At 62.9% G+C, this 115,343-nt stretch carries 98 protein-coding genes, 1 tRNA gene and 1 pseudogene (1 of these 100 running past the window's edge); 63 read left to right on the top strand and 37 right to left on the bottom strand.

All coding sequences use genetic code 11. The features are described 5' to 3' along the window. From otnI to ACIQWO_RS08950, 3 genes are all read right to left on the bottom strand, one after another. Positions 1 to 299: the start of a 2-oxo-tetronate isomerase gene (otnI, locus tag ACIQWO_RS08960; RefSeq protein WP_402822195.1), read on the bottom strand. Its footprint begins 496 nt before the window's first position; 299 of the gene's 795 nt are visible here — the first part of the coding sequence; the start codon lies at positions 297 to 299; its stop codon lies beyond the left edge, outside the window. A 57-nt stretch (positions 300 to 356) separates the two neighbouring features. Further along, complete coding sequence (locus ACIQWO_RS08955; protein ID WP_402822192.1) at positions 357 to 887, bottom strand: energy transducer TonB; 531 nt, start codon at positions 885 to 887, stop codon at positions 357 to 359. A gap of 124 nt (positions 888 to 1,011) precedes the next feature. Beyond that, positions 1,012 to 2,259, bottom strand: coding sequence for a dienelactone hydrolase family protein (locus ACIQWO_RS08950; RefSeq protein ID WP_402822189.1), 1,248 nt, complete (start codon positions 2,257 to 2,259; stop codon positions 1,012 to 1,014). 589 nt (positions 2,260 to 2,848) lie between these two features. On the opposite strand from ACIQWO_RS08950, the gene ACIQWO_RS08945 reads away from it, so the two are divergent. Then, positions 2,849 to 4,330: a hypothetical protein gene (locus ACIQWO_RS08945; protein ID WP_402822186.1), complete on the top strand. Its 1,482-nt coding sequence runs from the start codon at positions 2,849 to 2,851 to the stop codon at positions 4,328 to 4,330. Here the strand turns inward: ACIQWO_RS08945 and ACIQWO_RS08940 are convergent. Continuing rightward, positions 4,256 to 5,068: a leucine-rich repeat domain-containing protein gene (locus tag ACIQWO_RS08940; RefSeq protein WP_402822183.1), complete on the bottom strand. Its 813-nt coding sequence runs from the start codon at positions 5,066 to 5,068 to the stop codon at positions 4,256 to 4,258. The two genes, ACIQWO_RS08945 and ACIQWO_RS08940, sit on opposite strands and share 75 nt — an antisense overlap. Before the next feature lie 258 nt (positions 5,069 to 5,326). Between ACIQWO_RS08940 and arsC the strand changes: the two genes are divergently transcribed. Next, on the top strand, positions 5,327 to 5,677 hold the full coding sequence (arsC, locus tag ACIQWO_RS08935; RefSeq protein ID WP_402822180.1) for an arsenate reductase (glutaredoxin): 351 nt from the start codon (positions 5,327 to 5,329) through the stop codon (positions 5,675 to 5,677). 63 nt (positions 5,678 to 5,740) lie between these two features. On the opposite strand, the gene ACIQWO_RS08930 is transcribed toward arsC, so the two are convergent. Together ACIQWO_RS08930 and ACIQWO_RS08925 are read right to left on the bottom strand one after the other, a co-directional pair. Beyond that, positions 5,741 to 6,523, bottom strand: coding sequence for an exonuclease (locus ACIQWO_RS08930; protein ID WP_402822177.1), 783 nt, complete (start codon positions 6,521 to 6,523; stop codon positions 5,741 to 5,743). An 8-nt stretch (positions 6,524 to 6,531) separates the two neighbouring features. Then, entirely contained in the window at positions 6,532 to 7,188 is a 657-nt protein-coding gene (locus ACIQWO_RS08925; protein WP_150578007.1) for an MBL fold metallo-hydrolase, read from the bottom strand. 203 nt (positions 7,189 to 7,391) lie between these two features. Between ACIQWO_RS08925 and ACIQWO_RS08920 the strand changes: the two genes are divergently transcribed. From ACIQWO_RS08920 to ACIQWO_RS08900, 5 genes are all read left to right on the top strand, one after another. Then, the gene (locus ACIQWO_RS08920) at positions 7,392 to 8,018 is read left to right on the top strand and encodes a septal ring lytic transglycosylase RlpA family protein (protein ID WP_402822173.1); all 627 of its coding nucleotides are present in this window, start codon (positions 7,392 to 7,394) and stop codon (positions 8,016 to 8,018) included. A 428-nt stretch (positions 8,019 to 8,446) separates the two neighbouring features. After that, positions 8,447 to 9,433 carry an ABC transporter substrate-binding protein gene (locus tag ACIQWO_RS08915; protein WP_402822170.1) on the top strand — a complete coding sequence of 329 codons (987 nt, stop codon included), beginning with the start codon at positions 8,447 to 8,449 and terminating at the stop codon, positions 9,431 to 9,433. Between the two features lie 282 nt (positions 9,434 to 9,715). Further along, positions 9,716 to 10,624, top strand: coding sequence for an ABC transporter permease (locus tag ACIQWO_RS08910; protein ID WP_402822167.1), 909 nt, complete (start codon positions 9,716 to 9,718; stop codon positions 10,622 to 10,624). A 2-nt stretch (positions 10,625 to 10,626) separates the two neighbouring features. Next, positions 10,627 to 11,421, top strand: a complete 795-nt coding sequence (locus tag ACIQWO_RS08905) for an ABC transporter ATP-binding protein (protein WP_150810041.1) — start codon at positions 10,627 to 10,629, stop codon at positions 11,419 to 11,421. Positions 11,422 to 11,750: 329 nt separating this feature from the next. Beyond that, the gene (locus ACIQWO_RS08900; protein WP_402822162.1) at positions 11,751 to 19,061 is read left to right on the top strand and encodes an NEL-type E3 ubiquitin ligase domain-containing protein; all 7,311 of its coding nucleotides are present in this window, start codon (positions 11,751 to 11,753) and stop codon (positions 19,059 to 19,061) included. A gap of 45 nt (positions 19,062 to 19,106) precedes the next feature. Here the strand turns inward: ACIQWO_RS08900 and ACIQWO_RS08895 are convergent, their stop codons facing one another. The 3 genes from ACIQWO_RS08895 to rsmI all read right to left on the bottom strand — a co-directional run bounded on the left by ACIQWO_RS08895 (position 19,107) and on the right by rsmI (position 20,691). After that, a complete protein-coding gene (locus tag ACIQWO_RS08895) occupies positions 19,107 to 19,397 on the bottom strand; it encodes a type II toxin-antitoxin system RelE/ParE family toxin (protein ID WP_402822159.1) in 291 nt (96 codons plus the stop codon). Beyond that, positions 19,384 to 19,626, bottom strand: a complete 243-nt coding sequence (locus ACIQWO_RS08890) for a type II toxin-antitoxin system Phd/YefM family antitoxin (protein WP_402822156.1) — start codon at positions 19,624 to 19,626, stop codon at positions 19,384 to 19,386. Before ACIQWO_RS08890 ends, ACIQWO_RS08895 begins: the two co-directional genes overlap by 14 nt. A 180-nt stretch (positions 19,627 to 19,806) precedes the next feature. Further along, positions 19,807 to 20,691 (bottom strand): 16S rRNA (cytidine(1402)-2'-O)-methyltransferase, encoded by an 885-nt coding sequence (gene rsmI / locus ACIQWO_RS08885; RefSeq protein WP_402822153.1) that lies wholly within the window; start codon positions 20,689 to 20,691, stop codon positions 19,807 to 19,809. Positions 20,692 to 20,795: 104 nt separating this feature from the next. Here rsmI and ACIQWO_RS08880 point away from each other — a divergent pair, with 104 nt between their 5' ends. From ACIQWO_RS08880 to ACIQWO_RS08775, 22 genes are all read left to right on the top strand, one after another. Next, positions 20,796 to 21,149 (top strand): YraN family protein, encoded by a 354-nt coding sequence (locus tag ACIQWO_RS08880; protein WP_402822150.1) that lies wholly within the window; start codon positions 20,796 to 20,798, stop codon positions 21,147 to 21,149. A gap of 131 nt (positions 21,150 to 21,280) precedes the next feature. Further along, on the top strand, positions 21,281 to 21,868 hold the full coding sequence (locus ACIQWO_RS08875) for a phosphoheptose isomerase (RefSeq protein ID WP_039393910.1): 588 nt from the start codon (positions 21,281 to 21,283) through the stop codon (positions 21,866 to 21,868). 120 nt (positions 21,869 to 21,988) lie between these two features. Further along, positions 21,989 to 22,786 (top strand): BON domain-containing protein, encoded by a 798-nt coding sequence (locus ACIQWO_RS08870; protein ID WP_402822147.1) that lies wholly within the window; start codon positions 21,989 to 21,991, stop codon positions 22,784 to 22,786. Between the two features lie 26 nt (positions 22,787 to 22,812). Next, the gene (locus ACIQWO_RS08865) at positions 22,813 to 23,298 is read left to right on the top strand and encodes a c-type cytochrome (protein WP_402822144.1); all 486 of its coding nucleotides are present in this window, start codon (positions 22,813 to 22,815) and stop codon (positions 23,296 to 23,298) included. Positions 23,299 to 23,309: 11 nt separating this feature from the next. After that, positions 23,310 to 24,623, top strand: a complete 1,314-nt coding sequence (locus tag ACIQWO_RS08860; RefSeq protein WP_402822141.1) for an FCSD flavin-binding domain-containing protein — start codon at positions 23,310 to 23,312, stop codon at positions 24,621 to 24,623. A 209-nt stretch (positions 24,624 to 24,832) separates the two neighbouring features. Next, entirely contained in the window at positions 24,833 to 26,635 is a 1,803-nt protein-coding gene (locus ACIQWO_RS08855; RefSeq protein ID WP_402822138.1) for a ShlB/FhaC/HecB family hemolysin secretion/activation protein, read from the top strand. 402 nt (positions 26,636 to 27,037) lie between these two features. Next, entirely contained in the window at positions 27,038 to 27,385 is a 348-nt protein-coding gene (locus ACIQWO_RS08850) for an ArsR/SmtB family transcription factor (protein WP_402822135.1), read from the top strand. A gap of 32 nt (positions 27,386 to 27,417) precedes the next feature. Further along, a complete protein-coding gene (soxC, locus tag ACIQWO_RS08845; protein ID WP_402822132.1) occupies positions 27,418 to 28,830 on the top strand; it encodes a sulfite dehydrogenase in 1,413 nt (470 codons plus the stop codon). Then, a complete protein-coding gene (locus ACIQWO_RS08840) occupies positions 28,814 to 30,043 on the top strand; it encodes a c-type cytochrome (RefSeq protein WP_402822129.1) in 1,230 nt (409 codons plus the stop codon). Before soxC ends, ACIQWO_RS08840 begins: the two co-directional genes overlap by 17 nt. An 81-nt stretch (positions 30,044 to 30,124) precedes the next feature. Next, positions 30,125 to 30,454, top strand: a complete 330-nt coding sequence (locus ACIQWO_RS08835; RefSeq protein ID WP_402822126.1) for a c-type cytochrome — start codon at positions 30,125 to 30,127, stop codon at positions 30,452 to 30,454. 108 nt (positions 30,455 to 30,562) lie between these two features. After that, entirely contained in the window at positions 30,563 to 31,030 is a 468-nt protein-coding gene (soxY, locus tag ACIQWO_RS08830) for a thiosulfate oxidation carrier protein SoxY (protein ID WP_039393898.1), read from the top strand. Between the two features lie 33 nt (positions 31,031 to 31,063). After that, the gene (gene soxZ, locus ACIQWO_RS08825; RefSeq protein ID WP_044457410.1) at positions 31,064 to 31,375 is read left to right on the top strand and encodes a thiosulfate oxidation carrier complex protein SoxZ; all 312 of its coding nucleotides are present in this window, start codon (positions 31,064 to 31,066) and stop codon (positions 31,373 to 31,375) included. Between the two features lie 96 nt (positions 31,376 to 31,471). Beyond that, positions 31,472 to 32,353 (top strand): sulfur oxidation c-type cytochrome SoxA, encoded by an 882-nt coding sequence (gene soxA / locus ACIQWO_RS08820; protein ID WP_402822120.1) that lies wholly within the window; start codon positions 31,472 to 31,474, stop codon positions 32,351 to 32,353. A 19-nt stretch (positions 32,354 to 32,372) separates the two neighbouring features. Beyond that, a complete protein-coding gene (gene soxX, locus ACIQWO_RS08815) occupies positions 32,373 to 33,023 on the top strand; it encodes a sulfur oxidation c-type cytochrome SoxX (RefSeq protein WP_402822117.1) in 651 nt (216 codons plus the stop codon). A 123-nt stretch (positions 33,024 to 33,146) separates the two neighbouring features. After that, entirely contained in the window at positions 33,147 to 33,641 is a 495-nt protein-coding gene (locus ACIQWO_RS08810; RefSeq protein ID WP_402823863.1) for a TlpA family protein disulfide reductase, read from the top strand. Positions 33,642 to 33,753: 112 nt separating this feature from the next. Then, positions 33,754 to 35,463 (top strand): thiosulfohydrolase SoxB, encoded by a 1,710-nt coding sequence (gene soxB, locus ACIQWO_RS08805; RefSeq protein ID WP_402822114.1) that lies wholly within the window; start codon positions 33,754 to 33,756, stop codon positions 35,461 to 35,463. 104 nt (positions 35,464 to 35,567) lie between these two features. Further along, a tRNA-Ala gene (locus ACIQWO_RS08800) sits at positions 35,568 to 35,643 on the top strand. Positions 35,644 to 35,932: 289 nt separating this feature from the next. Next, entirely contained in the window at positions 35,933 to 37,105 is a 1,173-nt protein-coding gene (locus ACIQWO_RS08795) for an EpsG family protein (protein WP_402822112.1), read from the top strand. A gap of 210 nt (positions 37,106 to 37,315) precedes the next feature. Continuing rightward, positions 37,316 to 38,323: a polysaccharide biosynthesis protein gene (locus ACIQWO_RS08790; protein WP_402822110.1), complete on the top strand. Its 1,008-nt coding sequence runs from the start codon at positions 37,316 to 37,318 to the stop codon at positions 38,321 to 38,323. Between the two features lie 99 nt (positions 38,324 to 38,422). Then, positions 38,423 to 39,550, top strand: a complete 1,128-nt coding sequence (locus ACIQWO_RS08785; RefSeq protein ID WP_402822107.1) for an NAD-dependent epimerase/dehydratase family protein — start codon at positions 38,423 to 38,425, stop codon at positions 39,548 to 39,550. 7 nt (positions 39,551 to 39,557) lie between these two features. Then, positions 39,558 to 40,694 carry a non-hydrolyzing UDP-N-acetylglucosamine 2-epimerase gene (gene wecB, locus ACIQWO_RS08780; RefSeq protein ID WP_402822104.1) on the top strand — a complete coding sequence of 379 codons (1,137 nt, stop codon included), beginning with the start codon at positions 39,558 to 39,560 and terminating at the stop codon, positions 40,692 to 40,694. Positions 40,695 to 40,708: 14 nt separating this feature from the next. Continuing rightward, the gene (locus tag ACIQWO_RS08775; protein WP_402822101.1) at positions 40,709 to 41,902 is read left to right on the top strand and encodes a glycosyltransferase family 4 protein; all 1,194 of its coding nucleotides are present in this window, start codon (positions 40,709 to 40,711) and stop codon (positions 41,900 to 41,902) included. Between the two features lie 13 nt (positions 41,903 to 41,915). Here the strand turns inward: ACIQWO_RS08775 and ACIQWO_RS08770 are convergent, their stop codons facing one another. The 9 genes from ACIQWO_RS08770 to ACIQWO_RS08730 form a co-directional block, all read right to left on the bottom strand. Next, positions 41,916 to 43,067: a glycosyltransferase gene (locus ACIQWO_RS08770; RefSeq protein WP_402822098.1), complete on the bottom strand. Its 1,152-nt coding sequence runs from the start codon at positions 43,065 to 43,067 to the stop codon at positions 41,916 to 41,918. A gap of 39 nt (positions 43,068 to 43,106) precedes the next feature. Then, positions 43,107 to 44,441 carry a flippase gene (locus ACIQWO_RS08765; protein ID WP_402822095.1) on the bottom strand — a complete coding sequence of 445 codons (1,335 nt, stop codon included), beginning with the start codon at positions 44,439 to 44,441 and terminating at the stop codon, positions 43,107 to 43,109. 100 nt (positions 44,442 to 44,541) lie between these two features. Next, entirely contained in the window at positions 44,542 to 45,420 is an 879-nt protein-coding gene (locus tag ACIQWO_RS08760; RefSeq protein WP_402822092.1) for a DUF4422 domain-containing protein, read from the bottom strand. 16 nt (positions 45,421 to 45,436) lie between these two features. Then, entirely contained in the window at positions 45,437 to 46,699 is a 1,263-nt protein-coding gene (locus ACIQWO_RS08755; protein ID WP_402822089.1) for a hypothetical protein, read from the bottom strand. A gap of 70 nt (positions 46,700 to 46,769) precedes the next feature. Beyond that, on the bottom strand, positions 46,770 to 47,873 hold the full coding sequence (locus tag ACIQWO_RS08750; protein ID WP_402822086.1) for a DegT/DnrJ/EryC1/StrS family aminotransferase: 1,104 nt from the start codon (positions 47,871 to 47,873) through the stop codon (positions 46,770 to 46,772). Then, entirely contained in the window at positions 47,870 to 48,325 is a 456-nt protein-coding gene (locus ACIQWO_RS08745) for an acyltransferase (RefSeq protein WP_402822083.1), read from the bottom strand. The genes ACIQWO_RS08750 and ACIQWO_RS08745 overlap by 4 nt, the downstream gene beginning before the upstream one ends. A 1-nt stretch (position 48,326) precedes the next feature. Then, on the bottom strand, positions 48,327 to 49,181 hold the full coding sequence (locus tag ACIQWO_RS08740; protein ID WP_402822080.1) for a WxcM-like domain-containing protein: 855 nt from the start codon (positions 49,179 to 49,181) through the stop codon (positions 48,327 to 48,329). 87 nt (positions 49,182 to 49,268) lie between these two features. Beyond that, a complete protein-coding gene (locus ACIQWO_RS08735; protein ID WP_402822077.1) occupies positions 49,269 to 50,723 on the bottom strand; it encodes a mannose-1-phosphate guanylyltransferase/mannose-6-phosphate isomerase in 1,455 nt (484 codons plus the stop codon). Next, on the bottom strand, positions 50,720 to 51,085 hold the full coding sequence (locus ACIQWO_RS08730) for a MarR family EPS-associated transcriptional regulator (protein ID WP_402822074.1): 366 nt from the start codon (positions 51,083 to 51,085) through the stop codon (positions 50,720 to 50,722). Before ACIQWO_RS08730 ends, ACIQWO_RS08735 begins: the two co-directional genes overlap by 4 nt. 359 nt (positions 51,086 to 51,444) lie before the next feature. Here ACIQWO_RS08730 and ACIQWO_RS08725 point away from each other — a divergent pair, with 359 nt between their 5' ends. From ACIQWO_RS08725 to ACIQWO_RS08700, 6 genes and pseudogenes are all read left to right on the top strand, one after another. Then, entirely contained in the window at positions 51,445 to 52,722 is a 1,278-nt protein-coding gene (locus ACIQWO_RS08725) for a hypothetical protein (RefSeq protein WP_402822071.1), read from the top strand. Positions 52,723 to 52,998: 276 nt separating this feature from the next. Continuing rightward, positions 52,999 to 54,126 (top strand): annotated as a pseudogene (locus ACIQWO_RS08720) (c-type cytochrome); the annotation flags it as partial. A gap of 489 nt (positions 54,127 to 54,615) precedes the next feature. Next, the gene (locus tag ACIQWO_RS08715; RefSeq protein ID WP_402822068.1) at positions 54,616 to 56,478 is read left to right on the top strand and encodes a cbb3-type cytochrome c oxidase subunit I; all 1,863 of its coding nucleotides are present in this window, start codon (positions 54,616 to 54,618) and stop codon (positions 56,476 to 56,478) included. Continuing rightward, a complete protein-coding gene (locus ACIQWO_RS08710) occupies positions 56,475 to 57,119 on the top strand; it encodes a heme-copper oxidase subunit III (RefSeq protein ID WP_402822065.1) in 645 nt (214 codons plus the stop codon). The genes ACIQWO_RS08715 and ACIQWO_RS08710 overlap by 4 nt, the downstream gene beginning before the upstream one ends. Positions 57,120 to 57,184: 65 nt before the next feature. Further along, complete coding sequence (locus ACIQWO_RS08705; protein ID WP_402823860.1) at positions 57,185 to 57,862, top strand: heme-copper oxidase subunit III family protein; 678 nt, start codon at positions 57,185 to 57,187, stop codon at positions 57,860 to 57,862. Positions 57,863 to 57,870: 8 nt separating this feature from the next. Continuing rightward, complete coding sequence (locus tag ACIQWO_RS08700) at positions 57,871 to 58,212, top strand: cytochrome C oxidase subunit IV family protein (RefSeq protein WP_402822062.1); 342 nt, start codon at positions 57,871 to 57,873, stop codon at positions 58,210 to 58,212. A 41-nt stretch (positions 58,213 to 58,253) separates the two neighbouring features. Here the strand turns inward: ACIQWO_RS08700 and ACIQWO_RS08695 are convergent, their stop codons facing one another. Continuing rightward, positions 58,254 to 59,186, bottom strand: coding sequence for a LysR family transcriptional regulator (locus ACIQWO_RS08695; RefSeq protein ID WP_150663584.1), 933 nt, complete (start codon positions 59,184 to 59,186; stop codon positions 58,254 to 58,256). Between the two features lie 246 nt (positions 59,187 to 59,432). On the opposite strand from ACIQWO_RS08695, the gene ACIQWO_RS08690 reads away from it, so the two are divergent. The 10 genes from ACIQWO_RS08690 to ACIQWO_RS08645 all read left to right on the top strand — a co-directional run bounded on the left by ACIQWO_RS08690 (position 59,433) and on the right by ACIQWO_RS08645 (position 70,704). Continuing rightward, entirely contained in the window at positions 59,433 to 60,254 is an 822-nt protein-coding gene (locus ACIQWO_RS08690; protein WP_402822059.1) for a putative hydro-lyase, read from the top strand. A gap of 188 nt (positions 60,255 to 60,442) precedes the next feature. Next, positions 60,443 to 61,768: an MFS transporter gene (locus tag ACIQWO_RS08685; RefSeq protein WP_402822056.1), complete on the top strand. Its 1,326-nt coding sequence runs from the start codon at positions 60,443 to 60,445 to the stop codon at positions 61,766 to 61,768. Between the two features lie 104 nt (positions 61,769 to 61,872). Next, positions 61,873 to 65,547 carry a hydantoinase B/oxoprolinase family protein gene (locus ACIQWO_RS08680; RefSeq protein ID WP_402822050.1) on the top strand — a complete coding sequence of 1,225 codons (3,675 nt, stop codon included), beginning with the start codon at positions 61,873 to 61,875 and terminating at the stop codon, positions 65,545 to 65,547. A 225-nt stretch (positions 65,548 to 65,772) separates the two neighbouring features. Further along, on the top strand, positions 65,773 to 66,195 hold the full coding sequence (locus tag ACIQWO_RS08675; protein ID WP_402822047.1) for a hypothetical protein: 423 nt from the start codon (positions 65,773 to 65,775) through the stop codon (positions 66,193 to 66,195). 10 nt (positions 66,196 to 66,205) lie between these two features. Then, positions 66,206 to 66,739 (top strand): hypothetical protein, encoded by a 534-nt coding sequence (locus tag ACIQWO_RS08670; protein ID WP_402822044.1) that lies wholly within the window; start codon positions 66,206 to 66,208, stop codon positions 66,737 to 66,739. 67 nt (positions 66,740 to 66,806) lie between these two features. Then, positions 66,807 to 67,433, top strand: a complete 627-nt coding sequence (locus tag ACIQWO_RS08665; protein ID WP_402822041.1) for a hypothetical protein — start codon at positions 66,807 to 66,809, stop codon at positions 67,431 to 67,433. Beyond that, positions 67,430 to 67,957, top strand: coding sequence for a CesD/SycD/LcrH family type III secretion system chaperone (locus tag ACIQWO_RS08660; RefSeq protein ID WP_402822038.1), 528 nt, complete (start codon positions 67,430 to 67,432; stop codon positions 67,955 to 67,957). The genes ACIQWO_RS08665 and ACIQWO_RS08660 overlap by 4 nt, the downstream gene beginning before the upstream one ends. 113 nt (positions 67,958 to 68,070) lie before the next feature. Continuing rightward, positions 68,071 to 69,447 carry a type III secretion system translocon subunit SctE gene (gene sctE, locus ACIQWO_RS08655; RefSeq protein WP_402822035.1) on the top strand — a complete coding sequence of 459 codons (1,377 nt, stop codon included), beginning with the start codon at positions 68,071 to 68,073 and terminating at the stop codon, positions 69,445 to 69,447. Positions 69,448 to 69,509: 62 nt separating this feature from the next. After that, positions 69,510 to 70,148 (top strand): hypothetical protein, encoded by a 639-nt coding sequence (locus tag ACIQWO_RS08650; RefSeq protein ID WP_402822032.1) that lies wholly within the window; start codon positions 69,510 to 69,512, stop codon positions 70,146 to 70,148. A gap of 109 nt (positions 70,149 to 70,257) precedes the next feature. Next, the gene (locus ACIQWO_RS08645) at positions 70,258 to 70,704 is read left to right on the top strand and encodes a hypothetical protein (protein WP_402822029.1); all 447 of its coding nucleotides are present in this window, start codon (positions 70,258 to 70,260) and stop codon (positions 70,702 to 70,704) included. On the opposite strand, the gene ACIQWO_RS08640 is transcribed toward ACIQWO_RS08645, so the two are convergent. Beyond that, positions 70,668 to 72,122, bottom strand: a complete 1,455-nt coding sequence (locus ACIQWO_RS08640) for an SLC13 family permease (RefSeq protein WP_402822026.1) — start codon at positions 72,120 to 72,122, stop codon at positions 70,668 to 70,670. The genes ACIQWO_RS08645 and ACIQWO_RS08640 overlap by 37 nt on opposite strands. A 38-nt stretch (positions 72,123 to 72,160) precedes the next feature. Continuing rightward, positions 72,161 to 72,319 (bottom strand): DNA-binding protein, encoded by a 159-nt coding sequence (locus ACIQWO_RS08635; protein WP_402822023.1) that lies wholly within the window; start codon positions 72,317 to 72,319, stop codon positions 72,161 to 72,163. An 87-nt stretch (positions 72,320 to 72,406) separates the two neighbouring features. Here ACIQWO_RS08635 and ACIQWO_RS08630 point away from each other — a divergent pair, with 87 nt between their 5' ends. After that, the gene (locus ACIQWO_RS08630; RefSeq protein WP_402822020.1) at positions 72,407 to 72,769 is read left to right on the top strand and encodes a GIY-YIG nuclease family protein; all 363 of its coding nucleotides are present in this window, start codon (positions 72,407 to 72,409) and stop codon (positions 72,767 to 72,769) included. Here ACIQWO_RS08630 and ACIQWO_RS08625 read toward each other — a convergent pair. Further along, positions 72,741 to 73,958 carry a serine hydrolase domain-containing protein gene (locus tag ACIQWO_RS08625; protein ID WP_402822017.1) on the bottom strand — a complete coding sequence of 406 codons (1,218 nt, stop codon included), beginning with the start codon at positions 73,956 to 73,958 and terminating at the stop codon, positions 72,741 to 72,743. The two genes, ACIQWO_RS08630 and ACIQWO_RS08625, sit on opposite strands and share 29 nt — an antisense overlap. Before the next feature lie 570 nt (positions 73,959 to 74,528). On the opposite strand from ACIQWO_RS08625, the gene mprF reads away from it, so the two are divergent. From mprF to ACIQWO_RS08610, 3 genes are all read left to right on the top strand, one after another. Beyond that, the gene (gene mprF / locus ACIQWO_RS08620) at positions 74,529 to 77,279 is read left to right on the top strand and encodes a bifunctional lysylphosphatidylglycerol flippase/synthetase MprF (RefSeq protein ID WP_402822014.1); all 2,751 of its coding nucleotides are present in this window, start codon (positions 74,529 to 74,531) and stop codon (positions 77,277 to 77,279) included. Continuing rightward, positions 77,276 to 78,997: a virulence factor family protein gene (locus ACIQWO_RS08615; RefSeq protein WP_402822011.1), complete on the top strand. Its 1,722-nt coding sequence runs from the start codon at positions 77,276 to 77,278 to the stop codon at positions 78,995 to 78,997. Before mprF ends, ACIQWO_RS08615 begins: the two co-directional genes overlap by 4 nt. A gap of 244 nt (positions 78,998 to 79,241) precedes the next feature. Beyond that, a complete protein-coding gene (locus ACIQWO_RS08610) occupies positions 79,242 to 80,549 on the top strand; it encodes a solute carrier family 23 protein (RefSeq protein ID WP_402822008.1) in 1,308 nt (435 codons plus the stop codon). A 54-nt stretch (positions 80,550 to 80,603) separates the two neighbouring features. Here the strand turns inward: ACIQWO_RS08610 and ACIQWO_RS08605 are convergent, their stop codons facing one another. Next, on the bottom strand, positions 80,604 to 81,527 hold the full coding sequence (locus tag ACIQWO_RS08605; protein WP_402822005.1) for a LysR substrate-binding domain-containing protein: 924 nt from the start codon (positions 81,525 to 81,527) through the stop codon (positions 80,604 to 80,606). Between the two features lie 335 nt (positions 81,528 to 81,862). Here ACIQWO_RS08605 and ACIQWO_RS08600 point away from each other — a divergent pair, with 335 nt between their 5' ends. From ACIQWO_RS08600 to ACIQWO_RS08585, 4 genes are all read left to right on the top strand, one after another. Then, a complete protein-coding gene (locus ACIQWO_RS08600; RefSeq protein ID WP_402822002.1) occupies positions 81,863 to 83,524 on the top strand; it encodes a DEAD/DEAH box helicase in 1,662 nt (553 codons plus the stop codon). A 234-nt stretch (positions 83,525 to 83,758) separates the two neighbouring features. After that, a complete protein-coding gene (locus tag ACIQWO_RS08595) occupies positions 83,759 to 84,712 on the top strand; it encodes a bile acid:sodium symporter family protein (protein WP_150577955.1) in 954 nt (317 codons plus the stop codon). A gap of 286 nt (positions 84,713 to 84,998) precedes the next feature. Continuing rightward, positions 84,999 to 85,559 carry a DapH/DapD/GlmU-related protein gene (locus ACIQWO_RS08590; RefSeq protein ID WP_039393831.1) on the top strand — a complete coding sequence of 187 codons (561 nt, stop codon included), beginning with the start codon at positions 84,999 to 85,001 and terminating at the stop codon, positions 85,557 to 85,559. A gap of 72 nt (positions 85,560 to 85,631) precedes the next feature. Then, entirely contained in the window at positions 85,632 to 86,414 is a 783-nt protein-coding gene (locus ACIQWO_RS08585) for a peptidylprolyl isomerase (protein ID WP_402821997.1), read from the top strand. 106 nt (positions 86,415 to 86,520) lie between these two features. On the opposite strand, the gene ACIQWO_RS08580 is transcribed toward ACIQWO_RS08585, so the two are convergent. After that, a complete protein-coding gene (locus tag ACIQWO_RS08580; protein ID WP_402823857.1) occupies positions 86,521 to 87,318 on the bottom strand; it encodes a class I SAM-dependent methyltransferase in 798 nt (265 codons plus the stop codon). A 154-nt stretch (positions 87,319 to 87,472) separates the two neighbouring features. Here ACIQWO_RS08580 and ACIQWO_RS08575 point away from each other — a divergent pair, with 154 nt between their 5' ends. Then, positions 87,473 to 88,345, top strand: a complete 873-nt coding sequence (locus ACIQWO_RS08575) for a helix-turn-helix transcriptional regulator (protein WP_402821994.1) — start codon at positions 87,473 to 87,475, stop codon at positions 88,343 to 88,345. 30 nt (positions 88,346 to 88,375) lie between these two features. Here the strand turns inward: ACIQWO_RS08575 and crcB are convergent, their stop codons facing one another. Together crcB and ACIQWO_RS08565 are read right to left on the bottom strand one after the other, a co-directional pair. Continuing rightward, on the bottom strand, positions 88,376 to 88,774 hold the full coding sequence (gene crcB / locus ACIQWO_RS08570; protein WP_402821991.1) for a fluoride efflux transporter CrcB: 399 nt from the start codon (positions 88,772 to 88,774) through the stop codon (positions 88,376 to 88,378). Positions 88,775 to 88,889: 115 nt separating this feature from the next. Beyond that, a complete protein-coding gene (locus ACIQWO_RS08565) occupies positions 88,890 to 89,579 on the bottom strand; it encodes an orotate phosphoribosyltransferase (RefSeq protein ID WP_039393823.1) in 690 nt (229 codons plus the stop codon). 388 nt (positions 89,580 to 89,967) lie between these two features. Here ACIQWO_RS08565 and ACIQWO_RS08560 point away from each other — a divergent pair, with 388 nt between their 5' ends. Both ACIQWO_RS08560 and ACIQWO_RS08555 read left to right on the top strand, forming a co-directional pair. Continuing rightward, on the top strand, positions 89,968 to 91,215 hold the full coding sequence (locus ACIQWO_RS08560; protein ID WP_402821987.1) for an MFS transporter: 1,248 nt from the start codon (positions 89,968 to 89,970) through the stop codon (positions 91,213 to 91,215). A gap of 337 nt (positions 91,216 to 91,552) precedes the next feature. After that, a complete protein-coding gene (locus ACIQWO_RS08555; protein ID WP_402821984.1) occupies positions 91,553 to 93,832 on the top strand; it encodes an NADP-dependent malic enzyme in 2,280 nt (759 codons plus the stop codon). Between the two features lie 135 nt (positions 93,833 to 93,967). Here ACIQWO_RS08555 and ACIQWO_RS08550 read toward each other — a convergent pair whose 3' ends face one another. Further along, the gene (locus ACIQWO_RS08550) at positions 93,968 to 97,534 is read right to left on the bottom strand and encodes an indolepyruvate ferredoxin oxidoreductase family protein (RefSeq protein WP_402821981.1); all 3,567 of its coding nucleotides are present in this window, start codon (positions 97,532 to 97,534) and stop codon (positions 93,968 to 93,970) included. A 629-nt stretch (positions 97,535 to 98,163) separates the two neighbouring features. Between ACIQWO_RS08550 and ACIQWO_RS08545 the strand changes: the two genes are divergently transcribed. After that, a complete protein-coding gene (locus ACIQWO_RS08545; protein WP_039393813.1) occupies positions 98,164 to 98,373 on the top strand; it encodes a hypothetical protein in 210 nt (69 codons plus the stop codon). 242 nt (positions 98,374 to 98,615) lie between these two features. Then, positions 98,616 to 99,104 (top strand): Lrp/AsnC family transcriptional regulator, encoded by a 489-nt coding sequence (locus ACIQWO_RS08540; RefSeq protein WP_150662005.1) that lies wholly within the window; start codon positions 98,616 to 98,618, stop codon positions 99,102 to 99,104. 81 nt (positions 99,105 to 99,185) lie between these two features. Here ACIQWO_RS08540 and ACIQWO_RS08535 read toward each other — a convergent pair whose 3' ends face one another. The 8 genes from ACIQWO_RS08535 to paaA form a co-directional block, all read right to left on the bottom strand. Beyond that, positions 99,186 to 99,842, bottom strand: coding sequence for a GNAT family N-acetyltransferase (locus ACIQWO_RS08535; protein ID WP_039393809.1), 657 nt, complete (start codon positions 99,840 to 99,842; stop codon positions 99,186 to 99,188). 244 nt (positions 99,843 to 100,086) lie between these two features. Then, complete coding sequence (locus ACIQWO_RS08530; RefSeq protein WP_150662004.1) at positions 100,087 to 100,743, bottom strand: TetR/AcrR family transcriptional regulator; 657 nt, start codon at positions 100,741 to 100,743, stop codon at positions 100,087 to 100,089. Positions 100,744 to 100,752: 9 nt separating this feature from the next. Beyond that, positions 100,753 to 101,541 (bottom strand): DUF1835 domain-containing protein, encoded by a 789-nt coding sequence (locus ACIQWO_RS08525; RefSeq protein WP_402821973.1) that lies wholly within the window; start codon positions 101,539 to 101,541, stop codon positions 100,753 to 100,755. Between the two features lie 140 nt (positions 101,542 to 101,681). Further along, complete coding sequence (gene paaE / locus ACIQWO_RS08520; protein ID WP_150663557.1) at positions 101,682 to 102,770, bottom strand: 1,2-phenylacetyl-CoA epoxidase subunit PaaE; 1,089 nt, start codon at positions 102,768 to 102,770, stop codon at positions 101,682 to 101,684. Positions 102,771 to 102,825: 55 nt separating this feature from the next. After that, positions 102,826 to 103,434, bottom strand: coding sequence for a 1,2-phenylacetyl-CoA epoxidase subunit PaaD (gene paaD / locus ACIQWO_RS08515; protein WP_150663556.1), 609 nt, complete (start codon positions 103,432 to 103,434; stop codon positions 102,826 to 102,828). 16 nt (positions 103,435 to 103,450) lie between these two features. After that, positions 103,451 to 104,254 carry a 1,2-phenylacetyl-CoA epoxidase subunit PaaC gene (paaC, locus tag ACIQWO_RS08510; RefSeq protein ID WP_402821968.1) on the bottom strand — a complete coding sequence of 268 codons (804 nt, stop codon included), beginning with the start codon at positions 104,252 to 104,254 and terminating at the stop codon, positions 103,451 to 103,453. A gap of 63 nt (positions 104,255 to 104,317) precedes the next feature. Further along, a complete protein-coding gene (gene paaB, locus ACIQWO_RS08505) occupies positions 104,318 to 104,614 on the bottom strand; it encodes a 1,2-phenylacetyl-CoA epoxidase subunit PaaB (protein ID WP_039393802.1) in 297 nt (98 codons plus the stop codon). 58 nt (positions 104,615 to 104,672) lie between these two features. Further along, on the bottom strand, positions 104,673 to 105,680 hold the full coding sequence (gene paaA, locus ACIQWO_RS08500; protein WP_402821964.1) for a 1,2-phenylacetyl-CoA epoxidase subunit PaaA: 1,008 nt from the start codon (positions 105,678 to 105,680) through the stop codon (positions 104,673 to 104,675). Positions 105,681 to 105,860: 180 nt separating this feature from the next. On the opposite strand from paaA, the gene ACIQWO_RS08495 reads away from it, so the two are divergent. After that, positions 105,861 to 106,481, top strand: a complete 621-nt coding sequence (locus ACIQWO_RS08495) for a hypothetical protein (protein WP_402821961.1) — start codon at positions 105,861 to 105,863, stop codon at positions 106,479 to 106,481. Between the two features lie 79 nt (positions 106,482 to 106,560). Here the strand turns inward: ACIQWO_RS08495 and ACIQWO_RS08490 are convergent, their stop codons facing one another. Then, positions 106,561 to 107,529, bottom strand: a complete 969-nt coding sequence (locus tag ACIQWO_RS08490) for a GlxA family transcriptional regulator (RefSeq protein WP_402821958.1) — start codon at positions 107,527 to 107,529, stop codon at positions 106,561 to 106,563. A gap of 275 nt (positions 107,530 to 107,804) precedes the next feature. Between ACIQWO_RS08490 and ACIQWO_RS08485 the strand changes: the two genes are divergently transcribed. The 4 genes from ACIQWO_RS08485 (at position 107,805) to ACIQWO_RS08470 (ending at position 112,865) form a co-directional block, all read left to right on the top strand. Further along, a complete protein-coding gene (locus ACIQWO_RS08485; protein ID WP_402821955.1) occupies positions 107,805 to 108,518 on the top strand; it encodes a M24 family metallopeptidase in 714 nt (237 codons plus the stop codon). 165 nt (positions 108,519 to 108,683) lie between these two features. Continuing rightward, entirely contained in the window at positions 108,684 to 109,208 is a 525-nt protein-coding gene (locus ACIQWO_RS08480) for a sigma-70 family RNA polymerase sigma factor (RefSeq protein WP_402821952.1), read from the top strand. Then, positions 109,205 to 110,203 (top strand): FecR domain-containing protein, encoded by a 999-nt coding sequence (locus ACIQWO_RS08475; protein ID WP_402821949.1) that lies wholly within the window; start codon positions 109,205 to 109,207, stop codon positions 110,201 to 110,203. Before ACIQWO_RS08480 ends, ACIQWO_RS08475 begins: the two co-directional genes overlap by 4 nt. A 148-nt stretch (positions 110,204 to 110,351) precedes the next feature. Next, positions 110,352 to 112,865, top strand: coding sequence for a TonB-dependent siderophore receptor (locus tag ACIQWO_RS08470; RefSeq protein WP_402821946.1), 2,514 nt, complete (start codon positions 110,352 to 110,354; stop codon positions 112,863 to 112,865). Between the two features lie 306 nt (positions 112,866 to 113,171). Here the strand turns inward: ACIQWO_RS08470 and ACIQWO_RS08465 are convergent, their stop codons facing one another. Continuing rightward, on the bottom strand, positions 113,172 to 114,755 hold the full coding sequence (locus tag ACIQWO_RS08465) for a phosphatidylserine/phosphatidylglycerophosphate/cardiolipin synthase family protein (RefSeq protein ID WP_402821943.1): 1,584 nt from the start codon (positions 114,753 to 114,755) through the stop codon (positions 113,172 to 113,174). Positions 114,756 to 115,343: the final 588 nt, after the last annotated feature.

Below are 115,343 nucleotides of genomic sequence, written 5' to 3'. Positions count from 1 at the left end.
CGGCAGCCGAGCGCATCGGCATAGTCGAGGGCGAGTTCGATGCCGTCGCGAAACTGCGCTTCGCGTCCGGGTAGCGCCGCGAGGCCGCGCTCACCAGCAGCCCAGTCGCCCGCCGGCGCATTGAATAACACCTGCGTGAGGTCGGTGTCGTTCAGACGGGTCCGGATTTCCTGCGCCGGATGCTCGTACGGAAACAGAAATTCGACGCCCCGGAAGCCATCGCTCGCCGCCTCGCGAAAACGGTCGAGAAACGGCACTTCCTGATAGAGCAGGGTGAGGTTCGCAGCAAATCGCGGCATGGGAGTCTCCGTCGCCAACTACGGGCGGGGCAGGGTGGGCGGATGCCTCCCACGATATCACTGCCCGTCGATCTGAGGCGCCGCCACGCTGCGCAACTGAAACCGTCCGTCGTTATTGAAGAGCCACGTCTCGACGGCACGCACACGACCGCTGCTGTCGACCAGCGCCCGACTCGGTGCCGGGAGCGGACTCGCCCGTCGCAGGCTCGCAATGGCAATGCGCTCGGCTTCGTGATCGTCGTTGCTGCGATAGAGCGCCACGCCGGTCACGTTGCCATTGCGATCCACCCAGTATTCGAGCGACACCACGGAGCGCAACATCGGCTGCGGGTTGCCGGGCGTGATTTCGCGCGCGTTGACTTCGGCGATGCGTCGGGCCGCCGCGATCTTGTATTGATCGAGACCCGTGAGCGGGGCCTGACCCGACGGAAAGTTCAGGATGAGCGGCTTCTTGGGCTCGAAGTCCGGGTTGGCACAGCCTGTCACCAGCAGAGCGCAGGCAACGGCGACGGACCCGCCGAGAACGGCGGTGCAAGTGATGCGAGCGGTGCGCGGCAATTGCCCGTACCGGGAAAGTTGCGTATTCATGACTTGTCTCCCGCAACGATCGCGACACTTTTCTTGTTTTGACTACCGGTGCTGTACGAACGGTATCCGCGCCCCCCGCATGGCGCAGGCGGGATACCGTTCAGAACTACCGAGGCTACCGAAGTTACTGGGCGCGTGTGCCGAACGACCAGTTCGGCATCAGCGCGTTGGACGCCAGATTCTCGTCCTGCAACTTGCGCGCGGTCTCCACGCCCGCGACCGGCAACCCCTTCGGGTCGAGCAGACCGATCTGCACCAGCACGCTCGCCTGATCCCAATATATGTGTTCGTGCTCCAGTTTGTCTCCCCGGAATCTCACTATGGCGACCAGCGGAATCTCGACCCGGCGTCCCGTCGGCTCGACCCCCGGCAGCATCCAGTCAACCGGTGTCGTATGCGTGAAGCAAAACAGCAGTTCGTCGACTAGCTGCGTCGCGCCGATGGTCCGTGAGATCGGAATCAATTTGGTATCGGGCGGATTGCTGTTGACGAAGTGATTCCGGTAGAAGTGCGCCAGTTGCTGATGTCCCACGCCGCCGGTCATCGTCGGAATGTGATTGACGTAAGGCTCCGCCACCATGGTCTTCATGAGCGGGTCGATCTCGCGAATGGCGAACTCGTACGCGCAATGCGTTTCCCACAGCGTCGCGAAGTCGAAGTGCGGTCCAACGACGTTGCGGATCGCGGCGATAGTGCGTTGATGTGCAAGTTGCGTGGCCGCACGGTTGAAGTGGTCGCCGGGACGCGCGAACGCATGATCGGCGTCCGGATAGCTGTAGAGGGTGACGTTGGGGTGCTTGCCGAGGCATTCGGTCAGCGCGGCGCGCACTTCTGCGGGCGCGTATTTGTCGAGTTCTGCGATGTGCAATACAAGGGGAGGATGCTCGCCCGCGAGTTCTTCGACATGCTGCTCCAGCCCAACGCCGTAGTACCCGACCGCGACGTCCGCGCTGGTTCGCGTCACGGACAGCGCGGCGAGCTTGCCTCCCAGGCAGTACCCGACCACACCCACGCCACCGACGCATTCGGGCAGCGCCCGCAGCGTGTCGACGGTGGCACCTACGTCTTCCATCCCGAGATCGACGTCGAAGCTCTGGAACAACGCGAACGCGCGCTGCCAGTCACTGGACGAATACCCGAGTTCGATGCCCGGCTCGATGCGCCAGAACAGATCGGGGGCCAGCACGACATAACCCTCTTCGGCGTAACGGTCGGCGAGCTCTCGGATGTAGGCGTTCACCCCGAAGATTTCCTGACACAACACCAGTCCCGGACCTTTGCCTCCGCTAGCCCCCTTGTTATCGGGCGTCGCCAGATAGGCCTGAAAGGTCTTGCCGTCGCGTGACTTGATGCTGATGAAGCGTCCTGCCATGTGGTCGTCCTCCGAAAGGTGTGCGGATAGCCATGTCGTGATCTGACCGACCGATTGTGAATCGGGATGCCGCATTCCGCAATCCAGGTGGTGAGCTTTCAAATAGGGCGCGGGACTATCGATATCGCGCCCGAGGGGGACAAGAGAAGCTCCGCGACGATTGCCGTGACCCAAACCGCGTAGCGCAGCGGCACTTATCGAGCGCCTCGCCTCTAATGATCCGGTTCTCGCAAGCGAGACATCTCCTGGTCGGATGTCGCTCCGCCCAACTGCTACTCACGGCGGGCGGTGCGGCATTCGTGCATTCCCATTTGAAATTGAACGACGTTGAAATCCCATGCCAAATCTCACCTACCTTCCAGCGAGTGACCTAACCCGAGCTGCGCCCGTCCTATCCGCGCTTATCGACACCAACATCCACCGTGGCTTTACGTCGGACCTGTCGGGCGTAACGCAGCGAGGTCGCACGAAGTCGGACCCGCCGGCGTACTCTGCAGCCAATCAACGCACAGTGCTTCACCATTTGCCTGCCGCCGTCCGACCCAAGCCGCCGCTTATCGCCTCCGGTGCTGCAGAACTGGCGAGTGCCTTGTGCGCTGTCACTCAGCCCCGTTTGCGACTTGTTGTGCCGCTGGCCGGCGATCTGGCCTCGTCTCACGTGCTCAACGCGCTTCCCGTGTTGCACGACACCGTGCTGAATCCCATCGCGGCGACATGTTTCGAGACCGGTGTTTCGCTGGCGATTCTGGATTGCCCGGGCGCGGTGGGCAATGTGCTGAGCGACAAGTCGCGGGCGCTTCATCGGGTGCTTGCGTCGGTGTACAACGACGGCAAGTTCTCTAGCCTTGCGCTGGCGCTTGAGGGACAAACGTACTCGTGGCGTCAATTGTTCGATAGCAAGATGCTCAAGAAGGTCGCGCCCGACGGCGATCAGATCGGCCGATGCGCGGCGATGGAGCTCAACGACAACTGGATGACCGGCGCGAAGCCATCGGGTTGGACGTGGGTCGAATCGGCGCTGCAACGTGATGCGAATACGCCGGGTGACGGCCAATGGCGAAACATGCTGACTCAGATTTGGTTGCTGAGTAGCTTCGGCACGCTGCTGTACGACCTCATCACGGATGCCGACGCCGGCGCGCAAAACCTTCAATCCATCGCCCGCCTGATGGACATGGATGCAGGCGCGGTTCAGAGCCTGCACAACGAGATGATGGGCTCATTGCGGCATGCCGCCTTCGACTCGCCCCAGACACGGGATCGATGGGAACGGCGTCCGGTGGTTCGCGATGAAAGCGGCGTCGATCTGACGACCGGTGCGACGCGTGTCGACGGTCGTACCCACAACGCCGGGACGGGCCGTGTCTATGCGGCACCGAGTTTTGTGACGCAGGCAGGAAGTGCACGGCATGACGCGCAGGTGCGGGCGATGGGGCGAATGGCGATGGCTCGCGTTCATGAGCCCATCCGGCAGATGGGACGCCCAGGGGTGCTGACCGACGATGGCTATGCACGCATGCCAGAACCGTTCAGGGCACGCCTGATTCCTGCGCTGGCATCGCATGAGCTCACACACGGCAATGCCATCAATCGATGGATCGTGATGGGTTCGTATGGAAGGCAGAGTCGCGACGCGGGCATGCCGGTGGCATGCGCGCACTCGGCCAGTACGTTCGAAACGCTTTACGCACTGACATATCTGGAAGGTGAGTCATTGAGCGGCAAGCGAGATATGGTGGAAGCCGCCGCGCTGGGCATTGCGTCGTTCATGAACTTCGGCGGATATCACACGTTTGTCGAGGTTCTGCCGCTCAGTTTTGCACTCGCCGATGGCGAGACGTTTTCCGTCGACGTGAAAGCGAATGCCCGTAAGCAGATCTATGGACGTGTTGCAGCGGCAGTCGAAAGACTTTGTCCGGACATTCGCGAGACCTTCAGCGCTTACTTGAATGCGATGAACGCCGCCGAGGGCCGTGAGGCGTCCGGCGGCGGGCGCTCAGGTGGTGGAGACATGGAGGATCGGCTTAGGGCCGGGTCTGGCGTGCCACCCGGCTATCGCCTCGCTGCATAACGGGTTGTCGTTCATGTAGACGTGGCAACCGGGATGCAGACCCGTCAGCGATGACGGGATGTCGTGAAAGGCGTTACCGGACAAGTGTAGTTCCCGCAGATTCGGAGGCAGGGGGGGCAACGAAGTCAATCGATTGCCCGACAGATTGACCGCTCTCAGGCGGGTCAGTCGATCGAAGTCTTCAGGTAACGTCACCAGTCCGCATTGCCAGGCGTGCAGACGCACGAGATGCGGCATGCCCTCGGCGCACCTCTCGGGAAGTGCGTCGAGCGGATTCCCCGAGATATTCAGTGCGCATAGTCTGGGCAGGCCGCTATTGGGAAAGGCTAGCGTCGTCACGGCATTGTTCGAGAGGTTGATGCCGATGGCGCCTGCGGTAGCCGGGCCCTGAACGAAACCGGTCAGTCGGTTATTCCGGAAGTTGAGAAACTCCACTTCCGCAATGTCCAGTTGCGAAGCCTCTGCATCGGTCAGCGCACTTGAGGAGAAGTCGCGCCAGGTCAGGTCCAGTCGGTGGGTCGGGCGCAACTCCAGGAACAGGGAGGCTTCCCATCCGGTTGGATCGAGTAAGGACGGTGCCGTTTCTTGCGGTTTGTGAGGGGCGGTAATGTTGACGGCGTTGGAGAGTTGTCCGGCCATTGGGTGGGGGGGGCGGCCGGTCGCTTGGCCGGCAACGACGAGGTGACCGACATCGGAGGAACGAGAGGAAGCCGAGGAAGCTGCAACGGGGTCGATCAAGGAGGATCTCCATTCGAGGTGAGCGGTCAAATATGACGCGTCGACTGAACGGCGTTTTTGTAAACGCCGTGGTGTCGCCGGGAAATGGGCGCATTTGGGCGATCTCGGCGCTTGATTCGGGTGACGGTTATGGCGCGGTCGCGCTTCACGGATCAGTGGCTCACGAGGTGATCGTGCATACTCGCAGCCGGACCGCGGATCGCGTTGTCGTCACGACGACGCCACGCTGGACGCTTTTTGGACGCCATTGGAGTGACCATGATTACCGTGTATCACAACCCGCGCTGCTCGAAGTCGCGCGAAGCGCTGGCCCTCGTCGAGGGCTCCCCGGCAGGCCACGACCTGCAAATCATCGAGTATCTGAAGACGCCGCCGACGCTTGCCGATCTGAAGCGTCTGCATCAACTGCTGGGTGTGCCCGTGCGCGAGATGATTCGCAGCAACGAGACGGAATTCGCAGAACTGGGATTGGCCGATACGGCGCTGAGCGACGACAAGCTGCTGGCGGCTGTGGCCAAGCATCCGAAGCTGTTGCAGCGCCCCATCGTCGTGAACGGCAACAAAGCGGTGATCGCACGGCCGCCGGAGCTGGTCAGCGGCGTGCTGTAAACAAACGCAGGAACGACAGGGGCAGCAGGGCAGGGACTTGATGCCCGCCCTGCGCGCGCAAGATTAGCGATGCGCCGGGCTGTCTTTGCCGGGGCCGGTGGCCGGGGATTCTGCGTCGTCGGTGGATTCCGCTGTTTCGGCTGACTCGGCTGACTCGGCTTGCGCCGCCGCCTTCGCGGCGGCCGAGCCGAACACCGGCGCGTCGGCATCGGCGGTCAGACCCGCGCCACGCCAGCCGGGCAACTCGGCTAGCGTCTTCTGCTGCTCGCGCAACTCCGCGAGCATGTTGCAGAAGAGCGCGCCTTGCTCCAGCGCATCGTCCAGCGCCACGTGCGTGTGCGGCAGCGGGTCGAGCCAGACCTGCGGCAGACGCGGTTTGATGCACTTGCGGTACGGCATGCCCGTCATCGCAAAGGCGAGCGTCTTGATATCCAGCGCCGACCACGAGAACGGGCAACGGCCGACGAAGCGCATCATGTACCAGAACATGAACGTGAAATCGAAGCCCGCCGGATAGGCCACGAATACCGGCTTGCCGGGCAACTTCTCCACCCACTTCACGTAAGCCTTGAGCGCCTTGGCCGGGTCTTCCGGATCCACGCGACAGGCCGCCCACGCTTCCGGCTCGGTCTTCCACCACTTCATCGTGAGCGGGTGCCCCTTGGCGTCGGGCAGACATTCCAGATTGGCGCTGAACGTGCCGATCAGTTCCTTATCGGCCGTGTACGCAGCCGACGCAAAGCTCAGCATCGAATGCGGTCCCGGGATCGGGCCATCGGCCTCGACGTCGGTACTGACGAAAATCTCCTCGTCCACAGGAATGATGCGCGACGGAGTACGGGACATCGCCTCGCTCATGAGGCGCTCCGGGCGAGTACGGCATCGGCGACATACGGGTTCGTCTGACGCTCCTGACCGAACGTCGACACCGGGCCGTGACCCGGAATGAACGTGACGTCGTCGCCCAGCGGCCAGAGTTTGTCGCGAATCGAGGCGATCAGGTCGGCATGGTTGCCGCGCGGAAAGTCGGTGCGGCCGATAGAACCGGCAAACAGCACGTCCCCCACGCTGGCCAGTCGTTCGTCCTTCGAGAAGAACACCACGTGACCCGGCGTGTGGCCCGGGCAATGGAAGACGTCGAGCGTGACGTCGCCGAAGGTGACGGTGTCGCCGTCGCCCAGCCAGCGGTCGGGTGTGAACGGCTCCGGCTCCGGGAAGCCGAAGCGCGCGCTTTGCGCCTCAAGCTGGTCGATCCAGAAAGCGTCGTCCGGATGCGGGCCTTCGATGGGCACGTCGTATTTGGCAGCCAGTGCGCCCGAGCCGCCACAGTGATCGAGATGGCCGTGCGTCAGGAAGATCTTTTCAAGTGTCACACCCTGACGTTCGATCTCGCCCACGATCCGGTCGATGTCGCCGCCGGGATCGACCACGGCAGCGCGCTTCGTGGCGTCGCAGACGAGCAGGGTGCAGTTTTGCTGGAAGGGCGTGACAGGTATCAGGGTGACGTTCATTGGGCTATCGGGGACGCAATTCGGAGGACGCAATTTTTGTCTATTGTATTCGGCCACGCGTGTCGTCGCCCGCAGCGCTGTGCCGTTAGCTGCGGCCAATTCGGGGTAACGCTTTGTAAACAAGTCTCAACGCGTAAGTGAACGCTCGCTGTTAGGTTGATTTTTGTGGCGTGTTAGACTTGCGGGCTATGCGAACACGCGACATGCTCACACGGTTCGCGGTCTGCTGCGCACTCGCCCTGACGTTGACAGCCTGCACAACGCCGCTCGAACCACCCAGCCAGACGGCTGCCGCCACTTCGGCGACAGGCGCGCGCGCCCGTGCGCGCGAAGCCAATGCACCCGTCGGGTCCAGTTTCGATTTGCAATGGCCGGGCCGGTCGTATCGCAACGAGGGTCTCAACCCCGGCGATCCCGATGCCCCCGAGCGCGACGGCGAAGCGCGTCTGCGTGCCGACGCCGGTACTTTCTTCCAGTCGGGCATGGCATCGTGGTACGGCAAGAAGTTTCATGGCCGCCGCACCGCCACCGGCGAAGCGTTCGACATGAACGAACCGACCGCCGCGCATCCGACATTGCCGCTGGGCAGCTTCGCGCTGGTGCGCAACATCGCTAATAACAAGACGGTGGTCGTGAAGATCAACGACCGGGGGCCGTACACCCGCAATCGCATCATCGATCTGTCCTATGGCGCGGCGAAGCAACTCGACTTCATTCGCGCCGGACACGCCAAGGTCGAAATTCGCCGCCTCTCGCGCAGCGAAGTCGCCGCCCTCGGCCTCGACGACGCCAGCAGCGCGCAGAACAACACCCCGAGCAACACGCAGTAATTCCACTGGCTATCGCCCTCAAACCCGAACGTCATTCCGAATTCGTCTCGGACGCGTCTTAAAAAGCGGGACGTCTGCTGCGCGTTTATTGTGCAAACGACGCACATTGCGGGTGAAACACACCGCATTCTTTCTCTATTCGATGAATCCCATTGGCTGAACGCCTCGCACGAACGTGCGTGCATCGAAAGGTGCGCGACCGAATCGGCTAATTTTTTTCCGATTGCCGCATAAAAATGCCAGCGTTTGGGCGCAATCCGATACTCCACGGGCGTCCCGGGAAGTTGCGTTGGCAACCGTTGTTCGCTGCCGGGGATGTGGGTAGACTGTGCCCCACGCGCAGGTGCACGCTTTGTGTGCATCCGAAAGAGGCCCGCCGAGACCCGGGCACGGCGCACCTATCAAGAAGCATTCCTGGAGGAGTTTTGATGTCGACGATGGGCAAATACGCCAAGCGCACCGTGCTGTGCGCGGTGGCCGCAACGTTGTTGGGGACGACCGGCGCGGCATTCGCGGCGGAGACGAAGTCGGTTGCCGTCGTGGCGATCGTGGAACACCCCGCACTCGACGCCATCCGTGATGGCGCGCGCGACGAACTCAAGGCAGAAGGTTACGAGGTCGGCAAGAACCTCAAGTGGGAATACCAAAGCGCACAGGGCAACACGGGCACGGCTGCACAGATTGCCCGTAAGTTCGTGGGCGACAAGCCGGACGCGATCATCGGCATTGCAACGCCGACGGCACAAGCCGTGGCCGCAGCCACCAAGTCGGTGCCGCTCGTCTACTCGGGCGTGACCGATCCGGTCGCCGCACAACTGGTCAAGAGCTGGGACGCTTCGGGCACCAACGTGACCGGCGTGTCGGACAAGCTGCCGCTGGACAAGCAGATCGCGCTGATCAAGCGTGTCGTGCCGAACGCGAAGAAGGTCGGCATGGTGTACAACCCGGGCGAAGCCAACTCGGTCGTGGTCGTCAACGAGCTGAAGAAGCTGCTGCCGAACGCCGGCCTGACGCTGGTCGAAGCCGCTGCACCGCGCACCGTCGACATCAGCTCGGCCGCGAACAGCCTGGTCGGCAAGGTCGACGTGATCTATACCAACACGGACAACAACGTCGTGTCGGCATACGAGTCGCTGGTGAAGGTGGCCAACGACCGCAAGATCCCGCTGGTGGCTTCGGACACGGACAGCGTGAAGCGCGGCGCGATTGCGGCACTGGGTATCAACTACTATGACCTCGGCCGTCAGACGGGCAAGGTTGTGGGCCGTATCCTGAAGGGCGAAAAGCCGGGCGCAATTGCCTCGCAGACCAGCTCGAATCTGGAACTGTTCGTCAACACGGCGGCCGCCGAGAAGCAAGGCGTGAAGCTGTCGGACGATCTGGTGAAGGAAGCCAAGACGGTCATCAAGCAGTAAGCGACTCACCCGCGACTCACGCGCACCACGACGGTTATCCCGCTGTGGTGGTGTATGCGTGACACCGGTGCGGCGGGCTAACGTCCGCCGCATTGGCGAGCGACAGGGCGGCGTCCGGACACGATCTGTCCCCGCCGCTCTTTTCCTATCGAACGGGCGAGATGGCTCCCCCCGAAACGCGGTCGCACAACGACCGGCTATGACCTGAACTGGCCGACTCGGCCGTGCGGGCGCCGATGCCGAGACCCGGCATGGGCCGTCTTGCGCAGTGGAATTACGAACATGTCCTTTTTCTCGATGATGGGCGCACTGGAGATCGGTCTGATCTTCAGTCTCGTGGCGCTCGGGGTGCTGATCTCCTTCCGCATCCTCAATTTCCCCGACCTGACCGTAGACGGCAGCTTTGCGCTTGGCGGCGCAACGGCCGCCATTCTGATCGCGGGCGGGGCCAATCCGTTTGTCGCAACGCTCGTCGCGATGTTGGCCGGTGCTTGCGCGGGCTTCATCACCGGCTGGCTGAACGTGCGCCTGAAGATCATGGACCTGCTCGCCAGTATCCTGATGATGATCGCGCTGTACTCGGTCAATCTGCGTGTGATGGGCGCACCGAACGTACCGCTGATCACGTCGCCGACGGTCTTCACGATGCTGCTGCCGGAGAACGCCCCGGACTGGCTGCCGGACTATGTGCTGCGTCCGTTGCTGCTGCTGGTGGTCGTGGTCGTGGTGAAGCTCGGTCTGGATTACTTCTTCTCGTCACAACAAGGTCTCGCGATGCGTTCGACCGGCGCGAACCCGCGCATGGCGCGTTCGCAGGGTGTGAACACCGGGCGCGAGATTCTGGCAGGCATGGCGCTGTCGAACTCTCTTGTGGCGCTTGCGGGCGCGTTGTTCGCACAGTCGCAGGGCGGCGCTGACATCTCGATGGGGATCGGTACCATCGTGATCGGTCTGGCGGCGGTGATCATCGGCGAGACGATTCTGCCGGCGCGACGCCTCATCCTCACCACGCTGGCCGTGGTCGTCGGGGCCGTGCTGTACCGCTTCTTCATCGCACTCGCACTCAATAGCGATTTCATCGGTCTGAAGGCGCAGGACCTCAACCTGGTGACGGCCTTGCTCGTGGCGGTGGCACTCGTGCTGCCTGCGACGCGTCGCAAGCTGTTCCCGCGCAAGAACGGAGGTGCCTGATCATGCTGAGCGCAAAAGACCTCAAGATCACTTTCAACCCGGGCACGCCCATCGAAAATCGCGCGCTGCGCGGCATGTCGCTCGATATTCCGACGGGCCAGTTCGTCACCGTGATCGGCTCGAACGGTGCAGGCAAGTCGACGTTCCTGAACGCGATCAGTGGTGACCTGTCGGTGGATTCGGGCACGATTTCCATCGATGGCAGCGACGTCACCAAGAAGACCGCGTATCAGCGCGCGAATCAGGTGGCGCGTGTGTTCCAGGATCCGATGGCAGGTACGTGCGAAGCGTTGACCATCGAGGAAAACATGGCGCTGGCCGTGAAGCGCGGCGAGCGTCGTGGCTTTCGCATCGCCCTGAACAAGGATCTGCGCGAGCGCTTCCGCGAAAAGCTCAGCCTGCTGAACCTCGGGTTGGAAAATCGTCTGTCGGACCGTATCGGGTTGCTCTCGGGTGGTCAGCGTCAGGCCGTGAGTCTGCTGATGGCGTCGCTGCAACCGTCGCGCATTTTGCTGCTCGACGAGCACACGGCCGCACTCGATCCGAAGACGGCGGCGTTCGTGCTGGAACTGACGGCGCGCATCGTGCAGGAGAGCAAGCTCACGGCGATGATGGTCACGCACAGCATGCGTCAGGCCCTCGACTACGGCGAGCGGACCGTGATGCTGCATCAGGGCAAGGTCGTTCTCGATGTTTCGGGCGAAGAACGCAAGGGACTGGACGTGCCGGATCTGCTGCAAATGTTCGAACGCACGCGCGGCGAGCAACTCGACGACGATGCGCTGTTGCTGAGTTGAACGGCGTCTGAGACGAGAGAAAACCCCCGGTCCAACCGGGGGTTTTTTTGTGCCTGCGCAATTTCATATTTGCGCCAAATCCCCATTCAAATCGGGCAATTTCCGAACGGGAGACAGATACTGAAAGACGCGCTAACGCATTCGCAAAAAAATCCTGGCTTTCGAATTTGGATTTTTAGTGTCTTATGCTTAACGCCTCAAACCCTGTTCCCAGTACGTCGGCTGCGTTGCATCAGTCGTGTCTAGATGCATCTTCGCCTGTCGTCGTAGCACCTTCTGACGACGGAGCGCACTCGCTTGCGATTACCCCTCACGATCCCTGGCCCTCTATGAAGCGCGACGTGCTGTCGTGCTTCGCGGTTCTCGGCGCGTCAGCCGGTCTTGCGACCGGTGGTGCCCCGATTCTTGGCGTCGGGTTGGCGCTTGGCGGTGCGTTCTCGGCGTTGCTCAAGTGGGGGCCGACGAACTCGGCTGCGCGGGACACCGCGTTTCAGGAACTCGTCGCAGAGATGCGTGCGGCAGGGGTGGCCAGCGACGACATCAACCAGCTCATCGGTGTGTGTCGCGACAACCTGTCGCATGGCGCGATGCTTCACACCATCTTCCCGGAGCTGTCGACAGACGCACTTGCGTCGTGGCTCAAGGATGTCGAACGACTCGACGCACATCGCCTGCTGGACTTCGGCAAAATCGTCTTCCAACTGCGACAGGCGCTGAATCTGGCGCCGCAGCGCAATCCCGACGAAGTTCTGCGAATGCTGCCCGTGGGCTACTGGGTCGGCTCGCAGGAAGCGGAGAACGCCAGGCAATTCGATCCGAGCAAAGTCGGCGCGGAAAAGCCGCTGGCGATGGCAACGCGAGAAGTGCTGTCGCACTTGTACGGCAATTTTCGCCCGACGCCGGTCGATCCGACGCCAGTCAGTGCGGCCAAGGCTGAGCGCACGGCAGTCGAGAACCGGGATGCGCGCGCATGGATCGAGAACAACGACATGCGAGGCATCGACGCCGGTCCCGCCGAAGTCGCGCTGGGCGAATGGCAGGCGAATGCCGCTCAGGACGTGCTGAGTCGCAAACGCGACGCGCTGCTCGAACAGCAGGACATGACTAAAGGCGGCACGCAAAGCCGCCAATTGGGGCGTCAGGCACGAGCGCTCGCCCTACAGCAAGCGTTGCTGAGCGAGCCCAACCCGGCGAAACGCGATGTGCTGCGCGGCGAATTGCGCGAGTTAAAGCAAGCCATCGACGTCTGGCATCTGACGAAAGGCGAGCGCACCGTCCAACACAGACAACGCGTCGGGCTGGCGCCGTTCGCGCCCCCGACCCTGCCGGAACCGCGCCGCTTTGTCGCTGTGAGCGACGCACAGGCATGCAACGAAAGCGGTAGCGGCATATTCGTGGGCGACGAGCCACGCCCGATGGCCACGTCAGCCGCCCCTCGGCATGGCGGTGCGTTGCAGGCGGTGTCGCGCGCGCTAGGACACGTCGGCCGCCCGATCGGCGCGTTCGTCGCGTCGATATTCGCGCCGGATTCACCCGACACCCGATCCTTCGATGTGGAGCAAGGCACGCCGCTCACAGAGTTCCGCGATGGCAGGCCGATTCACGCGCCCGCTGACATCGAAGGTGCGGTGAGGGTCGTGGAGGCGCCGCAGAGCGCCGTCCGGACGTGGATCTCAGGGGTATTGAAGACAACGTTAGGCAGCGCCTCGCTCTACACCGGCTACGCTGGCCTCGAATGGTTGCGCAGTCGCGGCTCGTCGGGCGCGCAACCGTTACCGGCTTCGCAAGCCGGTCTGGTTGAGTCTTCGCTCACGTCGCTGCAGCGCGCGCTGATCGACACGCTTGCGGGCAGCGTTCACGCGTACGAGGACGGGACGTGGGGGTCCACGTTCGATGCCATCTCAGCCATCCTGCACGGTGAGCCCGACCCGCACGCGCCGCAAGTGATTGCCAGTGTGACGTTAGTGCTGCGTCAGGATTTCAACGATGTCGCTTCGGTGTACGCGAACGAATTTGATGGCATCGATGGCTTCGACAGTCTCGGCGAGGCTAACGATTTCGGTGAATTCGACGTGCCGGACGACGTCGACGCCGAGGGTCTGCCGCACCGGCGATTCCGTCGCGCCGTCGACGAGAGCGGTACCGCGCAGAAGCTGGAACAGCAGCGCGCCGAGGAAGCGGAAGATCGGGCGACAAAGGCCCAGGTCGTCGAGATCATCGACGCCGTCGCTCAGCACCAGCAATCGGCGTTGGCAAACGACGAGAAGCTGCTTTTCGGCGCGCTGCCCGCCCATTGGCGTACAGATCCGGCGCTGGACTGGCTATCGAGGGCGCCTGAGTCGGAGCAGAAGCTCTGGGTGCACACTGTGCAAAAGGCTAGCGAGCGCTTCGACAGCTTCTCGAAAGCCATCAACGACGCACAACCGCTCGACGGCATTTACGCCGCGTTCGCGAACCTGGGGCTCGACGGCTTACCCGCCGCATGGTCGGTCACGTATCCCGCCACCATCCCTGGTATTCCGACGCCTGTCACCGCGCGCCAAACCCTTATCGAAGCTTGCCTTGCAGGCGACACCCGACGCGATCCGCAGAAGTTCGAAGGCTTCATCGACGGCGTGCCCGCGTCAGCGGACCAGACCCAGCGCATGCGCGAATTGCTCGGTGCCAGCGAGTGCCGCACGTCGCCACAAGAGCGCCTGACGTCGATCACGTCGAACATTCCGTCGCTGAAGATTCACCTCGCGGCGTTCCTTGAAAGCGAACTTCATCGCGACATTCTGGAAGCCAAGCTCAAAGGGCATCTGACGGGAGGCCGGGACGCGTGGATTCGCGCGCTGGATCTGATGCACAAGGCGATGAGCGATGCGCCGGACGTCAGCGTCGGGGAATTGCGTCTCGCGCCGCCGGGTATGACGGAGATTCCGCTGGTCCCCTGGCTGGTCGTCACCGACAAGCCGAGTCCGGACGCCGATCCGAATAGCTGTGTCGTGTTGTACCGTCCCATTGAAAAGACGTGGTCGGTATTCAACAGTCGGCAAGAGCTGTTTCAGTACCTCGATGTGGCGCGCATGCGCCACACGTTGGCCGGTGAGATGAACCCGGCGGCGGTCACGGCCGGTGGTGACGACACGTTGCGCTTGCTGCCGCAGGTCGCGCTCGAATCGGCCGCGCCGCGCGACCGCACCGCGTTGCGCAAATTTTTCAGGACGCAAGCCGAGAACCCGGCGAACTGGAAGCCTGAGTACCTCCGGTTCGAGGCATACGAGGGCGAGCGACTCACTGAACGTATGCAAGCCTGGGCAGAGCGGCAACTGGAATTGCATACGCAACAGCTCGAACCGTTGGCGAAAGTGCCGGGGCTGACGTCGCAACTGGTCGATGCCGCCGCGCTTGAGCGTCACTTCAAGGCTTACGAGGACGAGCATCTCCCTGCGCTGCGCGAATTCACGCGTCGCACGGAGAGCGCCAAGTTCACGCGCGGGCTGCGTGGTGAAGGGCTGCCCGATCTCGGCGAAATCGACACGGACCGGGTTTTCATCGACTTCAACGGGCGCAACATGACGGTGACGGACTGGGTGCTCGAAGGCTATCGCCAGCACGGCGACAACGTGCTGGCGCGCACGAACAACTTCCAGCTCGACGCGAAGATTTCGGCGCCTAATGCGCAGGTCGCGGCTCGCCTGAGCTTGCCCGAGTACAAGCAGAGTCTCGAGCGCAACCTGCGCGCCACCTATGCAGGCGATGCGTTCATCCGACATCTGCGTAACTGGCTGGCATCGACCGACACCGAGTCGCAGACATTTCGTCGCCTGGCGCAAGCCACGACGCGTTCGCAACTGCAGGTGACACTCTCGCAGGAGATCGCGAACGGCCGTATCGGGCAGCAGGATGCCGCGTGGATGACGACGCTCGTCGATGGCTTGCCGCAGCAAGTCGCAAACGGGGACACCTTCATCAGCGAATTGTCGATCGACGGTCGCCGCATCCCGGGGCTGCTGGTGTTCACGCAGCGCAAGCGTTCGTCGAGCGATGCGACAGGTGAGGTACTGCGCCGCGATTTCGTGTGCTTGCCGGAGGGTCCCTACGGCACCGAATGGCTACCGCTGGATGACTATCGCAAGGTCTTGCATCAGTCGCCGTATGACGACGACTTGCGTGGGCGTGTGCTCCACAAGGATCGCGCAGTGATCGACGAAGCGTTGAGCCACGGTCAGGGCATCGATGCGTCCCGCGTGAAGACGCAGGCGCTGACCGATTTCGCAAGCTTGAGTGACCGGCGTCTGCTTGACCGCATCTCCAACGCGCAGGAAAGCACCACGAGCCGTGGGGCAGTGATCTGGCGCGAGGTGGTGAAGGGGCTTCGATACGCGGCGATGCCGCTCTGTGTCGCGACGACGGGCGGTGCCGGATTCCTGCTGTGCGGGCTCGATACGGCGGTGCTCGCCGGTATCGATATCGAGAGCGCGGTATCGAACGTGCGCCGTGGCGACATGAACGGTGCGCTGCTCGACGTGGCGTTCCTGTGGGCGGATGCGCTCGATATCGGTCCGGCGCTGCGCGTCGTGAATCCCGGGCGTCTGCTCAAGTGGGCCGGAAAGACTCACTTTGCCAACGCGGGGGAGGTGAACGACGTGCTGAATCAAGTCAAGGGCCAGCGTGCAGCGTTCGACGATGCGGGGCATCTACGCGATACGTTGGCGCGTCACGGTATTGAGATCGGCGCTGCCCGACCGACGCCGATCCGCGCCGGTACCGTGAACGGCGGTGTGCGTTACGAACATGAGGGGCGCGACTATATCAGAGACCGCGGTCGCGTTTTCGAAGCGTTCTCCGACAATGCGTGGTCGACAGTGCGCGTGCGTGATCCGCAGCGCGTGAACGGGCCGGGCGTGCCGGTGACGTTCAGCAACGGCCGCTGGCAGTGGGACGACGGCGGACTGCTCGGTGGCGCGCCGACGTCGGCCAAACGTCCCCGGATTGCCGACCCTGTCAATTATCTGATCGACCTCGGCATGTCCGCCCGCGATGCACGTGTTTTCCTGGACGCCTTCGTTTTCCCGCCAGGCGTCGAGAGTTCGCGACGCCTGGCGCTCGTGCAGGAAATGCACGGTGGCCTGAAAGTCCCGGAATGGGCGCGCCGCTACGTTCGGGCGTCTGAGCGTGGGCAAGTCTTCGGCATGATGGGGCAGACGCCGGTCGAGGTATTGGGGAAATCGGTCGGTGCCGTCGATCCGTCATTGCGGCTGAATCGGGATCCGTTCGAATTCCCGAATGCTGCCATGTGGGACTGGTTCGACCTGGCATTGTCCAGGCGGGAGCGCCCCATGTGGGCCGCGAAGTATGCGACGACGCTCGACGGCATGTTCGCTCCCGAGGAGGTGCTGGCGGCCAAGGGGATCTTCGACAGTCCCGAGTTGGCGGAGCGATATCTGTCCTCGTTCGACGCGCTCGATGCGTCTCAACGCACGCGTTTGGCCAACGACCGTATGGGGCTGAGACGTACACCGGAATGGGCTTATCCGTACCTGCGACTCACCGAGGCAATACCCGTGCTCAGGAGCGAAGGAATGACGGCGGAGCGGATGCTCGTCGCGATGGGCGAGTTTGCAAGCGATAGTGCGGTCCGCGATTACCTGAGTCAGTTCGACATCTCGAAGATGCAGGTAAGCGGCGACGCCCGCGAGTGGATTGCGCAACGGCGGTTGCTGTCCGGCGCGACGCCCTTGGGGCTGGCTGAGTTTCTGCGAACGCCTATCGATATCCGAAAACCGGCATCGAAGATGCTGATCGATGCCGGGATATTCCCGACCCAAAGGGCGGCCAATGCGTACCTGGCGAAGTTCACAACGTACAACCCGCTCAGGCGGAAGCTGATGAACGATCAAGTAAAGCAGATCGCACTGACGCGCATTCTCGAGGGGGTGCCGCCCGCATGGTCGTTCGATGTGGTCGACGCGGAAAACGTGCTGGCGCTGTTCGGACCGAATCGGATACCGCGCAATATCGGCAGTCTGACTATCCATGCTTCGGAAGCGGGCCGTCTTGAACTGCCGACGGTGATGCCGCACCTGAGAACCCTGCACATTACCGGCCCCATCGATCTCACGCTGCCCGTGGAAATGCCGAAGATCACGTCGTTCATCGTTAAAAACGTTCGTGTACCGCGTGACTTCAGCGTGCCGGTAGGGGCACGCGCGACCACTGTCGTCATCGATGCGACGAATGCGCACACCATCCGCATTCCTTATGGCTGCCACGGGATTCGCAATATCGGGATGGACGGCAATTCCGCGTTGCGCTCCGTCGTCGTGGCGTCTGCGCCGCCGGGCACCGTCAATGCGCTACCCAACGCGGTGGTGATCGAAATCCTGAACAACCGACGCCTTCAGGAAATCGAGCTGCCGCTTGAATTGCCTCAGCTGCTGAACCTGAATCTCGCGGGCAACGATCTGACGCGACTTCCGGTGACGCCCGAACATCGCATGAACACGCTGCGAACGCTCAACGTGCGCAACAACCGTATCGCCACGCTCGGTGGCTTGCCGCAAGCGCCGCACTTGCAGACGCTCAATCTGGACCGAAATCAGTTCACCAACATTCCGGCGTCGGTGGCGAGCTGGCGTGGCGAAAGCCCGGCGGAGAATATCTTCGCGCGGCGGCTCAACGTTTACCTGGAAGAGAATCCGATTCCCGAAGAACGCATCATGCAGTGGGCCGCGCGTCCGCAACTCAATAACGACGCGCGACTCTACTTCTCGATGGCGAATCCGTTTGCGCATCTGGAGGCGCGCCCGCTTGCCGATACCGTGTTCGACTGGTTCCCCGCGCTGACGCAGGACGCGCATCGGGATGTTTGGGAGGCTTTCGCAACGGAGGCGAACGCGCAGGACTTTTCCGCATTTCTCGATCGGTTGCGTCGCACGGTCAATTTCAACGAGCCGGCGTTCCGTGCGCGGGTGCAGAAATGGCTGGAACGGTTGGAGGCCGACAAAGCGCTACGCGACGATACGTTCCCTGTCAGCTTGTGCGCGACCGCGTCGTGCGAAGACCGCGTAACGCACGCTCATGGTCAGATGAAGCAGGTGTTGTTGGCCTCCGATGCGGCGAACGGCGTGTACAACGACGATCCGAAGCAGCTACGCGAGACCATGCGCGGCCTGTTCGACCTTGAAGTGCTCGAACAGATCGCGCGCGAGAAGTTCAGGGCGATGGGCGGTGGCGACGAAATCGACGTATATCTGGCTTATCAGGTGAAGTTGCGCGGTCCACTGTCGTTGCCGACCGATGCGACCGACATGCGTTATTTCGCGATCTCGGGCGTGACGGAGGCGGATCTGGCAGCCGCGAAAGCGCGGGTATTGGCCGAGGAGAAGACGCATTTCGACGCCTACCTGTCGAACTCCGCCCCGATGCAGAAAGCCATCAAAAATAAGTATCCGGAGGCATTCGCCAAGGCGGAGGACGCGTTGACCGACATCACAGCGGATGCGGAGGCGTTCGAGCAGCGGGTGAAGGCGCACCTGAGGGGCACCGGCATGGAAGACGACGCCGATGCGATTCGCGAAGCTGGTCCAGTCGTCTTGCGGGAGCTGACGCACGAGTTTTACGGTCCGCTCGTCAGGGATCTGCTTGAGGGCTAACCGCTCATGCAAACGCCCCCGGTTCAGCCGGGGGCATTTGCGCACCTATGACAATCGCTCGCTGGCGTTGCGATAGACCTTAAGGTTCTCTCGTTTTCCTACGGCCACGACCAACACAGTGATGGCTGTTTCATTGACTCGATAGATAAGTCGATAGCCCGCTGAGGCAAGTTTGATCTTGTAGCAGTCGGGCATGGCCTTCAATCGATTGCCAGGTACCTGAGGGTGCTGTAATCGCCTGCGCAGTATTGTCTTGAACTGGCGCTGGATCGAGGCATCGAGAGAGTGCCATTCCTTGAGGGCAGAAGGGAGAAATTGCAGGTCATAAGTCGTCAAGCTTCGTACTCACCGGCGTTTCACCGGCACGTGAACGGATGATGTCGGCGAGGTCGGCGTTGTCCAGGCGTTCGCAGATCGTTTCCCAATCCGCGGCGGGAACGAGATACGCCACCGGCTTGTTGCGATTCAGGATGGCGACGGGGCCATTGGCCCGATTGATGGCGGCGCTGGGGTTTGATTTCAATTCGCTGATTCCGATCGATGCGCTGGCAAGGATGATTTTCATGTCATGTCTCATCAGGCCCGGGAGGAGGCGGCCCATCCGCTTGCGCGCATTGGCCGAGACCCTGAGAACGAGCCAATCATAGGTCGTTTGTCGATGCCCGGCTTTGGGGGGTGGCCGAGAATCCCACCAGAGATTTCCGATTTTTCGCGCGCTTGAATGCGTCGGCCGAACATCGCTCGATTAGCCGTTTTTCAGCGCCAGCGCCCGCTCGTACAGCGCGTTCTTCGGTGCGCCCGTAATCGCTGCTGCGAGCTTGGCGGCGCTCTTTGTCGGCAGTTCCGCGACCAGTAACGCGAGGACGCGCTGGGCCTCGGCGTCCACGCCGTTGTCGCTCTCGCTGGCCGCTGCACCCGAGACCGCCAGCACAAACTCGCCGCGCTGACGGTTCGCGTCCGCCTTCAGCCACGCGACACCCTCGCTCAGCGCGCACTCGTGAATGTCTTCGAAGCGCTTGGTCAATTCGCGTCCGATCAGCAGACGACGCTCGCCGCCTAACCCCTCGGCCAGTGCCTCCACCGTCTCCACGATGCGGTGCGGCGCTTCATAAAACACCTGCGCCGCCGTCGCCCCGGAGAGGGCAGTAATCGCCTGAGCGCGTTGCTGCGACTTCGACGGCAGGAAGCCCACGAAGGTGAACGTCTCTACCCACGCACCCGCCGCCGACAGCAGCGTGATCACCGCGCTCGCGCCCGGCACCGGCACCACGCCGAGGCCTGCCGCGCGCACCGCATCGACCAGTCGCGCCCCCGGATCCGAGATGCCCGGCGTGCCAGCGTCCGAAATGTAGGCAATCCGCTCGCCACCGCGCAAGCGCTCCACGAGTCGCGTCGCCGCTTCGTTCTCGTTGTGCTGATGGGCCGCAATGAGCGGCTTATCGATGCCGTAACGCTGCAACAACAACGCGCTGTTGCGCGTATCTTCACAGGCGATGGCGTCGACCATGCCAAGGATGTGCAGGGCGCGCACGGTGATGTCGGCAGTGTTGCCCAACGGGGTGGCCACCACATACAGGGTGCCTGCGGGGTAGTGCTGACCGTCGGCCAGCGACATCAGACGTTCATCCATCGCATCGGCCTCCCATGCGTGTGGGCACCGGCATGCGGGGCATGACGTGCGTCGGAATTAGGACAGTACCGGCGTTGCCGGTCACGGAAAACATCGGAACAACCATGTCGAATCAGCTAGGAGTTTCGTTCGAGGGGCGCGCGCAGGCGCTATTGGAGCGGCGCGGCTGGCGGCTCGTCGCCCGCAATTATCAGTGCCGGGGCGGCGAAATCGACCTCATTATGCGGGATCGCGCCGGTGTGCTGGTATTCATCGAGGTGCGCGCCCGTGCGCGCAGCGACTTCGGGGGCGCGGCGCAAAGCATCACACGCGCGAAACGGCGACGCCTCACACTGGCCGCCCGGCACTACCTGCTGAGGCGCCCGGCGGCGCGATGCCGCTTCGATGTGGTGACGTTCGACGGGCGTCCGCCCGAGGTGCACTGGCTGCCCGATGCCTTTCGGACGGACGACCTCTGAGTCGGGCCGTGGCCGAACCCTTGCGCGTCGGCCCTGTTACACTTGCGAAATTGCCGTTTTTCAAGACTGACGGCATCTGAACGCCAGCCCACATAAGGCTGGCAGCTTTTGCGACACCCTAGCAAACGACCATGTCGATCGAACGAATTCAGCAACACTTCACGGATAGCGTCGAGACCAAGCTGGCCGCGCGCGACGAACTGGCTCACCATATCGCCGCCGCTGCGGACGTCATGGTCGAGGCCCTCGCCAACGGCAACAAGATTCTCGCGTGCGGTAACGGTGGCTCGGCCGCCGACTGCCAGCACTTCGCCGCCGAACTCGTCGGCCGCTTCGAGCGCGAACGTCCCGAACTGCCGGCTATCGCGCTGACCACGGACTCGTCGATCCTGACGGCCGTCGGCAACGACTACAACTTCGACGTCATCTTCTCCAAGCAGGTCCGCGCGCTCGGCCAGGAAGGCGACGTGCTGCTGGCCATCACCACGTCGGGCAACTCCGGCAACGTGCTCAAGGCGATCGAGGCCGCGCACGAGCGCGGGATGCACGTGATCGCGCTCACGGGCAAGGGTGGCGGCAAGACCAACGACGTGCTGGGCGAACTGGACGTGCACATCTGCGTGCCGGCCCAGCGCACGGCCCGTATTCAGGAAGTGCACCTGCTCACGATTCACTGCCTGTGCGACCTGATCGACTCGATGCTGCTTGGCGACGAGTGAACCTATTGTCATCTTAAGGCGTCAAGATCAAGTGACGGGCACCGGGTCGCGGGGGCGAACGGTGCCGACCGGGCGCGGCGGGGGCCGTCCCGTCCGAACATCCTGGAAGGAGAAAGCCCGATGAGTTTCCGACGCGCCCAAAGCGTTCAAAGTTTGCAAAGTCTGATTAAGCCGCTGATCGCGGCAGCCCTGATTACCGCAACCCTCGCCGGTTGTGCCCCCATCATCCTCGGCGGCGCCGCGACAGGCGCACTGGTTGCCACCGACCGTCGCTCGGTCGGCGCGCAGACGGAAGACCGCGAGATTCAGGTCAAGGCCGAAGCCAATATCGCTAACACGCTGACCGACGACGCCGTGCATGTGAACGTGACCGTCTTCAACCGTCGCGTGCTGCTCACCGGCGAAGTCCCGAACGACGCGACCAAGCAAGCCGCTGTGAACATCGTCAAGCAGATCAGCAACGTGCGCGGCATCGTCGACGAACTGGCCATCGGGCCGAAGAGTTCGTTCGGCTCGCGCTCGAACGACGCGTGGATCACCAGCAAGGTCAAGGCGAACCTGATCAACACGAAGGAAATCTCGGCCAATGTCTTCAAGGTCGTGACGGAGCGTGGCGACGTCTATCTGATGGGGCTGGTGTCGCAGGAAGAGGGCACCATCGGCGCGAACGTGGCGAGCCGCATCGACGGCGTGCAGAAGGTCGTCAAGCTGTATGAATACGTGAAGCCGGAAGAGGCGCAGCGCCTGTCGACCGAAGCCCAGAAGAACCCGGCACCGGTGCAGGATGACACCAATGCAGCCACGGTCACGACCACGCCCATCGGCAACGACACCGTGACGGCCAAGCCGCTCTCGTCGCCCGCGCCGATCAGCGAAGGTCCGGTCAAGCCGGGTCCGTCGAACAAGACCGGCAACTGATCGACGCAGCGCTGCGGAGCTTCTCCTTGCGCATGCTCACCGGGCACTGCCCGGACACACGCCGCCGCAATCGTCTCTTTCGCCACAAGGCGAACCGGACGATTGCGGCGGCGTTCGTTTTGACGGCAAGCCTTGGGTTTGCTGTAGCGGATGTTGCTTCGGCAGCCGAGGCGTTGCCTGCTTCGGGCGTACGTGCGGCGTCACCGGCGTACGTCGCACCTTCTGCCGCGCAGTCTTCGCGCGCCGGACCGGACTGGCTGGCGCGCGATTGGGCGATGGCTTGTATGAGTTGCCACAATGCGTCGGCCCCGGTCAGTGCGGGGAAGGCGACGCTCTCCGTGCTGGACGGACGTCCCGTGGCCGAGTTGATGGCCTCGCTTCAGGCCATGCGGGACGGAAAGCGCCCCGCAACGCTGATGCCGCAACTGCTCAAGGGCTATCGCGAGGACGAATTGCAGCGCATCGCCGCGTACTTCGCTGCGCAGCCCAAACCCTCTGCTTCGTCCCGATAGGCCGCCCCTGCATGCATCGCCGCCAATTCCTTCTCGGCCTGAGTTCGACGGCAGCCCTCGCCGGGACGGTCGGTATGTCCGTCCCTTCCGCCGCATTCGCTGCGCCCCTTTGGCCGACGCCAGTCAAAGGCCGCGCCCGCGTGGTCGTCGTTGGCGGTGGGTTCGGCGGCGCTACGGCGGCCAAGGCGCTGCGCGTGCTTTCCGGCAACACGATCGACGTTACGCTCGTGGAACCGAATCCCGCCTTCGTTTCGTCTCCGTTATCGAATCTCGTCGTCGGCGGCAACCTGCGCGTGAGCGACCTCACGGTGCCGTACGACCGGCTCGTGTCGCGGCACGGCGTGGCCTGGCGACGCACGCGCGCCACTGCTATCGATGCGACGCGCAAGCAGGTCAAGCTGGCAGACGGCGCGAGCCTCGCCTACGACAAGTTGATCGTCGCGCCCGGCGTCTCGCTTCGTCGCGACGCCATTGCCGGTCTGAACGACGCCGCGATGCGCGATGCGTTGCCCGTCGGCTGGACGGACGCCCGCGAGAGCGCGACGCTGCACGCTCGGCTGAAGGCCATGCCCGACGGCGGCGTGTTCGCCATTACGATTCCCGAAGCACCGTTCCGCTGCCCACCTGCGCCGTACGAACGCGCGTGTCAGGCGGCTGCATGGCTGCGCCAGCACAATCCACGCGCCAAAGTGATGATCTTCGACGCCAACGACGAGGTCCTGGCCGAAGCGGAGCAGTTCCACGACGTCTGGCGCACGCAATTCGCCGACATGGTCGAGTACCACCCGCAGTTCAACTGCACGGAGGTCGTGGCCGACGGCAAGACGCCGCTGGCCCGATTCGAACTGGGCGAGGAAATCCGCGCCGACGTGCTGAACGTCATTCCCCCGATGCGCGCGGGCGACATCGCCGTGCAGAGCGGACTGGCGACGGCCAACGGACGCTGGTGCGACGTCGACTTCCTGACCTTTGCATCCGCTGCGCAGCCCGACATCCACATCCTCGGCGACGCCATCCAGATCGCGCCCCAAATGCCCAAGTCGGGTCACATGGCGAATCAACACGGCAAGGTCTGCGCGGCAGCCATCGTCGCGACGTTATCCGGCCGTCCGGTCAATCCCGAGCCGCTTTACAGCAACACCTGCTATACGTTCGTTTCGTCCACCGAAGCGATGCACGTAGCCAGCGTGCATCGCTATGACGCAGCGCAGCACACCATGATGCCGGTGCAGGGCACGGGTGGCGCGTCGCCACGGGCCACGCGAGAGGAATTCGCGTTGGGACTCGCATGGGCGCAGGGCATCTGGGCCGACATGCTGGCCTGACGCCGCGTTCAGGCGGGTTTTAGCGACGTTTGACACGGTCGAATCGCGTTTGGAGGAGATTCTCTAAGCGGCGCAACCTACGTCCTTCCGACGCGCCCGACACACGTGTTGTCGGCGCGCTGCAATCCCCCGATTTCCCCCGTTGACGGGGCCTTACCCCTCGCGGTTACACTGGCTCCACGAAAAAATAAGCGTTGGGGGGCATAGGGATGGCGTATCGCCAGGGAGAGTCCCGTCTTGCGTCACGCGTCGCGCGTGGGGACTCGGTCAAGTCTGTTCGCAATCGTCATGTCGTACTCCGCAATTCCGTTGGCCGCCGTGCCGTACGCATTGCCGAGATCGTCGCCGTATCGCTTTGCTCCCTGAGTCTGCTCGGCCCGCAGTACGCCTGGGCCGACGCCAGTCCGGTGCGCGGCGATCCGATGCAGAGTCTGCCGAAGATCGAAGCGCCCAAGGCCGCACCGGCCACCATCCACATTCAGCCGCCGACGCAGGAAGACGCGCTCAAGTCGTTGCTCGCACGCAAGATCACCCCTCAGCGTTTCGGTATCGAAGGCGTGAAGTCGCTGCCGTTCGATCAGATCGCGGCGCTGTTTTCGCCGATGGCGGGCAAGGAAGTCACCATCGGCGATCTGGTCGAGAAGGCCAATCAGGTCACGAAGATGTATCAGGACGCAGGCTACCTGCTGTCGTTCGCCTTCGTCCCCGCGCAGGATTTCAACGACGGTTTCGTGCGCGTGACCATCGTCGAAGGGTATATCTCCAGCACGAAGATCAGCGGCAAGCCCGGGCCGTCGGAGCAGCGACTGCGCGACATCGCCGCGCACATCGAGGCGGAGCGCCCGCTCAAGCGCGCGACATTCGAGCGGTATCTGAATCTGCTCACGCTCGTACCCGGCATGAAGATCAAGGCCGACGTGCAACCGCCCACGCAGACCGATGGCGCCACCGAACTGTCGCTGGATGTGCAACGTCAGCCCGTCGCGCTCGGCACGTCGCTCTCGTATAACAACCCAGGCATTCGCGGCGTTTTCACTGTCACGAGCAACGCGCTCACGCCGCTGGGCGAACAGATCCAGTTGACGGCCATCGCGCCGAAGGGACACAACGACGAGGAGTTCTACTCGGCATCGTACTTGCAGCCACTGGGCTCGAACGGGCTTCAGGCGCGGGTCGACGCCTCGCACTATCGCGGCCAGCCGGACGATCAGGCGCTCGCGGGCCTCACGCGTCACCTCGACACGAAGCGCGTTGCGGTGAGTTTGTCGTACCCGATCCTGCTCAATAACCAGCGCAGCCTGACGGTCAGCGGCGGCATGTACGGCGTGAACTCGCGCGACCGTTACGAAGTGCCGAACTCGCCGAACAACATCAACTCGCAGACGAATGTTCGTGCCGGGCAGGTCCAACTGGCGTACAACGAAGTGACCGAGAAGCAAACGCGCAGCGCCACGCTGGGCGTGTTCAAGGGCTTCAACGGGATGGGGGCGAGCCAGTCGTACACGACGCAGCCCGCGGGCATCCAGCAGATTCTCGGGCCGTACGATCTCGCCTTCTGGCGCTTCAACCTCGACGCCAAGCAAGGCGTGGTGTTGCCGTGGGACTTCGGCGTCGTCGTCTCGGCGGGCGCGCAGTACAGCAGCAACACGCTGCCGACGTCCGAGCAGGCCACGTTCGGCGGTCAGCGCTACGGTTTGGGCTATCCGGCGGGCGAAATTGCGGCCGATAAGGGCTGGGGTGCGTCAATCGAACTGAACCGCATGTTCCGCACCGACTTCCGGTATCTGAAGACGATTCAGCCGTATCTGTTGCTCGACACCGCCCGCGTCTATCTGAACGCCGGTCAGTTGTTCCACAACCAACTGGCTTCCGTGGGCCTCGGCGTGCGCATCTCCGACAGCAAGTACTACACGCTCGACCTGTCGGTCGCCAAGCCGATGGCGGATGCGCCGACCAACTCGCCGAACCGTCCGCTGCGCTTTAACGCGAACTGGTCGTATCAGTTCGAGTAAGCGGGGGACCGCCGGGTCCGGTAGCATGCTGCGGGGCGACGCTCGTGCAATAGCGGCATGAGCGTCGCCCCGGTTGTTTGTGTCGTCCCTCATCAACTTTCTTATCAGGTTTTTCCCTGATGCCGACGCTCCCTCTGTCTTCGTGTGTTCCGACGCGTCTCCCGACGCCGCTGACGACGTGCATCTCGCAGTCGATTGCAGCGTCGCGCGCTATATCCGGCGGTATACACGGAAACTTCGCATTTTCGGACGCCCTCGATCATCGCGCAGCCGATAGATCGGTGTCCGAGATGTTGCAGTGCAGCTTGATTCCTTCGCCCGTTATTTTGATTATCCGTATATGCGTATTTAGGCATATACGAAATTCTATGTGCCTCCGCACGAACTTGAAGACTGACCGTCATGGAAGAACTCGATCGCGTATTCGAAAAGGTGTCGCAATACTTCAGCCTGCTGTCCGAGCCGACGCGGCTGAAGATCCTGCACGCGCTGTGCGGGGGCGAGCGCTCGGTGAACGAGGTGGTGACGGAAGTGGGCTCGTCGCAGACCAACGTGTCGCGGCATCTCGGCGCGATGTATCAGGCGGGGGTGCTCTCGCGGCGTCGCGACGGGAACCAGGTGTACTACACGATTGCGGATACCGGGGTGGTCGAGATCTGTCGCGCCGTGTGCGTGCAGGTGGCTGGCCGAATCGAGGAGGAAGCGCTGCCAGAGCGTGCCGTCGATGGCTTCATGCCACGCGGAAACTAATACATAAGCTGTAACCCGCCAGTGTCCTCGCGATGCTGGCGGACGCCACAAAACGCGAGGAGACAGGGGTGAGCAAAACAAGCGATGACAAATCGCGAGCCGGCCGTTTGCGCCGGGCTCCGGAGAATTTCATCGACGGCACGTTCGCGGCCGACGTCACGCGCGACGGGTTGAACCCTTCGCGACGTGGCTTTCTGCAACGCAGTTTCCTCGCCGCAGGCGCGGCACTCGCGGGCGGTGCGGCGTTTGCCGCCGACGCGCCCAACGGCGTGCCGGGTGCTGGTGACCCGATGATTCTCGAGCCGCGCCCGTGGGCCACGTCGCTTGGCCAAGCGGTCGCGGCACGTCCCTATGGCATGCCGTCGAAGTTCGAGGCGAACCTGCAACGGCGTCAGTCGCCGGGGCTTACGCAGACGGCACAGGCCTCGGTCGCCTTCACACCTCTTCAGGGCCTGTTCGGCATCATCACTCCCAGCGGTCTGCATTTCGAGCGCCACCATCAGGGCTGGCAGGAGATCGACCCGACGCAGCACCGGCTGATGGTGCACGGCCTCGTGCGCGAAGCGAAGGTGTACACGATGGACGACATCATGCGACTGCCGTCCGTCTCACGCATGCACTTCATTGAATGCGGGGCGAACACCGGCATGGAGTGGGGCAATGCCGCCGTGCCGACCGTCCAGTACACGCACGGCATGCTGTCGTGCTGCGAGTTCACCGGCGTGCCGCTGTCCGTGTTGCTCGACGACGTGGGCGCCGACACGAAGAAGGGCCAGTTCGTGCTCGCCGAAGGCGGTGACGGCTCTGGCATGACGCGCACGATCTCCATGGAGGCGGCGCTTTCGGACGTGCTCGTCGCCTGGGGGATGAACGGCGAAATGCTGCGCCCGGAGAACGGCTATCCGCTGCGTCTGGTGGTGCCGGGCGTGCAGGGCGTGTCGTGGGTGAAATGGCTGCGTCGCATCAAAGTCGGCGACGCGCCGTGGAATACCAAGGATGAAACGAGCCACTACGTGGATCTGATGCCGGACGGCCAGCATCGTCAGTACACGTCGATTCAGGAGTGCAAATCCGTCATCACGTCGCCTTCGGGCGGACAGGCGCTGCTCGACCGGGGCTACTTCAATGTGACGGGCCTCGCATGGTCGGGCAGAGGGCGGATCAAACGTGTGGACGTCTCCACCGACGGCGGCAAATCGTGGCGCGCTGCGCGGCTCGAATCGCCGGTGCTCCCGAAATGCCTCACGCGCTTTAACTTCGATTGGCAGTGGGACGGCTCGCCCGCCTTGCTGCAAAGCCGTGCTGTCGACGAGACCGGCTTCGTGCAGCCGCGCTACCGGCAATTGCGCGAAGTGCGCGGCACCAAGTCGATCTATCACAACAATGCGATCCAGACGTGGCAAGTGGCAGCGAACGGGGAGGTGACCAATGTTCACGTCGACTGAGCGTATGCCGATGCGCGTGTCTATGAGAATCCTGCGTCGCCGCGCGCAATCCACCGCGATTGCCGCGCTCTGGGCCGGTGCGTTGGCGGTCGCGGGATTGACCGTCACCACGTGGTTTGCAACGCCTGCGCACGCAGCCAAGGCCGCATCCGTATTGTCAGTGGCGCCCGCATCCCCCACCAAGGCCCCGGGCGGTATCGGACGTGATGCCACGACCGCCGAACTCGGCGCGTGGGATATCGACGTACGTCCCGATTTCAAGGGCCTCCCGAAGGGGCAAGGTTCGGTCGCCGACGGGCAAAAGTTGTTCGATGCGCGCTGCGCGTCGTGCCACGGCACGTTCGGTGAGAGCAACGAGGTTTTCAATCCGCTGGTGGGCGGCACGACGGCCGACGACATCAAGACGGGCCACGTCGCCTCGCTGCGCGCGAACAATCAGCCGGTGCGCACCACGCTCATGAAGGTCGATACGGTCTCCACCATGTGGGACTACATCCGTCGCGCCATGCCGTGGAACGCGCCGCGCTCGCTCACGCCCGACGAGGTGTACGCGGTGACGGCCTACATCCTGAACCTCGGCGAGATCGTACCGGCGGACTTCGTGCTGTCGGATAAGAACATCGGCGACGTGCAGAAACTGATGCCCAACCGCAACGGCATGACGCGTGTGCACGGCATGTGGCGCGTGGGAGACAAACCGGATACCCATAACAAGGCGTGTATGCAGGATTGCCCTGAGGCTGGTATCGTGACGTCCGCACTCCCTGCGTACGCCCGCGACGCACATGGAGATCTGGCCGCGCAGAACCGGGTCATCGGCCCGGTGCGTGGTGTCGATACGAAGCTGCCGCCGCTGTCGGGTACCGCCGCGCAAAATGCGTCGGTGCGCAGGACTGCGGCTCTCGCCACGCTCGGTATGGCGAGTCCGGACGCGCCGGCCCAAACCGCCGCTGCGACGTCACCGGCAGCAACGCTTGCGGATAAGAACGGTTGTCTGGCCTGTCACGGCGTTACCGACAAGAAGATCGGGCCCGCCTTCTCGGAGGTCGCCGCTAAGTACCATGGGCAGTCGAATGCGACTGAAGTACTGGTGGCGAAGATACGTGCCGGAGGTGCCGGTAATTGGGGCAGCATGCCTATGCCGCCGCAATCACAGGTTGCAGAAACCGATATCCGTACGATGGTCGACTGGATTCTTCGTGGTGCACATTGAGCGGGCAGGGTGTCCGACGGATGTGCCGATTCTCCAGGCCGCCGCAGGACCCCGTCCCCAACACAAACCGAAGGAGTAAGAATGAAGAAGATGCTCATCGCTGCGGCCATGCTTGCCGGTACTTCGCTGGCTCATGCAGGTGTCGATGTCGCCGCTGCGACCAAGCTTGCGGCTGCCAACGCCTGTATGGGTTGCCACGCGGTCGACAAGAAGCTCGTGGGCCCGTCGTATCAGGAAGTCGCTGCCAAGTACAAGGGCGACAAGGATGCCGTGGCCAAGCTGGTCAAGAAGGTGAAGAGTGGTGGTTCGGGTGTCTGGGGTCCGATCCCGATGCCGGCACACCCGAACATGTCGGATGCTGACGCCAAGATCCTGGTGGATTGGGTTCTGGCTGGCGCCCCGGCGAAGTAAGCAGGGGCAGGGGGCTCGCCGGAACATTGGACGAGCGAACGGCGGCCGACGTCACGTAGGAAGCTTTCAGACGTGCGTCGGCGGCCTTCAAAGAGGAAACACACAGAGATGAACCAACAGCGACGCGACATGCTGCGGTTTTCCGCGGTAATGGGACTGGCGGTGGCCGCCGGGCTGATCAAGCCCGAAGAGGCCCGCGCGGCACAGGTGGAATGGAATAAGGCGGCGTTTGCCACCAAGAGCGTGGCCGATACGGTCAAGGCACTCGGCGGCACGAGCGCGAGCCCCAGCGACCTGGTCGTGCTGACGGCTCCCGACATCGCCGAAAACGGCGCGGTCGTGCCGGTGGCAGTCACGAGCAAGGCCCCGAATACGCAATCGATCGCCATCCTGATCGAGAAGAATCCGAACACGCTCGCCGCGTCGTTCGATATTCCTGACGGCACCGAGCCGTCGGTGACCACACGCGTGAAGATGGGCCAGACGTCGAAGGTCTATGCGCTGGTCAAGGCAGACAACAAGTACCTCGTGGCCGAGAAGGAAATCAAGGTCACGCTGGGTGGCTGCGGCGGTTGAGCGACGCATCGTATAAGGCTAGAGGAGCACAACATGGGTAATCCGATGCGCATTCGCGCAACCGAGGCCGGCGGTGTCGTCGAAGTGAAGGCGCTGATGAGCCACATCATGGAAACCGGCCAGCGCAAGGACGCTTCCGGTAACATCGTCCCCGCACACTTCATCCAGACGGTCACGGTCACTTGCAATGGCAAGACGGTGCTGACGGCCGAATGGGGTCCGGCCGTGTCGAAGGATCCGTTCATGTCGTTCAAGTTCAAGGGCGGCAAGAAGGGCGACAAGGTCGCGGTGACGTGGACCGACAACAAGGGCGACTCGCGTACCGACGAGGCGACCGTCGCCTGAGCGGCGATGCCGGGAAGCTGTGCGGTGGCGCTCGCGGGGAGCCGTTTCGTGTCTGCCCGTGGTGCGCCGAACAACCCACAAAAAGAGGAGAGTCAGATGCTAGAGGCGCAACATAGCGCACGGGTGAGCACCCCACGCAACGTCACATCGGCGGCATGGCTGCGCCGTTCCGTGCTGGGTGGCCTGCTCGCCATCGCGGGCGTTGGCGTGCCCATCGCCACGGTGCACGCTGCCGACAACTCGACGGCCGACGCCATCGCGCAATATCGCGAAATGCTCGCCGACGGCAACCCGGCGGAACTCATCGAAATGCGCGGCGAAGAACTCTGGAAGACGCCGCGTGGCCCGAACAACGTGTCGCTCGCGCAGTGCGACCTCGGGCTCGGCGCCGGTGTCGTGAAAGACGCCTACGCGCAACTGCCGCGCTACTTCCCGGATACGAAACGCGTACTCGACGGCGAGTCGCGCATCGTCGAATGCATGGTGAATCTGCAAGGCTTCAAGCGTGCGGACGTCATCAAGCAACCGTTCTCCAAGGAAGGCCAGGACCCGACCGATCTCGAAGCGCTCACCGCTTACGTGGCGGGTCAGTCGCGTGGCGCACTCATTCGCGTGCCGCAGTCGCACAAGGAAGAGAAGGAAGCCTACGCACGCGGCCAGAAGATTTTCTATTACCGTGCCGGTCCGTACGATTTCTCGTGCGCGTCGTGCCACGGGGCGGACGACAAGCGCATCCGCTTGCAGGATCTGCCGAACCTGACCAAACCGGCGGCCGCACGTCAGGCCTTCGCGACGTGGCCGGGCTACCGTGTCTCGCAAGGCGCGCTGCGTACGATTCAGTGGCGCATGTACGACTGCTTCCGACAGCAGCGCATGCCCGAGCTGAACTACGGTTCGCAGGCGTCGATCGATCTGATTACTTTCCTCGGTGTGATGGCCAACGGCGGCAAGATGGACGCCCCTGGCCTGAAGCGCTGACCGATTGCGAGGCACACCCATGAAATCAATCGCATTGCGCGCGACGTGTGTCGCGCTGGCAGCGGCCGGGGCTCTCGTCGTCGGCGCGGCCTTCGCTCAGGACGACGGCGTGAAGCGCGTCACGGGCACCACCGACGCGGCCGTCGTGCAGGAACTGCGCGACTCGTTCCGTGGCTCGGGCATCGCGCAGCTCGATCGCATCGATCAGAGCGAATTGCAGAAGTTGTGCACGCAGTACGCGACCAAGCCGATGCCAGCGAAGATCGCCGAGCGTCTGCAAAAGGCCGAACTGGCGAACGTCAAGGCACCGGCGGATGGCAAGTACCTCGGCGACTGGAAAGAAGGCGAGAAAGTTGCTCAGAACGGACGCGGCATGCAGTTCACCGACAAGGCCGACACCGTCAACGGCGGCAACTGCTACGCCTGCCATCAACTGACCAAGAGCGAAATCTCGTTCGGCAACATCGGTCCGTCGCTTTATAACTACGGCAAGCTGCGCGGCGATTCGCCCGAAGTGGTCAAGTACACGTGGGCGAAGGTCTACGACTCGCACAGCTACATGGCCTGCTCCAATATGCCGCGCTTCGGGGCGGCAGGCATCCTGACGGAAAAGCAGTTGAAGGATGTCATGGCATTGCTGCTCGACCCGGCCTCGCCGGTCAATCAATAAGGCGTTTGTCCTTTGCCGTGCGGGCGGAGGGGCAACCTCCGCCGACGGCTTCCGGAGTGCCGCATGACTTCCCAATCTGACGCTTTCGCCCGGTCTGAACGGCCTGGCCGTGTGCGCGCACGTATGGCACGCGCTGCCAACGGACTGGCCATCGTGTTGAGTGTGGGGGCGATGCTCACGAGCGCGCCTGCGCAGGCGGTCGAAGTCGGCGACACGGTGACGCTGCCGTCGCTCACGTTGCTCGACGGTAAGACGTTGCCCGCCAGCGCCTTCAAGGACCGCACGGTCATCGTCGAGTACTGGGCGTCGTGGTGTCCGTTCTGTGCGCAGCAGAATCCGCACGTGCAGAAGCTCTTTGAGGCGACGCGTGGCAAGCCGATCCAGATCGTCACGCTGTCCATCGACAAGAAGCCGCAAGAGGCGGTCGACTACATCAAGGCGCACGGCTACACCTTCCCCGCCGGGATGGAGACTGACGCCTGGCAGGCGGCGCTGGGCAAGCGTCGCGGGTTGCCGGAGTTGTACGTGATCGGACGCAACGGCAAGGTCTTGCGCAAGGAAGTCGGCGAGATGTTCGGCGAGGACGTGGCGGCGCTCGCGGACTACGCAGGCAAGTGAACTGGCCTGACGAACGAAGCGACGCAAAAGCGGACGCACAAGCCGACGCACACGAATAACAGCGGCGACGCATTGTGAGATGCGCACGCCCCGCAGACGCAACGGAGACGAGATGAATCGACGCGAGTTCATGCAAGTATTGGCAGTGGCGGCCGCAGGCGGGATGGCGCTGTCGCATCACGAGACGGCAGCGGCCAAGGCGGCTGCGGCGTTCTACGATCTGCCGAAGTTCGGCAACGTGCATCTGCTGCACTTCACCGATTGCCACGCGCAGTTGCTGCCGATCTACTTCCGTGAGCCGAGCGTCAATCTGGGCATTGGCGAGCAGGCCAACAAGGCACCGCACCTCGTGGGCGATGCCTTCCTGAAGGCCTACGGATTGCGTCCCGGCACGCAGGACGCCTATGCCTTCACCTATCTCGATTTCGCAGCCGCTTCGCGCACCTACGGCAAGGTTGGCGGCTTCGCGCATCTGGCGACGCTGGTCAAGCGCATGAAGGCGTCGCGTCCGGGCGCGCTGCTGCTCGACGGCGGCGACACGTGGCAAGGCTCCGGTACCGCCATGTGGACGAAAGGTCAGGACATGGTCGACGCCACGCTGGCCCTCGGCGTCGACGTCATGACGGCGCACTGGGAATTCACTTACGGCGCAGAGCGCGTGAAGTCCGTCGTCGAAGAACAGCTCAAGGGCAAGATCGACTTCGTCGCACAGAACGTGCAGACGAACGACTTCGGCGATCCGGTCTTCGCGCCGTACACCATCAAGACGATGAATGGTGTGCCGGTGGCGATCATCGGTCAGGCGTTCCCGTACACGCCGATCGCAAATCCGCGCTATTTCGTGCCGGACTGGACGTTCGGCATTCAGGAAGAGCGTTTGCAGTCGATGGTCGACGAAGTGCGCGGCAAGGGTGCGCAGGTGGTCGTGGTGCTCTCGCACAACGGCATGGACGTCGATCTGAAGCTGGCGTCGCGCGTGCGCGGCATCGACGCGATTCTCGGTGGCCACACGCATGACGGTGTGCCCAAGCCGGTCGTGGTGGCTAACGCCGGTGGCAAGACGCTCGTGACCAATGCGGGCTCGAACGGCAAGTTCCTCGCGGTGCTGGACTTCGACGTGAAGGGCGGCAAGCCGGTGGATTTCCGCTACAAGCTCCTGCCGGTGTTCGCGAACCTGCTACCGGCGGACACGCAGATGCAGGCGCTCATCGAACGCGTGCGCGCACCGTTCGCGGCGAAGCTGGCCGAGCCGCTGGCAGTCACCGAAGGCACGCTGTACCGCCGGGGCAATTTCAATGGCACCTTCGACCAGTTGCTGCTCGACGCCGTGATGGCCGAGAAGGACGCCGAGATCGGCTTCTCGCCGGGCTTTCGCTGGGGGACGTCGCTGCTGCCGGGCCAGGCGATCACGATGGAGCAACTGCTCGACCAGACGGCGATTACCTATCCGTACACGACGCTCACCCCCATGACCGGCGAGACGATCAAGACGGTGCTCGAAGACGTGGCGGACAACCTGTTCAACCCGGACCCGTATTACCAGCAGGGCGGCGATATGGTGCGGGTGGGCGGCATGGACTACACCATCGATCCGATGGCGCCGATGGGGCAGCGGATCTCGGAAATGCGCCTGAACGGCAAGCTCATCGAGGCGAGCAAGACCTACAAGGTGGCCGGTTGGGCGCCGGTGGCGGAAGGTGCGCAGGGGGAGCCGGTCTGGGACGTCGTGGCCCGCCATCTCAAGGCGCAAAAGACGATTGTCGCGAAAGCGCCGAAAGTCCCAGTCATCAAGGGAATGAAGGGCAATCTGGGGTCCGCCTGACGCGTCTGGAAAGCACAGGGATTGCTTGCCCGGCGGGCAATCCCGAGCAATTTTGTCGGCTGCTCGCCGCACAGGGAAAAATCGATATAATCAGGGCTTCGTGTGGGGCGGTAGCTCAGCTGGGAGAGCGTCGCGTTCGCAATGCGAAGGTCGGGAGTTCGATCCTCCTCCGCTCCACCAATAGGCCATCTTAGAGGGATGTCGAATCCCTTCAGACCCCGACGTAGCAAGGTCCGTGGTTCAGGCATTCTTGCAAATGACTGGAGTGCAGTCACACAAACGGACCGACCCAAATTGTGCGGCACGCGCCAATACTTCAGCCGGGGCTCTCCTTCCATTCGGCGCATCGTGCGCCAACGGGCAACGGTTTCGTTGAACTCGGCGAGTCATTCTTGCTGCCACTGCCACCGCGCGATCGGCGCGCACGCCGCACCCCCAGGCAAGCCGCTTACGCATTCAAGATCAACGCATGACATATACGATCGCCCTTCTCTACCTGGCATATATTTCCGTATTCGGCCCGGACGTTAAAAAAAATCCGGTGAAATATAACGTCAACCTCGTATTGGTCTTTCTGTTGATGGCGTTGATTGCCGGCCTGCGCTACCGGATGGCGCCAGACACGGTGTGGTACATGACATGGTTCGAGAATGAAGTCGAACCGCTCGGATCGGCTGGTTTCGACGATGTCTTTCACGGTAGATACGAACCGCTCTGGAACCTGCTCGCCATCCTTAGCAAGAGTGTTGGCGGGTACTTCCTCTTTCAGATCGTGGTGTCCACGATTCTCTCCTGGGCAGTCGTCGAGTTCTTCAAGAAGTCGACCAAGATGGTTTTTCTGGGCGTCGCGTTCTATGTCGCGTCCTGTTACGTGTACTTCAGCATGGAGATTCTGCGCGAGTCGCTCGCTATCTCGATGTTTCTGATGTCCGTCGTCTATTTGTCCCGGGAAAGATATTTCAAGATGGCGTTCGCGATGCTGTGCGCTATCGGGTTTCATAAATTCGCCGTATTCGGCATTTTTCTTCTTCTGGTGGCCAACCGGAAGATCGCGTTCAGAGTCAAGTTCTTCGCGGCGGCCGCGCTTGCCGTGTTCCTCGTGATCGTGGGCGACCCGATTACCTATGTGGAACCGCTCGTCGCCAGTGTCTCCAGCGCGGATCTTTCCTTTTACCGGCTCGACGTGAATCTCACGCTGGCGGGATACGCTTACAACATCCTGCGATTCTTACCGGTTCTGTACATCCTTTACGTCTTCAGAAAGTCGGAAATCCCGAATCTCCTGCTTTCCCGGCGAATTCTTTACAGCGGATGCCTCGTATACGCGTTGCTGATCGTCATCCGAATCACGGTCACGCCTTATGTGGACCGTATCGCGAACTACTTCGTGTTTTTCCCGCTGGTTCTTTTTGCGTGCACAGTGCCGACGTATATTGGCCATCTTCTCGGCGTGAAAAGGGCATCCGGTTTCGCCCCGTTCGTCTTGCTGGTCGTCGTGCTTTTCAACACGTTGCCGCTATTGAGCCCGAACGCGCAAAACGACATCCCGACATACAAACGTTATTTCCCCTATTACACGTTCCTGACGGGTACGACGGATCCGGATCGTGAGGAAATTTCGAGATTGGAGGCGAAAGAGTGAGTTGGGCAAACCCCGGCGGACGGGCACGCGGTCTTTCGAGTTAGGTAAAATGCATGATTCGAAAGGACGCAGGTGCCGGCATCGACCGCACCCGAAAGCGGCAGCTCGCTCGGGGAAGATTGACCGATGACATCGTTCGCTCTGCATGACAGAGGCACGCGTCATCTGCCGACGTTGGGTTATCGGCGATTGATATCCATGGATACTTTTATGTTCAACAAGAAAACTCTTCTCATTAGCGGCGGTACGGGATCGTTCGGAAATGCGGTGTTGCGTCGTTTTCTGGACTCGGATATCGGTGAAATCCGAATCCTGAGCCGGGACGAAAAAAAGCAGGACGACATGCGCAAGGCGTACAACAACCCCAAGCTGAAGTTCTATATCGGCGACGTACGCGACTATCAGTCAGTGATCAGCGCCGTTCGAGGGGTCGACTACATCTATCACGCTGCGGCGCTCAAGCAGGTGCCGTCGTGCGAATTCCACCCGCTCGAAGCCGTGAAGACCAACGTGCTGGGCACGGAGAACGTGCTTGAGGCCGCGATCAACTGCGGCGTCAAGCGTGTCGTCTGCCTGAGCACGGACAAGGCGGTGTACCCGATCAACGCGATGGGTATCTCCAAGGCCATGATGGAAAAGGTCATGGTGGCAAAGTCGCGCAACAGCAACTCGACGGTCATTTGCGCGACCCGCTACGGCAACGTCATGGCGTCGCGCGGTTCCGTGATTCCCCTGTTCGTCGATCAGATGCTCGCGGGCAAGCCGATCACGGCCACCGACCCGAACATGACGCGCTTCATGATGACGCTCGACGATGCCGTCGACCTGGTGCTGTATGCCTTCGAGAACGGGAAGCCGGGCGAAATCTTCGTGCAGAAGTCGCCTGCGGCGACGATTGCCACGCTGGCGCGCGCGCTGGCCGAACTGATGAAGAAGCCGGACTACCCGGTGGATATCATCGGCACCCGTCACGGCGAAAAGCTCTATGAAGTGCTGCTGAGCCGTGAAGAAATGGTGATGGCGCAGGATTCCGGCGATTACTACCGTGTTCCGCCCGATTTGCGCGACCTGAATTACGGCAAGTACATCGATCAGGGCGAAACTAAGATCTCCGAAGCAACCGACTATAATTCGCACAACACTACCCGACTCGACGTGGAAGGCATGAAGAAGTTGCTTCTGAAATTGCCGATGATCCAGGAGATCATTCCGCAGTAACGATTTCTGGGTCACGGCATGACCTCCGTGTCATTCGCCGCGACCGAGTCGTACGAAAGAGTCGCCCGTGAACCGGGGAAACACGTCAACGCATCGCATATGAAAGTACTTGTCACCGGATCCAACGGATTCATCGCACGAAATCTCATACTGAAGCTCTCCGAGTTCAAGGACGTGGACGTCGTGCGTTTCGACGCGCATAGCAACGTCGGGGATTTGCCCGGCATGCTCGACGGCGTCGAGTTCGTGTTCCATCTTGCCGGTGTCAATCGGTCGCCGGAGGCTGGGGATTTCGAGCGCGGCAATCGCGATCTGACACAAGCGCTCTGCGATGCGGTCGCTGCGGTGTACACGTCGACCGGACGTAAAATCCCCGTCCTCTTCACGTCGTCGACCCAGGCCGGGCGCGAAAGCCCGTACGGCCAGAGCAAGCTGGCGGCGGAGCAGGCGGTGCGCGCGCTGGCACAACGTCAAGGCATTCCGGCTTATGTCTTCCGGCTGCCGAATGTCTTCGGTAAATGGTGCAAGCCGAACTACAACTCCGCGGTCGCGACGTTCTGCCACAACACCGCGCGCGGTCTGCCCATCGAAATCCATGATCCGTCGGCCCGGCTGACGCTGGTCTACGTCGACGATGTGCTGCAACGATTCACCGATCTGCTGTTCGGCGCCGATGCGGCACCCGACTCCGAGGGCTTCGAGACCGTGACGCCGTCGTACACGACGACCGTCGGCGAAGTCGCCCAATCGATTCAGGCATTCAAGGAAGGCCGCAGCACGCTGATGACCGAGCGCGTCGGCACCGGTTTGCAACGGGCGCTCTATTCGACGTTCGTCAGCTACTTGCCGGTGACGGACTTCGCTTACACCGTGCCGCGCCACGAAGATCCGCGCGGCGTTTTCGTCGAGATGCTCAAGACGCCGGATTGCGGACAGTTTTCGTACTTCACGGCGCATCCGGGCATCACGCGCGGCGGCCACTATCACCACTCGAAGACCGAGAAGTTTCTCGTCATGAAGGGCCTGGCTAACTTCCGCTTCCGGCATATGGTGACGGGCGAGACGCACGAGTTCGTCACGAGCGGCGAGAAGGCGGAAATCGTCGAGACCGTGCCGGGATGGACGCACGACATCACCAACGTCGGCAACGACGAGCTGATCGTCATGCTGTGGGCCAACGAAGTGTTCGATCGCGCGCGACCGGACACCTATTCAAGCACTCTGTAAGACTACGATGAAGAAGCCAAAGATCATGACGGTGGTCGGGACCCGGCCGGAGATTATTCGCCTCTCGCGCGTTCTCGCCGCTCTCGACGTTCACTGCGATCACGTGTTGGTTCATACGGGTCAGAACTACGACTACGAGTTGAATCAGGTCTTCTTCGAGGACCTCGGCGTTCGCAAGCCCGACCATTTCCTGAACAGTGCCGAAGGCAGCCGCGGCGCCGCACAGACGATCGGCAATCTGATCATCGAGGTCGACCGCGTGCTCGACGAGGTGAAGCCCGAAGCCATTCTCGTGCTCGGCGACACCAATAGCTGCCTGTCCGTGATTCCAGCCAAGCGTCGTCAGATTCCGATCTTCCACATGGAAGCGGGTAATCGGTGCTTCGATCTGCGCGTGCCGGAAGAGACCAATCGCCGCATCGTCGACCATACGGCCGACATCAATCTGACGTACAGCAGCATTGCACGTGAGTATCTGCTGCGCGAGGGGCTTCCGCCGGATCAGGTGATCAAGACGGGCAGCCCGATGTTCGAGGTGCTCAACCACTATCTACCGTCCATCGACGCATCGGATGTTCTGCAGCGCCTGTCGCTCGAAGCCGATGGCTATTTCGTCGTGAGCGCGCATCGCGAAGAAAACATCGAACCCGAAGCCGGTTTCCGGAAGTTGGTGGATGTACTCAATGGCGTCGCCGAAGATCACAATCTGCCGGTGATCGTTTCGACCCACCCGCGCACCCGCAAGCGTATCGACGCCTCTGGCTCGACCTTCCACCCGCAAGTTCGTCTTCTGAAGCCGCTGGGCTTCCTCGATTACGTCAAGCTCCAGAAGTCGGCCAAGGCGGTGCTCTCCGACAGCGGTACGATCAGCGAAGAGTCTTCCATCCTCAACTTCCCGGCGCTGAATCTGCGCGAGGCGCACGAACGCCCGGAAGCGATGGAAGAGGCTTCCGTGATGATGGTGGGCCTGGAGATCGAGCGTGTTCGCCAGGGACTGGCGATCCTCGCGTCGCAACCGCGGGGCACCGAGCGCGGACTTCGGTTGGTCGAGGATTACAGCATGCCCAACGTGTCGGATAAGGTCGTGCGCATCATCCACAGCTACACGGACTACGTGCGCCGTGTGGTGTGGAAGAAATACTGACAATCGGGAAGTCGATGCGAATCGCTTTGGTGACAGAGAATTTCCCGCCCCAACGGACTTCCGGGGCGGTGCAGTTGCGCGACCTGGCGCGTGAGTTTGCGCGTCAGGGCCACGAATTGACGGTGATTCTGCCGTCGGCCGATATCGACAAGCCCTGGACGCTGGAGCACACCGAAGGCTACGACGTGCTACGTCTGAAGGCCCCGGAAACGAAGGGCATCGGTTACGTGCGCAGAACGCTCAGCGAATTCGTCATGCCGTTCGCGATGCGCCGGAATCTGCGGCGCAGTTCGTTCGCCGGAAAGACGTGGGAGGGTATCGTCTGGTATTCCCCATCGATCTTCCACGGCCCGCTCGTCAAATATTTGCAACGCCAGAGCGGCTGCAAGACCTATCTGATCATCCGCGACATCTTTCCGCAGTGGGCCGCTGATCTGGGTTTGATGGGGCGAGGCCTGCCGTACCGCTTTTTTGACACCGTCGCCCGGTATCAGTATTCCGTCGCCGACACGATCGGTGTTCAAACGGAAGGTAATGTCGGTTACTTCGACGATTGGGCGCGCACGCCGTCGCGAAAGGTCGAAGTGCTGCCGAACTGGCTGTACGAAGCGCCGGTGACCGGTTGTCCGATCACGATTGCGAACACGTCGCTGGCCGGCCGGAAGGTCTTTGTCTACGCGGGCAACATGGGCGTGGCGCAGGGCATGGACATCATGCTCGACCTCGTGGAGCGACTGCGTGCCCGTCCGGACGTCGGTTTTCTCTTCGTCGGTCGTGGCAGCGATGCAGCGCGTCTGGCGGAGATGGCGAAGGCGCGTGGGCTCGACAATGTCCTGTTCCACGACGAAATCCATCCGGACGAGATTCCCGGTTTGTACGCGCAGTGCCATATCGGACTTGTAGCGCTGGATCCTCGCCACAAGTCACACAACATCCCGGGGAAGTTTCTCTCGTACATGGCAAGCAGCTTGCCGGTACTGGCCAACATCAACCCCGGAAACGATCTGGCAAACCTCATTCGGACGAACCAGGTGGGGCAGGTCAGCGAAGACAATTCAGTGGAGACACTGGAGCGTCTCGCACTGAAACTGATCGATGAGCTTGACGTCGATACGGTCATCCGCTCGCGTTGCAAAGCCCTCTACGCAACGCTGTTTTCGCCTGAGACGAAAGTCCGTCAGATCGTCTCGGCGCTGAATGACCGTTAATCGGTCGTCGTGATCACTGGCTGCCGGTAAGCAGCTTCCTGTACAGCGCCTTCACTTCCGTATCGAAGGCGCTGTTGTACTGAGCCAGCGCCTGCGTCGACGGTCGATATTGCTCTGCCGGTGCCAATACCGCAGCCGCCATTTTCCGAGCCAACGCCTCGGGGTCTTCGCTCTTGAAAAACGACGTTTCCGGAATCAGCGTATTCGAGCGGAACATCGCAATATCGGAGCAAATCAGACCCGTTCCCAGTGCGAACGTCGTTCCGGGAATGCCGGAATTCGTACCCCGCTTATAGGGCAGCACGACGTAGTCGGCGTCCTCGATCAAATCGAAGTACCGTGCATCGGAAATGAATTCAGCGATCACGCTGACGCCGGGCACGCCCGAGAGCAGCGACATGGCCGCGTGATTCTGCGTCAGATTGGACGCGACGACGAGCCTCGCCGTGGTGCCATCGAAGGCTTCCGACTGCGCGAAAATCGACCATGCCTTCGCCAGAATATCCAACCCTTTCTCCGAGCGCGGATGGCCGACGAACAAGAACGTCACGCCGCGGCTCGTTGCGTCAGCCGCCCGCGCGCCGACCGCGGGCTTGCGCATGGAGACCGGGTCCATGATCGGAAATCCGTGCTGACTGATCGGACCGTCGAATCGGAAGCTGGATTTGAAGTCGTCGGCCGAATTCTTGTTGTGAATCAGAATCGTGTCCGCGAGATCAATGATCATCTGCTTGATACGGTGACGGGGCGTCACGTTCACATGCTGCGACTCGAACGGAATCACATCGTGCAGCGTCAGCATCAGCTTCCTGCGCAGCACTTTCTTCACGACGAGTAGAAACAAATACTCGGAGAAGTGCTCACTGATCAGGTTGTAATTGACGATCCTGGTCTTGTTCGTCGCAATGATGAAAAGCGACGCGATCAGTCCGTATATCAGTTCCAGATACCGCACGAAAAAGCGAAGATATTTGGACTTCTTCAGCTTGTTCGGGCCGGTCAGCTCCGTGTACTTGAAGAAGATCTTCCGGCCGTACGGAAACGGGAAGTAATGGTTCACCAGTGCTTCCTGTGCAAACTCTCCTTCCAGCGCCTTGTAGATACGATGCGTGTACAGCCCTGCCGAGCCTGCGGTGCCGAAGTAAAGATGAGTGATGTCGGTCATAGGGTGATCGTTAATGCACGGCGCATGCCGGTGCGGGATTCATGCACTGCCGGAGGGGGTGCCGGGGGTGCCGGTGGCGCTGTCCGTGCTCGGCGCGAGGCGATACGTCGCGGACAGTTCGCGACGCAGGTAGAGCAGAATCAGCAAATCGAAAAGTGCACGGCCCGACCACGCAATCGCGGCGCCGACGATCCCGACCGTATGCAGAATCAGCAGCAGCGTGGGCACGTAGACGATCGTTTCGAAGATGTGGATGAACGCCGTCGTACGCGACTTGCCTGCCGCCTGAATGTACGTGAACGGCACGCTCGCCAGCGAATTGAAAAAGATGCCCATGAACAGAATTGATGCGACCATCCACGACTGTTCGGCAAATTTCGCGCCGAGCCAGAGCGACAGCAACGGCTTGGAGAGGGCGGCGGCAGCCAGACAGATCGGCAGCATGATGTAGAGAATCAGCTTCACACTGCCCTTGTAAGACGATTCCGCTTCGTGGTGCTGCGAGCCGATGACGCTTGCGAGTCTGGGGAACAATGCGCCCGTCAATGCCACCGGAATGATCAGCATCCGGTTCGCGATCTCGAACGGCACGGTGTAGTACGCGACGGCTGTCGCGCCGAGCACTGACGAGATGAAGAAGCGATCGGCAGAGACGAGCAGCGGGCCGATGACGTTCGATGCCGTCGTCCAGCCGCCAAACGAGATCAGTTCCTTCACGTACGACCATTGAACGCCAGCACGCGTCAGACGCACATCGTACGTCTTGCTGACATACTGCCAGTGAATGGCAGCAACGAGCAGTCGCGTGACGATAAGGCTCAGCGAAATCCAGATCAGCGAATTCCCGATGCAGGCGACGACCACGGCCGGTGCGGCGAAGTTCAGGATGCCGAGAATGATGCGGAAGGTGCTTGAGATCTTGAAGTTCTCGAAAGCTTCCAGCACACCACGAAAGCCGATCGTCAGCGTGGTGATCGGAATGCCGATGGCCGAAATGATCAGCGACCAAAAGGTCTCATCGATCAGCGGGCCGCTCACATTCAGCCATTTGTTCGCCAGGATGTGAGCGAGCACGGCGAGCACCAGCATGCCGAACATGCCGGCAGCACCGGTGACGATCAGCCCACTCTGAATGATCGGACTCACCTCGTGTTTGCGTTCCGAATTCAGTATCGAGCTGACCTTCTGCGTGATGGCACGCCCGAGCCCGAGATCGAACAGGCTGAAGTAGCCGATGAGCGTCCAGATCAGCGTCAGAATCCCGAACGCCTCCACCCCGAGGTGGCGCAGCAAATAGGGAACGGTGACGGCGGCGACAAGTAGAGGCCCCCCCAGTCCTGCCAGATTCCAAAGGGAGTTTTTCTTTATCGACATGGTGCGAGATTCCTAATTTCCGTAACGGGAGTTCATGCGTTGGAATATCGCTTATCCGTACATGAATGCATCTGAACGCAAAAAACGATTGACCGCCCGGCTACGCCTGGTGGAGTTTCTTTTTGGCCAGATGTTGATAGTTCGGCTGCAAGAGGCGGCTGACGCGATAAACGATATTCGCTGCCGCCCGATAGAAGAAGCTATTGAAGTGGGTCTTCTTCGCGTTCGCGTCGACCCACAGAATCTGCGATTGTTTGACGCGTAGCTTGTTCTTCTTGATGAACACTTCGAGCAGGATTTCGTGCATGTATCCGAACACGCGTACCTGATGGATGGGATAGTGCGTCGGATCGATGCGGCGCTCGACTTCCAGCAGGATGTCGAAGACCCAACTGCAATAGCGCGTGAAGGTGTCCCAGTTCATGATGAACATGTTGTGCCCGATCATCTTGTTGTTCTCGTACAGATGAACGCGGTATGCATCCAGATACTCTGGGTACTTCTCTTTCACGACACGCTGCAAAACGGCGAAGTCTTCGTCGTTGTAATTCATGCTGCACACGCGGGCGATGCTGTAGGCGTATGTGTAGGGCACCGGCGCCACAACGTCGGCATCGCGAAAAAGGTCCTGCGCTGCGGGCAAGGTGTAATTGTCGACAAATTTCTGACCCTGAGCGATGTCGAGAATCGCGATGGGTTTGCCGCCGTCAAGCTGGAAATTGAAGAATCGCCGATAGCTGCAAAGCCCAACGTAAGGCACCTTCTCCATGTGCTTCCAGGCCCAGTACAGTCCCGTCATCTCGGACCAGTGACGATTGCGAGCACTGATGTTGTCGCCAACGTCGTCGCCCTGCATCGGCAGATGGGTGTCCATCTCGCTGGCGCCGCACTGGATGTTGAAGAGAAACGGTCGGTCGGTGTTGATCAGTGCCTTGTTGTGGTACAGGCAAAGCAGCTTGATATCGTCTTCGTTGTTCATTTTAAAAAGTCAGATCTCACTGACTTGCGGCGTTGAACGCAAGTCGACGAAGCGCATTGGCTTGGGGCTGAGCTTCCGAGAACTCGTTCGGCGCAATTTTTTGCGTCGACTTGATGATCTCGACATACTTCGCGAAATTCTCGGCGACGGAGTAGTGGGTTTTCGCGTAGGTGTAGCACTTCTCAGCCACAGCCTGATAGTCGGATTCGACCGCGTCGATCACGGTGGCGATATCGGCAACATCCGGACCTGCGCTGTTCATCAGCTCGGAGCCGTCGCACCCCAGCGGTTTGTCGTAGAACAACCCGCCGCAAATCGCCTTGTCGAACAATGCATGGTCGTAACTCGCAAGCGCGATGACGACCGGGATCCGGTAACGGGCCAGCTCGACCAGCGAGGTGCCCATGGCGTAGCCGATCGAATGCCTGACGATTTCGTCACGAATCTTGTCGTAAGGCATTTCGCCGACATAACGCACGCGAGCGGGATCTACGTTGAATTTACGAATGGCTTCGTCGATTTGAGATTTGTCGCCATTGCCGACGATGGTCAGCGTGTAGTCCGGGCGACTCCCGAGAAACTCGACCATTGCGCAAATGGCAGGGATCTTGAAGTCGACGATGCGGCCGATCCAGATAATCGACTTATCGGCGGCGTTCACGCCCTGAATCGGATCGGCGTCGGAAAACGACGGCAGCGGCACGATGCGGCGTGTCGGGACATGGACATTGAACGTACGCTCCCAATGATCGGCAATGACCTGGGCCATACAAATCAACCCTTCCTTGTCGTTGATCTTCTTGAGCAGCGTCCGATTGAAGTCGATCAACGAGCGATTGCCGAACGAGCGCTTCTTCGTCAACACATAGCGCGCTTTGTCGACCAGCGTCTGACCGAGATACAGATCGTCCTGGATGTGAAGAATCAGGTGCGACAACGCCATGTTGTCGATGCGACGGCTCAATGCGCGCGCGAGATGAAGGTCGCGCATGCAGAACGTCACGAAACGGGTCTCCGCCTGCTCGCCGATTTCCCCGGCGATCTTTGTGAGCAACGCCTCCTGACGCTCGCGCGTCAGATAGAAGTAATTCAGATCGCCGCCAAGGGCGACGACCTTGCCCTTGGCCGTCGGAGAAGCGGCCAGCTTCTGCTCGATAAAGCTCCCCTCTCCACATATCGCAATGTAGTCCTCACCCACCGAGTCGAGATACTCGCAAAAGCGCACGAAGAGCGTCTCTCCGCCACCAAGATAAGAATTTGCGTTGTACAGAACGATCATGCGCGCGGGGTTGCCTGAATAGGTGAGTGAGTGTCGTGATTCGGGAGCGATATTTCGACTTCAGCCGGTGTTACCCGCAGATCTCGATGATCGAGGCGGCGACATACTTCGCCTCTTCTGCCGTCAGTACCGGGCTCATCGGAATGCTGAGAATCGTTTCGTGAATACGCTCGGAGATGGGCAGACTTCCCTTCTCCAGATTCAGGTCGCGATAGGCTTCTTGCAAGTGCGGCGGAATCGGGTAGTGAATGATGGTGCCGATCTGCTTCTCGGCCAGCTTCGCCTGCAGACGGTCGCGATCGTTAAAGCGAACCGCAAAAATGTGGAACACCGATTCGCACGTCGACAGCGTCTTCGGGAGAATCAGATGGCCGGACTTCGACAGCGCGTCCAGATAGACGTCAGCCACTTCGCGGCGCTTCTGATTCTCCGCATCCAGATACGTCAGCTTCTTGCGCAGAATCGCGGCTTGCATCTCGTCCAGACGGCAGTTAAAGCCTTTGACTTCGTTGTGATACTTCTTGCTCGAACCGTAGTTCAGCAACAGCCGCACCTTCTCTGCCAGCGCCGGATCGTTGGTCGTGACACCACCGGCGTCGCCGAGTGCACCGAGGTTCTTGCCCGGGTAGAAACTGAAACCCGCGGCGTCGCCCAGCGCGCCGGCCTTCTTGCCCTTGTACGTCGCGCCGTGCGCCTGTGCGGCGTCTTCGATCACTTTGAGGCCGTGACGCTTCGCGATAGCGTTGATCGGGTCCATATCGGCCGTCTGACCGTACAGGTGAACCGCAAGAATGGCCTTCGTCTTCGAGGTAATGGCCGCTTCGATCTTCGCGGGGTCGATGTTATAGGTGGCTTCGTCCGGCTCCACCGGCACGGGCGTCGCGCCCGCGTAGGTCACTGCCAGCCACGTGGCAATGTAGGTATTGGACGGCACGATGACTTCGTCGCCGGGGCCGATGTCGTAAGCACGGAGAATCAGATGCAGCGCATCCAGACCGTTGCTTACGCCGATAGCGTGCTCGACGCCGCAATAATTGGCAAATTCGCTCTCGAACGCACGCACTTCCTGACCGAGGATGTACCAGCCGGAATTGAGCACGCTAACCATCGTCTGCGTGAGTTCTGCCTCGTGAGCGAGGTTGATTTTCTTGAGATCGAGGAAAGGGATGTTCATTTTAGGGTTCTGAGTATGCGAGCGGGGTTTCCGGCGACAACCGCGTTTTCCGGGACGTTTTTGGTCACGACACTGCCGGCGCCGATCATGGCACCCTTGCCGATTTCAATGCCTGGCAGGATGGTGGCATTGGCACCGATCGAAGCGCCTTCCCGAACAATCGTTTTGGCAAATGTGTCGGGGTAGACCTTCGATCTCGGGAAGTTGTCGTTCGAGAAGGTGACGTTGGGGCCGATGAAGACGTCGTTCTCAATGACGGTTCCATCCCATAGCTGAACGCCGCACTTGACCGTGACACGGTCACCGACCTGAACGTCGTTCTCGATGAAGCAGTGCGAGCAAATGTTGCAGTCGTTGCCGATCACGGCACCGGGCAACACCACAACGAATTGCCAGATCTTCGTGCCTTCGCCGATCGACTGACTCTGGACATCGCTGAAGGGGCTAAGCATCTCAGACTCCTTGCGTCGCTTGGGTTGCCGGGCCGACGAGCTTCAGGAAGTCGCTGTAGTCGCGGATGTAATCCTTCGCATCGTAATGATGCGACGCAAACACGAGCAGCAAGGCGTCGGGCGAATACTTGTACTGAATGCCCCAGACCATCGGCGGTATATAGACGCCAGTGCTGGGGTCGCGCAATTCGACTTCCGCGCGCTTGTGGCCGTCGTCGACGACGACAGAGCAACTACCGCGAACGCAGATCAGAAACTGATGGCATTCGTGGTGCGCGTGCTCGCCGCGGATTTCGCTGCTAGGCACGTCGTACACCATGAAGTAGCGCAGCGGGGCGAAGGGGATCTGTTGTTCGAACTCACCCACAGTCAAATTGCCGCGCAAGTCCGGAATCACCGGGAAGCGGAAGATCTCGACACCGGCGACGTCCAGGGCGGTGCGCGGCTCGCGGCGCTCGGTGACAGTCTTCGACTGCACTTCCGGACGGTTGGTGTTCACGTAGCCGACGATCGTCGCCGGATTGCCTTCGACGATCGCACCCGGCGGAATGGCGCGCGTGACGATCGTGCCGGGGCGCACCTTCGCACCGGCACAGATGCGCACGCCCGGATAGATGATGACACCCTCGCCGATCACGACGTTGTCTTCGACGACGACGTCGGCGTCAGCGTTCGGATCGTCCGGCGTGGCGAACACGACATGGCTGCGAATGTGCACATCGTTGCCCAACGTGACGCCCTTCGGAATGCACACGCCGACGCCGATGGTGGAATTCTGTCCCATCACCGTTTCGGGAGAGACGAACGAGAGCGTGTCGTCCTTCGATGAAACTGATTTGCTGGTACTCACTTCCATGGATTGATCTTGTCTGAAGGGTATGGTGAATAGTGCCGTTACGGGGCTTCGGGCGGGTTAGCTCGGGTCAGGTCGCTTCAGGTCGCGTTAAGGCGTACGTCCATAGGTATCTTCGAAGCGCACGATATCGTCTTCGCCCAGATAGCTACCCGATTGCACCTCGATGATTTCCAATGGAATTTTTCCCGGATTGGTCAGGCGGTGCACTTCCCCCAGGGGGATGTGGACGCTTTGATTCTCGGTGAGCACTTTGGTGGCTTCACCAACGACGACCTCGGCCGTTCCCTTGACGACGATCCAGTGCTCGGCCCGATGGTGGTGCTTCTGCAAGCTCAGGCTCGCACCCGGCCTGACCTGGATGCGTTTGACCTGGAATCGTCGGCCGGTGTCGACCGTGTCGTACCAGCCCCACGGACGATGCACCTTGCGATGCAGCGCGTGCTCTTCACGATCCTTCTGTGCCAGCGCGCCCACGATGTGCTTGACGTCCTGACTGCGTGAACGGTTCGCCACGAGGACGGCGTCGGCGGTTTCGACGACGATCATGTCCTCGACGCCGACGAGCGCCACGAGGCGGTGCGACGCATGGACCAGCGAGCGCTTCGTGCCGGTGGTCAGCACGTCGCCGACACAGGCATTGCCGGATTCGTCCTTAGGCGACGCTTCGAGCACGGCGTCCCACGAGCCGAGATCGCTCCAGCCGGCGTCCAGCGGCACCATCGTCATTGCGTAGGCACTGCCCGGACAGCGTTCGATGACTGCGTAGTCGACGGACTCGGCCGGGATGTCGTGAAACGCCGCCTTGGCGGGCCGCACGAAGCGCGCACCGAGGGATACCTCGCGGCTGCTGTCGCTCCAGGCGGTCGAGGTGGCGAGCGAGATATCCGCACGGAATTCGGCGATGGCGCGCAGCCAGGTCGACGCTTTGACGACGAAGATGCCCGCATTCCAGAAATACCCGCCGTCCGCCAGATATCGTTGCGCTGTCGCGGCGTCCGGCTTCTCGACGAATTCGCGTACTTCCAGCACGCCGTCCGGGCGGGTGGCACCGGCGCGGATGTAACCGTAGCCGGTCGCGGGCTGATCGGGCCGAATGCCCAGCACCACGATGCCGCCTTTGACGGCTTCGTGTATCGCAGTGCGCATGGCTGTGGTGAAGGCGTCGCTGTCCTCGATCACCTGATCGGACGGCGTGACCACGAGGACCGGGTCCTGCCCTTCGGCGCACGCTTCCAGAGCCGCGAGCGTCAGCGCCGGGGCGGTATTCTTACTCTCGGGCTCCAGCAACGCTGCACCGGCGCTCACGCCGATTTCGCGTAACTGCTCCGCCAGCAGGAAACGATGCTCCTCGTTGCTGACTACGATGGGATCGGCAATCGCGATGGCGTCGTTGCCCAGGAGCAGCGAGCGCTTAACGGATAGCTGGAACAGGCTCTCGTTTCCCGTCAGGCACAGGAACTGTTTCGGAAAACCAGCACGGGACAACGGCCACAGGCGCGTGCCGGAACCGCCGCAGAGGATGACGGGGGTGACGTGGATCATGCTTCGCGTTCCTTGATCTCTTCGGAGGAGGCGATTTCGGATTTCAAGAGATCGATCTCCATTTTGAGTGCGTCATATTCCTCCATCTTTCGCTTGAGGAACCGGCTCGTCAGATCGGCCTTTTCGACAATGCCCCTCGGCGTGAGGATGTACACATAGCCGAACTTGTTTTTCGAGTTGGCGAAATTCAGCATTTTCACCCACCCTTTTTCCATCAACGACTTTAGGCAATAGTTCAGCCCGCCGACACTGACGCCCAGTTTGGCGGCCAGCTCACGCTGAGTCAGGTCGGGGTTCTCATACAAGATACGCATGACACGGAAATACGTATCCTCTTGTAATTTCGCTTGTCTACTGGTCATAAGTCTGGTGGATTGGTCAGCGACTGTAGTCGGAAGCGGGCTCGATCAACGGCGCAGCAGCGCGTTTTGACCGATCAATTGGAAATAACGATTGATGCAGCCATTCGATAGGCGAGCACTTCTGTAAGAGTTCGAACAATTCTACTTTAGTCTACGCTGCCGAGGTTCGGAAAACGTCACTGGCGGCCTGTTAAAATCCCGCAATGTTTCCGACGATGCTTTTGGACGTTGTCCCGAGTCGTCGGGCGGGCAGTCATACAATGCAGAAAATTTCTTAAGGTCGAAACATGCGTAGTGGTGAAACGTCGACGAGTAAAAGACTCGTTCTGGTTGAGCTCAACGAAATCAATTTCGACGTTGTGTCGAAATACACTGAGGCGTTTCCTGGCCGTTTCCCGGCGCTTGCCCAACTGACGGCCGGTGCCGGCATCAGTACGACGTGCGAGCGCAACTACGAAGAACTTGAGCCCTGGATTCAGTGGGCGTCGGTTCACAGCGGACAGACGTATCCCGAGCACGGCATCTTCCGCCTCGGCGATATCGTCGGCTCGAACGTACCGCAGGTGTTCGAGCAGCTCGAGCGCAGCGGACTGCGCGTGGGTTGCGTGTCGGCGATGAATGCCGAGAACCGTCTCAATGCGCCTGCCTATTTCATTCCCGACCCCTGGACCGCGACGCCGAGCGACGACTCCTGGTGGAGCCGAGTGCTGACGTCTGCCGTCTCGCAGACCGTGAACGACAACGCGCAGGCTCGCATCACGTTGCGCAGCGCGATGCACCTTGGGCTCGGACTGCTGCGCTTCGCACAGGTCAAGCACTACGGCCTGTATGCGAAGTTGATCGCCGGCAGCCGCGGCGCGTCGTGGCGCAAGGCCCTTGTGCTGGACCTGCTGCTGCACGATATCCACGCGAAGCTCTTCGCCAAGCATCGTCCGAACTTCTCCACGGTTTTCCTGAACGCCGGCGCGCACATCCAGCACCACTATTTCTTCAATTCGAAGGTATTGACGGGGCAGGCGAAGATGGCCAACCCGGCGTGGTACGTCGACGCGGACGTCGATCCGATTGCCGAGATGCTGAGCGTCTACGACCGCCTGATTGCCGATAGCGTGAGCTTCCCCGGTACCGAGGTCATCGTTGCGACGGGCTTGTCGCAGTTGCCGTACGACCGCGTTAAGTATTACTACCGCCTGAAGGACCACAACGCGTTCATGCAGCTGATCGGTGTGCGGTGCAAGTCGATTCAGCCGCGCATGACGCGCGACTTCCTGCTCGAATTCGGGTCCGCCGAAGAAGCGCTTGCAGCGCAATCGCGGTTGTCCGAATTGCGCGTGGTGAAGGACGGACTGCCCGTGTTCGGCGAAATCGACAATCGTGGCGACAGTCTGTTCGTGACGCTCACGTATCCGCACGAGATTGCCGACGATCTTCGCGTGACGTTCGGTGACGAACAGTGGCCGCTTGCACCGTATGTGGCTTTCGTTGCGATCAAGAACGGCATGCATCAGGAGAAGGGCTTTTCGTACTTCACGCGGGGTGTCGCGCAATACGCGCCGAGCGACCGCAGCCACGTCAAGGAATTGCATTCGACGATCCTGCAATTCTTCGGACGCGATCGACAAAGCAGTCACGCGTAAGCCTTCACGCATACGCGCGGCGTTCCGGGCGACGCCTCAACTCGCCCGGCGTGAAACCGAGTGTTTTCACGGTGTTCGCCTTCGGTGTCACGCGCTTCTCAGTTCCTGCCTTCATCGATACATCCCCTCGGCCGTTCCTTGACAGGTTAGTTTTCCGACCTAACCTAAAGAAAGTTGAACGCGGACGTCGGGCGGTGCCGCCCCGTGGGCGCGCCTTGTGAATCAGTCTCTCGATCGCCCGGGGATCGTTTCGATCCGCCGGCAAAGGCAGAAGCGATGGCGCTGCCGATTCTCCTGATCGTCGTAGTCGTCGCCGCGCTCGCCTTTCATTTCTGGAGTCCGTGGTGGCAGACCCCGCTGGCGTCGAACTGGCACCAGATGGACGACACCCTCACCCTTACGCTGGTGATCACCGGCGTAGCCTTCGTCGTCATCAATCTTTTCGTTGCATGGGCGATTTTTCGCTACCGTCATCGCGACGGGCACCGTGCGGCGTATCAACCTCATAACCGGCGTCTCGAATTCTGGCTGATCGGCATTACGACGGTCGGTATCGTCGCCATGCTCGCGCCGGGACTGTTCGTCTACGCGAAGCTGATCGACCCGCCGAAGGACGCCCATGTCGTCGAAGTCGTCGGCCAGCAATGGCAGTGGCGCTTCCGTCTGCCGGGGCCGGACGGACGGCTCGGCACATCGGACCCCAGCTACGTTACCGCCGACAATCCGCTGGGTCTGAACCCCAAGGATCCGGCGAATCAGGACAACCGCATCGTCGACGCGCCCGAGCTGCACCTGCTCGTCGGCCAGCCGGTGAAATTGCTGCTGCGCGCAAAAGACGTGCTGCACGACTTCTACGTCCCGCCGTTTCGCACGCGGATGAACATGGTCCCGGGCATGGTCACGCAGATGTGGCTCACACCGACCCGTACGGGACGCTTCGACATCCTCTGCGCCCAGCTATGCGGCGTGGGGCACGCCAACATGCGCGGCGTGGTCGTCGTGGACGATAAGCCCGCCTATGACGCCTGGGTGGCCAAACTCCCCACCTTTGCTGCACTGCAAACGCAGCACGCTGGAGCGGGCGCGCTGGATCCGCTCGCCGCGAAGGGCAAGTTGCTCGCGCAGGCCAAAGGATGTGCCGGTTGCCATTCGGTGGATGGTTCGGCAGGCGTTGGACCGACCTGGCACGGGCTTTACGGGAAGACGGAGACGTTCCAGGATGGGAGTTCAGCGCATGTCGACGACGCCTACCTGACCGAATTCATCCGCAACCCGACGGCACGCGTGCCCAAGGGCTTCGCCCCGATCATGCCTAAACTGGAGCTAAGCGACGACGATCTGAAGGCGCTCATCGCCTACATCCGGACGCTGGGTGCCCAACCGGCAGTGCAGCCCGGGGCGCCCGCGCCGACCACGCCGTCTGCTTCATCCGACACATCTCATCCGTCCGCCATGCTCAAACCTGTCCGACATCTCGCTATTCCGCTCACCGCCGCTGCCTTGGCGGTCACAGCCGTCCCTGCACAGGCTTCGGCCCTAACCGACGCGCCCGCAATGCAACTCGCGCAGAACACGCTTCAGTCGCCGCGCCCGCCGGTGCAATACGCACCGCTGACGCCATCCGCATCCGGCAGCCAGACGAGTCAGGGAACGCAGTCGCCGTCCCAGCCTGCGCGCCGCCAAGGGGGCACGCCGGGCCTGCCGTTACAGAACGATCCGAACACGTACGCCCCGCCGCTGGCGATTCCGCCACGGCAGTCCACCGGTCCGCAATCGCCGGGACCGGCGCAACCGAGTGTGCCGATGATTCGACCGGTGCCATAACCTTGTAGCTCGACGCGCGTCGCACAGCGCCACGCGCGGGCCGCACCGGCAATAAAGGGAGACAACGTCATGACTGGCAATGCCGAGAATGCCGACGGTTCCACCCATGCCGGTGCAGAGGGTAAGCATCACGGCTATGGTGGCCACGACGGCCCGCAGAGTTTCTGGACGAAGTACGTCTGGAGTCAGGACCACAAGGTGATCGCCGTGCAGTACGCCTGCACCGCCATTGCCGTGGGATTGGTCGGGCTCGTGCTGTCCAACCTCATGCGTCTGCAACTGGGTTTCCCCGGCAAGTTCTCGTTCATCGACGCCAGTCACTACTATCAGTACGTCACCATGCACGGCATGATCATGGTGATCTATCTGCTCACGGCGCTCTTCCTCGGCGGCTTCGGCAACTACCTGATTCCGCTCATGGTCGGCGCGCGCGACATGGTCTTCCCGTTCCTGAACATGCTCAGTTACTGGGTGTATCTGCTGGCCGTGATCGTGTTGATGGTGAGTTTCTTCGTGCCCGGTGGTCCGACCGGCGCAGGCTGGACGCTCTATCCACCGCAGGCCATCCTGCCCGGCACACCGGGCACCGAGTGGGGCATCGTGCTCATGCTCGTCTCGCTGCTGATCTTCATCGTGGCGGCGACGATGGGCGGCCTGAACTACGTCACCACCGCATTGCAGGCGCGTACCGAAGGCATGACGTTGCTGCGCATGCCGCTCACCGTGTGGGGCATCGTGATGGCGACGGTGCTGGCGTTGCTCGCCTTCCCGGCGCTGTTCGTCTCCGGTGTGATGATGCTGCTCGACAAGACGCTGCACACGAGCTTCTTCATGCCTGCGGTGGTGTCGATGGGACAGCCGCTCGACTATCGCGGCGGCAGCCCGCTGTTGTTTCAGCATCTCTTCTGGTTCTTCGGGCACCCCGAGGTCTACATCGTCGCGTTGCCTGCGTTCGGCATCGTGTCGGATCTCATCAGCGTTCACGCGCGCAAGAACATCTTCGGCTACCGCATGATGGTCTGGGCGATTCTCGCCATCGGCGTGCTGTCGTTCGTGGTGTGGGCGCACCACATGTTCATCAGCGGCATGAATCCGTACTTCGGATTTTTGTTTGCGACGACCACGCTCATCATCGCGATTCCGACCGCGATCAAGGTCTACAACTGGGTGCTCACCCTCTGGCGTGGCGATATCCATCTGACGGTGCCGATGTTGTTTGCCATCGGCTTCATCAGCACCTTCGTGATCGGCGGACTGACGGGGCTGTTCCTCGGCAACGTGAGTGTGGACATGCCGCTGTCGAACACCTATTTCGTCGTCGCGCACTTTCATATGGTGATGGGCGTCGCCCCCTTGCTGGTGGTCTTCGGCGGCATCTATCACTGGTACCCGCTGGTCACCGGCAGACGACTGAACGACCGCCTCGGTCAGTGGCACTTCTGGATCACGTTTCTCGGCACTTACGCGATCTTCTTCCCGATGCATTACCTCGGCATTCTCGGCATGCCCCGACGCTACTACGAGTTCCAGAACTACAGCTTCATTCCCGAGTCCGCGCACACGATGAACACGTACATCTCGGTGGCCGCGTTCTTCGTGGCGCTGGGACAGTTGTTGTTCCTATTCAACCTCGCGTGGAGTGTGCGGCACGGCAAACCTGCCGGTCTGAATCCGTGGCGTGCGGCGTCGCTCGAATGGCAGACACCGCATGCGCCGCCCGGACACGGCAACTGGGGCGCAGTGCTGCCGACGACATATCGCTGGCCCTATGAGTACAGCGTGCCGGGCGACATTGACGATTTCGTGCCGCAGAATCTCGCCCCCGATCCGCGACGTCCCGCCACGCTGGTGGATGGCGACTCGGCGGCGCTGCATGGCGGTGGCAGCAAAGCACCGCCGTCGCCCGATTCCCCGAAAGGAGCGACACCATGAGGCCCGTTCCGTCGTGGCCGCCGATGCCACCCGATGGCATTCCCGGCGGCGTTCCCGTGATGCAACCGCGTCGACGTGCGGCGTCGCAGGTGGCGCTCTGGTGGCTCATGGGCGTGATCGGCATGTTGTTCGCGCTGATGCTCGTGGCGTACGTCATGCGCATGAGTCTTGGCGACTGGCGTCCGTTGCCCCCCGTCAATGCGCTGTGGGTCAACACGGGTGTGCTGGCGGCGGCGTGCATCGTGATGCAGTCCGCAGCGTCGCAGGCAAAGCGAGGTGAGTTGCGACGCTCGCGACGCGACTGGACACTCGCCGGTGCGCTAGCACTCGCGTTCATTGCCGGACAGCTCTGGGTCTGGCGCGATCTCGCGCTGCGTCGCTACGGTGTATCGGGCAACCCGGCCAACAGCTTCTTCTTCCTGCTCACAGGGCTGCACGCGCTGCATCTGCTTGGCGGCGTGGTGGCGTGGGCATTGCTGATTCCGCGACGCGTGACGCACGCTACACGGGCCAGACGTCTCTCGCTCACCGCGCAGTACTGGCACTTCCTGTTCGCGTTGTGGGTGGTGCTGTTCGCGGCCATCGTCAATCTCACGCCGGAGATCGCGCAACGTCTGTGCGGCACCGGCGTAGCGCCGTAAGTCCACGCATCGGCCCGGCCAGGAGACGCCTCGTGAATACGCCATCGTCTACCCCATCCTCCGCTGTGTCCGCCGCGTCTGTCATCACGCCGCCTGACGGCTGGCGCGGCGTCGTCTCCGACTGGTCCGGCGACCGCGCTACGTTCCGCGTGCCGTGGGGCAAGGCGATGATGTGGATCTTCCTGCTCTCGGACACCTTCGTGTTCAGCAGCTTCCTGATCGGATACATGACGGTGCGCATCTCGACCACGGCGCCGTGGCCGAATCCAGCGGAGATCTTCGCGCTCAATGTGGGCGGACATCCAGTGCCGCTCCTGCTCATCGCGATCATGACGTTCGTGCTCATCACGAGCAGCGGCACGATGGCGATGGCGGTGAACTACGCTTACCGGCGCGACCGCGACAAGACCGCAGCGTGCATTCTCGCGACGGCGTATTTCGGCATCGCCTTCGTCGGCATGCAAGCCTTCGAATGGACGAACCTGATCGTGCACGAAGGCGTGCGTCCGTGGGGCAATTCGATGGGGGCGGCGCAGTTCGGCGCGTGCTTCTTCATGATCACGGGGTTTCACGGGCTGCACGTCAGCGCGGGCGTGATTTATTTGCTGACCGTCATGCGTAAGGTGCTCAACGGCACGCTGGAGCGGCGCGGCAATTACGAACTGGTGGAGATCGCGGGCCTGTACTGGCACTTCGTCGATCTCGTGTGGGTGTTCATCTTTGCGCTGTTTTATCTCTGGTAGGAGGCGCGATGGAATCCTCTGCGGCAGCGACGCAAAGTACCGGTCACACCGGACAACAACACGCGGTCGGCCTCTACCTGAAGGTGTGGGGGCTGCTGTTCGTGCTCTCGACGTTCTCGTATCTCGTCGACTACGCGAATCTGCAAGGCTATCTGCGATGGGGATTGATTCTCGCGCTGATGATCGCCAAGGCGGGCCTCATCGTCGCAGTGTTCATGCACATGCGATGGGAGCGGCTCGCGCTCGTCTACGCCATTCTGATTCCGCCGTTGGCGCTACTCGTGCTGATGTCGTTGATGGCGTCGGAAGCGGACTTCACGTTCGTCACGCGGCTCGCGCACTTTCACTGAGCGCGTGTCGATTCGTCGGTAACGTCATCGAGGTCAGCGCCTCACAGCAATTCCACCAGCCGCCGGTCGCTCTTCTGACAGTACTCCGCACACGCGGCGCGCGCGGCGGTGCCCGCGCCATGCACGAACAGCGGTGCGTCGGCGCGGCGCGACATCGACACCACGATGGACGGCGGCGCTGGCTGCAAGGGCAACTCGACGACTTCGCCGTTGGCGATCAACGCGTCGACGAACAGGCGTGGAATCGCGGCGACACCGAACCCGTCGCGCACCAGTTGCACGATCACGGCAATCGACGGCGAGCCGGTAATGCGCGTCTCGGAGAGCGGCACGCCGTGCACACCGGCCAGCTTGGCCACGATGTCTTCGAGTGCGCGATGCGGCGCGGTCCCGCGTCCGTAGGTCAGGATCGGATGCTGTAACACCTGCTTGGCGAGTCCGCTGCGCGTGTTCGGGAACATCCCCTTACGTGCGATCCAGTGCACCGGATAGTTGGCGAGTGCGTTGCACACCACGCTGCTGTCGTCGCTGCCTTCCACGCGGATGATCAGGTCGAGTTCGTCGGCCATGAGACGCCGCTGCAACTGCACGGAGACGTCGACCGTCAGCTCGACTTCGAGCGTCGGATAGTCGGCGGCGAGGCGTCGCAGATAGTTCGGCAGCCAGCTGTGGACGACCGTCTCGATCACGCCCAGACGCAGTCGTCCGCGCAACGTGCTTTCCCCCGATGCGGCGGCCTGCAAACGACGCGCAGCCTCCACCACCGCCTTCGCATAGCCCAGCAGGTATTCCCCGTTCGGTGTGAGTCGAAACTCGCGGCTGTCGCGGTCGACAAGCTCGGTCTTCAACTCCTCTTCCAGCACCTTGAGACGCTGCGAGATCGCCGCAGGCGTCGCGTGCAACGCCGTGGCCGTCGCGCGAAAGTTGCGCAGCTTGGCGAGCGTGACGAAGGTTTCGAGAAATCGCGTGTTCATGGGGCTCCGTGAGCGTCGGCAGACGGGAAAGGCAGGGAAGTCGCCCAAAGTCTGCGACGCATGGTGTGCAGTGTGCTGAACGGTGCGGTGAAAATAAATGCAACGAACCTCGGGAAAACCCCCGAGGTCGTTAAGAAATTCTATACACAGATGCGAACAAAAACTCGTTAGCGGCAACTTTTTTTTCTTCCTATGCTTCTGCCATCTGATGCCGCATTGGCGTCTCCCACTCAAGCCGGATCTGCCATGAACCACCGAGCCACCTCGCACGACTTCACTTCGCAACGCGACACCATCACGCCTTACGAATTTCGTCAGGCTGTGCGCTCGGCGCAGTTCCGTGGGCCGACCGCTGGCTATTGCGGCGACTTCGCGCAGGCGAATCTCGCTATCGTGCCGGTAGCGCATGCGCACGACTTTCTGCGCTTCTGCCAGAGCAACCCGAAGGCATGCCCGCTGTTGGGCGTCGGCGAGCCGGGACAGTGGCACGTGCCCGCGCTGGGACGCGAGGTCGACATCCGCACCGACGTACCGGGCTACAACGTCTATCGCGACGGCAAGCTCGACGCGCAGGTCGATAACCTCGCGGAGTTCTGGCAGAGCGACTTCGTGGTGTTCGCCATCGGTTGTTCGTTCTCGTTCGAGGACATGCTGGCCAAGGCGGGGATTCCGCTGCGTCACGTGGAAGAGGGCCGCAACGTGCCGATGTACCGCACCAACATCGCGAATCAGCGCGCCGGTAAGTTCGGTGGCGAGCTGGTCGTGTCGATGCGGCCGATGAAAGGCGCAGACGCCATTCGCGCCGTGCAGATCACGAGCCGCTTTCCCGGCGTGCACGGCGCGCCGATCCACATCGGCGACCCGTCGGCGCTGGGCATTGCCGACTTGTCGAAGCCGGACTTCGGTGACGCCGTGACCATTCGCGACGGTGAGCTGCCCGTGTACTGGGCCTGTGGCGTCACGCCACAAACGGCGCTCATGGGCGCGAAGCTGCCGCTCGCGATCGGGCACTGTCCCGGCTACATGCTGATGACGGACATCACGAACGCGTCGCTGGCCGTCTTCTAACGTCGTTCAGGAACTGCAAGACCCGCAGTACCCGCACCACCCAGCATTAACGAATCAGCAAAAGAACCGCGCCATAAAGGGCTGCGGCGGGAGAAGTGTTGCCCGCCGGTGACGACCTACGCCTGTCGGATGAGCGCGGCCCGAGTGCATCACACGGCAAGTCAGGACATCACCGGAGCCTTTTTCTCATGGAAAGTAAAACCCCTCTCGCGCCCCCCGTCGGGACAGATTCCTCGGCAGCCACCGAAGGCGGCGGCAGCCTGTTCGGCTGGTACGGCGACGCCACACCGCGCGAAAAGCGCGCGTTCTGGAGCTGCAAGGTCGGCTACATGCTCGACGGCATGGACACCCAGATGCTGAGCTTCGTCATCCCGACGCTGATCGCCACGTGGGGCATCAGCCTCGCCGACGCGGGCTTCATCGGCACACTCACGCTGCTTGCCTCGGCCCTCGGCGGCTGGGTTGCGGGCATCCTCTCGGATCGCATCGGCCGCGTGCGCACGCTGCAACTCACCGTGCTGTGGTTCGCCGTGTTCACCGGGCTGTGCGGACTCGCGCAGAACTACCACCAACTGCTCGCCGCGCGTGCGCTCATGGGCTTCGGCTTCGGCGGCGAATGGACGGCGGGCGCTGTGCTCATCGGCGAAGTGATCCGCGCTCGGGACCGCGGCAAAGCCGTGGGCCTCGTGCAATCGGGCTGGGCCATCGGCTGGGGGCTGACGGCCATCCTCTACTCGGTGCTGTTCTCGCTGATGCCGGGCGAACTCGCGTGGCGCGCGCTGTTCCTGATCGGGCTGTTGCCTGCGCTGCTGGTGCTGTTCATCCGTCGCTATGTGCAGGAGCCGGAGGTGTACCAGAAGGAGAAGGCCAAGCAGGCGAAGTCGGAAGACGCACCCGGCATGACCGCCATCTTCAGCCCGGCGCTGCTCTCCACGACGATTCGTGCCGCGTTGCTGACGACCGGTGCGCAGGGGGGCTACTACGCCATCACGACCTGGCTGCCGACGTTCCTGAAGACGGAGCGTCACCTCACCGTGATGGGCACCGGCGGCTATCTCGCGATGATCATCTTCGGCTCGTGGGTCGGCTATCTCGCGAGCTCGTATCTGACCGACCGTCTGGGCCGCAAGCCGAACTTCATTCTGTTCGCTGTGGGCTCGATGGTGATCGCGTTCTCGTACACCTCGCTGCCGCTCACCGACAGCGCGATGTTCTGGCTCGGCTTCCCGCTCGGCTTCTTCGCGTCGGGCATCTTCAGTGGCATGGGCGCGTTCCTGACCGAGTTGTTCCCCACGCGGGTTCGTGGCTCCGGACAAGGCTTCTGCTACAACGTCGGCCGTGCCGTCGGCGCATTGTTCCCGTTCCTGATCGGCATGCTCTCGAAGGAATACGGTCTGGGCACGACCATCGGCATCTTCGCCGGTGTGGCCTACGGCGTGCTGATCATCGCCGCACTCACGCTGCCCGAGACGCGCGGTCGCGAACTCGAATCGCTCGAAACCACCCCGCACTGATCGACCGACGGAGGGCGGTGCACCCTGCATCGCCTTCCTTCGCCGCACGCTCGCCTCTCGCTTGCTCCCCCCGATTGACACCCCTCTGTTTTGCGAATGACATCATGACGAACGCTCTCACGCCCCCTGCCCAAAACCGCGCACCTGCGCATCAGACCGCGTCGCGCTGGCAGTTCTGGATCGACCGTGGCGGCACCTTCACCGATATCGTGGCGCGCCGCCCGGACGGCACGCTCGTCACGCACAAATTGCTCTCGGAGAACCCCGAGCAGTATCGCGACGCCGCCGTCGCAGGCATCCGCCACCTGCTGGGGCTGAGCGCTGGCGAACCGATCACGCCCGATCTCGTCGACATGGTGAAGATGGGCACGACCGTGGCGACCAACGCCTTGCTCGAACGCAAGGGCGAACCGCTGGCGCTCGTTACGACGCACGGCCTTCGCGACGCGCTGCGCATCGCGTATCAGAATCGTCCGCGACTGTTCGATCTCGACATTGCGCTGCCCGAAGCCCTGTATGCCGACGTCGTGGAAATCGACGAGCGTGTCGGCGCGCACGGCGACGTCGTTCGCGAGCTGGATGTCGTCACTGCGCGCAGCGCGCTCGAAGCGCTCTACGCGAAGGGCATTCGCGCAATGGCCATCGTGCTGATGCACGGCTACCGCTATCAAGCCCACGAGAAGACGCTCGCCGCGATGGCGCGCGACATCGGCTTCACACAAGTCTCCGTCTCGCACGAAGTCTCGCCGCTGATGAAGCTGGTCTCGCGCGGCGACACCACCGTGGTGGACGCGTATCTGTCGCCGATCCTGCGCCGTTACGTCGAGCAGGTGGCGAAGGAGATGCCGGGTGTGAACCTGCAATTCATGCAGAGCAGTGGCGGCCTCACGCGCGCCGACAACTTCCAGGGCAAGGACGCGATTCTCTCCGGTCCCGCAGGCGGCATCGTCGGTATGGTGCGCGCGTCTAGCGCGGCGGGCTTCGAGCGCGTGATCGGCTTCGACATGGGCGGCACGTCGACGGACGTCTCCCACTACAACGGCGAGTTCGAGCGCGTGTTCGAGACGCAGGTCGCCGGTGTGCGAATGCGTGCGCCGATGATGAGCATTCATACGGTGGCGGCGGGGGGCGGTTCGGTGTTGTCGTTCGACGGCACGCGTCTGCGCGTGGGGCCGGAGTCAGCGGGCGCGAACCCCGGCCCGGCGGCGTATCGTCGTGGCGGCCCGCTCGCGGTCACGGACTGCAACGTCATGCTCGGCAAGATTCAGCCCGCGCACTTCCCGAAGGTCTTCGGTCCACACGCCAACGAACCGCTCGATCGCGATGTCGTGGTCGCGAAATTCACGGCACTGGCCGCCGAGATCGAGAAAGCGACGGGCCGTCGTCAGACCCCCGAAGCGCTCGCCGAGGGCTTTCTCGACATCGCTATCGGCGCGATGGCCAACGCCATCAAGAAAATCTCCGTGCAGCGAGGTCATGACGTGAGCCGCTATGTGCTGACGACGTTCGGCGGCGCGGGCGGTCAGCACGCGTGCGGTGTGGCCGATGCACTCGGCATGACGCAGGTCTTTGCGCATCCGCTGGCGGGCGTGCTGTCGGCCTACGGTATGGGTCTGGCCGACCAGACGGCGATGCGCGAACGCATGATCGAAGCGCCGCTGGCCGACGACGGCCTTGTGGCACTCGAAGACGCCCTCGGTGCGCTGGCCGACGACGCCGTGAACGCGCTCCTGTCGCAGGGCGTGCCGCCGTCGCGTATCGAGACGGTGCGCCGTGTGCATGTGCGCTATGCGGGCACGGACTCAGCCATCGCCGTGCCGTTTGGCAGCGTGGGGCAGATGCGCGACGCGTTTGAAGCTGCGTACCGTCAGCGCTATTCGTTCCTGATGGACGGGGCGGCGTTGATCGTCGAAGTGGCGTCGGTCGAGGCCATCGGGCGGTCGGATGCGCCGGTCGATATTGCACCGCTCGAAGCACGCACGTCCGGCACGCCGCAAGCCATCGATCGGGTGAAGCTCTACGCCGCTGGCACGTGGCACGATGCGGCGCTATTCGAGCGCGACACGCTGCTCGCGGGCGACACCCTCGACGGTCCCGCCATCGTCGCAGAGAAGAGCGGCACGACGGTCGTCGAACCGGGTTGGCAGGCGCAGATGACGGGACAGGGGAACCTCGTGCTCACGCGAGTGGTGCCGAGAGAGACACAGCGCGGGCTGGGCACGCAGGCCGATCCTGTGCGCCTCGAAATCTTCAACAATCTCTTCATGTCGATTGCCGAGCAGATGGGGCTGCGTCTGCAAAACACGGCGTACTCGGTGAACATCAAGGAGCGTCTGGACTTCTCGTGCGCGCTGTTCGACCGCGACGGCAACCTCATCGCTAACGCGCCGCACATGCCAGTGCACCTGGGATCGATGGGCGAGAGCATCAAGACGGTGATCGAGCGCAATCGCGGACGCATGCGCGAGGGCGACGTCTTCATGCTTAACGATCCGTATCACGGCGGCACGCACTTGCCGGACGTCACCGTCATCACGCCAGTGTTCGTCAACGATGACGACGCGGCATCGAGTTCACGTGTGGCGGAACCGCTGTTCTACGTCGGCTCGCGCGGCCATCACGCGGATATCGGCGGGATCACGCCGGGTTCGATGCCGCCGGACTCGACGCACGTCGAAGAAGAGGGCGTGCTGATCGACAACTGGCAACTCGTGGCCGCAGGCGAACTGCGCGACCGTGAGACACGCGAGCTGCTCGGTGGCGCACGCTACCCGGCGCGCAACATCGACCAGAACATGGCCGATCTGCGCGCGCAGGTGGCAGCGAACCAGAAGGGCGTGGACGAGCTGCGCCGCATGGTGAACGACTTCGGGCGCGACGTCGTGCTCGCCTACATGGGGCACGTGCAGGACAACGCCGAAGCGGCGGTGCGTCGCGTGATCGGCGCGCTGGGCGACGGGCACTACCGCTATCCGCTCGACAATGGCGCGGTCATCGACGTGACGATTCGTGTCGATCAGGCGTCGAGAAGCGCCACCATCGATTTCACCGGCACGTCGGCGCAACTGCCGAACAACTTCAACGCCCCGCGTGCGGTATGCATGGCGGCAGTGCTGTACGTCTTCCGCACGCTCGTGGACGACGACATCCCGCTCAACGCGGGCTGTCTGAAGCCGCTGACGGTGATCGTGCCCGAGGGGTCGATGCTCAACCCCGTGTACCCGGCGGCAGTGGTGTCGGGCAACGTGGAGACGTCGTCGGCGATTACCAATGCGCTTTACGGTGCGCTCGGCAGCGTGGCATCGAGCCAGGGCACGATGAACAACTTCACCTTCGGCAACGAGACGTACCAGTACTACGAAACCATCTCGGGCGGCAGCGGCGCGGGCAACGGCTTCAAAGGTTCGGATGCCGTGCAGACGCACATGACGAACTCGCGTCTGACCGATCCGGAGGTGCTGGAGTGGCGCTATCCGGTCCGTCTCGAGAGCCATCGCATTCGTGTGGGGTCGGGCGGCACCGGACGCTGGCAAGGTGGTAACGGCGCGGTGCGACGCATTCGCTTCCTCACACCGATGACGGCGTCGATTCTCTCCAACAATCGTGTGCACGCACCGTTCGGCGCGCAGGGCGGTGGGACCGGCGCGCTGGGTGCCAACTACGTTGAGCGCGTAGACGGTTCGCGCGAGGCGTTGGCACACATCGGACGCACGCAGATGCAGCCGGGCGACATCTTTGTTGTGGAGACGCCGGGAGGCGGCGGCTTTGGGAAGGCGTGAAGCCGAGGGCTCGATCTCACGTTGTATGACCGGAACGCCCCGCCGCATAAGGGGCCGAGCATCGTGCAACGCGATGCGCGTAACCCCTTCGTCACTGGGAAATGACTGAAGTGAGACCGGTTCCCGGAAGGGATTGCGGGCTTTGCAAAGGCGCACCATGAGGACCTCCGTACGATGCCGTTGTCGTAAATGACAACCGCTACGAAACGTACGGAGGTGCCTGAAATGTCCCAGATGTCCGCAACACCCCAAGAGCCGAACGCTTTGAACGCCACTGAGGCGAAGTCCTCTTCCCCACTCCCCGAAAGGCACGACCCCGATCCGCTGCTCGCGCAGTACGAGCGCGCTTGCGGCGAGATCCAGATGGCCGGTCGCAAGCTGGCGCGTCAGACGCTCGACTATCAGACGGTCCTCGACGAGATCGAGCGGATGGAAAAAGCAGGTACACCGCAGGCGACGGACAAGCTCGCCCGTCTCGATGCCCTGCTCGACAGCGAAGCGTTTCAACGCGAAGCACGCGAGATCGAACGCATGGCTGTCGCTTTGGCCGGTGTGATCGAACGACTGAACGCCGAGGTGCCGGCGACGGGCGACGAAGCAGCGCGCGTCCCGGCGCGTAGCCGGGCGATGCATCGGACCTGCGCGTGACGGAGGCGACATGATCTACCGAACCATCGACACGCCCTACACGCCGAACACTCACTACGCGCCGCGACTGGGCGGCGCGTTTGCGCAGGGCCGTGCCAGCGACAACCCGCTGCTGAGCACGATGCAGCGCGCAAGCGAGCAGATGGACGGCTTGCAGGTGCGAGTCGACGATTGGATGAACAAGGCGCGCGCGCGTTCGGCGAGCGCTCGCGATGCGCGTGACTGGTTGACGTCGATTGACGAGATGCAGCGGCGCTTGCGCGCAGGTGAGGCCACCGTGTCGCTGCCGGACGGACTGCGCGACTTCGCGGTGCGCCACTCGCTGATGTCGACATCGCAGGCGTCGGGTGCGCTCGGCGCCGCTACCTTGGACAGCCTCAAGGCCAGCGTGCAGTCGATGGCATCGGGCACGAGCGAGTCGGCCACCGTCGAACAGATCGAACTCAAGCAGTTTCTGTCGCGTTACGAGAATGCGCTGACGTTGAGCAATGCGGTCATTGCCAAGTTGCGCGACATCATGAGCAAGATCACGAGCAGCCTCTGACGGCCGTCTTTCACTTCACTCCACGTCTCATCTCTCCCTCCTTCAAATCGAATTCAGGAACGACCTCATGACTGCAATCCAATCGAACGCGTATCGCTATGGTGCGTCGGCTTCGCAACAGATGTCGCCGGATGTCACGCTGACGTCTACGCGCACCGTCGACATTCACTCGCTGTTGCTGGCGCACGCTGCCACGCTCATGCAAGCCAGCGGTGGCGACGCCAAGCTGAAGATCGACTCGATGCGCGCGCGTCAGGCGCACGGCCGCGAAGCGCGCGATGTTGCGAACCAGATCGAAACGCTCATCAACAAGCTCGGCACGAGCACGACGGCAACGACCAAAGTCGGCGATGGCATCCGCGAATTCTTCGACAAGCACGACCTCAAGATCACCATCGACGACAGCGGTGCGAAGAAGACGCTGAAGGACTGGGAGTCGCGCAGCAAGAAGGTCGGCGAGGACGGATACTCCGGACCTTCGGGATCGCTGGGTGACTATCGCGCGGACCATCTGCGCGCGCTCAAGGCGGCGGCTGACAGCCGAGGCGAAGAAGCGACCGACAGCCGCACCATCGAGAACATCGAAATCAACAAGTTCCTTCAGGAATACAACGGCGTCTCGACGCTCGCCAACACGATCATCAGTTCGCGCGGGCAGCAGCTCAATCAGATCAACGGCTCGATGCGCTCGTGAAATCCTCTTCTTCGACGTCGTCAGCGCTGGCACGCGAGACGCCCGACACGTCAGCCGTCGACACAGAGGCGATCTTCTCGCGCTTCTTCGAGCGAGGTGGCGCGCTGCGCATGCTTGCAGATCTCGACGAGAGTGATCTGGCGTGCGTTCGTGCGTATGCACTTCAACGTTTCAAGGAAGGCGAGATCGCGGCCGCGCAACGCATCTACTTCATGCTCGCCACGCTCGACCAATGGTCGTTCGATGACTGGTTCGGACTTGGTCTGTGCTATCAGCGGCTCGGCCAGCATGACGACGCGTTGCCATGCTTCGCCAAGGCCGGTGTGATTCGCGCGGCGGACCCTCGCCCGTCCTACCTGGCGGGCATGAGTTACGAGAGCGTGGGTAATGCGTCTTACGCGACGAAGGCCTACCTCGCGACGCTGCGGCTCTGCGGCGAGCACACGCAGCATCGCAAGCTCGCACATTCGGCGCGCGCCCGGTGCGACGCCCTGTCAACTTCTCCATCGAAAGGAAACACATGACTGTGATTGGTGCAGTAGGCGCGGCATACCGTCCGTCGTCCCTGGGTGATGTTCGGGAGCCAACGAAGCAGCGGACGGATACGCCCACGCCGAATGCCTTGCGAAACGACAAGATGTCCGACGATTGGCTCTCGTCGGAAGACTTCCTTCCCGACGAGACCGACGCAGGCACGTGGCAGGACGCGGAAGGTGCGTTTGCCCGCTTGCTGCAGCGCCTGTATTCGCTGGGCAGTGCGATGGCGGCAGACGGTGTGCGTCCGCCGTCGCAGTTCGGCGTGACTGATCTCGCGAGTCTCGAAAAGCTCGATCCGTCTACGCTCGTGATGGTCGCGTCGATGATCTCGATGCAAGCGATGGGCGACACGGCGAAGTCGACCCAGAAGGCATTGGAACTGCTCGCGGAGCGGCAGGACAAGCTGCGGCAGGAAGACCTCCAGAAATTCCGCGAGCAGATGGACGCCGCCACGAAAGACGCGGACAAGGCGCGCAAGGGCGGCATCTTCGGTGTGATCTTCGACTGGGTCGTTGCGGCCATCGATGTCGTCATTGGGGCCGTCAAGGTCGTGACCGGCGTGCTGACGATGAACCCGCTGATGATTGCGGGCGGCATTGCGGACGTCGGCGCGGGCGTCGCGGGCATCGGCGCGGCGGTCTACAAGACGATGGCGCTCGTCGATCCGGAGAACGCCGAGAAATACGAGGCGGAAGCGACGAAGTGGGGCTACGCGCAGATGGCGTTTCAGGCGCTTGGCATGGTCGTGGGCTTCGGGACGTCGGTACGTGGATTCATGGCGTCGCGCTCGGTGACGAAGACTGCCACGCGCGTGATGAAGGGTGGCGCGGGCGAAGCGCTCACGAAAGCCGTGAAGGCGGGCGACGACGCGGCGATTGGCGCGATCAAACAGCGTGTCGTCTCGGAGGTCTCGTATCAGGTCGGTGTGGAAGTCGGCAAACGCGTTGGCAAGTCGCTCGCGCAGAACGGCACGCGCACTGCGCGCAATCTCGCCAAGCGCGGCTTCAACCGCATGGCCGAGCAATTCACGCAGGAGATGGTCGAGCGGATGGTATCGCGGTCGTTCGACAACGTCGTCAAGTCGACGGGTAAGCAAGTGGCCAAGGGCGCACGTGTAACGGCGACCGATGTGACGAAGTCGTTTAGTCAACAGATCGGCTCGCAGGGACGTCGCGCCATCGTGCGTGGCATGTGGTCGCTCTCGGGCGTGATTCGCGGTGGCGTGGTCGGGGCGCGCGAGATCACGGCGGGTGCGATCGGCATCCAGCGCGCGAAGCTTCAGCGCCAGGCGCGCGACATGGGCACGGAAATGATGTGGTTGCAGTTCCTGATGGAGCTGAACGGCGACGATAAGAAGCGTGTCGCCAAGCGCATGGAGGCGTTGTCGGCGCAGCAGGGCGAGATCGCGGAATCGGCCAGCGACGCCGTGACGAAGACGGGCGCTGTGCGCATTCGTATCGCCGCCTCGATGGCGTGAGCGGTGCGTGTTATCGATCATCGACGCGGCTTTTGCCGCGTCTTCCGAAAAGGGGTAGAGGAATGGCAGGCTTAGCAACGACGACGTCGTGGAAGACCACGGCGCAGAGTGAGCGCGGCGCTTGGGTGTCGGATGTGCAGATGCCGGATCGCGGCGGACGTGCCGTCGACGGACTGGTGACGCTCATGCAACTGGTGAAGCTGATGATGGAAATTCGCGTCGGCGAGCGTAACACCGACCAGTCTTACCGCACGCGTCACGACGTGATGCTGTTCGCAAGAGGCGTGGCGGCGCGCGACGAGAAGTACCGGGCCAACAAGAAGCACTACGAGTCAGCGATGACCTCCGCTGGCGGGTCGCTCTTCACGGGCGTCATGTCGCTCGGCGGTAGTGTGATCGGCGCACGCTATGGCATGCGCGACAAGATGGAGATCGGGCAGATGTTCGGTGGCGTGGTGAGTGGCGTCGGGCAGTTCGGCAAACCGGCGTTCGAGTTCGCGGCTGCCGATCTGTCGAACCGGGGACGGGACAACGAGGTGGTCGGTGAGTTCGCTACCGGACTGACCGACGAGACGCGCAAGAGCAACGACCGTCTGCGTCAGCGTATCGATGCGGCGAGCGGTGAATTGCGCGAGGTCACGCGTCAGTTGTACGGCCTCGCGGGGCAACATCTCACCAAGCTTTACGAAGCCATCCGCTAATTCAGGCAGTGACTCACCCAGTGACCCATTCATGACAGTCTGCGAGCGCGCCGTTGCGGCATTTTTCAGGACTCACCGTTTCACGGCGCGCGCGGAAGTCTGCGAGCGCATGCGCATTACCTTGGGACAACGCGTCGAGAACGGCGAGTTGTCCCTTTGCCATCGTCTCGATAAAGTCGCCGCGGGCTACGTGTTGACGATCACCGATTTCCGTCTTGATGCCGAGGCGCGTTCGAGCGATCAGGCAGTGAGACGATTCTGTCAGCTGATCCGTATGTTGTTGCGAACGGTGCCGCATCTGAGCTACGTGCGCGGGATGATTCTGCCGGGTGTGAGCGACGCGCATCTGCGCGAGGTGCGGCTTCGGCTGAGCGCGATCCTGGAGCGCGAGGGCGCGTTCTGGCGCGACGAGGACGGCGATCGCTGGCTAGTGTTCTGTCGCGATCATCAGGGGATGCCGACGCGTCACATGTCAGCGCGTGGCACTTCGTCGCTTTCGTCCTCCTCGTCTCCGGCGGCTTACGGCAACATGCCGAGCACACGCCACCACACGTAATCCAACGGGAAGAGCAGCACCAGCGAGATGACCGTCATCGCGACGGTTAGCCGTGTGCCGTCGCGCATGCCGACGCCGCCGAGGTGCATCGCGATCATCATCGGCGGGCTTTGATACGGCAACAACACGGTGGAGAACACCGGCACCTGAAGCATCAGGACGGTATAGAGCGGCAGGCCGCTCGCCGTGGAGAGCTGGCCCGCGAGCGGTGTGAGTACGGCGGGCAGACCGGGCAGGGTCGCCACAAGCCCGATGGCCGCGCCGATGGCGATGAGCCATGCCGCATTGATGACCGGCGTGCCGGGCACCATGCCTACGGCGTCCAGACATAACCGCGCCACTTTTTCTCCCAGTCCGCTATCCGCGACCACGGCACCCACCCCGAGGAACCCCGCCACGTAGATGAGCGGCGTGATCTGCATCTGGTCGGTGAAAGTCTTCGGCGTCACGATGTGAATCGCGGGCAGGAGACAAATGATCGCAGCGGCCACGGAGATCCACGCGGGCGAGATGCCATGCCACGCGTCCGTCGCAAAGCCTGCCAACGCAAGCGCCAGCAGGATGGACAGATGGCGCGCGTCGGCGGTGAACGGTGGCGTGGTGTTGGTGGACGTGTTCGTCAGCGGGCCGTCGTCCGGGAACAGCCGACAGATGACCCACACGAGAATGACCGCCTTGAGTGCGCCGAGCACGGGGAAGTGCAGCAGCAGATACGGTGCGTAATGCAGCTTCACGCCGTAGAAGGAGTCGGCCGCGCCCATCAGCACGCTGTTCGGAATGTTCGCGGGGAGGATCGTCGTCGGCGGCATGTAGCTCGCGGCGGCGACCATCATCACGAGACCGGTGCGTCCGCGTCGTCCTTCGGTGAGCCCGATGCGATCCGCAAGCGCGAGCACGATGGGGATGAGCAGCAGAATACGGCCGGTGGTCGAGGGCATCACGAAGGCGAGACCGACGGCAGCGACCATGACGGATGCGACATAGCGCGGGTACGTCGGACGCTTCAGCGCGAACACCGTGGACGCAAGTCGCGAGCCGAGTCCGGTGGTGCGCACGGCCAGCCCGGTGACTGCACCGCCGAAGACGAGCCACCACGCGGCGGAGTGGAAACCGGCAAAGATGACTTCCGGCTTCGCGACATGCAGCAGCGTTGCGAGCAGGAAGAAGGTCAGCGTAGTGACGGGTTCCGGGAACAGACCGAACGCCCACGCACCGATGGTGAAGAGCACGAGGACAGCTGCTTGCGCCGCCGTGGGCGATAGCCCGAGAGTGGTGCTGCCGTGACTCGCTGCCCATAGTGCTAACGCGAGAAGCGCGAAGGCGGCGTAACCGCCGAGCGCCCGCAACCGGGCGCGTAATCGTTCGCGACGCAAGAGATTCGAAGCGTGCAATGTCTCCGACGAAACCGTTTCGTTCATGGCGCTTGTCGTTTTGATGATGGGCCAGAACAGCGATCTTACATGGTTCGGTCTTTCGCTTTCTTAATATCTGCAATTACCGCCATCAGTAGCTCGATGTCATTTTCTTCGAGCGCAGCGGTGATGTACTCGGAGATGACTTCGTCGGTGTCCAGGTATTCGGATGCATCGAATGGTGTGAGTTCGATATGTGCCATTTGGCATTGTCGTGTTCGAGCGTTGGGACGCGGCAAGACTACAATGTCTGCACCCTCAAATTACCTTTCAAGACGAAAATTCAGACGTTGGAACAGAACGAAGTCGCAACCGTCGCCGCACCGAAGCCCTGGTATCTCTATTTGCTGGAGTGTGCCGGTGGACGTATTTACACGGGGATCACGGTCGACGTGAACGCGCGTTATGCGGCGCATGTGGCGGGGAAGGGGGCGCGCTTCACGCGGGCATATCCGCCGTCGCGTGTGTTGCTCTCACTGTCGTTTGCCGACCGGTCGACGGCCTCACGTGCCGAGTACCGCATCAAGCAACTGACCGCGTCGCAGAAACGCGGCCTGATTGCGGGGACGTACGTCTGCGACTTCTCGGATTTCCTCAGTCACGCCCCCGCCCACGACTCATCCCTCAAGGCACCAGACGCGCCTGTCGAATGATGCGTCGCACGTCGCGTTGCAACGCACCGAACTGGCCGCGCGACGGAATCGGCGAGACCACCAGCGCCCAGCTGTCGCCCGGCACGGTCTTCTCCACCACGGTGTAATAGGTCGACTGCGTGCGGAAGAAGTCGGCGATGCCATCGTGACTGATGCGATAGCTGCGATCCCCGGCACCCGGCAGCAGGAACACGCCGAGCGTGTAATACACATCGCGATCCGAATTCACCGGCCCCGACTGCTTATCGAGCAACAACGTGCGCAGCGTCTTCTCCGTGAGCAGACTCGGGTGACGGACATCGAACACGCGCCACACCTTGAGCAACGCGCCCGTCGACATCTGCCAGCCCGCGAACGGCGCCAGCAGACGCCAGCTTTCGGGCAGCTTCGCATCCGTCACGCCCAGCGGAGCGAAGATGTTCTTCTCGCAGAAGTCCTTGTAATCCTCGCCGGACACGGCTTCGATCACCATCCCGAGCAGCAGATACGAGACGTTCGAATAGACGAAGTCGGAGCGGCCCGTGGAATGGCTGGCCTCGCCCGCATCGAGATAGTTGAAGAAGTCCGCACTGCCGCCCACACGACGAATCGCCAGTCCGCTGAACAGACCGTTGACCGGATCGTTGAAACCGTTCGTCGCCAGCCCCGCGCGATGCGCGAGCAGGCGTCGTACCGTCAGATCGCGCAACGAAGGGTCGAGCGGCTTGCCGTGTTCCTTCGCATAGTCGGTGAGCAGGTCGCCGAGCTTGGCGTCGAGCGACAGCTTGCCTTGCTGTACAAGCAAGGCGATCCCGATAGCCGTGACCGACTTCGACAGGCTCGCGACAGGCAGCAACTGCTGTACCTCGTCGCCCGGCGTGGCGGCTTCGAGCGCGACGCCGCCGTCCGACTCGGTACGCAGCCAGACGTGCGAGAGGTTGTAGCGCTCCTTGAGCTGCGCGACACCCTGCGCGATGGTCGACTGACCGATCGGCACGGCGGGCTTGATTGGCGTGACCGCGCCCGACGATGGCAGGGCGACGACCGCACCGGCGTTGTTGGTAGCACCGATGGCGGAAGCGGTGGACGACGCGTTCGACGGCGTCTGGGCGAGCGCATGGCTCGCCGTCATCAGTGTGGCAGTGCCCAGCAGGATAGTCAGGACAACACGGCGTGCAGACGCGCCGGTACGCCCCATAGCTCGTGCCATGTCATGCCAATCGCAAGACATCGACCATAGCTTTTTAAAACGTGCCCCTGCTGCCGGACGGCTTTGCCGTTCGACGTTCATTACTTAACTCCCCCCGCGCACAAAACTTCGAACCGCGAATCGACTCTCTTCGGAGTCGGAATGGTTCGGAGTGCGCACGTGCCGCGTTGCGGCGATGTTCGAAATCGAAGTGTAGGAAAAACTTCGGGTAAATACCCAGCAAAACCTGCGCATTTTACATTAAGTTGCATATATCGCGCATTTCCGGCGATAGAGGGATGCAATCGACCGGGCACAGCCCCGTGCGACGGGCGCTGCGCGGCGAACGTCACCGATATCGCGCTGCTAAAACTCCCTCATAACGTGAAGCATCGGCCGCAGACGACCGTCCGGCGGCGCTTTGCGGGTATTTCGGCACGGCAAATGCGAGCTTTGTCAGTGCCGCACCGACAAGACCTGTTACGCATCGCGGTGTAAGCTATCTCCCAAGACTGACAGGCTCCGACTCGCCCACAGGCCTTAAGGGCGGCGTCCCGATGACGTCGTGCCGGCCGAAGGAACGACCGAAACATGACTGAACCGTCCCGTGCGCGCCCGAGCCGGCCCGCCGATCCAGCTTCTCCCGTGGCGCTTTCTCCGGCCACCGCCGGACACAGCGCTGCGGCCTCTGCCGCTGGCGGGAGTGACGGCAACCCGCCGGATACCCCCAGTCCTTCCTCCGCGTCGCCCGTCGAGGCCGCCTGGCAGGCCTTGCCCGCGCCCATCCGCCTGATCAGACGCTTTCCGTGGAGTGCCGCCCGCCCGTGGCTGATCGTCGCCGGTGTGTTGCTGCTCGGCCTGTTCGTCTTCGACGCGCTGCATCACATGTTGCGACACGTGCATTACGACAACGTGATCGCCGCCATTCACGCCACGCCGGTGACGCGCCTCGTGCTTGCCATGCTGGCAACGTTGGCGAGCTATGCGGCGCTCACCGGCTACGACATCTCGGGACTCGCGTTCGCCGGGGCGAAGGTGAAGCGCTCGACTGTCGTGCTGACGTCGTTCATCGCCTATGCGCTGGGCAACTCCGTCGGTCTGGGCGTGCTGACGGGCGGCACCGTACGTATGCGGATGTACGCGGCGGCAGGCGTCGATGCATCGAAGGTCGCGCAGGCCGTCGCGTTCAACGCCGGGGCGTTCGGTCTCGGGATGACGGTGTTCGGCTCGCTGGGGATGTTGTGGGGCGCGTCGCGCGTCTCGGCGCTGGTGCCGATTCCCGCGTGGATGTTGCAGGCCTTCGCCGTGCTGCTGCTGGCGGGCGCGACCGCGTTCCTCGTCCTGTGTGCACGCAAACGCTCGGTCGCGATCTTCGGCCGCTGGTCGATGCCATTGCCGCCGCTGCGCCTCGCGTTGCGTCAGTTGGTGATTTCCGCCGCCGACCTCGGCATGGCCGCAGCAGCCCTCTGGTGCCTGCTGCCCGCCGGTGTGGTGGATCTGCCGCCGTTCGTCGTCTTCTACGCCATTGCGATGGCGCTCGGCGTGCTCAGCCACGTGCCGGGCGGCGTCGGCGTGTTCGAAGCGGTGATTCTGCTGGCGACGAACGGCCACGCACCGATCAGTCAGGTCGCAGGGGCGCTGGTGCTGTATCGCGGCATCTACTATCTGCTGCCGCTGATCTTCGCGGCGTGCCTGCTCGCGGCGTTCGAATTGCGGCAAGGCCCGGCCGCCCCGATCGGACGCGCCGCCGTACGTCTCTTCCCCGGCTTGCTCGCGGCACTCACGCTCGTGGCGGGTGTAATGCTGCTGATCTCAGGGGTGACGCCTGCAACGCGCGATGCCGAGGACTTCCTGCGCCGTCACGTGCCGCTGTTCCTCGTGGAGGTGTCGCACCTGCTGGGCAGCGTGGCGGGGCTGTCGATGCTGTTCCTCGCGCGCGGTCTGCTGCACCGGCTCGACGCGGCGTGGTGGGGCTCGCTGGGCCTCACCGTCATCGCGGCCGTGCTGGCGATTCCGAAGGGCATCGCGTTGTCGGAGTTCTTCGTGCTGGCCGTCCTCGCGACCTTGCTGCTCGTCTCACGCAAGCAGTTCGACCGGCGCTCGTCGCTGTTCACGCAGTCGTTCGAACCGGGCTGGATCATCGCCGTGCTGTCGGTGCTGGGCGCGTGTACGTGGTTGATGTTCATGTCGTACAGGCGCGTCGGCTACGCCAATCAACTCTGGTGGCAATTCACGTTCGACGGCGATGCGCCGCGCTCGATGCGTGCGTTGATGGTCGTCGCCGTGATCGGGCTGGGCTTGTCGCTCTGGCAACTGCTGCGGCAATCGCCGGGCGCGATGGTGCCCGCGACGGAAGACGAACTGGCGCGCGCGAAGGCCGTCATCCGCAAGCAACCCGCCGCCGACGCGTGCCTCGCGCTCATGGGCGACAAGAGCTTCCTGTTCTCGCCGTCGGGTAACGCGTTCATCATGTACGCGAAGCATCGCCGCTCGTGGGTGTCGCTTTCGGATCCAGTCGGCGATCAGAAGGAATGGCCAGAGCTGATCTGGCGCTTCATCGAACTGGCCGACGCGCACGGCGGTCGCGCAGCGTTCTACAAGACGCGTCCGCAAGCGTTGCCGCTGTACATCGACGCGGGATTGCGCGCGTACAAACTGGGTGAAGAGGCGTTCGTCTCGCTGCCGGAGTTCGGTCTGCAAGGCGCGCGTCGCGCGAATCTGCGTCATGGTGTGACCCGTGGTGAGCGCGAGGGACTGACGCTGGAAATCGTGCCGCCGGAGCACGTTGCACCCCATCTGGCGGAGATGCGGCTTGTGTCGGACGCATGGCTTGCGCGTCAGCACACGCGTGAGAAGGGCTTCTCGCTGGGGGCGTTCGACGATGCGTACGTTGCGCGTCAGCCGGTGGCGCTGGTGCGGCGCGAAGACCGGCTCGTCGCGTTCGCCACGCTGATGTGTCCTGACGTGCAGCGTATCGAAGCGAGCATCGATCTGATGCGTCAGGTACCCGACTCGCCGCCGGGCACGATGGACTTCCTCTTCGCGAAGCTGATGCTGCATTTCAAGGAGCAGGGCTATCAGCGCTTCGGTCTGGGCATGGCGCCGATGTCCGGCATGGAGACGCATCAGCTTGCGCCGCGCTGGCACCGCTTCGGGCGAATGATGTTCGCGCACGGCGCGCGCTTCTACAACTTCCGGGGACTGCGCAGCTTCAAGGACAAATTCGATCCGCAATGGGAGGCGCGCTATCTGATGACGCCGGGCGGCATTGCGCCCATGCTGACGCTGGCCGACGTCGCCTCGCTCGTGGGCGGCGGTTGGAAAGGGATGATTACGAAATGACAGGGAGCGCGATGGCGATGGATGGCAAGAGCGACGGCGACCGTGCGGTATCGCTGAAACCCGGCTTCAGACGGGCGCGGATGGTGCGGGCCGCGCGCTATGCGGCGGCGCTCGCGATCACCGTGTCCGCCACTTGCGCGATGGCGCAGACGTCGAAGACCGCCGAAGCAGCCGCCAATGGCGGCAATCCATTGAACGTGCTCAAGCCCGCGCCGGTTATGCCGCAGGCAGCGGCTGCGGCGGCTGGCGCGGCGGCCTTTCGTAGCGCAGGCACGGGCGGCGCGGCCCCCGAGATCATGACGCACGGCCGCTTCGAGAGCGTCCCCATCTTCCGGCCGGAAGGCGAACCCAACGCGACGGTGCTGTTCTTCTCCGACGACGACGGCTGGACGCCACGGGCCGAGCGCATGGCCCGCGCGCTGGCGGACACCGGCGCGCTGGTGGCGGGCATCGACACCGCGCGGCTGATGGCGAACTACACGAAGGACGATATCGCGTGCGTCTACGCGGCGGGCGATCTCGATAACTTCGGCCGATGGGTCGAGGCCGCCGTCAAACTGCCTGGCTATACCCCGCCGATTCTCGTGGGCGACGGCGTGGGCGGCACGTTCGCGTACGCCATGCTCGCGCAGGCCGGTAGCGACACGTTCTCCGGCGCGTTGTCCGTCGACTTCTGTCCGGTGCTGCCGATGTCGCGTCCGCTGTGTCAGGGCGAGGGCGTGCATTTCGGACGCGGTATCACCCACACGCCGGGCGGCGCACCGATGCGTTTGCTGCCCGCGCCGGTGATGAGCGCCCCGTGGCTGGCGATGGGCGGCCCGATGGGCGGTCCGGCCAGTCCGGCGCGCGCACCGCGTTGCTCGGACCACGTCGCGCAGGAGTTCGCCGCGCGCACACCCAATTCCAACTGGCTCGTGGGCGGGTTGGCGGGCAGTCTGGGGGCGATGGATACGAGCGGTACGACGTCCGCCTCGGCGACGGGCGCTTCGTCCACGCCGGTGCTGGCCGATTGGGTGACGCAGTACAAGAATGCGTTCCGGCGTCTGAATGCGCACCACGTGGCAGGCACAGCGCGACCGCCTGCCGCCGTCGCCGATTTGCCCGTGATCGAGGTGCCCGCGACGGGCAAACCTGCCGCGAATCTGGCCGACACCTTCGCCATCCTGATGTCGGGCGACGGGGGCTGGGCCGGACTCGATCGCGATGTCGCCGGGGCGCTTGCCGCGCATGGCATTCCCGTCGTGGGGGTCGATTCGCTGCGGTACTTCTGGTCGGCGCGCACGCCAGCGTCCGGCGCACTCGACATCGACCGTCTCATGCGCTTCTATCAGACCCGCTGGAACAAGAAGCGCGCGATCCTGATCGGCTACTCGCAGGGGGCCGACGTGCTGCCGTTCATGGTCAACCGGATGCCGCCGCTGGCGCGTGAGCGCGTGGGCCTGCTGGTGCTCATGGGGCTCGGTCAGAAGGCCGACTTCGAATTCCGCATGACCAACTGGGTGATGTCGAGCCAGAACGGGCTGCCGATACGGCCCGAGGTGGAGCGCCTGCCCGACGGCATGGCGATGTGCATCTACGGCGCGGACGAGGACGACAGCAACTGTCCGGGCCTCGATCCCAAGCGGGTGCAGGTCGTGAAGATGCCCGGCGGGCACCATTTCGACGGCAACTACACCGCGCTGGCAGACGTGATCTTGCAGGGGCTCGCCAAACGCTGACGGACAACGATACGGCCTGATGTCAGGTCTGGCCGCGTCTGTGTCCGGCAGACGGTGTCCCTCACCGTCTGTCGTGCCGTCCCAACGTATCAGGTATCCGCGCTTTCTCGCCTTGCCTTCCGTGCGGGCGCTCCGTACACTGCGGCCAGTTTTTCCCTATCGCCTCACGCACTTAGCGTGTTTCGCGTGTGACGAATACGGTAGGGACCACACGATACGGCACGACAGACAGGAGAAGATCGATATGGCCGAGGGTTACTTTCCGAAGTGGCAACCGCAGGACACCGCCTCGGGGCGCGTGATCGCCCCCGATGAGCGTCTGCCGTGGCCGCAGACCATCGCGATGGGCGTGCAGCACGTGGTCGCTATGTTCGGCTCGACCGTGCTGGCCCCGTTGCTCATGGGCTTCGATCCGAATCTCGCGATCTTCATGTCGGGCATCGGCACGTTGCTGTTCTTCGTGCTCGTCGGCGGACGCGTTCCCAGCTATCTCGGCTCCAGCTTTGCGTTCATCGGTCTGGTCATTTCGGTGACGGGCTATGCAGGCAGCGGACCGAACCTGAACATTCCCGTCGCGCTCGGCGGGATCATCGCTTGTGGGGTGCTTTACGCCATCATCGGCCTGATCGTGATGGTCGTCGGCACGCGCTGGATCGAAGCGCTCATGCCGCCGGTCGTGACGGGCGCGGTCGTCGCGGTGATCGGCCTGAACCTGGCCCCGGTCGCGGTCAAGGGCGTCTCGGCCACCAGCTTCGATACGTGGATGGCGCTGGCGACGGTGCTGTGCGTGGGCCTCGTGGCCGTGTTCGCACGCGGTATGGTCCAGCGTCTGCTGATTCTGGTCGGCCTGCTGCTCGCCTACGTGCTCTACGCCGTGCTGACGAACGGCATGGGACTGGGCAAGCCGATCGACTTCGCCGTCGTGGCCAACGCCGCGTGGTTCGGTCTGCCGCACTTTGCCGCACCGGTGTTCAAACCGGAAGCGATGGTGCTGCTCGCGCCCATCGCCATCATTCTGGTGGCTGAGAATCTGGGGCACATCAAGGCTGTGAGCGCCATGACGGGACAGAACCTCGACCGTTACATGGGACGCGCGTTCCTGGGCGACGGGCTGGCGACCATCGTGTCGGGCAGCGTCGGCGGCACGGGCGTGACGACGTATGCCGAGAACATCGGCGTGATGGCCGTGACGAAGATCTACTCGACGCTGGTGTTCGCGGTCGCGGCCGTGCTGGCGCTGGTGCTGGGCTTCTCGCCGAAGTTCGGCGCAGTGATTCAGACGATTCCGGGGCCGGTGCTGGGCGGCGTGTCGATTGTGGTGTTCGGTCTGATTACGGTGGCTGGTGCGCGCATCTGGGTGCAGAACAAGGTCGACTTCTCGGACAACCGCAACCTGATCGTCGCGGCCGTGACGCTGGTGCTGGGCGCGGGCGACTTCACGCTGAAGTTCGGCAACTTCTCGCTGGGCGGCATTGGTTGCGCGACGTTCGGCGCGATCATTCTGTACGCACTGCTGCGTGGACGCGGCGCGTCGCGCCCGGCAGCAATGTAACGGTTCACTCTGTGCCCGCGAGTATCGGGGCGTGAGACTAAAGCGGCACGGCGATTACGTCGTGCCGTTTTTGTTTGCGTGGGGTGTGTCGACGGGCGGCGCTTGCAGGTGATCGAGCAACTGGCGCGCGTAGACGGGCAAGGCGTCGCGTTCGCGCATGCAGAGCACCAGCGTGCGCAGCGCCCACGCGTCGACCAGCGGCACGATGCCGATGTTCAGTACGGCGGCTGAGCGATGGGCGGCGCTCAACGGGACGATGCCCAGCGCAGCGCCCGTCGCCACTGCGCGGCACAGGCTGTCGAAGTCGCGCAGACGCAGCCGGTAGTGCAGGGCGCGTCCCGCGCGTCTGGCGTGACCGTCGATGTGTTCGGCCAGCGCGCTCTGCGCAGGCAGGCCGATGAACTCCGCGTCGAGCACGTCGGCAAACGCAACGCCGTCGCGCGCCGCCAGTGCGTGTCCCGGCGGCGTGACGATCACCAGACGATCCTGCCGGAACGGCACCGTCTCCAGTCCCGTCAACTCGATCCAGTCGGATACCACGCCGATGTCCGCCGCCCCTTCGAGGACGGCCTGCACGACGGCGGGACTCGTCTGCTCGCGCAACGCGATTTCCACGTTGGGATGCTCGGTGAGGAACGCGCCCAGCAGATCGGGCAGGAACTCGGACATGGCGACTGTGTTGGACGCGATGCGCACGTTGCCCTTGAGGCCAGCGGCGTACTCGCCGAGTTCGCCGCGCATCTGCTCGATCTGGAGCAGCACGCGCCGCGCGTGCGCGAGCAGGGCGCGCCCGGCGGGAGTGGGCACGACGCCTTGAGGGTGGCGCATGAACAACGCTACGCCCAGCGTCTCTTCAAGGCCGCGAATGCGGGCGCTGGCGGAGGCCAGTGTGAGATGCGCGCGCTCTGCACCGCCGGTGATGCTGCCAGCTTCGGCCACTAGCAGGCAAAGACGCAGATCGGTCAGGTCGAATCTCATGGGATAGGCGATAGGCAGGGGATGGGCAGGCGCTGGGCACGGATGCGGGACGGGGTGCCGTCAGTGTAGCGGTTCGTCCGGGCGCGATGTCGACTGACTTGGGCAAGGGCGCATGGTAAACTACGCGCTTTCAAGACACGGCCGTACCCGCGACGGTCTCGCCCGCCAAGCCGCAGAGTTTTATTCGCCGGCGGGCCGTCTTGCTGGCGTCTTCAGGCGCGTCGCCCATATGAGCGCGATGCGTGTCGCACGCCCGACGCGGGCATTCCATCCAGAACAAACAACATCGATACGCGCGGGGACACACATCGTGGAGTCCGCGCATTGGTCTTTATATGTCTTTTGAAACGCTCGGCCTGTCGGCCGACATCTTGCGCGCGGTAGCCGATCTCGGTTACACGCAGCCGACCCCGATTCAACTGCAAGCGATTCCGGCCGTTCTGCAAGGCGGCGATCTTCTCGCCGGTGCACAGACCGGAACCGGTAAGACGGCGGGCTTCACGCTGCCTATCCTGCAAATGCTCTCGTCGCGTTCGCAACCGGCTGCCGCCAACGGCAAGCGTAAGGTGCGCGCGCTCGTGCTGACCCCCACGCGCGAGCTGGCCGCTCAAGTCGAAGAGAGCGTCACGCAATACGGCAAGTATCTGCGTCTGACCTCGATGACCGTGTTCGGCGGCGTGTCGATGGTGCCGCAGGTCAAACAACTCGCACGCGGCGTCGATATCCTCGTTGCCACGCCGGGCCGTCTGCTCGACCACATGCAACAGAAGACGGTCGATCTGTCCGGCGTCGAAATTCTCGTGCTCGACGAAGCGGATCGCATGCTCGACATGGGCTTCATTCGCGATATCCGCCGTGTGTTGGCGGCGCTACCTGCGAAGCGTCAGAACCTGCTCTTCTCGGCAACGTTCTCCGACGAAATCAAGCAACTGGCCGACGGCTTGCTCAAGTCGCCCGCGCTGATCGAAGTCGCGCGTCGCAACACCACGGCCGAGACCGTCGACCAGAAGATCTATCCGGTCGACCGCGACCGCAAGCGCGAACTGCTCGAACACCTCGTGCGCGAGCACAACTGGTTCCAGGTGCTGGTCTTCACGCGCACCAAGCACGGAGCGAACCGTCTGGCCGAGCAATTGACGAAGGGCGGCATTCCCGCGCTCGCCATTCACGGCAACAAGAGTCAGGGTGCGCGCACGCGTGCGCTCGCCGAGTTCAAGAGCGGCACGCTGCAAGTGCTGGTCGCGACCGATATCGCCGCGCGCGGTATCGACATCGACCAACTGCCGCACGTCGTGAACTTCGATCTGCCGGAAGTGGCGGAAGACTATGTGCACCGCATCGGCCGTACGGGTCGTGCAGGCGCGAACGGTGAAGCCGTCTCCCTCGTGTGCGTGGACGAGCATCAACTGCTCCAGCAAATCGAGCGTCTCATCAAGCGAACCATCGACCGCGAAGTCATTCCGGGCTTCGAGCCGGATCCGCACGCCGTGGCGCAGCCGATTCGCAAGAATCAACAGGGTAACGGTCGTGGCGCAGGTGGCGGCGGTGGTCGTGGTGGCCGCAATGGCGGTGGCGACGACGCGCGTCAAAGCACACGTGCGCCCCGCGAATCTCGTGAGCCACGTGACGGTGGCCGTGGCGCGCGCCAGGGCGGCGAAGCGAAGCCGCGTCGCGAAGGCGAACGCAGCGGACGTCAGGGTGGGAATGGTGGCAATGGCGGGAACGGTGGTAATGCTGGCAACGGCATCAACGTCGGCCAGTCCGCTGGACGCCGCGAGCAGGCACCGAAGCGTCCGGGCAACCCGGGTGACGCGCAGCGTGCACCCGCACGCGCCGCACAGGGTGCAGGCAATGCGCGTCAGGGACAGAACGCACCGCGCACGCAGAACGGCGGCGGTGGCGGCGAGCGCGGCGACTTCGGCCAGCGCGGTCCGCGTCCGGCGCGCCGCGACGGTACCGGTGGCGCGTTGCTGATGGGCAAACCGAAGCGCGATTAAGCGCTTCGCCGGAGGCATCGACGATGTGCACGCAGCTCAACATTCCGGTGAATTTGAGCTGCGGCATGGGTTTAAGAGATGCCGCCCGGCAGCTTCGCAAGGCCTGCTCCGGTACGCATGCGGATGAGTGCAAAGCTGCGCCTTCGCCGGTGCCGTCAGGCATCCCAAGGGCAGCTCCGGCGAGTGCGTTGCGCAAAATAAGTAAAATATTAACTTTTTGCGCCCGAGACTCTCATGATCGCCCGTGTCACCCGGCTGTTCCCCTTGTGGGCCTTGCTGCTGTCCGTTTTCGCTTTCTTCTCGCCGGGCAGTTTCACCGGCATCACGCCGCATGTCACGGCACTGCTCACCGTGGTGATGTTTGCGATGGGCGTCACGCTGACGTTCGACGACTTCAAGCGTGTGTTCACCCGTCCCGCCCCCATCGTTGCGGGTGTGGTGTTGCACTATCTGGTGATGCCGCTGGCCGCCTGGATCATTGCACGCGTACTTCACATGCCCCCCGATCTGACGGCGGGCATGGTGCTTGTTGGCAGCGTAGCGAGCGGCACGGCATCGAATGTCATGATCTATCTCGCCCGCGGCGACGTTGCACTGTCGGTCACCATCAGTGCCATGTCGACCCTCGTCGGCGTGTTCGCGACGCCGCTGCTCACGCGCTTGTACGTCGATGCCTCGATTGCTGTGGACGTCGAGGGTATGTTGTTGTCGATTCTTCAGATCGTGGCGCTGCCGATTGGCGCGGGTCTGCTCATCAATCACTTCTTCGGCCGCGTGGTGCGTGCCATCGAAGGTGTTCTCCCGCTGGTCTCGATGGTGGCGATCGTGCTCATCATCGGCGCCGTCGTCGGGGCGAACCAGGGCAACATTGCCACGGTGGGTCCGCTGGTCATGGTGGGCGTGATTCTGCACAACGGACTGGGGCTGCTCGGCGGTTACTGGGGCGGTCGTCTGCTCGGCTTCGACGAATCGATCTGCCGCACGTTGGCCATCGAGGTCGGTATGCAGAACTCGGGTCTGGCCGCGACGCTCGGCAAGGTCTACTTCACGCCGCTGGCTGCATTGCCGGGGGCACTCTTCTCCGTCTGGCACAACCTCTCGGGCTCGCTGCTCGCGGGTTATTGGCGCGGTCGCCCGACCGGCACAGCCAACGACAGCCAGGCGACGGCAACGCGTCCGACGCACTGAGTTTCCTCCGTGTCGCACACCGGTGTGTGCGACACGCAACGGGAGTCCGCACCGTCATCGCGGACATTTGCCTTTCCGTCTCTCATCGCCTACAACTTCGATATACCGTTCGCGGCGGTGAGAGAGTCTGTAGCACGGCGCCCGTCCGTGTTTTCCTTCCCCCGCTCGCCCACAGGGCGTATTCCGGCGTGACCAGCGTCGACAGTCCGCATTGCGCGTATGGCTTTGTTGCGCGATGTGCTGTCGTGGTCCGGCGTACGAGCGAGCGGTCTGGAGTGACTCAAGCATGTTGCGAAAGAATCCGCGCGGGGATTACCCCGTGGTGCACGAAACGTCGTTTGTCGATCCCACGGCCATTTTGTGCGGCCAGATCATCGTGGGTGAGAACGTCTTCATCGGACCTTATGCGGTGCTTCGCGCCGACGAGGTCGACGAAGACGGCAAGATGGAGCCGGTCGTGATCGGCGCCAATTCCAATATTCAGGACGGGGTCGTGATCCATTCGAAAGACGGCGCACGTGTGACTATCGGCGAGAACACGTCCATCGCCCATCGCTCCATCGTGCATGGACCTTGTGTTATCGGTAACAACGTCTTCATCGGCTTCAACTCGGTGCTGTTCAACTGCGTCGTGCACGACGGCGTAGTGGTGCGGCACAACAGCGTGATCGACGGACGCGATATTCCTGAGAACTTCTACATTCCCTCGACCACACATATCAGCCGCGAGACCGATCTCGCGACCATCCCGAAGGTCACTGTCGACGCGCGTGAGTTCTCCGAATCGGTGAGCCGCACGAACGTGCAGCTCGCGCGCGCCTATCGCCGGATTCAGAACGAGTTCTAACGATAGGTGGCGACTCGCCAGCATCCTGCTGGCGAGTGCGCGGTGGCCGTGAACGTTTTGTTGGAGTCCGTCATGTCTTTGAGTGTCAACGGTATTGTCATCGACGCACGCCGCGTCGCCGATGAGATCGATCAGCATCGGGACGCGGCCGATCCGGAAGCGGCGGCGCAACGCGCACTCGTGAGTCGCGAGTTGTTGCGACAGCGGGCGCGCGATCTGCGCCTGCTGGCCGAGGACGCCGGGGCCAGCGACGACGCGGTCGTCGATGCGCTCTTCACGCGCGACGTGCAGGTGCGTCATCCCACGGAAGCCGAGTGCCGGACCTACTTTCACGATCACGCCGGGCAGTTCCGCGTGGGCGACAAAGTGCAGGCGAGTCACATTCTGTTTGCCTTGTCGGCAGGGGTGCCGCTCTCCAGCACGTTGGGGCGCGCGCAGTCGGCGCTCGACGCCGTGCTCGCCGAGCCGACGTCATTCGAAACCGTCGCACAGGCGATGTCGGATTGTCCGTCAGGGCGCAGTGGCGGCAGTCTCGGCATGCTCGCGCGCGGCAGCGGTGCGCCCGAGTTTGAACTGGTGCTGTTCTGCGGCGACCGGTTGGGGGTGTTGCCGCGGCTCGTCAATACGCGCTACGGCTTTCATGTGGTGCGGATCGAACGTCGCGTGAAGGGCCGCATGCCGCCGTTCGAGCGGGTGGCTGACCGTATTGCAGCACAGTTGTATGAGCAGGCGCGCGCACGTGCACTGCGTCACTACGTGGCGTTGCTCGCAGACGCCGCCGAGATCAGCGGCGCGAACGACGAGAACGATATGCCCGATTGGAACGAGACTGAGGGACCGACGCGCGTGCAGTAATCGGCGCGGCATTACGCGCATTAGGTGCAATGAAAAAGGGCGCTGCCCGAGCTGACTTCACGAACGAAGCAGCTCGGGCAGCGCCCTTTTTTGACGTCCGTCGTCTTCAGCCGACGATCAGTTCGAGCGTGAGCGTGTCGAGGGTGAACGAACCGTCGTCCTGAATCTTGAAGTGCTGTCGTACGCTGTCCGCCATCGCCGTTTGCAGTGCCCGGATGGCGACCTGCATCGGCTCCGGCGTGCGCATGCGTGTCGTCCATGTCTTGAAGTCGAGGTCGAGCGTACGCGGAGTGAGTGATGCCACCGAGAAGCCCGCGCCTGCCGCCATCGTCAGCCATTCACCCAACGCGTAGTTGCGCACGTGCGAGGTGTCGCGCAGCACTTCCACCGCTTGCAGGTAGGTGTCGAACAGCGGTTGTCCGCTGGAGGCGACGTCGCAGATCACGACGCGGCCGCCCGGCTTGAGCACACGACGCATCTCGCGCAGTGCGGCGCCGACGTCCGCCCAATGGTGTGCGCTGTAGCGACTAAAGACGAGATCGAACGACGCGTCGGCGAACGGCAGCGATTCCGCTGCGCCGAGTTGCGTGTCGACGTTCGTCAGTCCGCGCTTGGCCGCTTCGCCTGCGACTACGCCGAGCATGTCGGCCGAGAGGTCGTATGCGACCACACGGGCGACGTGCGGCGCGGCGAAGAAGCTCACGTGACCTGCGCCGCACCCGAGATCGAGGACTTGCGCATTCGGGTGTGCGCGGGCAATCGCGGCGAGTTGCTCCAGATCGGCGCCCTGCGCATGGTTCGCGCTCGTCAGATAGGCCGATGCCTGCGGGCCGAACTGGCCGGTGACGACGGCGTTGTGTGCCTCATGCGAGGCGGTGGCTTTGGACCGGTGGGTGTCGCTCATGTCGCTCACGGGGAGTCTCCTTCGTTTGTGGGGCGGGGCGCAATCTGTCGCGTCTTGCACGGTGTATTTCGTGTGTACGGGGGCTTGCGCGACATCGATGGGTTTCACGATAATGGCTCATCGATACCGGTACAAGTTGCCTGTTTATCCTGGTATGAAAACTACCCCCATCCCTACACAGCCCCCGCCTTCGGCCGAGCATACGCCGACTTCGCCCCACAGCGACGACGCCCGTCAGCGTCGGGCGCTCGGTGACTTTCTGCGCGCCCATCGCGAACGGCTGACGCCCGCCGCCGTCGGTCTCCCGCCGATGGGGCGGCGGCGCACGCCGGGGCTGCGTCGCGAGGAGGTCGCGCAGTTATGCGGCTTGTCGTCGACCTGGTACACGTGGATCGAACAGGCGAGGGAGGTGTCGATCTCGGCCGGGGCGCTGGCGGCCGTGGCGAGTGCGCTGCGGCTCTCGCGCGCCGAGCGGGCGTACCTGTTCGACCTAGCGGGCAAGCGCGATCCGGAGCGCGGCGCCGCACCGCTGCCGCATCACGCGACGGCGCAGGTACAAGCGGCGGTGGCGGCGGTCGCCGCACCTGCCTACGCGCTGGACCGCTGCTGGGACGTGCTGGCGTGGAACGCGGCGGCGGCCGACATCTTTCGCGGATGGCTCGATGCGCCGGGTGTGTCAGGCGGTGCGGGGGCTAGTGGCACGAAGAACCTGCTGCGCTACATCTTCCTCGACGCGGGCGCGCGGACGTTGATTCAGGATTGGGAAAGTCGTGCGCGGCGCGTCGTTGCCGAGTTTCGCGCCGAATGCAGCGCGTATCTGGACGACACGCCGGTGCGCGCGTTGACCGACGCGCTGCAACGCGAGAGCCCGGTGTTCGCCGCGTTGTGGTCGCAGCAGGACGTGGTGGAGCGCGAAGGCGGACGGCGAGGCTTTCATCACCCGGAGCGCGGCGATATCGACTTCGCGCAGGTAACGTTCCGGCTGTCGGGGCACGACGACGTCAAGCTGGTGATGTTGCTGGCGTGAGTCGTGACGTCGAAGGACTGTCCGCGTTGCTTAACCCGCCGGGCGCAGCCACTGCACGAGCAGCGTAGCGGTGGCCATACCGAGCAGCGTCATGATGAGCGAGCCGCCGACGTGGACGACGACGATGAGCACCGCAGGGCCGATCTGACCTTCACGCAGCAGGGTGGTGACTTCGGCGGAAAACGTGGAGAAAGTGGTGAGGCCGCCAAGAAAACCGGTGACGACGAACAACCGCCACTCGACGGGGATCGACGGGATGTAGCTGAACACGGCAACGGCGATGCCGATGAGATAGCCGCCGCCGAGATTCGCGGCGAGGGTGCCGAGCGGCAGCGTCGGCAGGATGGCGTTGAGTTGTACGCTCAGTACCCAGCGCAGTAGCGCGCCGAGCGAAGCCCCGAGGCTGATGGCGACGACCGAAGCCAGCATGTGTGATTCCTCCCGACCATCCCACAGAATAAAAAAACGGCCAGCTGTTTCGAGCTGACCGTCCTCGCCTCTCAAGCGAATACTGCGTGCGTAGCCACTGACATGGCCAAAGGACTTAGTCCTTCGGGAACGACGTGGCGCCGCCGTGCGCGCCCGACCACTCGGCCGGTGCGTGCAGGAATTTCTCGACTTCGTCGAGCGTTTTCGTGTCGAAGTGATTCTGCTGCTTCGCGACACGCAGCACGTCCCACCACGTGGCGAGCGAGTGCAGCTCCACGTCGATGTCCTTCAGCACCTGACGGCTTTCCGGGAAGATGTCGTAGTGGAACACCACGAACACGTGGTTCACCTTCGCACCGGCTTCGCGCAGCGCCTTGCAGAAGTTGATCTTGCTGCGGCCGTCGGTCGTCAGATCTTCGACGAGCAGCACGCGCGAGCCTTCCGGCAGATCGCCTTCGATCTGTGCATTGCGGCCGAAACCCTTCGGCTTTTTGCGGACGTACTGCATCGGCAGCATCAGCTTGTCGGCGATCCAGGCAGCGAACGGAATACCTGCGGTTTCACCGCCGGCGACCGTGTCGAACTGCTCGCAGCCCACGTCCTGAATGATCACGGCTTCTGCGAAGTCCATCAGCGTACGGCGCACGCGCGGGTACGAGATCAGCTTGCGGCAGTCGGTGTAGACCGGGCTGGCCCAGCCCGAGGTGAAGATGTACGGCTTCTCGGCGTTGAAATGCACCGCGCCTACTTCAAGCAGGATCTTGGCGGTGATGTCGGAAATCGCCTGGCGGTCGATGCCAATCATGATGCGGTTCCTCAGCGTTGCTGCCCGCCGTGCGGCGCGCAGCCAGGAGTCGTTGATGAGTCAGCGGTGTGCCGCGCCCGATACTGCGCAAAAACACGCCACGCAGATGAACAGCTTACTGCGGCGGAACACCGTCTGAGGCAGCGGGCGGCGCGTCTTGCGACGAACGGCCTGCGCTTAAACGCGAATTATGCCACAAGTTTCAGCAAATGCGACGTCAATTATGCACTGAGCGTACATTCGTCGACGCACTACTACGCACAGTGTGAGCGCACGGCGCATATGAAAAAGGGCCTCCGACAGATGCGTCCAAAAAAAGAGACAGTTGCCGAGCCTTTATGACAGGCATACACTCTCGCCGAAATTCAGACCGGTCCAGACCATTCCCATGCCCAACGATTCCTCGCCTTCCCTTGCCGCACCGGCCTCCGCCGTGCCGAAGCAAGACAACGCTTACGCGAACCGCGCCCTGTGGGCTTCGGCCATCGGCTACGCCATGGACGGCTTCGATCTGCTGATCCTCGGCTTCATCCTCCCGGCCATCGCGGCCGACCTGGCGCTCTCCAGCGCGCAGTCCGGCGCGCTAGTGACATGGACGCTCATCGGTGCGGTCGTCGGTGGCATCGTCTTCGGCATGCTCTCGGACCGCTATGGCCGGGTGCGCGTGCTGTCGTGGACGATTCTGCTGTTCGCGGTGTTCACCGGTCTGTGCTCGCTGGCGCAGGGCTACTGGGATCTGCTGGCGTACCGGACCATCGCCGGTATCGGTCTGGGCGGCGAGTTCGGCATTGGCATGGCGCTGGCGGCGGAAGCCTGCGCGCCGGAACGCCGTGCGCGCGCGTCGTCGTTCGTCGGTCTCGGTTGGCAGGCCGGGGTGCTGGCTGCAGCACTCCTCACGCCGCTGCTGCTGCCCGTCATCGGCTGGCGCGGCATGTTCGCGGTCGGTCTGCTGCCTGCGGTCGTGTCGTTCGTCATGCGTCGCACGCTGGGCGAGCCGGAGATGTTCCTCGCCCAACAGCAGCAGCCGCGCGAACATGCGCCGCTCAAGCTGCTGGTGAAAGATTGTGCGACTACGCGCGCGAGTCTTGGTGTGGCCATCCTGTGTTCGGTGCAGAACTTCGGCTACTACGGCCTGATGATCTGGATGCCCTCGTATCTGTCGAAGACGTTCGGCTATTCGCTCACCAAGTCGGCCATGTGGACGGCCGTGACAGTGCTGGGCATGGCGTTCGGCATCTGGTTGTTCGGCCGTTTGGCCGATCGGTTCGGGCGTCGTCCCACGTTCATCGGCTACCAGATCGGTGCGGTCGTGATGGTGTTCGTCTACGCCCAGCTTCAGTCGCAGTTCGCGCTGCTGATCGGCGGCGCGGTGATGGGCATGTTCGTGAACGGCATGATCGGCGGCTACGGTGCGCTGATTTCGGAGCTGTATCCGACGGCGGCGCGCGCCACGGCGCAAAACGTGCTGTTCAACATCGGCCGTGCGGTCGGCGGCTTCGGCCCGCTGACGGTCGGTGCGCTGGCGGCGGCGTACTCGTTCAAGATGGCGCTCGTGTTCCTCGCGGGCATCTACGTACTCGACATTCTCGCGACGCTGTTCCTGATTCCGGAGCGTCGCGGCGAAGCACTGCTGTAAGTCGTCCCGGTAAGGCGCGAACGCATTCCCAGCCGCACGCCAGCCTTGCTGCGCATGCGGCATCACGCTTCTGGCGCAAGGTGTACACTTTGCGTCCTGCGGTGAGCACCGGCCACCGCAAGTCCCACGGTCCGACGCGCGTGAGCGCGGTATTCAGGATCGGGGAAGCGATGGTCATCACGCCATTGCGCTGCGAAGAACCCCGTCGACGACACAATCGTCGAATCCCTCCGGTTGGCTCTTCCCCCCGCCGTGATCCGTCAAAAGACGGCCGAGTCCAGACGCTGCCCGCATGCGGCACAGGCCCGGCCGTCGCCCAGTTCTTAGGTATCGAGATATGGATGAACAACTGAAACAAAGCGCCCTGGCGTACCACGAGAATCCGCGTCCGGGCAAAATCTCGGTGACGCCGACCAAGCCGCTGTCGAACCAGATCGATCTGTCGCTGGCTTACTCCCCCGGCGTGGCGTACGCCTGTGAAGCGATTGCGGAAGACCCCCTCGCCGCCAATCGCTACACGTCGCGCAGCAACCTCGTGGGCGTGATTACCAACGGTACGGCCGTGCTGGGTCTGGGCAACATTGGCCCGCTCGCCGCCAAGCCGGTCATGGAAGGTAAGGGCTGCCTGTTCAAGAAGTTCGCCGGTATCGACGTGTTCGACATCGAACTCGCCGAGCACGACCCGGACAAGCTGGTCGAAGCCATCGCCATGCTGGAGCCGACGCTGGGTGGTATCAACCTCGAAGACATCAAGGCGCCCGAGTGCTTCTACATCGAGAAGAAGCTGCGTGAGCGCATGAAGATTCCGGTCTTCCACGACGATCAGCACGGCACCGCCATCATCGCTTCGGCCGCTATCCTCAACGGCCTGAAGGTCGTCGGCAAGGACATCGGCAAGGTCAAACTGGTCTGCTCGGGCGCAGGCGCTGCCGCCATCGCCTGTCTGGATCTGCTGGTGAACCTCGGCCTCAAGAAAGAGAACATTCTCGTTCTCGACTCGAAGGGCGTGATCCACACCGGCCGCGACAAGCTCGACGAGAGCAAGGCGCGCTACGCTGTGGCCACCGAAGCTCGTACGCTGGCCGACGCCAGCAACGGTGCAGACGTGTTCCTCGGCTGCTCGACCGCCGGCGTGCTGACCGCCGACATGGTCAAGACGATGGGCACGAAGCCGCTGATTCTCGCGCTCGCCAACCCGGAACCGGAAATCCGCCCGGAAATCGCGAAGGCTGCGCGTCCGGACTGCATCATCGCGACCGGTCGTTCGGACTACCCGAACCAGGTCAACAACGTGCTGTGCTTCCCGTTCATCTTCCGTGGCGCGCTCGACGTGGGTGCCACCACCATTACGGAAGAGATGAAGCTCGCCACCGTGCGTGCCATCGCCGAACTGGCGCAGGAAGAAGAGCAAAGCGAAGAAGTCGCGCGTGCCTATGAAGGCCAGTCGCTCGAATTCGGTCCGGAATACATCATTCCGAAGCCGTTCGATCCGCGTCTGATCATCAAGATCGCCCCGGCCGTGGCGCAAGCCGCGATGGATTCGGGGGTGGCCACGCGTCCGATCAAGGACATGGACGCCTACCGCGAACAACTCGGCACGACCGTGTATCGCACCGGCTTCATCATGCGTCCGGTGTTCGCTGCCGCGCGTGCCCGCTTCGGTAACGACGCTGCCCGCATCGTGTTCGCCGAGGGCGAAGACGAGCGCGTGCTGCGCGCCGCCCAGTTCGTGCTGGCCGAGCGTATCGCCAAGCCGATCATCATCGGTCGTCCGGCCGTGGTGGAAATGCGTCTGCAGAAGATCGGCTCGAAGCTCAAGCCGGGTGTCGACTTCGAGATCGTGAATCCGGAAGACGACGCGCGCTACCAGCGCTGCTGGCAGGCGTATCACAACCTCGGCGCACGCCACGGTGTGACGCCGGAAGTTGCCAAGGCCGCTATGCGCAAGGACAACACCCTGATCGGTGCGATCCTCGTGCATCTGGGCGAAGCCGACGGCATGGTCTGCGGCATGATCGATACGTACCACCGCCATCTGGATGTGGTCGATCAGGTGCTGGGTCGTGCGGCGGGCGTCGAGAACTACGCGGCGATGAACCTGCTGATGCTGGAGAACCGCAACCTGTTCATCAGCGACACGTACGTCAACGAAGTGCCGACGTCGGAACAGCTCGCGGAAATGACGGTGCTGGCCTCGAAGGAAATCGAGCGCTTTGGCATCGCTCCGAAGGTGGCGCTGCTCTCGAACTCGAACTTCGGTAGCGTGAAGTCGGCATCCGCTCAGCGCATGGCCCGCGCCGCAGAACTGCTGGCTGCGCGTGCCCCGTCGCTGGAAGTGGACGGCGAAATGCACGGCGACGCCGCGCTGTCGGAGACGATCCGTCGCGCTGCCTACCCCGCGTCGCGTCTGTCGGGCGAAGCGAACCTGCTCGTCATGCCGAACGTGGAAGCGGCCAACATCACGTACAACCTGCTCAAGATGACGGGCGGCGAAGGCGTGACGGTGGGTCCGTTCCTGCTGGGCTGCGCCAAGCCGGTTCACATCCTGACCCCGGCCGCGACCGTGCGCCGCATCATCAACATGACGGCCGTCGCTGCGGCAAACGTCACGCGTTGATGCTGGACTGATGGAGGCATCCGCCGGTAAGTTTCCGGCGTCTGCCACCGTCGAAAGCGCATAAAAAAATCCCGCCAGTCGCTTACGCGCTGGCGGGATTTTTTATGGGACGGCTGTTTCGTCAGCGTCGGCGAATCAAGCCGCTACGCGATGCGAATTGCCATCGCGGAACTGCGTGAGCAGCTTCGTCCACTTGATGCGCGTGGCCGCGAGGTTCTGCTCCTTCACGTGCCCGTAGCCGCGAATCTCCTGCGGCAGCTCCGCGAGTTGCACGGCCAGCGAGACGTTGTGCTCGTTCAGACGCGACAGCAGTTCGTTCACCAGCGTCTCATACTCGCCGATCAGCGCGCGCTCCATGCGACGCTCTTCCGTCCGGCCGAAGATGTCGAACGCGCCGCCACGCAGGCCCTTGAACTTCGCCAGCACGCCGAACGCCTTCATCATCCAAGGACCGTACGCCTTCTTCACGAGATGGCCCTTGTCGTCATGCTTGGCAAGCGACGGCGGTGCAAGGTGGAAGCGCAGCGAGAAGTTACCTTCGAACTGCTCGTTCAACTTCTTCATGAACGCCGGATCGGTGTACAGACGTGCGACTTCGTACTCGTCCTTGTAGGCCATGAGCTTGTGCAGCGCACGGGCGACGGCTTCGGTCAGCGGCATTTGCGCGTTCTCGGTCGGCAGCGCCGATTCGGCCGCACGCACACGGTCCACCGTCTGCTTGAAGCGCTCTGCGTAGGCACGATCCTGATACGCGACGAGCTGGTCGTAGCGACGCTGGATCAGCAAATCGAGCGCACGCGGCGAATGCAGCGTGATCAGCTTGCCGCCGGTGGCCGACGACTCGGGCGCTTCACCCTGCTGCGCGAGCTTGCGCACCGTGGCGAGGTCGTGTGCGGCGCGACGTCCCCACTCGAACGCCTGCTTGTTCTTCTCGATGGCCACGCCGTTCAGTTCGATGGCGCGCGTGAGCGCTGCGTACGAAAGCGGTACCCAGCCCTTCTGCCACGCGTAACCCAGCACGAACGGGTTCGTGTAGATCGTGTCGCCGAGCAGTCGCAGCGAGAGATGGTTCGCGTCGACGAAATCGACGTTATCGCCCGCCGCCGCACGGATGTCGTTCTCCGTGCTTGCGCCGGGGAAACGCCAGTTCGGGTTGCGGATGAACTCGGCCGTCGGTGTGTGCGCGCTGTTCACGACGATGTTCGTCACGCCGTGCTGGACGCGCGAGAGCGTGTCGTCGCTGGCGGTCGTAATCGCATCGCAGCCGATCACCACGCGCGCGTCGCCCATGGCGATACGCGTGGCGTGAATGTCTTCCGGCTGTTGCGCGATCTGCACGTGGCTCGTCACCGCGCCGCCCTTCTGGGCGAGGCCGGTCACGTCGAGCGTCGTGACGCCCTTGTTCTCCAGGTGCGCGGCCATGCCGAGCAGGCCGCCGATCGTCACCACGCCTGTGCCGCCCACGCCCGTGACGAGAATGCCGTACGGACGCGCAATCGTCGGCAGTGCCGGTTCCGGCAACGGCGGCAGACCGCTGCTGTCGACCTGTGCCGTCTTGGGCTTGCGGAGCTGGCCGCCTTCCACCGTCACGAAGCTCGGGCAGAAGCCGTTCAGGCACGAGAAGTCCTTGTTGCACGTCGACTGGTTGATCTGACGCTTCGTGCCGAATTCCGTCTCCAGCGGCTCCACCGACAGACAGTTCGACTTCACCGAGCAGTCACCGCAGCCTTCGCAGACCGACTCGTTGATGACCACACGCTTGGCCGGATCGGGATATGCACCGCGTTTGCGACGGCGGCGCTTCTCGGTGGCGCACGTCTGGTCGTAAACCAGAATCGACGTGCCCTTCACCAGACGCAGTTCGCGCTGAACGCGGTCGAGTTCGCTGCGGTGATAAATGGGAATGTCGCCGACGAGTTTCACGCCGTCGTACTTCTCGGGTTCGTCCGTCACGATGACGATCTTCGCCGCACCTTCGGCCGCCACCTGCGCCACGATCTGCGGCACGGAGAGCGTACCGTCGACCGGCTGGCCCCCGGTCATCGCGACCGCGTCGTTGTACAGAATCTTGTAGGTGATGTTGACCTTCGACGAGATCGCTGCGCGAATTGCGAGCAGACCCGAGTGGAAGTAGGTGCCGTCGCCGAGGTTCGCGAAGATGTGTTCGTCGCACGAGAACGGCGCCTGACCGATCCAGGGCACGCCTTCACCGCCCATCTGCGAGAAGGTGTCCGTCTTGCGGTCCATCCACACGGTCATGTAGTGACAGCCGATGCCTGCGATGGCGCGCGAGCCTTCGGGCACGTTGGTCGACGTGTTGTGCGGGCAGCCGGAGCAGAACCACGGCTTGCGCTCCACGGCGATGCGCGGCTTGGACAGCGCCTGTTCTTTCGCTTCGATCACACGCAGACGCGTGGCGATGCGCTCGCGCACGTCGCTCGGCAACTCGAACTTTTCCAGACGCGTGGCAATGGCCTTCGCGATGAGCGCGGGCGAGAGTTCGTAATGCGCGGGCAGCAGCCAGTTGGCCATCGGCACCGACCATTCGCCACCGGCACCGTCCTTTTCGTCGAACTTGCCGTACACGCGCGGACGCACGTCGTCGCGCCAGTTGTACAGCTCTTCCTTGATTTGGTATTCGAGGATCTGACGCTTTTCCTCGACCACCAGAATTTCCTGAAGCCCTTGTGCGAACGCGCGCGCTCCCTGCGCTTCGAGCGGCCACACACAGCCCACTTTGTACAGACGGATGCCGATGCGCTGGCACGTGGCATCGTCGAGACCGAGGTCGGCGAGCGCCTGACACACGTCGAGATACGCCTTGCCGCCCGTCATGATGCCGAAGCGCGCATTGGGCGAGTCGACCGTCACGCGATCGAGCTTATTGGCGCGAATGTAGGAGAGGGCGGCGTACCACTTATAGTCGATCATCCGCGCTTCCTGCACCAGCGGCGGATCGGGCCAGCGGATGTTCAGGCCGTCGGGCGGCATGATGAAGTCGTTCGGCAGACGGATGTCGACGTTGTGCGGATCGATCATCACGGAGGCCGACGACTCGACCACGTCCGTCACGCACTTCATCGCGACCCACAGGCCCGAGTAGCGGCTCATCGCCCAGCCATGCAGACCGTAGTCGAGGTACTCCTGCACGTTCGACGGGAACAGCACCGGGATACCGGCCGCCTTGAAGACGTGTTCGGACTGGTGCGCGAGCGTGGAGGATTTGGCGGCGTGGTCGTCGCCTGCGAGCACCAGCACACCGCCGTGCTTCGACGAGCCCGCCGAGTTGCCGTGCTTGAGCACGTCCATCGAACGATCGACGCCCGGGCCCTTGCCGTACCACATGGAGAACACGCCATCGAACTTGGCGGGATACAGATTGACCTGCTGCGAGCCCCACACGGCGGTGGCCGCGAGGTCTTCGTTCAGACCCGGCTGGAAGACGATGTTATGACCGGCGAGGTGTTGCTTCGCTTTCCATAGCGAGAGGTCGAGACCGCCCAGCGGCGAGCCGCGATAGCCCGAGATGAAACCTGCGGTATTGAGCCCGGCAGCGGCGTCGCGCGCCTGCTGCAACATCGGTAGTCGAACCAGGGCCTGGATGCCGCTCATGTAAGCGCGACCGCGCTCGAGCGTGTATTTGTCGTCGAGCGTGACCGATTCTAGTGCGGCCAGCAAGCTCGGATTGACGGGGGCGTTCATGGGGTGTGCTCCTCACTCTCACTGATTTTGGGATCGCCAAAACTTCCTGCCCCTCCCGCTCTCGTGAAGCAGGACGGCAGCGTGAATGCCGGCCTTTTGGTTTTGCGCTTCCGAGGGCTCACATTCGTGATGTCACTCGTCGGGCGGGGCCTTTTTTCGTGATGCTGATGCCAGTCGGACTCATGGTAGCACCGGTGTCATGCCATTGCCTGACGACGGATGACGGTGGCGGTGACGTTCCATGGGTTGCCGATCGACGGCAGTATAACGAGGATTATGACGTTTACGTAAACGTAAGACGTCTGGCGTAAACCCTGTCTGGTCTTCTGGCCGGACACCCCCCATATAAGCGACAGGTGCGGCATTGAGCCGCTTCCTTGTTTTAGGATTCCTCCCCAAAATGGCGGCATTGTGTCGCGATTATGTCGGCAACCGTACGCTTGTCGGTGCCTTCTGACACGGGGGTAACAACGTGTAACGGTGCGGGGCGAACGGGAACGTAGCGGGCAGAATGCTCACTAATGCGTTACCCGATGCGTGACAAAACCGTTATCGTCACCCCGGGCACATTCATAGCGTGCTGTGAGAGCACGCAGCAACAACAAAGCGACACGTAAGAAGGAGTCACTGTGAATCAACGAAACATCGCCAAATTCCTGCTGGTTTCCGCTTCGTTCCTGACCCTGGAAGTGAGCGTCGCCCGCGCCGATGAACTGGCGCGCGACAAGACGGCCGAACCTACCCCCATTACGCAGCAGCGCACCACCCAAACGCCGCAGCGTTACGAAGGCCCGCTCGACCAGCGCACGATCGACCCGCGAGAATTCCAGCGCCGATAATCCCATCGGCCCGATCCACCCGAATCGACCGCCGAACGGCTACGTCGGCGATCCATTCAGAACCCTCAGTCGTTGAAAGACACAGGGCGCAGCCGGAAGCGGCGGGCGCCTTTTTCTTGCCCTCTTTCTCGATTCTCATCTGCTGTAATCTCCCGTAACTGGCTATTTTTGACACCAACTTCCTGATAAGTGGGTTTATGCGCAATAATATTGCGCATAAATACCAAAAACAGGGAGGGGGTATGTCAAAGCTGGAACTGGACAAGATCGACCGGCGGATTCTCGCCTTGCTGCAAAGCAACGGGCGTCTTTCCAATCTCGAAATCGCCGAGCAGGTGCGGCTCTCGCCGAGCCCTTGCCTGCGTCGTATTCGTCGCCTTGAAGAGGCGGGCGTGATTCGCGGCTACGTCGCCTTGCTGGAGCCTACACGGCTTGGGCTTGGACTGCTGGCCTATGTGAACGTGCGACTCGACAAGCGTCACCCCGGCGACGGGGAGGGCGGTTCGGTGATCGAACATTTCCGCAGCGTCGTCGATTCGTGGTCGGAAGTCGTCGGCTGCTACGCGATGGCGGGCGACATGGATTATCTCCTGCGCGTGCATGTGCGCGATATGGCGCATTTCTCGCGCTTCATGCAGACCCAACTGCTAGTGCACCCGAGCGTGGTGGACGTCAAAACCAGCTTCGTGCTCGATCAGTTGAAGGAAACGACGGCGCTGCCGTTGCCCTGAACTGCGTTCGACGAACGAAAGAAAAAAACCCGGCCGAGGCCGGGTTTTTTCATGGGCGACGCCGAAGCGTCAGGCCGGGATTCAGGCGGCGCGCTGATTCGGCAGCAGTGCACCGACCAGACGACGCGCGTTGCGCAGCTGACGCTTGAGCGCGTAATCGAACGCGGCGATCTGATCCTGCATCATTTCCGAGAGCATCGACTGCGTGTCGGCCGGGGGCAGGCTCAGGTAGCCGTCTGCCTCACCGTAGGCGAAGTTGATCTCCATGCCAGCCTTCTTCGCAATGCGCATCATGCGGGCGTTGCGCGAGAGGCAGTGCATGTACAACGTGTCGACGCGCTTGTTACGGCAATGGATCGCGGCGCGCTCGAACAGACGCGAGCCGATGCCCAGGCCACGGGCCGATTCGAGCACCGAGACGCCGAACTCCGCGACACGGCCGTTCTTGCCTTCCGGCAGTTGGGCGACGTGAGCGACGGCGACGAGCGCGAGATTGTCGTCATAGACGCCAAACACGCTGTCACGGGAGAAATCGAGGCTGGCGACGTAGCGCGTGATGATGTCGTCGGAGACGGCCTGACCGAAGCGCAGCAGGCGATCTTCTTCGCCGAGCGCCAGGAAATGGCGCTGGAGTCGATGGATGTCGCCGGACGTCAGCTCACGAATCAGCACGCTCGACCGCTCGTTGGCGGCAACCGTCGCGCGTGCGACGTCGGGCGTGTGGTTCGGGGCAGTCATGGCGTAATCCTTGGGTAATCTTTAGTGCGTCCACCTGATTGTGCGACGCAAAAGAATTATACCCGAAGGGCTAGGTAAAAACCCTAGGAAATTAAGTCCAGACCGTGGAGGGAAGTGTCTAAGTCTCTGAAGAATGGCGTCTTTTCTGGATTTCACACCGGGTGACTCCTCTATAAGAGTTGCTGCGCGGCAACAAAAAAGGGCGAAAATTCGCCCTTTTTGCGTAAGTGATCACTAACTCTGATTATGACTTCGCGGGCATCGCCGGGGCCGGAATGGCGGCTTCGATGCCGTCGGGCAACGGGGCCGCGAGGCCATGTTCGAGCACCGCAATGACTTCGTTGGCGAAGTCGCGATAACGCATGCGGCCGCCCGGCTTGAGCCACGTGAAGGTCCAGTTGATCATGCCGAACAGCATCATCGTCAGCGCGGTCTGATTGTGCTTGGCGACTCGGTCGGGGAACGCGCGCGTGAGTTGGCGCGCAAACGCGGCGACCACGTCGCGTTGACGGTTGAGCACGATCTCGCGTTGCTCGTCGTTCAGGAACTTGACGTCGTTGAGCAGGGCGATGTGACGCGTCTGCGACGTCTCGTACTCGTCGAGGAACGCACGGATCAGTTCGTGGAAGGTGTCACGCTCCGACAGACCGCGACGCTGGCCGAGCGCCTCGACCTCGGTGACGATCAGCATCAGGCGCTTGGTGTAGCGCTCAAGCAGATCGAAGAGGATGGCGTCCTTGCTGGCATAGTAGTGATACAGCCGGGCCTTGGACGTGCCGCAGGCGGCGGCCAGTTCGGACATCGACGTGCTCGGATAGCTCGCGCGGGCAAAGGCGTCGGCGGCGACGTCGAGAATCTGTTCGCGCTGCGATTCGTGATCGGGCGCTTTGGTACGTGCCATAAACGGGGGTTACTCCAGTCGTAAATCGCACGCGGCGGCGGCCGTGGTGTCACCGCGTAACGCGAGTCGGCCTGCCGCACCGAGTTCGCGGCAGCGCCACAAAAGAAAACTGTCGGTGGCGAAAAAACCTTCGACGCGCGGCATCATTTCACCGAGAAATGCCGCCATCGGTGTCCAGGTCACCGGGGCGCGGTTCAGAATCTGATCGTCGATCTCGGCGAACGTCGCGCCTTCGAACGTGTTGTGCACCCAGCGACGGACCTGCGTATTCACTTGCTTGAGCGCCCGCCATTCCAGCGACAGACGGCCAATGCGCAGCAGCGAAATCGGGGCAATGCGAACGAAGCGCTCGGCTAGCACCTCCGGGGCATACATGCCGACGCTGGTGCGGCGGTTGGCGTCGCTCCCGCTTACCGCACCTGTCAGGTCGCTGCCACGCAGCACGATCTCGTTCAGGCGGGCGGGCGTGCCGCGCAGCATGAAGGCCACGCGACGCAGCGTCAACTGATCGGACGCGCTGTCGCCGTGCCAGCACACCACCGCGTTGTCGCCTTCGACGAGGCGTTGCAGCGACGCCAGTTCCTCACGCAGCTCTCCGGCGTAGTCGCGACCGGCCGACGGGATGACGCGTTGCCAGAAAGCGGCACGCTGGCGTTCGTTCTCGTCGATCTCACGCAACGGGCCGATGGCCAGATCGTCGCGCAGAACCAGGACAGGGTCGGCGCGTTGCGCTTGCGCCATCGCCGCACGCAATTGCTGCGCGGCGATATCGCCACAGACGACATGGATGGTATTCATGCCCGGTAGTTTACGGTATTCCCGCTACCTCGGGTTGACGCTCCCGTAATGCCAGGAATAATCGACGCATTGGCGGGATTTCACGCAAGTTTCGCTCGCGTTGCCGTCGCGTTCGCACGCGACGGCAAACAGGCGTTCGATTAACGCTCGTCGTAGCTGACCACGACGCGCTCCGTGAGCGGACGCGCCTGACACGTCAGCACAAAGCCCTGTTCGACTTCGTAGTCTTCGAGCGTGTAGTTCTTTTCCATGGCGACTTCGCCTTCGAGCACCTTGGCGCGGCAGGTGCAGCACACGCCGCCCTTGCAGGCGTACGGCAGCGACAGACCGGCGGCGAGACCCGTATCCAGAATGCTCTGACCTTCATACGGCTGACGCAGGCGACGTTCCTTGCCGTCCATCACGACGACCAGCTCGGCCATCGGCGTGTCGTCGGTGATGACGACCGGCTTGACGCCCGCTTGCGGCGAGGGCACACCGAAACGCTCGACGTGGATCTTTTCCTTGGCGACACCGGCGGCGGCGAGGGCGGCTTCGGCGGCGTCCATCATCGGGCCGGGGCCGCAGATGAAGGCTTCGTCGATGCTCGCGGCCGGAATGAGCGTCTCCAGGAACGCGCTGCACTTGTCCTGATTGAGCAGACCGTTGAACAGTTCGACTTCCTGTGCTTCGTCCGACAGCACGTGATACAGACGCAGACGGCCCAGATAAGTGTTCTTCAGGTCTTCGAGCGACTCGGCGAACATGATCGCGGGCACCGAGCGGTTGCCGTAGACGAGCGTGAACTGGCTGTCCGGCTCCGTGGCGAGCGTGGTCTTGATGAGCGCCAGCATCGGCGTGATGCCCGAGCCACCGGCGAAGCCGACGTAATGCTTGGCGTTGGTGGCCGACAGACGCGTGAAGAAACGGCCGTCCGGCGTCATCACGTCGAGTTGCTGTCCCGGCTTGAGCTGATCGTTCGCGAAGTTCGAGAACTTGCCGCCGGGCACGCGCTTAATGCCCACGCGCAGTTCGCCCGTGGCTTCGTATTCGGGAACGCCTACGCAGATCGAGTAGGAGCGACGGGCTTCTTCACCGTCGATCTCGGTCTTGAGCGTGAGGAACTGGCCTTGCGTGAAGCGATAGGCGTCGCGCAGCGTGTCCGGCACCGTGAAGGCGATGGAGATGGCGTCGGCGGTTTCGGGCCGGATTTCGCGAATCGTCAGCGAATGGAATTGCGGGGTCGTCATTGTCAGCTTCCCAATTGGGTCAAACGCGGGGTCAACGCGAGGTCAATCTGGCCAATCAATATGGCTTGAAGTAGTCGAACGGCTCTTGGCACGTGCGGCAAACGTAATGCGCCTTGCAGGCGGTCGATCCGAAGGCGGAGACGACTTCGGTATGCGTCGAGCCGCAGTGCGGGCACGGCACGCCGTCTTTCGGACGGCCGTAGAACGTGATCTTGCGCGGCGCGTCGGCCGACACGGCTTGCGCCCCTGTGGGCGGCGCAATGCCGTAGCCGCGTAGCTTTTCACGGGCTTCCGGGCTGATCCAGTCCGTCGTCCACGCGGGGGCGAGCACGGTCTTGACGTGCCACGGGCCGAGGCCTGCGCGCGTCATGGCCGCAGCGATGTCCTCGGCGATCTGCTGCATCGCCGGGCAACCCGAGTACGTGGGTGTAATCACGATCTCGAACGCCGCGCGGCCTTCGTCGTTCGTCACGACGCGCACATCGCGCAGAATGCCGAGCTCCCGAATCGACACGACCGGAATCTCCGGATCGGGCACGGCTTCGAGCGTTTGCCAGGCGAGCGGCAGCGACGCCTCCGAGGCCGGCGTGAGCACGTCAGGCGCAACGGGAGGGGTGAGCGGCAGATTCGTCATCGCGTCGGCAAACAGGTTCGTCGTAGGCATGATGTGCGCGCGTGGCTTACCAGGTGGCGCCGGGATGCTGCCGGGCCAGACCCTGCATCTCGCCGAGCAGATAGCTCATGTGCTCGGAGTGATGGCCGAACTTGCCCGTGCTCTCGAACGCACCGCCGACCGGGGCGGTAAGCGTCGCTTCCGCGAGGGCGTCGCCCACGACGGCTTGCCATGCGTCCTTCAGATCGGCCATCGTCACGCCGGTACCGGTAGCGGCGACCGTGTCTTCGAGCGCGTCGCGCTTGAAGATCTCGTTCATGTACGGCACGAGATAGTCGAGCGCGGCCTGTGCGCGACGATGCGATTCTTCCGTGCCGTCGCCGAAGCGCACGAGCCAGTCGCGTGCGTGGTGCAGGTGGTAGTGCGCCTCCTTGACCGACTTGGCGGCGATGGCGGCGAGCGTTTCGTCTGCCGATTGCGCGAGTGCTTGCCACACTTCGACCATCAGGGCCGAGTAGAGGAAGTTGCGCACGATGGTGACGGCGTAATCGCGCTCGGCGGCCGTGGTACCGGCGGTCGGGCCGTAGTGGGGCAGCTCGACGAGCGTCCAGTTACGGAAGGCGAATTCGTCGCGCCAGAAGGCGTAGTCGTCTTCCTGCTTCGCAAAGCCGGTGAGTTCGGTTTCGAGCTGGGCGGCGTGCTGATACAGCATGCGTGCTTGGCCGATGAGATCGAGGCTCAGGTTGGTGAGCGCGATGTCTTCTTCCAGCACGGGGCCGTGACCACACCATTCCGCGTTGCGCTGACCGAGGATCAGCGCGTTGTCGGCGAGGCGCAGCAGATAGGACAGGTGTTCCTGCGTCGGTTTCATGTTCTGGGGTCTCGCTTGGGGCGCGCCATTGACGTGCGTTTCGTCACGTCGGCGCGCAGCCGCTTACATGTGGTTCACTTCTTCCGGCAGCTGGTAGAAGGTCGGGTGACGGTAGATCTTGTCGGCGGCCGGATCGAACAGCTCGGCCTTGTCTTCCGGTGCCGAGGCCGTGATGGCGACCGACGGCACGACCCAGATGCTCACGCCTTCCTGACGGCGCGTGTAGACGTCGCGCGCCATGCGCAGCGCCATCTCGGCGTCGGCGGCGTGCAGGCTGCCGCTGTGCTTGTGTTCGAGGCCCATCTTGCTGCGCACGAACACTTCCCAGAGGGGCCATTCCTTGTTGCTTGCTTGCGTCATGATCGTTCCTGATGTCTTGTGAGGGCGGCGCGCTCTTGCAACCGCTTATGCAGCTTGCTTATGCCGCTTGCTTCTCGGCGCGCTGGCGCTGTTTCGCGGCGTGGGCGAGGGCGGCATCGCGCACCCAGGCGCCTTTCTCGTGGGCGGCCACGCGGGTGCCGACACGTTCCTTGTTGCACGGGCCGTCACCGCCGACCACGCGCCAGAATTCGCTCCAGTCGATCTCGCCGTAGTCGTGCGCCTTGCGGTCTTCGTTCCACTTCAGATCCGGGTCGGGGAAGCTCACGCCGAGCACCTTGGCCTGTTCGATGGCGGCATCGACGAACTTCTGACGCAGGTCGTCGTTCGAGATGCGCTTGATGCCCCACTTCATGGTTTGGGTGCTGTGGATGGATTCCTTGTCGCTCGGGCCGAACATCATCAGCACCGGCCACCACCAGCGGTTCACGGCTTCTTGCACCATGTCGCGCTGGGATTGCGTGCCGCTCATCATGGCGAGCAGGGCGTCGAAGCCCTGACGCTGGTGGAACGACTCTTCCTTACAGACGCGGATCATGGCGCGCGCGTACGGACCGTACGAGCAGCGGCACAGGGGCACCTGGTTCATGATGGCGGCGCCATCGACGAGCCAGCCGATCACACCGACGTCGGCCCACGTGAGGGTCGGGTAATTGAAGATGCTGGAGTACTTGGCCTTGCCCGAGTGCAGGGCGTCGATCATCTGGTCGCGCGACGTGCCGAGCGTTTCGGCGGCGGAATAGAGATAGAGACCGTGACCGGCTTCGTCCTGAACTTTGGCGAGCAGGATGGCTTTGCGCTTGAGGCTGGGCGCGCGCGAGATCCAGTTGCCTTCCGGCAGCATGCCGACGACTTCCGAGTGCGCGTGCTGCGAGATCTGGCGAACGAGCGTCTTGCGATACTCGGCAGGCATGTAGTCCTGCGGCTCGATCTTCTGGTCGGCGGCGACGCGTGCGTCGAAGCGAGCTTGCTGCGTCTGCTCGGCCTCGCTCAGGGCTTGCACGCCCTTGGGGCTGTTGCCGGCCAGATCGATGGCTTGCGTATACATAGAGGAAGGCCTCCGCGGCATGTGGGGATATGGAACGCATTATAAACCGACCGGCCGGTCGGTCAATAAATGTTTTCCATTAGGCCGGGGAGGTGATTGGGGGCGACGATTCACTGTAGCCATTCATGCGAAGAAGCGCTGCCTATACTGAACTCCACTTACTTTTGAAGAACACGCTCCATGTCGAATCAATTCAGCAACTACATGCGCTCTCAAGTCTCGGTTCTGGCCGGAGGTGCTTCAGTGCCACGAGAGGTTTTGATGCAGGGGGTGCGGGCAGGCCTCGAGTGGGCCGTTCCGTCGTTTTTTGCGGTCATCGGCATTGCTTGCTTTGGTGAGCACTTGCCATCGCATTATCTGAATGGCGCCGTCTCCGAGGGCATTGGCCCGGCGCTGTGGAACGTTGTTGGTACCTTCGGCACGGTGCTCTTCGGGTTCGGTTTGATGTTTCCAGGCGTCCGGTGCATGACAAGTGCTGCGCGTGGGGCGCTTAATGGCACCTACGGCATTGGCAATCTGATGTTTGGCCTCTTGGCGGGCCTGCTTGTCACAAGCTTCCCTGAGGCTGCCGCCAAGGTCGAATTTTGGCGAGCGTTGGCGATGGCCGTTGGCGGAATTCTCTTGCTTTCACTGGCGTTGGCGTTGAATTTCGCGGTTTGGTGCTTGGGGGCCATGATGGCACCGAACGACGGCGATGGTGCATTTCTGCGTCGAGTGAAGCGAATGCACTGGCTTTCCAGACTGATTTTGTCCCTGCTCTTCATTGCCACGCCGCTGCTCTTCCTGCTCGCAGAGAAATGACGAGTTGGCGCCAGCCAGCCGAACGTCAGTCGAGTTTTCCCGAGTTTGTAGCTGGAAGACTCGACTTCGTCATCATTGCTCACCCCTGCGGCTGCCCGAAATTCTCGCGGTATTGCTGCGGCGACACGCCGAAGCGGCGCTGGAAGACCTTGCGCATGTTGTGCGGGTCGCCGAAGCCGCATTCCCAGGCAACCGTCTTGAGCGGCGCGTTGCCGTTCTCGAGCATCACGCGTGCGGCGTCGACACGGGCGGCGCTCACGAAGTCGGCGGGCGTCACACCCGCGTCGCGTGCGAATACCCGGGAGAAGTTGCGCACGCTCATCTTCGCCACTGCCGCCAGATCGCCGACCGACAACGGCTCGGCCAGATGCTCCAGCACGTAATGCTGAACCTGCGCGACGGGAGAGTTCGGCTCGGCGTAGGGCGTCAGGTACGGGCTGAACTGCGACTGACCACCCGCGCGCTGGGTGAAGACGACCAGCCGCTTCGCCACGTTCAGCGCCACCTCCTGCCCGTGATCCTGCGCCAGCAGATGCAACGACAGATCGATCCCGGCCGTCACACCCGCCGAGGTGTACAAGCTCCCGTCCTGAATGAACAGCCGGTCGACTTCGATGTTCGCGCCGGGGGCACGCTCGGCCAGCACGTCGACGTCGTTCCAGTGCGTGGTCACGCGCTTGCCGTCGAGCAGGCCCGCCGCCGCCAGGATCAGCGCGCCGTTGCAGATCGAGCCGTAGCGTCGTGCGCGCGGGACCATGTCGTTCAGCCAGCGATAGACATTCGGCCCGAGATCGTCCGTCAGCAGCGACGGACCGCCCGCCACAAGCAGCAGATCGACGTGTCCGCCGACGTCCTGATAGTGACGTCGCGGCAGCAACGCCATGCCGTTCGAGCAGGCAATGGCCCCATGCTGCGTGCCGATGACCTCCGTCTGATACTGATCGCCGGGCAGCAGGAAGCGATTGGCTTCGGCGAAGACGTCCAGCGGGCCGCTTACATCGAGCGATTGCACGCCGGGAAACACCAGCAGGGTGACGTTACGGATCATGGCGATTCGGTGGAAGACGGTTCAGGTTGGCGGATTAGCGATGGCTAAGCGGCGGCTACGCGACGGAGAAACACTGGCGTTGATGCGACCCATTTTGGCAGAAAGCGGCCCATAGGGAAGATGTCGGCCGGACGCTGGCACGAAGATGCCGCTGGTTGGCCTGATCGTCCCGCTCGCGTTGCCCGGCGCGGCGTAGCAGCGATTCGAGAATGCTCTCAGCGACGGCAACCCCGTCGCATGCCCCCAGAACAACCACATCCACCGAGAGGTATTCGATGTCGAATCAAGTGACTTCCGCCGCCGTCCGTTACCCGGACGAAGCCTCACTGGCCGAGCGCGTCGGCCCCGCGTTCTCCGTCGCCGGAATGCTCGCCGCCCGCAACAAGACCCGCGCCGCGATTCGCGATATCGCAGCGAACGTGCGTCCCGGCATGGTCGAGGAAGACGCCGTCGTCATGGCCAAGGGCGTGCTGACTTCTGCCGGACTCGAACTGAGCTGGCACCCGACGCGCGTTCGCTTCGGCAAAAACACGCTGAAGCCGATGCGCCAGCCGTCCGAGCCGGGTGTCGTGCTCGGCGAGAACGATCTCTTCTTCATCGACATCGCACCGCGCTTCGAAGCGTGGGAAGGCGACGGCGGTGCGAGCTTCGTCGTCGGTCAACATGACGAATTCGAGCGCTGCGCCCGCGACGCAGAGGCGCTGTTTCACGACGTCCGTCAGAAGTGGCAGCGCGAAGGGTCGACCGGACAGGCGCTCTATGCCTACGCCGACGACGTCGCGCGCCGTATGGGCTGGACGCTGAACTTCGACCTGCCCGGGCACCGCGTCTCGGACTTCCCTCACGCCGCGATTCACACCGGCTCGCTGGCGGACTTCGAGACGACGCCGTCGGCCATGCGATGGATTCTGGAAATCCACCTGCGTGATCCGCAGCAGCGTTTCGGTGCGTTCTTCGAAGACATGCTGCTTGAGGACGCCTATTACTAAGCGCGTCGGCGGATGCCGCTGTCGCGTACGCGCCACGCGTAGCGACGGCGGTGCATGGTCCGTCCTATGCGAGTGAAACTTGTTTGCTATACTGCGAACGATTCTCATTTGCAAAACGGTGCCTGAGCCTTACGGCCACACCTGGCCCGGGGACAGGAGGGGCGTATGCCCGCCGACGACACGCTGCAGCGCGACACTTCGCTGAACACGCTGCAGGGACTCTACAACGATCATCACGGCTGGCTTCATGGCTGGCTGCATCGCAAGACCGGCTGCTCGCATCGCGCGGCCGATCTCGCGCATGACACTTTCGTTCGTCTGCTGGAGCGCGATCCGCCACGCCTGCTGGCGTCGCCGCGCGCGTTCCTGACGACCGTCGCGCAGCGCGTCCTCTATAACTACTGGCGACGCGAGCAGATCGAACGCGCCTATCTCGACGCCCTGGCGCAACAACCCGAAGCCCTTGCCCCGTCTCCCGAAGAGCGGGCTATCGTGCTGGAGACGCTGCTCGAAATCGACCGCTGTCTCGACGGTCTGCCGCCTCTCGTCAAGCGCGCCTTCCTGCTGGCGCAACTGGACGGCCTCACGCATCCCGAAATCGCCGCCGAACTCGGCATTTCACTGGCGACGGTGAAACGTCACCTCGTTCGCGCGGGCACGCAGTGTTTCTTCGCGATGGGGACGGTATGACGCGATCCGCGACGTTCGACACGACGATTGCCCAGCAAGCCGTCGAATGGTGGGTGACGCTGCAAAACACCGACGCTACCGAGACGCTGCGCGCCGCGTGCGCGCGCTGGCGGGCCGCCAATCCGGAGCATGACCGCGCGTGGCTTCACATCGAGAACGCCGACCGGCGCATGCGTCATGTGTCGGGCACGTTGGGGGCGGCCGTTGCGCAGGCGGCGCTGCGCGCACCTCGCTCGCGCGGACGCCGTATGGCGGTGAAGGCCGTCGTCGGTGCGCTGTTCGTCGGCACCGGCGCGTGGGTCGCCAGTGATCCGATGGCGGTGCAATGGCTGCGCGCCGATGCGCGCACCGGGGCGGGCGAGCGACGCACACTGCGTCTGGCCGACGGCACGACGCTCGTCCTCAATACCCGCAGCGCCGTGCGTTTGTCGATGGACGGCGACGTGCGACGCATCGGCCTCGTCGAAGGCGAAATCATGGTGACGACCGGCAAGGACGTGGCGCATGTGCCTCCCCGGCCGTTGATCGTCGCCACGGCACACGGCACGCTCCAACCGCTGGGAACGCGTTTCGTCGCGCGTCAGATCGATGGTGGTAGTGACGCTTCCGTCCAAGTTTTCGAAGGCGCCGTGCGCGTGACACCGCAAGGCGCACCCTCAGATGACAAAGCGAGCGTGCGAATCGTCCACGCGGGCGAACAGGCGACGTTCAGCGCACGGGGCGTCGAGGCGACCTTGCCACTTGCGGATGGCGACGGCGCATGGGCCGACGGCATGCTCGTCGCCGTCGACATGCGGCTCGACACGTTCCTCGCCGAACTGTCCCGCTATCGACGCGGCTATCTGCGGTGCGATCCGACGGTGGCGTCGCTGCGCGTCTCCGGTACGTATCCGCTGGCCGATATCGACGCCATTCTCGGCGTGCTGCCGCACGCATTGCCGGTATCGGTGTCGTCCGTCACGCGGTACTGGGTGACGGTCGGACCTCGCGGATGAGCGGTCGGATGCACTACGCCTGAGCACCCGTCGGCGGACGTCCCGCCATTTTTTTCAAATTTCTTTACGGTCAGTGAGCTGATTTGCCGGTCTCGCGTGACAAGGGAAGTGAAACCTTCTTTCCATTGCCTGAACGAGATCTCACATCATGGCCGTTGCTTCACCTGCTTTCCCTGAACTGCCGCGCTCTTCTGCCGGATTGCGTCGACGCCGCGTCTGCGCTGGTGTCGCGCTGACGTTTGCGTCGTTCGCTTCGACGTTTGGCGCGGGCGTCGCCCATGCGCAGACGCCCGATCAGGCGCCCGCGACGGCCAAAGTCGCTGCCGCTGCACGGGCTTATGACATCCCGGCGGGGTCGCTCGATGCCGTGCTCACACGCTTCGGACGCGAAGCGGGCATCTTGCTGACGTACACGCCTGCCCTGACGGCAGGGCGTCAGAGCCCCGGCGTGCAAGGCCGCTTCGATGTGCCGGGGGCGTTCGGTCAGATGCTGGCGGGCACCGGACTGACGGCGTCGCCACAGGGGGCCGGTTACACGCTCGTGCCGCAGGCAGCCCCGGCGGCCGCGACGCTGGCTGCCGGTGGCGGCTCGGGTGATGTGGCACTGCCGACGACGCACGTGCAGGGTCAGGCGTGGTCCGATGCCTACCGTCTGCCGGTGGACGCGAACGTCACACGCTCGGACACCCCGATCCTCGACATCCCCCAGGCCATTAACGTGGTGCCGCGTCAGGTGCTGGCTGACCAGCGCGCCCGCACGCTGGACGACGCGCTGATCAATGTCAGCGGCATCGTGCAGGGCAATACGCTGGCGAGTACGCAGGACACGCTGCTCAAGCGCGGCTTCGGCGGCAACCGAGACGGCTCGATCATGCACAATGGTATGCCGCTCGTGCAGGGTCGCGGGCTGAATGCGAACGCGGATTCGGTCGAAGTGCTCAAGGGGCCGACGTCGCTGCTCTACGGGATCATGGACCCCGGTGGTGTGATCAACGTGGTGAGCAAGCGTCCCCTGCTCAAGCCGTACACCGCAGTGAGCGTGGCGGGCACGACGTATGGGCACGGTAAGAACGGCGTCGAGGAGACGCTCGATACGACCGGTCCGATCGGTGATTCAGGGCTGGCTTACCGGCTGGTTGTCGATCAGAACAATCAGCAGTACTGGCGCGTCTTCGGTTCGCAGCGCGAGACGCTCGTCGCCCCGACGCTCGCCTATTACGGACGCGATACGCAGGTCGTCGCCTCCTACGAGTACCGTAATTTTCTGACGCCGTTCGACCGTGGCACCGCGCTGGACCCGAAGACTAACCGGCCGCTGGCGATTTCCACGCGGGAGCGTCTGGATGACGTCCACAACGAAATGGCCGGGCAGTCGCATCTGGCGCAGATCACCGTCGACCATCAGTTCAATCCGGACTGGAAGGCGCACTTCGGCTACAGCTACAACACCGAGACGTACGACGCGGGGCAGTTGCGCATTACCGGCGTGAATTCCACGACCGGGATCGTCTCGCGCAGTAACGACGGTACGCTCGGCTCGGACAGCACCGATAGCTTCGGTACCGCGTATCTCGACGGCAAGGTGATGCTCGCCGGGATGCGTCACGACCTGCAATTCGGCGGCGATTGGGAGTATCGACGCATCTATCGGCGCGATCTGCTGCGTCAGGCCGCGAAGTGCACGTTCTCTTATCTGAATCCGGTGTACGGCTGCGAGGTGATCCCGACTACGGTGTCCGCCGCCGATAGCGATCAGACCGATACGCTGCATGACGCGTCACTGTTCTTCCAGGACGCCATCCATCTGACCGATCGCTGGATTGTCGTCGGCGGTGTGCGGTTGCTGACGTATAGCCAGATCGCAGGCAAGGGACGACCGTTCAAGGAAAATACGAACATCAGCGACTCGAAGTGGCTGCCGCGTGCGGGTGTCGTCTACAAGGCACGGGAGTATCTGTCGTTCTACGGCAGCTATTCCGAGTCGCTCAAGCCGACGTCCACCATCGCGCCGTTGTCGACCGGCGTGGTCATCGACTCGAACGTTGCGCCTGAGCACGCGAAGTCGTATGAGGTCGGGGCGAAACTCGACATGCCGAACGGGCTGAGCGGCAACCTCGCGGTGTTCAATATCGACAAGCGCAACGTGCTGGTGTCGCAGGCGGTGCCCGGGAGCAGCACGCTGGACTGGCGCACGTCCGGGGCGGCGCGCTCGCGGGGCGTCGAGCTGGATGTGTCGGGACGCATCGGGCAGCGCTGGAACGTGATCGCGAGCTACGCGTTCATTGACGCGAAGATCACCGACGATCCGGTGTACACCGGCAACACGCTGGTCAATGCGGCCCGACATACGGCGTCGCTGGCCGGGGTGTATGACTGGGGCCCCGTGTTGGGCGATGGGAGCGGCAATCTTCGGCTTGGGGCCGTGGGTCGGTACATTGGGTCGCGTCCGGGCGATTCGGCGAACAGCTTTACGCTGCCTGCGTACTTCGTCGCCGATGTGTTCGCGACGTACGACACGAAGATCGGACGACATCCCGTCCACTATCAGCTCAACGTGAAGAACGTGTTCAACAAGACGTACTACCCTTCGAGCGTCAGCCAGACGGTCGTGGCCATCGGCGACGCACGCTCCGCGACGTTGTCGGCGACGTTCGAGTTCTGATCGACGGCGCAGGCTCGCTCTTCGTCGTCTCTATATAGAGAAACCGCCGCACCCGGGAGACCGGGGCGGCGGTTTTGCTTTTGGGGAGGGTCAGGTGGGTGGGGGCGGTCCATTCAGGCGGCTTGTTGTACCGCCTGATGTTGTGGCGTTGGTAGTGCCGTCGACCGGCGAGGCGTTCGTATCGGCGCGGCGTCGATGCAGGGATGCCGCGCGAGGGTGATGGCCGTGCGAATGGCGCGACGCAGGTGTCACGTTGCTCATGCCCAGAACATCGGCGAGGCGCAACGGGTGGATGAGTGTTGCGGATCAGAGCAAGTCGTCGCTCGGGAGCAGCGTGAACGCGCCAGCGACAGCGTTTCGTCCGAAGGTCGCATAGGGTTCTACGTCGAAGATGCGCGGCTTGCCGTTCTCCTCGCCGACCCAGCGAAGTGCGGGCATTGTTGGTGGCGTCGGCGTGGGCGGCGCTGTGCCCGGCGGTGCCAGTTCGACACGGAAGCTGCTGCGTGGTGACGTCGCCCGGTCGAAGATCCGCGCCATGCGCTCGGCGAATTCGGCGCTATGGATGACGATCGCCAGTTCGGTGTTCAGCCGTACCGAGCGAGGGTCGAGGTTGAACGAGCCGAGGACGACGTCGCGCCGGTCGATGACGTATGCCTTGCCATGCAGGCTAGCCTTCGAAGACCCGCCAAACGTGACGCGGCGCGTGGGGCGCTCGCCGTCGTCGGAACGGATCGGCTTGAACTCGTACAGTTCGATACCCGCTTGCAGCAGGGCCGGACGATAGCGCGCGTATCCCGCGTGGACGGGGACGACGTCGGTCGCCGCCAGCGAGTTCGTCAGCACGCGGACTTTGACGCCGCGTTGCGCCAGCGTCGACAGGAACCGGACGCCGCCGTCCAGCGGCACGAAGTAGGGCGAGATGATCAGCACCTCGCTTTGCGCCTTCGCGGCGAGCTGGCGGAGTTTGTCGGCTGGGGCGCTCTGGGTTTCGGTGGCGGGGGCGTCGAGTTTGTCCGGGGTGTCGGCGGCGAGTTCGGCGGGTGCCCAGAAGAGCGGAACGGAGCCGTCGCGCAATCCGGCGGCGAGGGGCGGCTGGTTCAGGGCTTCGTGCCCGGCGGGGACGTTGTCGGCGTCGTGCCAGTGTTGGGCGAGGGCGTCGCGCGTAGCGTCCAGCGTCTCCTTGTCGATCTTCGACTGGACTTGCTTGAGGGGGTAGGACTGCGGGCTCGTCCAGAAGTGGTCGAAGCTACGGGAGATGGCGTCGACCACGGGTCCGGCGCACAACAGGTCGAAGTCACGGAAGGAGAGGTCGGGATTGGCGTCGAAGTATTCGTCTCCCAGATTGCGGCCGCCGACGATCGCTAGTTGGTTGTCCGCGATCAGCGCCTTGTTATGCATGCGGCGGTTGAGCTGGTCGAACTGAGTGAGGAGGTTGCCCGCCCGTTCGAGTAGCGTGGTGTCACGGGTGCCGAATGGATTGAAGACCCGGATCTCGATGTTGCGATGCTGGTCCAGCGCGGCGAAGGCCGGGTCGGTGTGGCGACGGTTGATGTCGTCGACCAGCATGCGCACGCGCACGCCGCGGTCGGCGGCGTAGATCAGCGACTGGAGCAGCAGACGGCCGGTGACGTCCTCGCCCGCGCTGTAGTACTGCACGTCGAGACTGTGCTGGGCAGATTGAACGAGCGCGAGACGCGTGGTGAAGGCGGCGGACCCCGTCGCGAGTAACTGGAAGCCGGATTGGCCCGAATGCGTGCGAATGGCGGGGGCTAGGGCGGTGGCCAGTTCACCCGGCGTACCGGCTGGCGTGTGGGACGTCCACTGCGACGGTTCCGGCGGCGGACGTACCGACGTGCATGCCCCGGCCAGGATGGCGAGCGGAATGAGCATCCCGATGCGCCAACGGCGAACCGGCTGGACGACGCAAGACAGAAGGGCGTGCGTTAGGAACATCTCAAACGCTCTTATATAGAGGTAGGGGGCAGACTTCGACGCAGGCCTCGCCTTTCCATATAGGGAAGCTTCCAGGAAGCATATGCGATTTCATTCGTTGCGTCGCCGGGGCCGGGCCGGATACAGTGAATCCGTCTCCTCCATGTGTCCTGTCCCATGGATCTTGGCCCGCTCACGACGCGGGCCTTTTTTTGCCCTTTTCAAATTATTTTCACAAAGTGCTTGCCAGGGTTCCGGGTTTTCACTAATATTCCGTCTCTCGCAACGACAGCGACGCAGCGAAAGCAGCGAAGCGGTTGAAGCGACGGGCTGGAAAGCCCGGTGGTTAGTGGTTTTGGAGCTTGTGAGTCGCTACGGCGACGAACGAAGAAAGCGAAAAAAACTGTTGACGACGACGAGAAGCTGCGACATAATCTCACTTCTCTGCTGCTGATGCAGCGACGCAGAAAACGAAGCGACGGCGCGGTAATTAAGCGACGAAGTGAAGTCAGATGCGATTGATCTTTAAAAATTAAACAACCGATA

Origin of the sequence: Pandoraea sp. NPDC090278 (genome assembly GCF_044772185.1) — a bacterium.
Taxonomy (GTDB): Bacteria; Pseudomonadota; Gammaproteobacteria; order Burkholderiales; family Burkholderiaceae; genus Pandoraea.
Note: the sequence above shows the minus strand (reverse complement) of the source record. Positions and strands in the feature narration are given on the sequence as shown.

Bases quoted from the DNA above. Each gene is read 5' to 3' on its own strand.
- paaA (WP_402821964.1), bottom strand. From the start codon at position 105,680: ATGTATACGCAAGCCATCGATCTGGCCGGCAACAGCCCCAAGGGCGTG.
- crcB (WP_402821991.1), bottom strand. From the start codon at position 88,774: ATGCTGGCTTCGGTCGTCGCCATCAGCCTCGGGGCTTCGCTCGGCGCG.
- ACIQWO_RS08585 (WP_402821997.1), top strand. From the start codon at position 85,632: ATGTCTTTGAGTGTCAACGGTATTGTCATCGACGCACGCCGCGTCGCC.
- ACIQWO_RS08465 (WP_402821943.1), bottom strand. From the start codon at position 114,755: ATGCTCATTCCGCTCGCCATCCTGGCCGGGGCATGCACGTCGGTACGT.
- ACIQWO_RS08650 (WP_402822032.1), top strand. From the start codon at position 69,510: ATGGCAGGCTTAGCAACGACGACGTCGTGGAAGACCACGGCGCAGAGT.
- sctE (WP_402822035.1), top strand. From the start codon at position 68,071: ATGTCCGACGATTGGCTCTCGTCGGAAGACTTCCTTCCCGACGAGACC.
- ACIQWO_RS08470 (WP_402821946.1), top strand. From the start codon at position 110,352: ATGGCCGTTGCTTCACCTGCTTTCCCTGAACTGCCGCGCTCTTCTGCC.
- ACIQWO_RS08685 (WP_402822056.1), top strand. From the start codon at position 60,443: ATGGAAAGTAAAACCCCTCTCGCGCCCCCCGTCGGGACAGATTCCTCG.
- ACIQWO_RS08915 (WP_402822170.1), top strand. From the start codon at position 8,447: ATGTCGACGATGGGCAAATACGCCAAGCGCACCGTGCTGTGCGCGGTG.
- arsC (WP_402822180.1), top strand. From the start codon at position 5,327: ATGATTACCGTGTATCACAACCCGCGCTGCTCGAAGTCGCGCGAAGCG.
- ACIQWO_RS08670 (WP_402822044.1), top strand. From the start codon at position 66,206: ATGATCTACCGAACCATCGACACGCCCTACACGCCGAACACTCACTAC.
- ACIQWO_RS08795 (WP_402822112.1), top strand. From the start codon at position 35,933: ATGACATATACGATCGCCCTTCTCTACCTGGCATATATTTCCGTATTC.
- ACIQWO_RS08890 (WP_402822156.1), bottom strand. From the start codon at position 19,626: ATGAAAATCATCCTTGCCAGCGCATCGATCGGAATCAGCGAATTGAAA.
- ACIQWO_RS08860 (WP_402822141.1), top strand. From the start codon at position 23,310: ATGCATCGCCGCCAATTCCTTCTCGGCCTGAGTTCGACGGCAGCCCTC.
- ACIQWO_RS08490 (WP_402821958.1), bottom strand. From the start codon at position 107,529: ATGATCCGTAACGTCACCCTGCTGGTGTTTCCCGGCGTGCAATCGCTC.
- ACIQWO_RS08695 (WP_150663584.1), bottom strand. From the start codon at position 59,186: ATGAACACGCGATTTCTCGAAACCTTCGTCACGCTCGCCAAGCTGCGC.
- ACIQWO_RS08475 (WP_402821949.1), top strand. From the start codon at position 109,205: ATGACGCGATCCGCGACGTTCGACACGACGATTGCCCAGCAAGCCGTC.
- rsmI (WP_402822153.1), bottom strand. From the start codon at position 20,691: ATGGATGAACGTCTGATGTCGCTGGCCGACGGTCAGCACTACCCCGCA.
- soxX (WP_402822117.1), top strand. From the start codon at position 32,373: ATGAAATCAATCGCATTGCGCGCGACGTGTGTCGCGCTGGCAGCGGCC.
- ACIQWO_RS08755 (WP_402822089.1), bottom strand. From the start codon at position 46,699: ATGATCGTTCTGTACAACGCAAATTCTTATCTTGGTGGCGGAGAGACG.
- ACIQWO_RS08665 (WP_402822041.1), top strand. From the start codon at position 66,807: ATGACTGCAATCCAATCGAACGCGTATCGCTATGGTGCGTCGGCTTCG.
- ACIQWO_RS08580 (WP_402823857.1), bottom strand. From the start codon at position 87,318: ATGAGCGACACCCACCGGTCCAAAGCCACCGCCTCGCATGAGGCACAC.
- ACIQWO_RS08615 (WP_402822011.1), top strand. From the start codon at position 77,276: ATGACAGGGAGCGCGATGGCGATGGATGGCAAGAGCGACGGCGACCGT.
- ACIQWO_RS08745 (WP_402822083.1), bottom strand. From the start codon at position 48,325: ATGCTTAGCCCCTTCAGCGATGTCCAGAGTCAGTCGATCGGCGAAGGC.
- ACIQWO_RS08955 (WP_402822192.1), bottom strand. From the start codon at position 887: ATGAATACGCAACTTTCCCGGTACGGGCAATTGCCGCGCACCGCTCGC.
- paaD (WP_150663556.1), bottom strand. From the start codon at position 103,434: ATGCCTACGACGAACCTGTTTGCCGACGCGATGACGAATCTGCCGCTC.
- ACIQWO_RS08690 (WP_402822059.1), top strand. From the start codon at position 59,433: ATGAACCACCGAGCCACCTCGCACGACTTCACTTCGCAACGCGACACC.
- ACIQWO_RS08710 (WP_402822065.1), top strand. From the start codon at position 56,475: ATGAGGCCCGTTCCGTCGTGGCCGCCGATGCCACCCGATGGCATTCCC.
- ACIQWO_RS08600 (WP_402822002.1), top strand. From the start codon at position 81,863: ATGTCTTTTGAAACGCTCGGCCTGTCGGCCGACATCTTGCGCGCGGTA.
- ACIQWO_RS08530 (WP_150662004.1), bottom strand. From the start codon at position 100,743: ATGGCACGTACCAAAGCGCCCGATCACGAATCGCAGCGCGAACAGATT.
- ACIQWO_RS08920 (WP_402822173.1), top strand. From the start codon at position 7,392: ATGCTCACACGGTTCGCGGTCTGCTGCGCACTCGCCCTGACGTTGACA.
- ACIQWO_RS08565 (WP_039393823.1), bottom strand. From the start codon at position 89,579: ATGATTGGCATCGACCGCCAGGCGATTTCCGACATCACCGCCAAGATC.
- ACIQWO_RS08740 (WP_402822080.1), bottom strand. From the start codon at position 49,181: ATGGAAGTGAGTACCAGCAAATCAGTTTCATCGAAGGACGACACGCTC.
- ACIQWO_RS08910 (WP_402822167.1), top strand. From the start codon at position 9,716: ATGTCCTTTTTCTCGATGATGGGCGCACTGGAGATCGGTCTGATCTTC.
- ACIQWO_RS08675 (WP_402822047.1), top strand. From the start codon at position 65,773: ATGTCCCAGATGTCCGCAACACCCCAAGAGCCGAACGCTTTGAACGCC.
- ACIQWO_RS08850 (WP_402822135.1), top strand. From the start codon at position 27,038: ATGGAAGAACTCGATCGCGTATTCGAAAAGGTGTCGCAATACTTCAGC.
- soxC (WP_402822132.1), top strand. From the start codon at position 27,418: ATGCTGGCGGACGCCACAAAACGCGAGGAGACAGGGGTGAGCAAAACA.
- ACIQWO_RS08575 (WP_402821994.1), top strand. From the start codon at position 87,473: ATGAAAACTACCCCCATCCCTACACAGCCCCCGCCTTCGGCCGAGCAT.
- ACIQWO_RS08680 (WP_402822050.1), top strand. From the start codon at position 61,873: ATGACGAACGCTCTCACGCCCCCTGCCCAAAACCGCGCACCTGCGCAT.
- ACIQWO_RS08560 (WP_402821987.1), top strand. From the start codon at position 89,968: ATGCCCAACGATTCCTCGCCTTCCCTTGCCGCACCGGCCTCCGCCGTG.
- ACIQWO_RS08750 (WP_402822086.1), bottom strand. From the start codon at position 47,873: ATGAACATCCCTTTCCTCGATCTCAAGAAAATCAACCTCGCTCACGAG.
- ACIQWO_RS08900 (WP_402822162.1), top strand. From the start codon at position 11,751: ATGAAGCGCGACGTGCTGTCGTGCTTCGCGGTTCTCGGCGCGTCAGCC.
- ACIQWO_RS08700 (WP_402822062.1), top strand. From the start codon at position 57,871: ATGGAATCCTCTGCGGCAGCGACGCAAAGTACCGGTCACACCGGACAA.
- ACIQWO_RS08625 (WP_402822017.1), bottom strand. From the start codon at position 73,958: ATGGCACGAGCTATGGGGCGTACCGGCGCGTCTGCACGCCGTGTTGTC.
- ACIQWO_RS08595 (WP_150577955.1), top strand. From the start codon at position 83,759: ATGATCGCCCGTGTCACCCGGCTGTTCCCCTTGTGGGCCTTGCTGCTG.
- ACIQWO_RS08485 (WP_402821955.1), top strand. From the start codon at position 107,805: ATGTCGAATCAAGTGACTTCCGCCGCCGTCCGTTACCCGGACGAAGCC.
- ACIQWO_RS08760 (WP_402822092.1), bottom strand. From the start codon at position 45,420: ATGAACAACGAAGACGATATCAAGCTGCTTTGCCTGTACCACAACAAG.
- mprF (WP_402822014.1), top strand. From the start codon at position 74,529: ATGACTGAACCGTCCCGTGCGCGCCCGAGCCGGCCCGCCGATCCAGCT.
- ACIQWO_RS08590 (WP_039393831.1), top strand. From the start codon at position 84,999: ATGTTGCGAAAGAATCCGCGCGGGGATTACCCCGTGGTGCACGAAACG.
- ACIQWO_RS08555 (WP_402821984.1), top strand. From the start codon at position 91,553: ATGGATGAACAACTGAAACAAAGCGCCCTGGCGTACCACGAGAATCCG.
- ACIQWO_RS08875 (WP_039393910.1), top strand. From the start codon at position 21,281: ATGTCGATCGAACGAATTCAGCAACACTTCACGGATAGCGTCGAGACC.
- ACIQWO_RS08775 (WP_402822101.1), top strand. From the start codon at position 40,709: ATGCGAATCGCTTTGGTGACAGAGAATTTCCCGCCCCAACGGACTTCC.
- soxB (WP_402822114.1), top strand. From the start codon at position 33,754: ATGAATCGACGCGAGTTCATGCAAGTATTGGCAGTGGCGGCCGCAGGC.
- ACIQWO_RS08610 (WP_402822008.1), top strand. From the start codon at position 79,242: ATGGCCGAGGGTTACTTTCCGAAGTGGCAACCGCAGGACACCGCCTCG.
- ACIQWO_RS08605 (WP_402822005.1), bottom strand. From the start codon at position 81,527: ATGAGATTCGACCTGACCGATCTGCGTCTTTGCCTGCTAGTGGCCGAA.
- ACIQWO_RS08550 (WP_402821981.1), bottom strand. From the start codon at position 97,534: ATGAACGCCCCCGTCAATCCGAGCTTGCTGGCCGCACTAGAATCGGTC.
- ACIQWO_RS08735 (WP_402822077.1), bottom strand. From the start codon at position 50,723: ATGATCCACGTCACCCCCGTCATCCTCTGCGGCGGTTCCGGCACGCGC.
- ACIQWO_RS08930 (WP_402822177.1), bottom strand. From the start codon at position 6,523: ATGTCCCGTACTCCGTCGCGCATCATTCCTGTGGACGAGGAGATTTTC.
- ACIQWO_RS08925 (WP_150578007.1), bottom strand. From the start codon at position 7,188: ATGAACGTCACCCTGATACCTGTCACGCCCTTCCAGCAAAACTGCACC.
- ACIQWO_RS08540 (WP_150662005.1), top strand. From the start codon at position 98,616: ATGTCAAAGCTGGAACTGGACAAGATCGACCGGCGGATTCTCGCCTTG.
- ACIQWO_RS08880 (WP_402822150.1), top strand. From the start codon at position 20,796: ATGTCGAATCAGCTAGGAGTTTCGTTCGAGGGGCGCGCGCAGGCGCTA.
- soxA (WP_402822120.1), top strand. From the start codon at position 31,472: ATGCTAGAGGCGCAACATAGCGCACGGGTGAGCACCCCACGCAACGTC.
- ACIQWO_RS08480 (WP_402821952.1), top strand. From the start codon at position 108,684: ATGCCCGCCGACGACACGCTGCAGCGCGACACTTCGCTGAACACGCTG.
- ACIQWO_RS08645 (WP_402822029.1), top strand. From the start codon at position 70,258: ATGCGCATTACCTTGGGACAACGCGTCGAGAACGGCGAGTTGTCCCTT.
- ACIQWO_RS08835 (WP_402822126.1), top strand. From the start codon at position 30,125: ATGAAGAAGATGCTCATCGCTGCGGCCATGCTTGCCGGTACTTCGCTG.
- ACIQWO_RS08905 (WP_150810041.1), top strand. From the start codon at position 10,627: ATGCTGAGCGCAAAAGACCTCAAGATCACTTTCAACCCGGGCACGCCC.
- paaC (WP_402821968.1), bottom strand. From the start codon at position 104,254: ATGAAACCGACGCAGGAACACCTGTCCTATCTGCTGCGCCTCGCCGAC.
- ACIQWO_RS08770 (WP_402822098.1), bottom strand. From the start codon at position 43,067: ATGACCGACATCACTCATCTTTACTTCGGCACCGCAGGCTCGGCAGGG.
- ACIQWO_RS08640 (WP_402822026.1), bottom strand. From the start codon at position 72,122: ATGAACGAAACGGTTTCGTCGGAGACATTGCACGCTTCGAATCTCTTG.
- ACIQWO_RS08495 (WP_402821961.1), top strand. From the start codon at position 105,861: ATGTCGAATCAATTCAGCAACTACATGCGCTCTCAAGTCTCGGTTCTG.
- ACIQWO_RS08950 (WP_402822189.1), bottom strand. From the start codon at position 2,259: ATGGCAGGACGCTTCATCAGCATCAAGTCACGCGACGGCAAGACCTTT.
- soxY (WP_039393898.1), top strand. From the start codon at position 30,563: ATGAACCAACAGCGACGCGACATGCTGCGGTTTTCCGCGGTAATGGGA.
- ACIQWO_RS08810 (WP_402823863.1), top strand. From the start codon at position 33,147: ATGGCACGCGCTGCCAACGGACTGGCCATCGTGTTGAGTGTGGGGGCG.
- ACIQWO_RS08790 (WP_402822110.1), top strand. From the start codon at position 37,316: ATGTTCAACAAGAAAACTCTTCTCATTAGCGGCGGTACGGGATCGTTC.
- wecB (WP_402822104.1), top strand. From the start codon at position 39,558: ATGAAGAAGCCAAAGATCATGACGGTGGTCGGGACCCGGCCGGAGATT.
- ACIQWO_RS08635 (WP_402822023.1), bottom strand. From the start codon at position 72,319: ATGGCACATATCGAACTCACACCATTCGATGCATCCGAATACCTGGAC.
- paaB (WP_039393802.1), bottom strand. From the start codon at position 104,614: ATGACGCAAGCAAGCAACAAGGAATGGCCCCTCTGGGAAGTGTTCGTG.
- ACIQWO_RS08870 (WP_402822147.1), top strand. From the start codon at position 21,989: ATGAGTTTCCGACGCGCCCAAAGCGTTCAAAGTTTGCAAAGTCTGATT.
- ACIQWO_RS08715 (WP_402822068.1), top strand. From the start codon at position 54,616: ATGACTGGCAATGCCGAGAATGCCGACGGTTCCACCCATGCCGGTGCA.
- ACIQWO_RS08765 (WP_402822095.1), bottom strand. From the start codon at position 44,441: ATGTCGATAAAGAAAAACTCCCTTTGGAATCTGGCAGGACTGGGGGGG.
- ACIQWO_RS08840 (WP_402822129.1), top strand. From the start codon at position 28,814: ATGTTCACGTCGACTGAGCGTATGCCGATGCGCGTGTCTATGAGAATC.
- ACIQWO_RS08730 (WP_402822074.1), bottom strand. From the start codon at position 51,085: ATGACCAGTAGACAAGCGAAATTACAAGAGGATACGTATTTCCGTGTC.
- ACIQWO_RS08785 (WP_402822107.1), top strand. From the start codon at position 38,423: ATGAAAGTACTTGTCACCGGATCCAACGGATTCATCGCACGAAATCTC.
- soxZ (WP_044457410.1), top strand. From the start codon at position 31,064: ATGGGTAATCCGATGCGCATTCGCGCAACCGAGGCCGGCGGTGTCGTC.
- ACIQWO_RS08525 (WP_402821973.1), bottom strand. From the start codon at position 101,541: ATGAATACCATCCATGTCGTCTGTGGCGATATCGCCGCGCAGCAATTG.
- ACIQWO_RS08855 (WP_402822138.1), top strand. From the start codon at position 24,833: ATGGCGTATCGCCAGGGAGAGTCCCGTCTTGCGTCACGCGTCGCGCGT.
- ACIQWO_RS08535 (WP_039393809.1), bottom strand. From the start codon at position 99,842: ATGACTGCCCCGAACCACACGCCCGACGTCGCACGCGCGACGGTTGCC.
- paaE (WP_150663557.1), bottom strand. From the start codon at position 102,770: ATGACGACCCCGCAATTCCATTCGCTGACGATTCGCGAAATCCGGCCC.